Origin of the sequence: Prescottella sp. D32 (assembly GCF_037287305.1) — a bacterium.
GTDB lineage: Bacteria > Actinomycetota > Actinomycetes > Mycobacteriales > Mycobacteriaceae > Prescottella > Prescottella equi.
Window position 1 is genome coordinate 745878 of record NZ_JARBSW010000001.1, and the last position, 115343, is coordinate 861220.

At 69.1% G+C, this 115343-nt stretch carries 111 protein-coding genes (2 of these 111 cut by a window edge); 63 read left to right on the forward strand and 48 right to left on the reverse strand.

All coding sequences use genetic code 11. The features are described from left to right. From PSS76_RS03380 to PSS76_RS03410, 7 genes are all read right to left on the reverse strand, one after another. Nucleotides 1–620, reverse strand: partial view of a peptidase associated/transthyretin-like domain-containing protein gene (locus PSS76_RS03380; RefSeq protein ID WP_084968549.1) — the 5' portion only. 403 nt of this gene lie to the left of the window's left edge; the window shows 620 of its 1023 coding nt (coding positions 1–620); it begins with the start codon at nt 618–620; its stop codon lies off the left edge, out of view. 100 nt (nt 621–720) lie between these two features. Then, nucleotides 721–1578: a dioxygenase family protein gene (locus tag PSS76_RS03385; RefSeq protein ID WP_084968548.1), complete on the reverse strand. Its 858-nt coding sequence runs from the start codon at nt 1576–1578 to the stop codon at nt 721–723. Nucleotides 1579–1589: 11 nt separating this feature from the next. Beyond that, on the reverse strand, nt 1590–2513 hold the full coding sequence (locus tag PSS76_RS03390) for a PaaI family thioesterase (RefSeq protein WP_013417334.1): 924 nt from the start codon (nt 2511–2513) through the stop codon (nt 1590–1592). A 148-nt stretch (nt 2514–2661) separates the two neighbouring features. Next, on the reverse strand, nt 2662–3426 hold the full coding sequence (locus PSS76_RS03395) for a pirin family protein (protein ID WP_005517355.1): 765 nt from the start codon (nt 3424–3426) through the stop codon (nt 2662–2664). A 205-nt stretch (nt 3427–3631) separates the two neighbouring features. Then, nucleotides 3632–4597 carry a pirin family protein gene (locus PSS76_RS03400; RefSeq protein WP_005517358.1) on the reverse strand — a complete coding sequence of 322 codons (966 nt, stop codon included), beginning with the start codon at nt 4595–4597 and terminating at the stop codon, nt 3632–3634. Nucleotides 4598–4691: 94 nt separating this feature from the next. After that, nucleotides 4692–7253 (reverse strand): LuxR C-terminal-related transcriptional regulator, encoded by a 2562-nt coding sequence (locus tag PSS76_RS03405; protein ID WP_084968547.1) that lies wholly within the window; start codon nt 7251–7253, stop codon nt 4692–4694. A gap of 159 nt (nt 7254–7412) precedes the next feature. Further along, nucleotides 7413–8762, reverse strand: coding sequence for an MFS transporter (locus PSS76_RS03410; protein WP_044991433.1), 1350 nt, complete (start codon nt 8760–8762; stop codon nt 7413–7415). A gap of 275 nt (nt 8763–9037) precedes the next feature. Between PSS76_RS03410 and PSS76_RS03415 the strand changes: the two genes are divergently transcribed. The 5 genes from PSS76_RS03415 (at nt 9038) to PSS76_RS03435 (ending at nt 13376) form a co-directional block, all read left to right on the forward strand. After that, complete coding sequence (locus PSS76_RS03415) at nt 9038–9601, forward strand: HD domain-containing protein (protein WP_005517364.1); 564 nt, start codon at nt 9038–9040, stop codon at nt 9599–9601. Next, the gene (locus PSS76_RS03420; protein ID WP_041674454.1) at nt 9598–10335 is read left to right on the forward strand and encodes a TetR/AcrR family transcriptional regulator; all 738 of its coding nucleotides are present in this window, start codon (nt 9598–9600) and stop codon (nt 10333–10335) included. The genes PSS76_RS03415 and PSS76_RS03420 overlap by 4 nt, the downstream gene beginning before the upstream one ends. A gap of 133 nt (nt 10336–10468) precedes the next feature. Continuing rightward, nucleotides 10469–11056, forward strand: coding sequence for an HD domain-containing protein (locus PSS76_RS03425; protein ID WP_013417328.1), 588 nt, complete (start codon nt 10469–10471; stop codon nt 11054–11056). Nucleotides 11057–11296: 240 nt separating this feature from the next. Beyond that, nucleotides 11297–12040, forward strand: a complete 744-nt coding sequence (locus tag PSS76_RS03430; RefSeq protein ID WP_013417327.1) for a class II aldolase/adducin family protein — start codon at nt 11297–11299, stop codon at nt 12038–12040. 85 nt (nt 12041–12125) lie between these two features. Further along, a complete protein-coding gene (locus PSS76_RS03435) occupies nt 12126–13376 on the forward strand; it encodes an amidohydrolase family protein (RefSeq protein WP_064058641.1) in 1251 nt (416 codons plus the stop codon). Between the two features lie 10 nt (nt 13377–13386). Here the strand turns inward: PSS76_RS03435 and PSS76_RS03440 are convergent, their stop codons facing one another. Further along, nucleotides 13387–14205 carry a FadR/GntR family transcriptional regulator gene (locus PSS76_RS03440; RefSeq protein ID WP_005517371.1) on the reverse strand — a complete coding sequence of 273 codons (819 nt, stop codon included), beginning with the start codon at nt 14203–14205 and terminating at the stop codon, nt 13387–13389. A 116-nt stretch (nt 14206–14321) separates the two neighbouring features. On the opposite strand from PSS76_RS03440, the gene PSS76_RS03445 reads away from it, so the two are divergent. Then, nucleotides 14322–15980, forward strand: a complete 1659-nt coding sequence (locus tag PSS76_RS03445) for a class I adenylate-forming enzyme family protein (RefSeq protein WP_084968546.1) — start codon at nt 14322–14324, stop codon at nt 15978–15980. Further along, nucleotides 15977–16423 carry a hypothetical protein gene (locus PSS76_RS03450; protein WP_084968545.1) on the forward strand — a complete coding sequence of 149 codons (447 nt, stop codon included), beginning with the start codon at nt 15977–15979 and terminating at the stop codon, nt 16421–16423. The genes PSS76_RS03445 and PSS76_RS03450 overlap by 4 nt, the downstream gene beginning before the upstream one ends. On the opposite strand, the gene PSS76_RS03455 is transcribed toward PSS76_RS03450, so the two are convergent. Both PSS76_RS03455 and PSS76_RS03460 read right to left on the reverse strand, forming a co-directional pair. Next, a complete protein-coding gene (locus PSS76_RS03455) occupies nt 16378–17262 on the reverse strand; it encodes an alpha/beta fold hydrolase (RefSeq protein ID WP_064079046.1) in 885 nt (294 codons plus the stop codon). The genes PSS76_RS03450 and PSS76_RS03455 overlap by 46 nt on opposite strands. A 213-nt stretch (nt 17263–17475) precedes the next feature. Next, nucleotides 17476–17721 carry a hypothetical protein gene (locus PSS76_RS03460; protein ID WP_037085946.1) on the reverse strand — a complete coding sequence of 82 codons (246 nt, stop codon included), beginning with the start codon at nt 17719–17721 and terminating at the stop codon, nt 17476–17478. A 172-nt stretch (nt 17722–17893) separates the two neighbouring features. On the opposite strand from PSS76_RS03460, the gene PSS76_RS03465 reads away from it, so the two are divergent. Beyond that, nucleotides 17894–18298: a VOC family protein gene (locus tag PSS76_RS03465; RefSeq protein WP_005517376.1), complete on the forward strand. Its 405-nt coding sequence runs from the start codon at nt 17894–17896 to the stop codon at nt 18296–18298. Between the two features lie 21 nt (nt 18299–18319). Here the strand turns inward: PSS76_RS03465 and PSS76_RS03470 are convergent, their stop codons facing one another. After that, nucleotides 18320–19309 (reverse strand): sigma-70 family RNA polymerase sigma factor, encoded by a 990-nt coding sequence (locus PSS76_RS03470; protein WP_041674453.1) that lies wholly within the window; start codon nt 19307–19309, stop codon nt 18320–18322. A gap of 143 nt (nt 19310–19452) precedes the next feature. On the opposite strand from PSS76_RS03470, the gene shbA reads away from it, so the two are divergent. Then, a complete protein-coding gene (shbA, locus tag PSS76_RS03475; RefSeq protein ID WP_064079044.1) occupies nt 19453–20070 on the forward strand; it encodes an RNA polymerase sigma factor ShbA in 618 nt (205 codons plus the stop codon). Between the two features lie 4 nt (nt 20071–20074). Here shbA and PSS76_RS03480 read toward each other — a convergent pair whose 3' ends face one another. Beyond that, nucleotides 20075–20695, reverse strand: coding sequence for an FHA domain-containing protein (locus PSS76_RS03480; protein ID WP_064079043.1), 621 nt, complete (start codon nt 20693–20695; stop codon nt 20075–20077). Between the two features lie 105 nt (nt 20696–20800). Here PSS76_RS03480 and PSS76_RS03485 point away from each other — a divergent pair, with 105 nt between their 5' ends. The 6 genes from PSS76_RS03485 (at nt 20801) to PSS76_RS03510 (ending at nt 26842) form a co-directional block, all read left to right on the forward strand. After that, nucleotides 20801–21637, forward strand: a complete 837-nt coding sequence (locus PSS76_RS03485; RefSeq protein WP_081185066.1) for an alpha/beta hydrolase — start codon at nt 20801–20803, stop codon at nt 21635–21637. A 14-nt stretch (nt 21638–21651) separates the two neighbouring features. Next, complete coding sequence (locus tag PSS76_RS03490; protein ID WP_022598125.1) at nt 21652–22629, forward strand: alpha/beta fold hydrolase; 978 nt, start codon at nt 21652–21654, stop codon at nt 22627–22629. A 100-nt stretch (nt 22630–22729) separates the two neighbouring features. Continuing rightward, a complete protein-coding gene (locus tag PSS76_RS03495) occupies nt 22730–23074 on the forward strand; it encodes a YciI family protein (protein WP_081205963.1) in 345 nt (114 codons plus the stop codon). 6 nt (nt 23075–23080) lie between these two features. Next, the gene (locus tag PSS76_RS03500; RefSeq protein ID WP_022598123.1) at nt 23081–24352 is read left to right on the forward strand and encodes an RNA polymerase sigma factor; all 1272 of its coding nucleotides are present in this window, start codon (nt 23081–23083) and stop codon (nt 24350–24352) included. Nucleotides 24353–24517: 165 nt separating this feature from the next. Then, entirely contained in the window at nt 24518–25729 is a 1212-nt protein-coding gene (locus PSS76_RS03505) for a PucR family transcriptional regulator (RefSeq protein WP_084968544.1), read from the forward strand. A gap of 72 nt (nt 25730–25801) precedes the next feature. Then, the gene (locus PSS76_RS03510) at nt 25802–26842 is read left to right on the forward strand and encodes an MBL fold metallo-hydrolase (RefSeq protein WP_237171027.1); all 1041 of its coding nucleotides are present in this window, start codon (nt 25802–25804) and stop codon (nt 26840–26842) included. 7 nt (nt 26843–26849) lie between these two features. Here the strand turns inward: PSS76_RS03510 and PSS76_RS03515 are convergent, their stop codons facing one another. Both PSS76_RS03515 and PSS76_RS03520 read right to left on the reverse strand, forming a co-directional pair. Continuing rightward, nucleotides 26850–27242, reverse strand: coding sequence for a DUF5313 family protein (locus PSS76_RS03515; protein WP_013417313.1), 393 nt, complete (start codon nt 27240–27242; stop codon nt 26850–26852). A 35-nt stretch (nt 27243–27277) separates the two neighbouring features. Beyond that, nucleotides 27278–27763: a MarR family winged helix-turn-helix transcriptional regulator gene (locus PSS76_RS03520; RefSeq protein WP_013417312.1), complete on the reverse strand. Its 486-nt coding sequence runs from the start codon at nt 27761–27763 to the stop codon at nt 27278–27280. Nucleotides 27764–27919: 156 nt separating this feature from the next. Here PSS76_RS03520 and PSS76_RS03525 point away from each other — a divergent pair, with 156 nt between their 5' ends. Then, nucleotides 27920–29164, forward strand: coding sequence for an acyl-CoA dehydrogenase family protein (locus PSS76_RS03525; protein WP_013417311.1), 1245 nt, complete (start codon nt 27920–27922; stop codon nt 29162–29164). 46 nt (nt 29165–29210) lie between these two features. On the opposite strand, the gene PSS76_RS03530 is transcribed toward PSS76_RS03525, so the two are convergent. Continuing rightward, entirely contained in the window at nt 29211–30416 is a 1206-nt protein-coding gene (locus tag PSS76_RS03530; protein ID WP_013417310.1) for a M20 metallopeptidase family protein, read from the reverse strand. Between the two features lie 95 nt (nt 30417–30511). On the opposite strand from PSS76_RS03530, the gene PSS76_RS03535 reads away from it, so the two are divergent. After that, nucleotides 30512–31558 (forward strand): Lrp/AsnC family transcriptional regulator, encoded by a 1047-nt coding sequence (locus PSS76_RS03535; protein ID WP_064079036.1) that lies wholly within the window; start codon nt 30512–30514, stop codon nt 31556–31558. On the opposite strand, the gene PSS76_RS03540 is transcribed toward PSS76_RS03535, so the two are convergent. Continuing rightward, entirely contained in the window at nt 31559–32320 is a 762-nt protein-coding gene (locus PSS76_RS03540; RefSeq protein ID WP_013417308.1) for an IclR family transcriptional regulator, read from the reverse strand. It lies immediately after the preceding gene. A gap of 69 nt (nt 32321–32389) precedes the next feature. On the opposite strand from PSS76_RS03540, the gene PSS76_RS03545 reads away from it, so the two are divergent. The 5 genes from PSS76_RS03545 to PSS76_RS03565 all read left to right on the forward strand — a co-directional run bounded on the left by PSS76_RS03545 (nt 32390) and on the right by PSS76_RS03565 (nt 37404). Continuing rightward, nucleotides 32390–33214: a 2-keto-4-pentenoate hydratase gene (locus tag PSS76_RS03545; protein WP_005517395.1), complete on the forward strand. Its 825-nt coding sequence runs from the start codon at nt 32390–32392 to the stop codon at nt 33212–33214. Further along, nucleotides 33211–34155: an acetaldehyde dehydrogenase (acetylating) gene (locus PSS76_RS03550; RefSeq protein WP_005517396.1), complete on the forward strand. Its 945-nt coding sequence runs from the start codon at nt 33211–33213 to the stop codon at nt 34153–34155. The genes PSS76_RS03545 and PSS76_RS03550 overlap by 4 nt, the downstream gene beginning before the upstream one ends. Beyond that, nucleotides 34152–35183: a 4-hydroxy-2-oxovalerate aldolase gene (gene dmpG / locus PSS76_RS03555; RefSeq protein WP_005517397.1), complete on the forward strand. Its 1032-nt coding sequence runs from the start codon at nt 34152–34154 to the stop codon at nt 35181–35183. Before PSS76_RS03550 ends, dmpG begins: the two co-directional genes overlap by 4 nt. Nucleotides 35184–35296: 113 nt before the next feature. Next, nucleotides 35297–36013, forward strand: coding sequence for a maleylpyruvate isomerase family mycothiol-dependent enzyme (locus PSS76_RS03560; protein WP_064058521.1), 717 nt, complete (start codon nt 35297–35299; stop codon nt 36011–36013). Nucleotides 36014–36102: 89 nt separating this feature from the next. Further along, nucleotides 36103–37404, forward strand: coding sequence for an HNH endonuclease signature motif containing protein (locus PSS76_RS03565; protein ID WP_064076232.1), 1302 nt, complete (start codon nt 36103–36105; stop codon nt 37402–37404). 109 nt (nt 37405–37513) lie between these two features. Here PSS76_RS03565 and hutG read toward each other — a convergent pair whose 3' ends face one another. The 11 genes from hutG to hutU all read right to left on the reverse strand — a co-directional run bounded on the left by hutG (nt 37514) and on the right by hutU (nt 51518). Beyond that, a complete protein-coding gene (gene hutG / locus PSS76_RS03570; protein WP_005517400.1) occupies nt 37514–38479 on the reverse strand; it encodes a formimidoylglutamase in 966 nt (321 codons plus the stop codon). 21 nt (nt 38480–38500) lie between these two features. Beyond that, a complete protein-coding gene (gene hutI / locus PSS76_RS03575; protein ID WP_064058519.1) occupies nt 38501–39694 on the reverse strand; it encodes an imidazolonepropionase in 1194 nt (397 codons plus the stop codon). Between the two features lie 57 nt (nt 39695–39751). Then, nucleotides 39752–41194, reverse strand: a complete 1443-nt coding sequence (locus PSS76_RS03580; protein ID WP_037084861.1) for a purine-cytosine permease family protein — start codon at nt 41192–41194, stop codon at nt 39752–39754. Between the two features lie 180 nt (nt 41195–41374). Further along, nucleotides 41375–42739, reverse strand: a complete 1365-nt coding sequence (locus PSS76_RS03585; protein ID WP_084866272.1) for an FAD-binding oxidoreductase — start codon at nt 42737–42739, stop codon at nt 41375–41377. 32 nt (nt 42740–42771) lie between these two features. Beyond that, entirely contained in the window at nt 42772–43848 is a 1077-nt protein-coding gene (locus PSS76_RS03590) for a histidinol-phosphate transaminase (RefSeq protein ID WP_064076231.1), read from the reverse strand. Next, nucleotides 43845–45404 carry a histidine ammonia-lyase gene (hutH, locus tag PSS76_RS03595; protein WP_064076230.1) on the reverse strand — a complete coding sequence of 520 codons (1560 nt, stop codon included), beginning with the start codon at nt 45402–45404 and terminating at the stop codon, nt 43845–43847. The genes PSS76_RS03590 and hutH overlap by 4 nt, the downstream gene beginning before the upstream one ends. A 153-nt stretch (nt 45405–45557) precedes the next feature. Further along, nucleotides 45558–46346 carry an IclR family transcriptional regulator gene (locus PSS76_RS03600; protein WP_005517410.1) on the reverse strand — a complete coding sequence of 263 codons (789 nt, stop codon included), beginning with the start codon at nt 46344–46346 and terminating at the stop codon, nt 45558–45560. 126 nt (nt 46347–46472) lie between these two features. Further along, a complete protein-coding gene (locus PSS76_RS03605) occupies nt 46473–47138 on the reverse strand; it encodes an IclR family transcriptional regulator (RefSeq protein ID WP_005517411.1) in 666 nt (221 codons plus the stop codon). A 50-nt stretch (nt 47139–47188) separates the two neighbouring features. Further along, nucleotides 47189–48337 carry a CaiB/BaiF CoA transferase family protein gene (locus PSS76_RS03610; protein ID WP_022598094.1) on the reverse strand — a complete coding sequence of 383 codons (1149 nt, stop codon included), beginning with the start codon at nt 48335–48337 and terminating at the stop codon, nt 47189–47191. Between the two features lie 21 nt (nt 48338–48358). Further along, nucleotides 48359–49522, reverse strand: coding sequence for an acyl-CoA dehydrogenase family protein (locus PSS76_RS03615; protein WP_005517413.1), 1164 nt, complete (start codon nt 49520–49522; stop codon nt 48359–48361). Between the two features lie 319 nt (nt 49523–49841). Next, nucleotides 49842–51518 (reverse strand): urocanate hydratase, encoded by a 1677-nt coding sequence (hutU, locus tag PSS76_RS03620; RefSeq protein ID WP_022598093.1) that lies wholly within the window; start codon nt 51516–51518, stop codon nt 49842–49844. Between the two features lie 266 nt (nt 51519–51784). Between hutU and PSS76_RS03625 the strand changes: the two genes are divergently transcribed. From PSS76_RS03625 to hutC, 3 genes are all read left to right on the forward strand, one after another. Then, a complete protein-coding gene (locus PSS76_RS03625; RefSeq protein WP_084968567.1) occupies nt 51785–55204 on the forward strand; it encodes an NAD-glutamate dehydrogenase domain-containing protein in 3420 nt (1139 codons plus the stop codon). Between the two features lie 85 nt (nt 55205–55289). Continuing rightward, the gene (locus tag PSS76_RS03630; protein WP_084968542.1) at nt 55290–56132 is read left to right on the forward strand and encodes an HpcH/HpaI aldolase/citrate lyase family protein; all 843 of its coding nucleotides are present in this window, start codon (nt 55290–55292) and stop codon (nt 56130–56132) included. A gap of 96 nt (nt 56133–56228) precedes the next feature. Further along, on the forward strand, nt 56229–56984 hold the full coding sequence (gene hutC, locus PSS76_RS03635) for a histidine utilization transcriptional repressor HutC (RefSeq protein ID WP_013417294.1): 756 nt from the start codon (nt 56229–56231) through the stop codon (nt 56982–56984). A 43-nt stretch (nt 56985–57027) separates the two neighbouring features. On the opposite strand, the gene PSS76_RS03640 is transcribed toward hutC, so the two are convergent. Beyond that, nucleotides 57028–57819, reverse strand: coding sequence for an alpha/beta fold hydrolase (locus tag PSS76_RS03640; protein ID WP_064076389.1), 792 nt, complete (start codon nt 57817–57819; stop codon nt 57028–57030). Nucleotides 57820–57873: 54 nt separating this feature from the next. Between PSS76_RS03640 and PSS76_RS03645 the strand changes: the two genes are divergently transcribed. Further along, a complete protein-coding gene (locus PSS76_RS03645; protein ID WP_013417292.1) occupies nt 57874–58227 on the forward strand; it encodes an ArsR/SmtB family transcription factor in 354 nt (117 codons plus the stop codon). A 30-nt stretch (nt 58228–58257) separates the two neighbouring features. Here the strand turns inward: PSS76_RS03645 and PSS76_RS03650 are convergent, their stop codons facing one another. Continuing rightward, on the reverse strand, nt 58258–59859 hold the full coding sequence (locus PSS76_RS03650; RefSeq protein WP_084968541.1) for an ABC transporter substrate-binding protein: 1602 nt from the start codon (nt 59857–59859) through the stop codon (nt 58258–58260). A gap of 15 nt (nt 59860–59874) precedes the next feature. Continuing rightward, nucleotides 59875–60762: a TauD/TfdA dioxygenase family protein gene (locus tag PSS76_RS03655; RefSeq protein ID WP_084968540.1), complete on the reverse strand. Its 888-nt coding sequence runs from the start codon at nt 60760–60762 to the stop codon at nt 59875–59877. Nucleotides 60763–60887: 125 nt separating this feature from the next. Between PSS76_RS03655 and PSS76_RS03660 the strand changes: the two genes are divergently transcribed. The 20 genes from PSS76_RS03660 to PSS76_RS03750 all read left to right on the forward strand — a co-directional run bounded on the left by PSS76_RS03660 (nt 60888) and on the right by PSS76_RS03750 (nt 78443). Then, nucleotides 60888–61541: a TetR/AcrR family transcriptional regulator gene (locus tag PSS76_RS03660; RefSeq protein WP_041674451.1), complete on the forward strand. Its 654-nt coding sequence runs from the start codon at nt 60888–60890 to the stop codon at nt 61539–61541. Between the two features lie 107 nt (nt 61542–61648). Beyond that, a complete protein-coding gene (locus PSS76_RS03665; protein WP_005517438.1) occupies nt 61649–61978 on the forward strand; it encodes a hydrogenase maturation nickel metallochaperone HypA/HybF in 330 nt (109 codons plus the stop codon). A gap of 2 nt (nt 61979–61980) precedes the next feature. Beyond that, nucleotides 61981–62808: a hydrogenase nickel incorporation protein HypB gene (gene hypB, locus PSS76_RS03670; RefSeq protein ID WP_084968539.1), complete on the forward strand. Its 828-nt coding sequence runs from the start codon at nt 61981–61983 to the stop codon at nt 62806–62808. A gap of 117 nt (nt 62809–62925) precedes the next feature. After that, on the forward strand, nt 62926–64011 hold the full coding sequence (locus tag PSS76_RS03675; protein ID WP_064078407.1) for an NADH-quinone oxidoreductase subunit B family protein: 1086 nt from the start codon (nt 62926–62928) through the stop codon (nt 64009–64011). A gap of 40 nt (nt 64012–64051) precedes the next feature. Continuing rightward, entirely contained in the window at nt 64052–65845 is a 1794-nt protein-coding gene (locus tag PSS76_RS03680; protein ID WP_069855536.1) for a nickel-dependent hydrogenase large subunit, read from the forward strand. A 7-nt stretch (nt 65846–65852) separates the two neighbouring features. Beyond that, entirely contained in the window at nt 65853–66788 is a 936-nt protein-coding gene (locus PSS76_RS03685) for a NifU family protein (protein ID WP_064076226.1), read from the forward strand. Continuing rightward, nucleotides 66785–67456, forward strand: a complete 672-nt coding sequence (locus tag PSS76_RS03690; RefSeq protein ID WP_069855538.1) for a DUF5947 family protein — start codon at nt 66785–66787, stop codon at nt 67454–67456. The genes PSS76_RS03685 and PSS76_RS03690 overlap by 4 nt, the downstream gene beginning before the upstream one ends. Beyond that, nucleotides 67453–68094 carry a DUF6084 family protein gene (locus PSS76_RS03695; RefSeq protein ID WP_069855539.1) on the forward strand — a complete coding sequence of 214 codons (642 nt, stop codon included), beginning with the start codon at nt 67453–67455 and terminating at the stop codon, nt 68092–68094. Before PSS76_RS03690 ends, PSS76_RS03695 begins: the two co-directional genes overlap by 4 nt. Then, a complete protein-coding gene (locus PSS76_RS03700; RefSeq protein WP_069855540.1) occupies nt 68091–69515 on the forward strand; it encodes a hypothetical protein in 1425 nt (474 codons plus the stop codon). Before PSS76_RS03695 ends, PSS76_RS03700 begins: the two co-directional genes overlap by 4 nt. Then, nucleotides 69512–69631 carry a DUF6893 family small protein gene (locus tag PSS76_RS23900; RefSeq protein WP_013417282.1) on the forward strand — a complete coding sequence of 40 codons (120 nt, stop codon included), beginning with the start codon at nt 69512–69514 and terminating at the stop codon, nt 69629–69631. The genes PSS76_RS03700 and PSS76_RS23900 overlap by 4 nt, the downstream gene beginning before the upstream one ends. A gap of 4 nt (nt 69632–69635) precedes the next feature. Continuing rightward, nucleotides 69636–70133, forward strand: coding sequence for a hydrogenase maturation protease (locus PSS76_RS03705; protein WP_084847678.1), 498 nt, complete (start codon nt 69636–69638; stop codon nt 70131–70133). Nucleotides 70134–70136: 3 nt separating this feature from the next. Further along, the gene (locus tag PSS76_RS03710) at nt 70137–70403 is read left to right on the forward strand and encodes a HypC/HybG/HupF family hydrogenase formation chaperone (protein WP_005517448.1); all 267 of its coding nucleotides are present in this window, start codon (nt 70137–70139) and stop codon (nt 70401–70403) included. Further along, nucleotides 70400–72778, forward strand: coding sequence for a carbamoyltransferase HypF (gene hypF, locus PSS76_RS03715; RefSeq protein ID WP_443147366.1), 2379 nt, complete (start codon nt 70400–70402; stop codon nt 72776–72778). Before PSS76_RS03710 ends, hypF begins: the two co-directional genes overlap by 4 nt. Continuing rightward, nucleotides 72775–73518 (forward strand): hydrogenase assembly protein HupF, encoded by a 744-nt coding sequence (locus PSS76_RS03720; RefSeq protein ID WP_084968538.1) that lies wholly within the window; start codon nt 72775–72777, stop codon nt 73516–73518. The genes hypF and PSS76_RS03720 overlap by 4 nt, the downstream gene beginning before the upstream one ends. Further along, complete coding sequence (locus PSS76_RS03725; protein ID WP_084968537.1) at nt 73515–74216, forward strand: D-sedoheptulose-7-phosphate isomerase; 702 nt, start codon at nt 73515–73517, stop codon at nt 74214–74216. Before PSS76_RS03720 ends, PSS76_RS03725 begins: the two co-directional genes overlap by 4 nt. Before the next feature lie 4 nt (nt 74217–74220). Continuing rightward, nucleotides 74221–75318: a hydrogenase expression/formation protein HypE gene (hypE, locus tag PSS76_RS03730; protein ID WP_084968536.1), complete on the forward strand. Its 1098-nt coding sequence runs from the start codon at nt 74221–74223 to the stop codon at nt 75316–75318. Between the two features lie 18 nt (nt 75319–75336). Next, on the forward strand, nt 75337–75609 hold the full coding sequence (locus tag PSS76_RS03735; protein WP_005517454.1) for a HypC/HybG/HupF family hydrogenase formation chaperone: 273 nt from the start codon (nt 75337–75339) through the stop codon (nt 75607–75609). 28 nt (nt 75610–75637) lie between these two features. After that, the gene (gene hypD / locus PSS76_RS03740; RefSeq protein WP_005517455.1) at nt 75638–76768 is read left to right on the forward strand and encodes a hydrogenase formation protein HypD; all 1131 of its coding nucleotides are present in this window, start codon (nt 75638–75640) and stop codon (nt 76766–76768) included. Further along, nucleotides 76765–77586: a DUF6390 family protein gene (locus PSS76_RS03745; protein ID WP_064058505.1), complete on the forward strand. Its 822-nt coding sequence runs from the start codon at nt 76765–76767 to the stop codon at nt 77584–77586. Before hypD ends, PSS76_RS03745 begins: the two co-directional genes overlap by 4 nt. 452 nt (nt 77587–78038) lie before the next feature. After that, the gene (locus PSS76_RS03750; RefSeq protein WP_005517458.1) at nt 78039–78443 is read left to right on the forward strand and encodes a MerR family transcriptional regulator; all 405 of its coding nucleotides are present in this window, start codon (nt 78039–78041) and stop codon (nt 78441–78443) included. Nucleotides 78444–78465: 22 nt separating this feature from the next. On the opposite strand, the gene PSS76_RS03755 is transcribed toward PSS76_RS03750, so the two are convergent. The 6 genes from PSS76_RS03755 to PSS76_RS03780 all read right to left on the reverse strand — a co-directional run bounded on the left by PSS76_RS03755 (nt 78466) and on the right by PSS76_RS03780 (nt 83242). Continuing rightward, complete coding sequence (locus PSS76_RS03755; protein ID WP_069855545.1) at nt 78466–79218, reverse strand: energy-coupling factor ABC transporter ATP-binding protein; 753 nt, start codon at nt 79216–79218, stop codon at nt 78466–78468. 1 nt (nt 79219) lies between these two features. Then, the gene (cbiQ, locus tag PSS76_RS03760) at nt 79220–79954 is read right to left on the reverse strand and encodes a cobalt ECF transporter T component CbiQ (RefSeq protein WP_081121285.1); all 735 of its coding nucleotides are present in this window, start codon (nt 79952–79954) and stop codon (nt 79220–79222) included. A gap of 25 nt (nt 79955–79979) precedes the next feature. Further along, nucleotides 79980–80330 carry a PDGLE domain-containing protein gene (locus PSS76_RS03765; RefSeq protein WP_005517464.1) on the reverse strand — a complete coding sequence of 117 codons (351 nt, stop codon included), beginning with the start codon at nt 80328–80330 and terminating at the stop codon, nt 79980–79982. Further along, a complete protein-coding gene (locus PSS76_RS03770; protein WP_064076388.1) occupies nt 80327–81013 on the reverse strand; it encodes an energy-coupling factor ABC transporter permease in 687 nt (228 codons plus the stop codon). The genes PSS76_RS03765 and PSS76_RS03770 overlap by 4 nt, the downstream gene beginning before the upstream one ends. A 135-nt stretch (nt 81014–81148) precedes the next feature. Then, entirely contained in the window at nt 81149–81424 is a 276-nt protein-coding gene (locus PSS76_RS03775) for a hypothetical protein (RefSeq protein WP_005517466.1), read from the reverse strand. Between the two features lie 225 nt (nt 81425–81649). Beyond that, nucleotides 81650–83242, reverse strand: coding sequence for an ABC-F family ATP-binding cassette domain-containing protein (locus tag PSS76_RS03780; RefSeq protein WP_064076219.1), 1593 nt, complete (start codon nt 83240–83242; stop codon nt 81650–81652). Between the two features lie 271 nt (nt 83243–83513). Here PSS76_RS03780 and PSS76_RS03785 point away from each other — a divergent pair, with 271 nt between their 5' ends. After that, nucleotides 83514–84005 (forward strand): beta-class carbonic anhydrase, encoded by a 492-nt coding sequence (locus PSS76_RS03785; RefSeq protein WP_013417270.1) that lies wholly within the window; start codon nt 83514–83516, stop codon nt 84003–84005. A 7-nt stretch (nt 84006–84012) separates the two neighbouring features. On the opposite strand, the gene abmR is transcribed toward PSS76_RS03785, so the two are convergent. Beyond that, the gene (gene abmR, locus PSS76_RS03790) at nt 84013–84588 is read right to left on the reverse strand and encodes an ATP-binding transcription factor AbmR (RefSeq protein ID WP_013417269.1); all 576 of its coding nucleotides are present in this window, start codon (nt 84586–84588) and stop codon (nt 84013–84015) included. Nucleotides 84589–84702: 114 nt separating this feature from the next. Here abmR and PSS76_RS03795 point away from each other — a divergent pair, with 114 nt between their 5' ends. The 3 genes from PSS76_RS03795 (at nt 84703) to PSS76_RS03805 (ending at nt 88909) form a co-directional block, all read left to right on the forward strand. Next, a complete protein-coding gene (locus tag PSS76_RS03795; protein ID WP_084968535.1) occupies nt 84703–86439 on the forward strand; it encodes a penicillin-binding transpeptidase domain-containing protein in 1737 nt (578 codons plus the stop codon). Nucleotides 86440–86571: 132 nt separating this feature from the next. Further along, on the forward strand, nt 86572–88254 hold the full coding sequence (locus tag PSS76_RS03800; RefSeq protein WP_237171026.1) for an NTF2-like N-terminal transpeptidase domain-containing protein: 1683 nt from the start codon (nt 86572–86574) through the stop codon (nt 88252–88254). A 43-nt stretch (nt 88255–88297) separates the two neighbouring features. Beyond that, a complete protein-coding gene (locus PSS76_RS03805; RefSeq protein WP_005517473.1) occupies nt 88298–88909 on the forward strand; it encodes a TetR/AcrR family transcriptional regulator in 612 nt (203 codons plus the stop codon). Between the two features lie 24 nt (nt 88910–88933). Here the strand turns inward: PSS76_RS03805 and PSS76_RS03810 are convergent, their stop codons facing one another. Further along, complete coding sequence (locus PSS76_RS03810; RefSeq protein WP_005517474.1) at nt 88934–89992, reverse strand: M48 family metallopeptidase; 1059 nt, start codon at nt 89990–89992, stop codon at nt 88934–88936. 150 nt (nt 89993–90142) lie between these two features. Here PSS76_RS03810 and PSS76_RS03815 point away from each other — a divergent pair, with 150 nt between their 5' ends. The 4 genes from PSS76_RS03815 to PSS76_RS03830 are packed head-to-tail and all read left to right on the forward strand — an operon-like array spanning nt 90143 to nt 93718. Next, nucleotides 90143–91357 (forward strand): acyl-CoA dehydrogenase family protein, encoded by a 1215-nt coding sequence (locus PSS76_RS03815; protein WP_084968533.1) that lies wholly within the window; start codon nt 90143–90145, stop codon nt 91355–91357. Next, nucleotides 91354–92382, forward strand: a complete 1029-nt coding sequence (locus PSS76_RS03820; RefSeq protein WP_084968532.1) for a phosphotransferase family protein — start codon at nt 91354–91356, stop codon at nt 92380–92382. The genes PSS76_RS03815 and PSS76_RS03820 overlap by 4 nt, the downstream gene beginning before the upstream one ends. After that, nucleotides 92379–93116, forward strand: a complete 738-nt coding sequence (locus PSS76_RS03825) for an SDR family NAD(P)-dependent oxidoreductase (protein ID WP_005517482.1) — start codon at nt 92379–92381, stop codon at nt 93114–93116. Before PSS76_RS03820 ends, PSS76_RS03825 begins: the two co-directional genes overlap by 4 nt. A 2-nt stretch (nt 93117–93118) precedes the next feature. Then, nucleotides 93119–93718, forward strand: a complete 600-nt coding sequence (locus PSS76_RS03830; RefSeq protein WP_084968531.1) for a histidine phosphatase family protein — start codon at nt 93119–93121, stop codon at nt 93716–93718. Nucleotides 93719–93890: 172 nt separating this feature from the next. Here the strand turns inward: PSS76_RS03830 and PSS76_RS03835 are convergent, their stop codons facing one another. The 3 genes from PSS76_RS03835 to PSS76_RS03845 form a co-directional block, all read right to left on the reverse strand. Beyond that, nucleotides 93891–95357 carry a peptide MFS transporter gene (locus PSS76_RS03835; protein WP_064058493.1) on the reverse strand — a complete coding sequence of 489 codons (1467 nt, stop codon included), beginning with the start codon at nt 95355–95357 and terminating at the stop codon, nt 93891–93893. Between the two features lie 47 nt (nt 95358–95404). Further along, nucleotides 95405–95782, reverse strand: a complete 378-nt coding sequence (locus PSS76_RS03840) for a DUF3054 domain-containing protein (protein WP_005517488.1) — start codon at nt 95780–95782, stop codon at nt 95405–95407. A gap of 116 nt (nt 95783–95898) precedes the next feature. After that, nucleotides 95899–96330 (reverse strand): DoxX family protein, encoded by a 432-nt coding sequence (locus tag PSS76_RS03845; protein WP_005517490.1) that lies wholly within the window; start codon nt 96328–96330, stop codon nt 95899–95901. A 436-nt stretch (nt 96331–96766) separates the two neighbouring features. On the opposite strand from PSS76_RS03845, the gene rox reads away from it, so the two are divergent. After that, nucleotides 96767–98194, forward strand: coding sequence for a rifampin monooxygenase (gene rox / locus PSS76_RS03850; protein ID WP_084968530.1), 1428 nt, complete (start codon nt 96767–96769; stop codon nt 98192–98194). Between the two features lie 78 nt (nt 98195–98272). Here rox and PSS76_RS03855 read toward each other — a convergent pair whose 3' ends face one another. After that, a complete protein-coding gene (locus tag PSS76_RS03855; RefSeq protein WP_013417260.1) occupies nt 98273–98824 on the reverse strand; it encodes a YceI family protein in 552 nt (183 codons plus the stop codon). 302 nt (nt 98825–99126) lie between these two features. Here PSS76_RS03855 and PSS76_RS03860 point away from each other — a divergent pair, with 302 nt between their 5' ends. Next, nucleotides 99127–99744, forward strand: a complete 618-nt coding sequence (locus tag PSS76_RS03860) for a hypothetical protein (protein ID WP_005517496.1) — start codon at nt 99127–99129, stop codon at nt 99742–99744. 58 nt (nt 99745–99802) lie between these two features. On the opposite strand, the gene PSS76_RS03865 is transcribed toward PSS76_RS03860, so the two are convergent. After that, nucleotides 99803–101503: a 2-isopropylmalate synthase gene (locus tag PSS76_RS03865; protein WP_084968565.1), complete on the reverse strand. Its 1701-nt coding sequence runs from the start codon at nt 101501–101503 to the stop codon at nt 99803–99805. 168 nt (nt 101504–101671) lie between these two features. On the opposite strand from PSS76_RS03865, the gene PSS76_RS03870 reads away from it, so the two are divergent. Beyond that, nucleotides 101672–102358, forward strand: coding sequence for a FadR/GntR family transcriptional regulator (locus tag PSS76_RS03870; protein WP_084968529.1), 687 nt, complete (start codon nt 101672–101674; stop codon nt 102356–102358). Nucleotides 102359–102367: 9 nt separating this feature from the next. Here the strand turns inward: PSS76_RS03870 and PSS76_RS03875 are convergent, their stop codons facing one another. Further along, nucleotides 102368–103516 (reverse strand): lysylphosphatidylglycerol synthase transmembrane domain-containing protein, encoded by a 1149-nt coding sequence (locus tag PSS76_RS03875; RefSeq protein ID WP_064058489.1) that lies wholly within the window; start codon nt 103514–103516, stop codon nt 102368–102370. A gap of 28 nt (nt 103517–103544) precedes the next feature. Next, on the reverse strand, nt 103545–105002 hold the full coding sequence (locus PSS76_RS03880) for an adenylate/guanylate cyclase domain-containing protein (protein WP_005517504.1): 1458 nt from the start codon (nt 105000–105002) through the stop codon (nt 103545–103547). A 167-nt stretch (nt 105003–105169) separates the two neighbouring features. Between PSS76_RS03880 and PSS76_RS03885 the strand changes: the two genes are divergently transcribed. Next, nucleotides 105170–106375, forward strand: coding sequence for an AI-2E family transporter (locus PSS76_RS03885; RefSeq protein ID WP_005517505.1), 1206 nt, complete (start codon nt 105170–105172; stop codon nt 106373–106375). A 15-nt stretch (nt 106376–106390) separates the two neighbouring features. After that, nucleotides 106391–107062 (forward strand): DUF1707 SHOCT-like domain-containing protein, encoded by a 672-nt coding sequence (locus PSS76_RS03890; RefSeq protein WP_041674448.1) that lies wholly within the window; start codon nt 106391–106393, stop codon nt 107060–107062. Here PSS76_RS03890 and PSS76_RS03895 read toward each other — a convergent pair whose 3' ends face one another. From PSS76_RS03895 to trmB, 3 genes are read right to left on the reverse strand one after another with little or no spacing between them, the layout of a single operon-like run. Then, nucleotides 107063–109783 carry an MMPL family transporter gene (locus tag PSS76_RS03895; protein WP_337455858.1) on the reverse strand — a complete coding sequence of 907 codons (2721 nt, stop codon included), beginning with the start codon at nt 109781–109783 and terminating at the stop codon, nt 107063–107065. Nucleotides 109784–109794: 11 nt separating this feature from the next. Further along, nucleotides 109795–110487, reverse strand: coding sequence for an NYN domain-containing protein (locus tag PSS76_RS03900; RefSeq protein ID WP_005517516.1), 693 nt, complete (start codon nt 110485–110487; stop codon nt 109795–109797). Then, nucleotides 110484–111215, reverse strand: coding sequence for a tRNA (guanosine(46)-N7)-methyltransferase TrmB (gene trmB, locus PSS76_RS03905; protein WP_044991460.1), 732 nt, complete (start codon nt 111213–111215; stop codon nt 110484–110486). The genes PSS76_RS03900 and trmB overlap by 4 nt, the downstream gene beginning before the upstream one ends. A gap of 295 nt (nt 111216–111510) precedes the next feature. On the opposite strand from trmB, the gene PSS76_RS03910 reads away from it, so the two are divergent. The 4 genes from PSS76_RS03910 to PSS76_RS03925 form a co-directional block, all read left to right on the forward strand. Continuing rightward, the gene (locus PSS76_RS03910; protein WP_337455859.1) at nt 111511–112230 is read left to right on the forward strand and encodes a hypothetical protein; all 720 of its coding nucleotides are present in this window, start codon (nt 111511–111513) and stop codon (nt 112228–112230) included. Next, a complete protein-coding gene (locus tag PSS76_RS03915) occupies nt 112227–113660 on the forward strand; it encodes a hypothetical protein (protein ID WP_337455861.1) in 1434 nt (477 codons plus the stop codon). Before PSS76_RS03910 ends, PSS76_RS03915 begins: the two co-directional genes overlap by 4 nt. 33 nt (nt 113661–113693) lie before the next feature. After that, complete coding sequence (locus PSS76_RS03920) at nt 113694–114005, forward strand: DUF6802 family protein (protein ID WP_064076210.1); 312 nt, start codon at nt 113694–113696, stop codon at nt 114003–114005. A 288-nt stretch (nt 114006–114293) separates the two neighbouring features. Further along, on the forward strand, nt 114294–115343 hold the 5' portion of the coding sequence (locus tag PSS76_RS03925; protein WP_337455862.1) for a phosphoenolpyruvate carboxykinase (GTP). It continues 780 nt past the right edge of the window; 1050 of the gene's 1830 nt are visible here — the first part of the coding sequence; it begins with the start codon at nt 114294–114296; its stop codon lies beyond the right edge, outside the window.

Genomic DNA, 115343 nt, shown 5'->3' on the forward strand with positions numbered 1-115343 from the left:
GGGCCACCGGGTCCGCCCATACCGCCCTGGGGCGGCTGGCCACCCGGCCCCCCGGGGCCGCCTTCGGGCATTCCTTCCGGCGGCGTACCACCGGGCGGCGGCCCGCCCATACCCCCGCCCATGCCCCCGCCCTGGTTCGCGGCGACGGAACCGGATTCGAAGCCGGAGTACACCCCGCCCGCGTCGCAGTGCCAGATTTCGACGACGGCGTTGGCGACCGCGCCCGCACTGCCGTCTGCGCTGCAGTTGGTCAGATCCTGGACACGCATCGCGAGGTTCAGCTCGAGCCCGGGACGGTCCTCGCGGATGTCGCTGCGGATCGAGTCGACGTCGAACCAGTACGGGCCCTGCGTCTCCTCGACGGCCATGACGCACCGCGGCGCCTGGTCGAGGAGTTCGAGAAGTTGCTCGTCGACGGTGCCGGTGGCGAGCGAACCGGAAGCCCCCGAAACCCCGGAAGCCCCCGAAGACCCGGACACGCTCGACGCCGTAGCGGCGGTCGTGGGGCTACCGCCGCCGCTGCACGCCGCGAGCAGCCCGGTCAGGCTGACGGTTCCGCCCAGCGCGAGCGCCCGGCGCCGGCTGATCCGCAGCCGGCTCAGTTCCACGTCCTTGTTCATTCGACATCCTTCCTCGCAACGAATGAGTCGAGAACCATCGTCGGCGGGCGGTCTGGCGTGAGGCTGGACGTCGGCTGTGAGCTTGCTGGGAACCGGAAGGTCAGATGTCGATGCCCAGATTGATCGCCGCCAGGATCCGGTCGGGTTCACGGGCGGTGTTCATCAGCCCGGTGGCGTGGAAGATGACGTCCGTGTAGTTGCGGGTGTCGCGTCCGGGGTGAGCGGTGTACGGCGCGACGCCGGCGAAGATGTCGTCGGTCAGCGCGTCGTCGAGGTACAGCTGCGTGGTCAGGACCGTTCTGCGGTCGATGTGCACCTTGAGGTGGATGTGCACGGTGCGGCCGGTGTACCAGCCGGGGAAGATCGTCGTGAACTGCGCGATGCCGTTGCCGTCGGTGACCTGCGCGCCCCGGAGGTACGTGCCGTCGTCGGTGGTGGGGATCTGGCCGTCGTCGAGGCTGTACGACCCGTCGGACATCGTGACGATCGACGACGCGTCACCGGCAGTCGGCGTGCCGCCGTTCGCCGCGACGGACGCGGCCTCGTAGCCCGAGTAGACGCCGCCCGCGTCGCAGTGCCAGATCTCGACGACGGCGTTCGCGACTGAGGGTGCGCCGCCGTCGGGGCCGCAGTTGCGCACGTCCTGCACGCGCAGTGCGAGGTTCAGCTCGAGTCCGGGACGGTCCTCGCGGATGTCGCGGCGGATCGAGTCGACGTCGAACCAGTACGGGCCCTGCGTCTCCTCGACCGCCATGACGCAGCGCGGGGCGTCGTCGAGCAGCGCGAGCAGCCGCGGTTCGATGTCGCTGGGGACCGCGGTGGTGGGGACGGCCGGGGCGGGATCGGTGCCCGGGCCGCCGCACGCCGCCAGGACGCCGCTGAGGGTCAGGGCGCCGCCCAGGGTCAGCGCGCGGCGCCGGCTGATCCGTAGCCGGCTCAGCTCCACGTCCCGGTGCATGCGGGTGTCCGTCAGAGCAGTTGCGCGCTCGCCGCGGCCCGGATCAGGACCTGCCCGGAGCTGTCGAGCAGACGCGACTCGATGAGCGCGAGGCGGCGTCCGGCGCGGACGACCTCGGCCTCCGCGCGGATCGCGGGGCCGTCGGTGGCGGGGGAACGGACGAAGTCGATCCGCAGATCAAGGATCCGGTACCGCTGATCGGCGGCGGTGAGCGTCTGCGCGACAAGGCCGTTCACGAGGTCGGCCGCGGTGATCAGGATGCCGCCCTGAATCGAGCCCAGGTAGTTGCTCATCCAGTCCTGCGGCGCGAACGTCGCTGTCAGCGAACCGCGTTCGACGTCGGTCAGGCGCAGGTCGAGCAGCCCGGCCAGCGGGCCGCGCGCGATCCGCTCCGACGCGATGCCGTCGACGACGTCGAGTCCGGCGCGGCCGGCCAGCTCGTCGGGGGCCGCGCACGGTTCGGCGGCGGGCACGGGGAGTCGCTGCCCGCTGAGCACCGCCGCGGCGTTCGCGCGGGGCCGCGTGACGAACACACCACGCGACTGCACGACCGCGACCGTGGTGCCGTCGCCGTCGTGCATCGCGCCGGCCGCGAGTCCGATGCCGCTCTCGAGGTCGAGGTCGACGACGTCGCCGGTCGCGACGACGGTGCCGTGCGTCGGCATCGGTGCGGCGAGCGTCGCGGAGATCTGCGACAGCACCATGCCCGCGTCCGCGGGGACCGAGTTGCCGAGCGAGCCGCCCGGGCACGCGTCGGCGAGCACGCCGACCGAGCCGAGGATCGTCTGTCCGCGGTGGTCGTGGAAACGGGCCCCGACCGGCTGCGCGAGCACGAGGTGTCCGGGCCGGACCTCCCGCGCCTCCACACCCATGAACAGGTTGAGGCGGTCGACCCGTTCGGGTGCGGTGCTCGGATCGGCGGCAGTCTGGGTCATTGCACTTGTGTACCACCCGCGCCGCGGGCGCCGAACCGCCGTCCCGGTTGCGCGCGCGTCCGAGCGGACGTGAGCAGCGTGCCGTCCGCCCCGATCGGCCGTGGACGGATCGGTGCGAGTCGGCGCCCGACCCGGCAACCGGCGATGCTCACCCGCCGAGACGTGCGTGCATCTCCCAGACGAGGATCTCGGCCCCGGTCTCGCTCGTGACCTGCTGCCCGCCGGACGCACTGAGCCGGACGGCGTCGCCCTCGTACAGCGTTCCGACGCCCTCCATCTCCGCGGTGCCCTGCGCGACGAACACGTGCACGAACGGCGCTTCGGGGATGCGGACCGCCTTACCCGGCTGCAGCCGGGCCGCGTGCAGCGACGCGTACTTGTTCTTGATCCGGATGGCCGCGTTGTCGCGGTGCTGCGGCATGCCCGACGCGACCGGCACCAGTCCACCGGCGAGGAGTTCGGCGTCGATCTCGAGCTGTTCGTAGCCTGGCGTGATGCCCGGCTCGTCGGGCACGACCCACATCTGGACGAAGTGGACGGGCTCCTCGTGCTCGTCGCCCTTCAGCCGCCACGAGTCGTTCTTCTCGGAGTGCAGGATGCCGGTGCCCGCGCTCATCCGCTGCGCGAGACCCGGATAGATGACACCCGAGTGGCCGATCGAGTCCTGATGCACCAGCGACCCCCGCAGCACCCAGGTGACGATCTCCATGTCCTTGTGAGGGTGGGTGTCGAAGCCCTGGCCCGGCTGGACGATGTCGTCGTTGTTCACGAGCAGCAGTCCGTGATGGGTGTTGTCGGGGTCGTAGTGCTGCCCGAACGAGAAGGAGTGCTTGGAGTCCAGCCACGGGATCCGGGTCTTGAGACGGTCGCCCGAACGGTGGACGTCGACGTGGGGGGTGGTGAGAGCTGGCATGCGGTCCTCCTCGCTGACAGACGCGGTCAGAGTTGCTCCACGGCGTTCGCGCTGTCGAGTCACCAGGGTACGAAGTGGGACCCGTCGGCGCCGAATCAGTGGTGTCGGTTCGGTCTCGGACTGTTCACGGACGAGTGTCGGGCCGGGAGTCGACCACAATCGGTCGGTCGTTCGACCGATGTGATCGACTGTCCGGCAAAGACATTCAGTTGAGGGTTTCGTGCGCTGCCGGGACGGACCCGAGTCGGCCGGCCTGGTAGTCCTCGAACGCCTGGATGACCTCGGCCTTGGTGTTCATGACGAACGGCCCTGCCATCGCGACGGGCTCGCGGATCGGCCGGCCACCGAGGACGAACACCTCGAGCGACTCGGTGCGCGAGTCCTGGACGTCGGCGGCCGCGATCGTGACGGTGTCACCGCGACCCAGCACGGCGGTCTGGCCCGACGAGATCGGTCGCTTCTCGGCGCCGACGAAGCCGTCCCCGGCCAGCACGTAGACCAGCGCGTTGAAGTCGGGGTTCCACGGCAGCGTCACGCTGGCTCCCGGTGCGACGGTCGTGTGCGACAGCGCGATGGGGGTGTACGTGGATCCGGGACCCTGGTGTCCCGCGATCTCACCGGCGATGACGCGGACCAGGGCCCCGCCGTCGGCGCTCGAGGCGAGGGCGACCTTGCTGCCGGTGATGTCCTGGTAGCGGGGCGCCGCCATCTTGTTGCTCTTGGGCAGGTTGACCCACAGCTGGACGCCGTGGAACAGGCCGCCGCTCATCACGAGGTGCTCGGGCGGAGCCTCGATGTGGAGGATGCCGCCACCGGCCGTCATCCACTGGGTGTCGCCGCCGCCGATGATGCCGCCGCCGCCGTTGGAGTCCTGGTGCTCCATGATCCCGTCGATCATGTAGGTGACGGTCTCGAAGCCGCGGTGCGGATGCCACGGGGTGCCCTTCGGTTCGCCGGGGGCGTAGTTCACCTCACCCATCTGATCCATGTGGATGAACGGGTCGAGCTGTGCGAGGTCGATGCCGGCGAAGGCGCGGCGGACGGGGAAACCCTCGCCCTCGTAGCCGACGGGCGCGGTGACGATGCCCCGGACGGGGCGGTCCACGGCGGTCGGATCCACGGCTTCGATGCGCGGCAGCGCGAGGATGTTGTCGACGGTCACGGCGGGCATGGGGTTCTCCTCCGGGCGGTTAGTTGAGGATTCAACTAGTTCACCGTAGCTCAACAACCTCGAACCCGATCTATTCCCGCCCTCTCCGGGCGCGTCAGCAGTCGGTGTCGTGCCGGCTCGCGAGCAGGCCCAACCGCGTCGCCGTGGTCAGGGCGTCGGCCCGGGAATGGACGCCCAGCTTGCGGTACAGGCTGCGAAGCTGCGTCTTGACGGTGTTCTGGGAGACGTACAACTGTGCGGCGATCTCCGCGACCGACGGCGTCGACGCCAGTGCCTCGAGGACCGCGGACTCGCGATCGCTGATGCCGACCATGCGGATCCGCTCGGGAAAGACCTCCCGGCCGGCCGGGGGTGCCGCCGCCGACCACGCCTCGGGCAACGGCACACCCAGGCCGGCGAGACGTTCGACGGCGTTCTCGGACAGCGACGCGAACGGCCGGACCATCCCGGTCTGCTCGAACAGGGAGACCGCGCGCTGCAGCAGCGTCACCGCCGGTTCCGTGTTCCCCATGTCGAGGTGCGCGACGGACTGCAGAAGCGCGGACTCCATCCGGATGCGGGGCTGCGGACAGCCCGCGACGACCGGCCGGGCGCAACCGGCGAGCGTGGACGCGGGGTAGCCGCTCGACAGGTCCATCCGGGCCCGGGAGACAGCCGTCCACGGGCCGCGACCGCGGGCCTGTTCGAGCGCGGTCCACATGTCGTTGCCACGGCCGAGCGCGGAGAACAGGTCCGCCTCGGTCGAGGCCAGAAGCGGCGCCGCGACCGATCCCGACGTGAACCATCTGTCGTAGATCGCGGTCGCGCGGTGCAAGCGATCGAGCCCCTGTTCCGCGTTGCCGGTCACGAGGGCCAGCTGGCAGTGCGCGTACAGCGCGAACGCCCACAGTTCCTCGTCGTCGGGCAGGTCGCCGAGCTCGGCGAGGGCCTTCGCGGTGAGCGTGACATCCATCCGATCCAGCGCGACCAGCGCCGACGCGACCAGGCCGCTCACGCGGACCACCGCCGACATCCCCGACCCGGTGTCGTCGTAGCGCCGTTCACGCTCGAGCCACGTGTCGGCGTACGTCAGTTCCCCGGTCAGGGCGTAGCCGAGAGCGAGATTGCCCGCCGCGTTCCGGGCGATGAAGTCGGTCCCGTCGGGGCGGTTGCCGTGGTGCGCGCGACGCAACTCGCTCGACGCCCGTGTCAGATCGCCCCGCAGTTGGTGCGTGATGCCCCACTGCAGGCGCAGCAGCGGCAGGAACTCGGTGACCTCGCCGTGCTGGACCTCGATCGCCCGGTCCGCCAGCGCGGACAGTTGCGCCGTCATCTCGGCGGCGCGTTCGAAATCACCCGCCACGCGCAGGATGAGCGACTGCACGGTTCCCACGGCGAGCGTCTCGGTGACGACGGACGTATCGGCCTCCGCGACGTCGATGTCGTACGACGGGACCATCGGCGCCGCGAACCCCGCCGAATCGGCGCCGAATCGTAGGAAGAGCTCCCGCCCGGCCTTGATCGTGAGGTCGTCGGCGGCCACCTCGGCGGGAAGGGCCAGCAGCGACTCGCGGACCAGCCGGAAGTGGCGCGAGACGAGTTCGACCCAGTTGGACTTGAGGATCGACACCGTCAGTTCCCAGTCGTGGCCCTCGACGGCGTGCGCCAGCGCGGGGTCGAGTTCGCCGCGCCCCAGGAACCAGCGGGCCAGGTCGCCCGACGCGCGCAGCGGCCCCTGCGGCGCCTCCAATCGCAGATCGCGCATGAGGGATTCGCGGATCGGCTGCGGGAAACGCCACTCGTCGTCGCGCGGCCACGTCGACCGAACCAGTAGGCCGGCGGCCTCGAGGGCGCGTACCCGCTGCGGCGCGTCGCCGTCGGCGGCGAGGACGGCGGCCACTTCGTCGGTGACGATCCGCGCCGCGGAGATCGTGAGCATGAACTGACGCAGGTCGGCCAGATCGGGGTCGCCGAGGATCGTGCGCTCGACGTACCGGTCGATGGAGCGCTCGAGTGCGCGGCGGGCGAGTGCTCGGCTCTCCTCGTAGTCGGTCCCGAACGGACGGGCCACCGAGACGGCGGCCTGGACGAGGGGCGGAAAGCCGCCTGTCACGGTCTGCACGGTTTCCAGAAGGTGTGGCGCGAGGTCGATTCCGCGGGCCTGCAGGACGGCCTGCGATTCGGCGGGAGTGAACAGCAGATCCGTGGGGGAGATCGTGAGCCCGTCCACGTCGAGCATCGTGGCATCGTCGAAGATGGCCGTGGACCGGGTGGTGACGACGAGGTGCAGGCGCTCGTCGCTCTCGAGGAGCGTGAGGGCGCGGGCCTGAGCGTCCGGGTCGCCGAGTCGGTCGAGATCGTCGAGCACGACGACGATCGGAGAATCGTCCGGGCTCTGTGCTGCCGCCCCGATTTCGCGGGACACCCTGTCCCAGTAACCATTCGGCGTGATGTCGGCTGGGGGCGTGTCCTGCTCGATCACCGTTTCGCCGAAGTCGGACCGGCTGCGCGCCCACGTTCGCAGGAGTGCTGTCTTCCCCGCTGCACGCGGGCCGCGGACGACGGTCAACGCCGTCGGTTTCGACAGCAGCTCGAACAGGCGTGGACGGTTCAGCAGGAAGCGCTCTGCCCGCGGTGATCTCCCACCGGTCTCGATCGCCGATCGGTCAGCTGCCACAGCAACACACTCCCCATGTCCACCGACCCCCGTCGGTGCGATTGGTTCGCCCCCGCTGCGAAACCTTGCTCGTGCACCCGGTCACGAATCGTGACCAGGTGCACGGACAGCACATATTGTCACAGCAGCGCGGTGCGCGGAGGGGAATGCGCACCGGGGTCAGGCGACCGTCGACTCCGCCGTCGCGGGGTTCGGAACGTGGGTGGAGGTGAGCGCCGTCCCCTTGGTCTCCCGGGTGAAGTAGGCGGCGACCGCCACGCACAGGGCCAGCGCCACGACGTACCACGTGAAGAGGTCCGCCGAATCCCGCGAGGTCAGCCACGTGTTCAGGTAGGGCGCGGTGCCGCCGAACACCGCTGCCGCGAGCGAGACCGCGATGCCGGTGCCCGTGGCGCGCGACTTGGTGGCGAACAGTTCGGCGAACCACGCGACCTGCGTGCTCGCCGCGAACGACTGCAGGACCAGTGCCAGCGACATCGCCGTCACGAGGCTGATCGCGGAGTCGTCGAGCAGCCCGGAGAGTGGGAAGGCCAGCAGCGCGACGCCGATACCCCACACCATGTTGTTGACCCGACGTCCGACCCGGTCCGCGAGCATCGCTGCCAGTGGCAGCGCGGCGATGAACACGAGGTTCGCCACCACACCGGACCACATCGCGAGGCGGTCGTCGACGCCGTGGAAGCTGATCGCGTACGCCGGCGCGTTCACCGACCAGGTGTACGAGAACACCGAGGTGCCGCCGACGAGGATGACGACCCGCAGGATCGATCCGCGCTGCGCCCACACGTCGCGCAGCGCCGTCTTGACCGGGGACTCGGGCACGGGGGCGGCTTCGGCCGCGTCCTCGAACGTCTCGGACTCGGCGAGGCCGCGGCGCAGGTAGAGCGCGAAGAACCCGAGGAGCCCGCCGATCAGGAACGGGATGCGCCAGCCCCAGTCGGACATGGTGGACGCGTCGACGCCGGTGCGCATGACGGCACCGAGGAGGGTGGCGAGCACGGTGCCGCCCACCGTCGACATGATGACGGTGCTACCCCACAGGGCGCGGTTGTCCGGGCGGGCCACCTCGGCGATGTAGGTGTAGGAACCGCCCTGTTCGCCGCCGTGTGCGAGGCCCTGGATGCAGCGCACCACCAGTAGCCACAGCGACGCGAAGGCGCCGACCTGGCCGTACGTGGGGGCGACGGCGATGAGGACGCTGGACGCTGCGACGAGCGACATCGTCAGCACCATGACGAACTTGCGGCCGCGGCGGTCGGCGACGAGTCCGAAGAACAGACCGCCCAGCGGTCGCATCACGAAGCCGACGGCGAAGACGGCCATCGTGGACAGGAGGTTCGACACCTCGTTGTCGGAGTGGAAGAACTGGTTCGAGAAGTAGACCGCGAAGATCGCGAAGACGGTCCAGTCGAACCATTCGAGCGCGTTGCCCATGTTGACCGCGAGGATCATCCGGGCTCTGCCTCGAACGGTGGTACCCGTACGCGGTGTCGAGGTGGAAGAGGTCATGACGTTCTCCTTCGGAGACTGCCCGTGAGGGTGGGGAGCTTGGTCTCGAAACGGTGGAGATGGCGGGCACTGTTCGGCCACAGCGGATTCCGTTCGAAGCGATCCGGAATTGCGAAGTCATGTTGAGGCAGGACGCGCCGATTGTCAATCATCCGATTGGGACCCCATCAACTGATTGATCGGGTAATGTTCCGCTGCGTAGTGTTACCCAGGCCACATGGCGTCAGGACGGGAGACGAGACGTGCACCAGCCGCGAACTGTCGGATTCACCAGGATGGACGACGCCACCGTCGCCGAGATGGAGCTGATCCGGGACGAGGCCGCCGTGCATCGACGCGATCACTGGCTCGGAACCGTTGTGCGGCTGTTGGAGTCGATGAAGGGCTATACGTTCGGCTATCGCGTCGACCGATACGAGCACTCCCTGCAGTCGGCGACGCGGGCCCATCGGGAGGGCGCGCGGGTGGACCTGGTCGTCGCGGCACTGCTCCACGACATCGGCGACGACCTGTGCCCGGACAACCACAGCGAGGTCGCCGCGGCCATCCTGCGCCCGGTCCTCGACGACGAGGCGGTGTGGGTCGTCCGGCACCACGGGGTGTTCCAGACCTATCACTACGGCGAGAAGCTGGGCGTACCCGCGAACAGCCGCGACCGGTACCGGGATTCGCCGTACTTCGACACCTGCGCCCACTTCTGCGCCGCGTGGGACCAGGAGTCCTTCGATCCCGAATACGATTCGGAGCCGCTCGAATTCTTCATGCCGATGCTCGAGGAGGTCTTCTCCCGGCCGCCCAAGGTGTGGGGCGACCAGGACCTGGCCGGGCAGGCGCGATGAGCCGCCCGCGCGCGACCCCCAGTAGGCGCCCGGAGATCGTGGCGTGTGCTGCCCGGATGTTCTCGTCGCGCGGTGTCGCCGCGACCACGGTGCGCGACATCGCCGACGAGGTGGGGCTGCACTCGGGCAGTCTGTACCACTACTTCGGGTCCAAGGACGAGTTGGTCTCGGAGATCCTGATCGCCTTCCTCGACGACTTGACCTGCAGTTATGCGAGCGAGATCCGTTGGTCGGTGGCCGCCCCCGAACAGCTGCGCGATCTGATCCACGTCTCGCTGCGGGTTGCTGTGCGCCATCCGCATGCGTCGGAGATCTACGACAAGGAATTCGGCGTTCTGCCGACGCTGCCGGGCTATCGGCACATCGATGCACGCGTGCTCGAGGCTCAGGAAGTGTGGTCGCGGATCCTCGCGAACGGGATCGCCGAGAACAGCTTTCGGCGGGATTTCGAGTCGGCGCAGCTGCAGCGCCTGCTCCGGGAGATCGTGTGGACCGCGACGCGATGGCACCGGGACTCGCTCGACGCCGACCACGTCATGCTGTCGACGACCCTGGTGGACCTGTTCGTGGACGGCATCACGGCCCGGGCGCCCGGGGCGCCGGCTCCGGCAGCGGCGGCGGTGCGCGCCGATCCGTTCCGGGAGCGCGGGGCGGGTGACGAAATCGGGCAGCTGCGGCGTGAAGTGCAGGCCCTGCGCGGTGTGGTCGAGGAACTGCGCCTGTCATCGGCCTGAACGGTGGAACTGGATGTAGGCCGACGGCGAGAGATTTCGTCCAGTGGGAATCTCGTACGCGTACTCGCCCTTTCTATGTAAAGATACGAGAATCAGCGGTCGATGACCGCGACGAGCGGAAGGAAGTCACGTCATGGCGATCGACGCGTCGGGTGGCCGGCAGGTGAGCTTCACGCGGATGGACGAATCGACACCGGAGGACATCGCTCTCATCGTCGCCGAGTCGAAGGTCTTCCTGAATGATCGCTTGCCGGACACGATGATCGAGATGCTCGAGGCGTTGCGTGGTCCCACGCTCGGCTATCAGGTGGATCGCTACGAGCATTCGTTGCAGACCGCGACCCGTGCGCTACGAGAGGGTGCGCGAACGGATCTCGTGGTCGCGGCCCTGATGCACGACATCGGCGACGCCATCGCGCCGGCGAATCACTCCGAGCTCGCCGCCGCCATCGTGGCGCCCTACCTCGATGCGGAGGCTACCTGGGTCGTCAAGCACCACGGCGTGTTCCAGGGCTATCACTACTGGGATCGGCTGGGGCTGGACCCGAACACGCGTGAACGCTACCGGGACAGCCCGTACTTCGACACGTGCGCGCACTTCTGTGCCGAATGGGATCAGGTGTCGTTCGACCCCGACTACGACACGCTGCCGATCGACACCTTCGTCCCCCTGCTACGCGAGGTGTTCACCCGACCCGCCTCAGGCTTCGGCTCCGACTAGGAGGTCGAATTTCCGCGAAACATTCTGGGCTGCAAGCGCTCACCCTCACCGAGGGTGGGCGCTTCGTCGTCTCCGGGGGATGGAGTTCTGTTCTCGAACCGGAATGAGATGGGGCTTACATTGCTAACTTTTGTAAGTTAGAGTCTCGGTAGTTCCCGAAGCGACTTACTCTCGATGCAAGGAGGTGCCGTGACCGCACTCGGCGAGTCGACGAATTCTGCAGGGCAGGAGAAGAACTCGATGGACGGCTGGCAGCCGAGCGCCACGCCGCCGATCGGGGTGGAACTCACGGACGAACAGAAGCTCGCATGCGCCTTCCGCATCCTGGCGCACGACGGCTTCAGCGAGAACATGGCCGGCCACATCACGTGGGCGGACCGCGACGACGACAGCCTCCTCATCAACCCGTGGGGACTGTGGTGGGAGGAGGTCTCCGCCTCGGACGTCTGCCGTGTCGATGCGAACGGTGCTGTGGTCGAAGGGAAGTGGGACGTCACGCCCGCGTACCACATCCACACCGAGCTGCACCGTCGCCGGCCGGATGCCCGCGTAGTCATCCACAACCATCCGTACTACGTGACGCTGCTGGCCGCCGTCGGCGTGCTGCCGATGATCGCGCACCAGACGGGCAGTCTGTACGACGACGACCTGTCGCTGGTCAGCGAGTACACCGGCGAGGTCGACGACGCGGCGCTGGGCCGCGACCTCGCCGACAAGATCGGCGACCGCAACAATGTGATCCTCGCCAGCCACGGCATCATCACGACCGCGGACACGATCGAGCTCGCGGTGTACCGCGCGGCGTCGATCGACCGCTTCTGCCGTCTCGCCTACGACATCCTGCTGCTCGGCAAGGATCCGCTGCCGATCGAGAAGCGCATCCGTGTCGCGATGCAGAAGGCGCTCGTCGAGCGCGCGGCGGGCGTCTACTGGGCCGGTGCGGTCCGCAAGCTGATCCGCACCCACCCCGACGTTCTCGACTGACGGACCCAAGATCCCGACTCATCAGCGGTTGCGTATGTAGCGCAGCCGAATTCATCGACCCCCAAGCATTCGAGGAGTGTGCACGATGGCCAGTCTCGACGACCTGATGCAGAACACCGATTTCACCACCAACGTCAAGGGCAAGGTCACGTTCCTGCCCGAGCCCGACAAGGCGCATCGACCCTTCCCGTTCATCTCGGTCGACGACCACATCGTCGAACCGAAGGACACCTTCGAGGGTCGCCTGCCGGCCAAGTTCGCCGACCGGGCACCCAAGGTCATCCACCGCGACGGTGCAGACATCTGGGTGTACGACGGCAAGGAGATCCCGAACGTCGGCTTCAACGCCGTCGTCGGACGTCCGGTCGACGAGTGGGGATTCGACCCGCAGCGGTTCGAGGACATGCGCCGCGGATCGTGGGACATCCATCACCGCGTCAAGGACATGAACCTCTCGGGGGTGTATGCGTCCCTGAACTTTCCGTCGTTCCTTCCGGGTTTCGCCGGCCAGCGCCTGCAGTTGAGCACGGGTGATCGGGAACTCGCGCTCGCGGCCACCCGGGCCTACAACGACTGGCACCTCGAGGAGTGGGCGGGGCCGTACCCGGACCGCATCATCCCGTGCCAGATCCCGTACTTCCTCGACCCGGAGATCGGCGCGCAGGAGATCTACCGCAACGCCGAACGCGGTTTCAAGGCCGTCACGTTCTCCGAGGGCCCGCACGCGCTGGGCCTGCCGTCGGTGCACTCGGGCCACTGGGATCCGATCATGCGGGCGTGTGAGGAGACCGAGACCGTCATCAACCTGCACATCGGCTCGTCGAGCACGTCACCGAGCACGTCCGAGGACGCGCCGCCGGACGTCGCCGGCACGTTGTTCTTCGGCTATGCGATGTTCGCGACCGTCGACTGGCTGTTCTCGAAGATCCCGGTCCGCTTCCCGAACATCAAGATCGTGATGTCCGAGGGCGGGATCGGCTGGGTTCCGGCGCTTCTCGACCGACTCGACCACATGACGACATACTCGTCGATGTACGGCACGTGGGACGGCATCGACATCTCGCCCGCCGACGTACTCAAGCGGAACTTCTGGTTCTGCGCCGTCGAGGATCCGTCGACGATGGTGCTGCGCGACCGCATCGGCGTCGACCACATCCTCCTCGAGGAGGACTACCCGCACAGTGACAGCCTGTGGCCGCGCACGATGGACGTCGTCAACGAGTCCATGAAAGGTCTCTCCGCCGACGAGCTGCGCAAGGTGACCTGGGAGAACGCCTCCAAGCTGTACCGACATCCGGTGCCGCAGAGCGTGATCGACGATCCGAACAGCTTCTGACCGGATCCCGTCAGCCGAAGAAGAGGCGGTCGCGGGCCACGGCCGGATCGAGCGGTACCAGCGGGCGGTCCGGGTCGTGCGGGTAGGACCCGACGTCGCGCAGGTGGCGGGCGGCGATCACCCGCGCCGACGCGGCGTCGCCGTCCTCGATGCACTGCAGGATCTGGCCGTGGACGGCGAGTGCCTGTGCTCGCTCGGTCCGGGGAATGGTCTCGGGATCGGCCCGCAGGTTGGCCCAGTCGGTGACGTGGCTCGACCACAGCGACTCGAGGGCGCCGGCGAGCACGATCAGCGACCGATTGCCGCAGAGCTGTACGACGGCCTCGTGGAACCGTCGAGACAGCGTCGTGGCGGCGACGAGATCGTCGACGTTGGCGAGCGACTCCTCGTGCAGGGTGCGCAGGATCGGCACCACCTCGGTGGCGCGGTCCTCGCGTTCGGCGCACAGCGCGGCGCACATGGGTTCGATCTCGTGCAGGGCGCGGCCGACGTCGTCGATATCGGTGCCGGACATCGCGAGGACCATCGAGAGGCTGTAGGCGACGTTGCCGGGGGTGGGGCGGTGGACCACGGCCCCGCCCCGGTTGCCACGGCGGACCCTCACCAGCCCCTCCGCCTCGAGGATCCGCAGCGCCTCACGCAGCGATTGGACGTTGACCGGGTACTGCTCGCGCAGCTCGGCCTCCTTGGGCAGGACGTCGCCCTCGGCGAGATCGCCGCGCAGGATGCGCTCGCGGATCTGGTCGGCGACCATCTCGGCCAGCCTGCGCCAGCGGAGGTTGCTCGGATCGACTGCGCGGGGCTTGCTGTCCGGTCCCTGCTGGGGCACCGCGTCACTTCCTTCCGGTTGCCGACGGTTCCTCCCCGGAACCGTCGCCTGAGTTCTGAATGTTAGCGAAGTCAGCACCCGCAGGGACGTCGTCGTCCCCGGACAAGGAGATCGAGATGAGCCTCATCGACCCCGAGACGGTCGGCCGGTACGTGGAGTCCGGATGGTGGGGGACCGACCCGCTGCACAAGTTGGTGCGCGAACAGGCGGCGCGGACGCCGGACGCGGATGCCTACATCACGCCTTCTGCCCGGACCAGCTGGGCGACTTACGATTCCGTCGCCGACGACCTCGCGGCCACACTCGTGGCATTGGGCATCCCGGTCGGGGATCGGGTCGCGGTGCAGTTGCCGGACACGTTTCTCGTGCACGCGGCATTGGTCGCGACGGCACGCGCCGGCGTGGTGGCGGTCGGGATCGGCGCCCGCGCCGGCGACCGCGAGATCGCGCATCTCGTCCGCAAGACCGGTGCCCGGGCGCTCGTCACCCTCGACGCCCTCGCGGGCCGCTCGTCGTCGGTACTGGTGCGTGAGCTGCGCGACCTCGGGCTGCCACTGGCCTTCCACGTCGTGCTGTCGGACCGGGGTGTGCACGACGTCTTCGACGTCTCCGGTCCCACCGCGGTGCCGATCGTGCCGGGCCGGGCCGCACCGGCCGACGTGGACGGCCGCAGCTTCGGTCCCGACGACCTGAACCTGCTCAACTCCACATCGGGGACCACGGGTCTGCCGAAGTGTGTGACGCAGTTCGACAATCGGTGGATGGCGTTCAGCCGTCTGGCGATCGAGGCCGGACACCTGGACGGCGACGACGTGTTCTTCGGTGCGGTCCCGGCCCCGTTCGGGTTCGGGCTGTGGACGTCGCACTACGCGCCGGCGATGTCGGGCGTCCCCACGGTGGTACTGCCGAAGTTCGACGTGGAGACCATGATCCGGATGATCGAGCGGGAGCGGGTGACCGTACTGTGCTGCGTCAGCACCCAGTTCCGGATGCTGTTGAACTCGCCGCTCGCCGCGCAGGCGGACCTGTCGTCGCTGCGGGTGATGTTCACCGGCGGCGAGGCGGTGCCGGCGGATCGGGCTGCCGAGTTCGAGGACCGGACCGGGGCGTCCGTGCTGCAGTTCTTCGGGTCGAACGAGAGCGGGGCGTTCAGCGTCACCCGCGTCGAGGATTCCTTCGAACGCCGCATCGGTACCGCCGGACGGCTGATCCCGGAGATGCAGGTGCGCCTGTTCGACGAGGACGGCCGCGATGTGACCGCCACCGGCGGTCCCGGCCGACCCGCCGGTCGCGGACCGTTGACGTGCGCGGGCTACTACGACGACGCCGACGCCAACGCCGAGCTGTTCACGAAGGATGGCTGGATGTTGATGGGCGACCTGGTGACCGTCGACGCCGACGACTACCTCACGCCCGTGGGGCGGACGTCCGACATCATCATCCGCGGCGGCAAGAACATCTCGGCGCCGCAGGTGGAACAGGAGGTCGAGACCCATCCCGCGGTCGACCTGGCCGGTGTCGTCGCCGTCCCCGATCCGGTGTTCGGAGAGCGGGTGTGCGCGGTCGTGAGCCTGCGACCCGGCCGGGCACTGACCCTTGCCGACCTCGTCGAGCACCTGAGCGCCCGGGGAGTGTCGAAGGAGCTGTTCCCCGAGCACCTCGTCGTCGCCGACGCGTTGCCGCGCTCGTCCGGCGGCAAGCTCGCCAAGGGGGAGATCCGGGCGCTGGCACTCGAGTCGGTCGTCGAGGCCACCGTCCGTGCGAGTGCGCAGTGAATCCGGTCAAGACCGTCGACGTGTTCACGTGCCGCGAAGTGCTCCGGATCCGCGCGGGCGTCGAGCAGGCACCGGTCCCGGACGAACGGGCCGAGTACTACTGGTCCGAGTTGCTTAGGGACTGTTCCGAATTCGACGTTCTCGAGGCCACGTGGGCGCACTACCGGACCACGTCGAGGACGTTGTTGCCGGGAGACATCCTCGAGCGGGTCGGTGCCGTCGCCAGGAACCGGATCCGATCGTCCCGCCGGGTGTGTGAACGCCTGCTCCTGGACCGGGCGCTGCTCGGCTGGGACCCCGACCGGCTCGTCCGGTGGCACACGACGTTCACCGGCGAGATCGGTCGCGGCGCCGAGGCGGAGGCCGCGCGTGCGGTCGCCGACGCGTCGGTGTCCGATCATGCCGCACTGGACGCCGACGCGAGCGCGTACGCCGCGGGCTGACGGGCCGCGTGGTGCGCCGCCGCGCGGTCGACGAGCCGCACCAGCGCGTGCGCGACCTCGCACGCCTGGTCGAGGATCACCGAGTGTCCCGCGCCGCCGAGCCGAACCAGTTCGGCGGACGGGAGATTCGCGGCGATCGCGACGGAGTGCTCGAACGGCGTGACCATGTCGGAGGACCCGCCGAGGACCAGTGACGGAATCGCGGCCAGCCCCGCCAGGGATCGAGACTCGTCGAATCCGACGAGCGACCGCAGGAAGCCGTACATCGTCACCACCGACGTGGGGTTGTCGAGGACGAGACTGAGCAGGCGCTGACTCAGTCGCGGCAGGCGCTCGACCCCGAACTGGAACGCGGAGACGAGCGGGTGCCGCAGGAACCGGCCCAGGCCCGAGCGGGTGATGTCACCGGCTGCGGTCGACAGCAGACCCACCCCGGCGACCCGGGTACCCACGGCCTCCGGGTTCTGGCGCGCGTAGGCGAGGGCCGTCATCCCACCCATCGAATGACCGATCAGGACGATGGGGCCCGTCGGGACGACTTCCCGGATCACCGCGTCGAGGTCGCGTCCGAGTTGGTCGATCGTGTACGTGTGTGCGGGGGCGCTGCCCGATTCGCCGTGACCGCGATGGTCGTAGAAGACCATCCGGACCGCCGCACCCCACTCCCGCGTCAGGTGCGAGCGCAGTCGGGCCCACGAGTGGGTGTGCAGGCAGTGGCCGTGCACGAACACCGCGGTGACCGGGGCATCCACGGGCCCGTACTCGCGCACGGCGAGCGATACGCCGTCCTCGGACTGCACGACGTGACGACGGCTGCGGTCGTGAGTAGCGGACTTCATGGCGTCCTCCCGGTGTGGTGCCTTCCTGCTCCTTCCAATCTCGTCGTCCGGGGGTGCCGTCGACAGGCTCTCCGAGGTGGTCGTCGGGCCACCGAGGGGTGGTGTTCCCACCCCCTGGGGTCGGGCTCGGGTCGTGCTCGCGCGGAACATCGCCGGGTCGGGCGGCTCGACACGGCGGGTGGGGCCTTCCCGTACGGGATCGGGCCCCGCGGATCAGGCCGACTGTTGCTCGGCCCAGTCCTTCGCGATCTCGGGATACCCGGCCGCGATCTCGTCCACGCGTGCGGGCGTCGCGGATTCCAACTCGGCCCGATGCCGCTGTGCCTCGGCGAGAGATCCCGTGAAGCCGTTGGCCGTGGGTACCGGTGACGGCTCCTCCTCGGTGGGCGCCTGCAGTTCCAGCGCGTGGATGAGTCCGTCGAGTCGACTCGCCACGAAGTGTCGCTTGTCCTCACTCATGAATCCATGACACCACCGCGCCGCGCGCGTGCCTAGCCCCTCCGCGATCTCGATGACGGACGGCCGCGATGAGTTTTCGGTGCGGCGGTGGTCTGTCATCTGTGCGGGCCCCGAACGGGCCCGGCCTCGACCCCCACTGCGAACAGACCAACCGCGAACAAAGGAGAGCCCCATGTCCCGTCTGATCTTCGTCAACCTGCCGGTCGAGGACGTCGCCGCGAGCCGGTCCTTCTTCGGTGGCCTCGGCTTCGAGTTCAACGAGCAGTTCTGCGACGGAAGCACCGCCTGCATGGCGATCAACGACTCGGCGTGGATCATGATGCTGCAGAAGGACCGCTTCCGCGACTTCATCGCCGACGACATCTGCGACACGTCGAAGAGCCGCGAGGTGCTCACCTGTATCTCCGCGGACAGCCGCGACGGCGTGGACGCGCTCGTGGATGCCGCCATCGCGGCCGGTGGCAGCAAGTGGATGGACCCGCAGGATCACGGCTTCATGTACGGCCGGTCGTTCCGCGATCTCGACAACCACGTGTGGGAGGTCATGTGGATGGATCCGGCAGCCGCCGGTCAGTGATGCCGACGACCGCGGGGGTCGTCAGAGTTGCGGTGGCAGCCCGAACCTCTCGAACAGGTCGACGTCGAAGAAACACGTGACGTGGGCGACCCCGCGCTCGGTGATGTCGAGGACGTGCAGTTGGAACGGGCGGTGCACGCCGTCCGGTTCCCGCATGTACAGGCCGAGCGCGGGCTGGCCGTTGCCCGACGCCGGCAGCAGTCGCATGTCGCCCGGGCCCTCCGACGGGCACTTCTCCTTGATGAGCCGGGCGATGTCGGCGCCGCCGACGTACCAGCCGACGAACGGGGGCATCTCCCACACCGCGTCCTGCGTGAACAGGTCCACCAGGCCGTCGATGTCGTAGCGTTCGAACCCGTCGACGTACCGGCGCAGCAACTCGCGGGCGTCGTCGGACTCCGGTTCCACCAGTGCGTCCGGGTTGGGTGTGGCCTCGGAGAGCTGTGCCCGTGCGCGCTGCAGCAGGCTGTTGACCGCTGCGGTGGACGTGCCCAGCGCCTCGGCCACCTCGGCGGCCTTCCACTGCAGAACGTCGCGCAGGACCAGTACCGCTCGCTGCCGGGCCGACAGGTGCTGCAGGGCGGCGACGAACGCCAACCGCACCGACTCGCGGGCGGCCACCACCGTCGCGGGATCGTCCGCACCCCACCCGGAATCGCCCCACACCATCGAATCCGGGATCGGCTCCAGCCACGGCACTTCGCGGCGCTCGATCAGTTCGTCCGAGGGGTCCGAACTGGGTGCCCCCAGGCCGGTGGGCAGGGGCCGGCGCTCGCGGCCCTCGAGGGCCGTCAGGCACGTGTTGGTGGCGATCCGGTGCAGCCACGTTCGCACGGACGAGCGGCCGTCGAACTTGCCGTAGCCGCGCCACGCACGCACCATCGTCTCCTGCAGCAGGTCCTCCGCGTCGTGGATCGAGCCCATCATGCGGTAGCAGTGCGCAAGTAGTTCGCGCCGGTAAGGATCAGCGGCAGTGAGGAACTGGTCGTCGAGACTCTGCTCTACGGTCATGTCCGGAACCCTAGTTGCGGAGTCCGACAAGCGGAACAGGGTGCGCGACCGCCACCCGAGGGTGCCTGTCGGGGGCAGCGCTCCCCGCAGAGGATCGAAGACGTGGGACGGCCGACCGCGCCGTCCGCGTTGGGAGATTCGAGATGCGTGCACACGCTCCGACCGCGACGTCGACGAACGAGATGACCGCCGAACGTGCCCGCGAGGTACTGCAGGAGTGGGTACCGGACGCCGTGGCCGGCGACCCCCGGGCGCGCGAGCGAGTGCTCGCGATCGTCTACCCACTGGTGCGCCGGTACTGTTTCGCCCGGCTCGGCCGCGGGGCCCTGCAGTCCGTCGCCGAGGACGTCTCCCACGAGGCGTGCGTCGCCCTGATGACCGCCCTGCCTCGCTACTGCGACCGCGGAGCGTCGTTCCTGACGTACGTCTACGCGATCGCGGGTCACAAGGTGATCGACGCCCGACGCGCCGCCGGAAGGGCATGCGCGCCCATCGAGGACGCGGGCGAGGTGGTGTGCCCCGAGGCCGGGCCGGAGGAACGTGCGATCGCCGGTGAGCGGGGGACGTGGGCACGCAGCCTCGTCGAGACCCTGCCGCCGCGGCACCGGGACATCCTCGTCATGCGCCTGGTGCGCGGTATGTCGGCCACCGAGACCGCCGCCGCCCTCGGCACCACCCCCGGGGCGGTGCGCATCGCACAGCATCGTGCGCTCACCCGGTTGCGCGCGCAGGTGCGGCCGGACGTGCGGGCCGCGGCCTGACCGGTCACAGATCGTGTTCGGTGATGACCCCGCTGTGCAGCGCCTTCTCGACCAGGCGCAACCGCTTCTGGTTCTGCGGCAGGTTCTCGACACCGAACTTCGCGAACAGCGCACGCAGGTGCGTCTTGACGGCGTCGACGCTGAGGAACACCTCGTCGGCGACCTGCTGATTGGACGCGGGATTCGCGAACGCCGCGTTGTGCTTGTACGGACGGCACAGCGCGATCAGGATCTCCCGCTGCGTCCTGGTGAGCGACCGTACCGTCGGGATGCCCGCGGCCACCCGGGTGGGCTCGCCGCCCTGACGCGCGAGGTCGCGGAACACGAACGCCGAGTTGCCGATCCGGATGCTGTCGCCGTTCCGTAGGCGCCGGCGTCCCGAGATGCGCTCACCGTTGACGAACGTGCCGTTGCGGGACAGGCCGTCGTCGACGATGGTCCAGTCCGTGCCGATCCACTCGAGTGTCGCGTGCAGGCGCGACACCTCGGGGTCGTCGGCCAGCGAGACGTCGGCGTCCGACGATCGGCCCACCGTCACGCGCGGGCTGTCGACGGACAGTGTCACCTCCCGGGCGTGCCCGGTCTCGTCGGTGTACCTCAGGAACGGGGCATCGGTGGTACTCATCGCGACTCCTGTCGGCCACCTTCATCGTCCCGCCGCGCGATCGGGCTGACAAGCGCCCGGCGACAAGCGCCCCACGACGCCGTCCGCCCACCTAAACTCGCTTTCGTGCAGCACACAGAGTCGGAATTCGCCGGGGTGCACGGCACCCGCATCGTGTACGACGTCTGGCGTCCGGACGGTCCGCCGTCGGGCATACTCCTGCTCGCGCACGGTCTGGGCGAACACGCGCGTCGCTACGACCATGTCGTCGAACGCTTGGTGGGGCTCGGTCTCGTCGTCTACGCGCCGGACCACCGCGGGCACGGCCGCTCCGGTGGCAAGCGGATCGAGTTGCACGACTGGTCGGAGTTCCTCGACGACCTGCACCGGTTGTCGGCCGTCGCGATCGCCGAGAATCCGGGCCTGCAACGATTCCTGCTGGGACACAGCATGGGCGGCGCGATCGCGCTGTCGTACGCGCTCGACCACCAGGACGAATTGTCGGGTCTGATCCTGTCGGCGCCGGCCGTGGACGTCGTGGGCGGCAAGCCGCGGGTGGTGATCGAGATCGGCAAGATCCTCGGTCGGTTCGCACCCGGAATACCCGTCGAGACCCTCGACGCGAAGTCGGTCTCCCGCGATCCCGCGGTGGTCGCGGCGTACGAGTCCGACCCTCTCGTCCATCACGGAAAGGTCAAGGCGGGCATCGCGCGGGGGATGATTCTGGCCGCCGAGAGCTTCCCGGCTCGGTTGCCGTCGCTGACCATTCCGGTCCTGCTGCTCCACGGCACCGAGGATCGCCTGGCCGACGTCTCCGGTAGCCGGATGATCGCGGCCCACGCCGGATCGAAAGATCTGACGTTGAAGACGTACGACGGCCTGTTCCACGAGGTTTTCAACGAACCCGAGCAGGAGAAGGTGCTCGACGATCTCGTCGATTGGCTCCGCCCGCGCCTGGAGTGACTTAATATTCCGGAATGACCGATCCTGCAACGACACTCACGCACCGGACGGTACGCGTCGGGGACCTCGACATGCACATCGCCGAGCAGGGCGAGGGCGACCCGATCGTGCTGTGTCACGGCTTCCCGGGACTCTGGTACAGCTGGCGGCACCAACTGTCGGCGCTGTCCGCGGCCGGCTACCGGGTGATCGCCCCCGACATGCGCGGTTACGGACGCACCGACGTGCCCTCCGATCCTCGCGAGTACGACCGCCGGCACACCGTCGACGACATGGTCGGCCTGCTCGACGCGCTCGGCATCGAGCAGGCGGTGTTCTCGGGCCACGACTTCGGCGCGCAACTGGTGTGGGACCTGCCGAACTGGGCGCCGGGACGCGTCCGCGCCCTGATGCAGTTGAGCGTGCCGCGAATGCCACGGTCGCCGGTCCGGCCCACCGACGGCTTCCGGTACATGTCGTCGCAGCACTTCGTGCACCTGCACTACTTCCAGGAGTACGGCCCGGCCGACCGCGAACTCGGCGACCACCCGCGCGAGTTCTTGTCCAAGATCTTCCACGCGCTCAGCGGAGCGAACCGTTACCTCGACTGCTGGGACTTCCCGTCCGAGGGCAACGGCTACCTCGACGTGCTGCCCGAACCTCCGGCGTTGCCGTGGCCGTGGCTCAGCGAGGACGAATTCGGCTACTACGTGGACGAGTTCACGCGCACCGGCTTCACGGGCGGCCTCAACTGGTACCGGGCCGACGACTACGTGTGGGAGCAGAACGAGGAACTGCACGGCCGTCCCGTCACCGTCCCGACCACGTTCATCGCCGGCGCGAAGGATCCGGTGCTCGAGATGATGGGGGAGAATCCGTTCGAGACGATGGCCGCGATGGTGCCCGGCCTGCGCTCGACCCACGTGATCCCCGACGTCGGGCATTTCGTGCAGATGGAGGCAGCCGACCAGGTCAACACCGCGATGCTCGAGTTCCTCCGCGGGCTCGACTGACGGCGCGAAAGAAAGTTCACCCGCGCTGTCCTTTCGGGGCCACCTCGTTCGTCGTCATGGTGTACCGCAACAATGAGCACCTCTCGAGGAGGAACCGATCATGAAGTACCTGCTGCTGATCAACGCCGAGTCCGCCGACGCCACGAGCGACTGCACGCCCGAGGACTGGATGGTCTACGACAAGGAGGTCAAGGACGCCGGGATCTTCGTCTCGGGTGAGTCGCTGGCCGACCTCGTCACCGCCACCAGCATCCAGGTGGGGGACGACGGCACCCGCACCGTCACCACCGACGGGCCGTTCGCCGAGGCCCGTGAGGTGCTGGGCGGCTTCTACGTGATCGACGTGCCGGACCTCGATGTCGCGCTCGACTGGGCGGCCCGCTGTCCCGGCTCGCGCGGCGGCGGCCGGATCGTGGTGCGCCCCATCGCCGGCTTCGGCAACTGACGTCCGATGGTCAGCGGGAGCGGTGGCCGCGCGACCGACGCGGAGACGTCCGTCGAGGCGGTCTTCCGGGAGGAGCGCGGCCGCCTGCTCGCCGCTCTGGTGAGCAGGTTCGGCGACCTCGATCTGGCGGAGGAAGCCACGTCGGAGGCGATCGAGGCCGCGCTGCGGCGCTGGCCGGTGGACGGCGTGCCGTCCAAGCCGGGGGCCTGGCTGCTGACCACGGCGCGGCGCCGGGCCGTGGACCGTCTGCGGCGTGATCAGGTGCTCGCGGCGCGGATCGCGGTGCTGCAGGTGGAGGCGGATCGCGCCGATCCCGCCCCTGCTGCGGACGTGGGCGGCGAGTTGCCCGACGAGCGGCTCCAGTTGTTCTTCACGTGCGCGCACCCCGCGCTGCCGGCCGAGGACCGCACGGCGCTGACCCTGCGCTGTCTGGCAGGGCTCACGACGTCCGAGGTGGCCCGGGCCTTCCTCGTCCCGACCGCGACGATGGCGAAGCGGATCACGCGGGCCAAGAAACGGATCCACGATCTGCGGATCCCGTTCCGGGTGCCGGACGCCGACGAGCTGCCGCAGCGGCTACCCGGTGTCCTGCAGGTGCTGTACGCGATCTTCACCGAGGGCTACGCCGCCAGTACCGGACCACGGTTGCAGCGACTCGACGTCGCCGAGGAGGCAATCCGGTTGACCCGTGTTCTGCACCGCCTGCTGCCCGGCGAACGCGAGATCGCCGGGCTCCTCGCACTGATGCTGCTGGTGCACGCCCGCCGCGGCGCCCGCACCGGTCCGGGCGGCGAAATGGTGCTCTTGGAGGATCAGGACCGCGCGGTGTGGGACCGGCCGCTGATCGAGGAAGGTAGTGCGCTGGTGCTGGTGTCGCTCACGGGCGGCCCACCCGGCGCATACGGGGTGCAGGCCGCCATTGCGGCATTGCACGACGAGGCACCCGACGTCGCGAGCACCGACTGGCCGCAGATCGTCGCCCTGTACGACGTGCTGCTCCGGTTGGTGCCGTCGCCGGTGGTGGCGATGAGTCGTGCAGTTGCGGTCGCGATGCGGGACGGTCCGGCGGCGGGGCTCGCCCTGCTGGACGAACTCTCCGAGGAACCGCAATTGCGGGCGCACCATCCGTATGTCGCAGCGCGGGCCGAGTTGCTGGCGCGCCTCGGAAGGCGGGAGGAGGCGGCCGCGGAGTACCGGCGCGCACTGGACCTGGTCGGGACCGACCCGGAGCGCGATCACCTGCGAAACAGGCTGCAGGCGACGACGGATCGGGCCTAGCGCGGCCCGTGGGTGCTCGGTGGGGTGAACCGCGGGTGGCGGCCGGCGCCGATCTCCACAATCCCAGTGCGGCGACGCGAGATATGTTCGGTTTCGGCGATTTTCGGTGGGGACGGCCCCTCCGGATGCGCTACTCGCCGGCGGTCGGCGGCGTATGGTTCGGGCATGCCGTCGGATGACGAGCTCAGGCGCGGCGCACCGAGCGCCGCGGTGCTCGCGATCCTGGACCGGCTCGACGTCCGGTTCGACGCACTGGAGCGTAGGCGGTGCTCGGCGGACCCGGGATACTCGTTCCATCCGGAGTTGTTGCAACGCAGCACCCTTCGGTTCTTCCGAATTGCCTCGCGGGCGATCCGGGAGAACCGGACGTTCACCGCCGACGAACTGCTACCGGTCCGTGAGGGTGCCGTTCAGGCAGCGGTGGACGGGGCGTCCTTGTCGGCTGTGCTGCACAGTTGGTACCGGTTCGGCCGAATCCTCCTGGACGAGTGTCGTGCCGCGGCCGCGGGTGAGCGCGCCGCGGCGTTGGTCGACATCGCGGACGGCGTCCTGCGGCTGCAGGAGGTGGTCACGCGCACGGTCGTGGATTCGTACGAGTGCGAGCGGGTGGCGCTCGAGGGCGACGAGCAGCCGTCGCGCGAGTTGCTGGCCAGACTGCTGCTGGCGGGCCAGGACGCGGACCCTACGGCGCGCTGGTGCGGCATCGAACTGGCCGACGAGTACTCGGTACTAGCTCTGTCCGGCGGCGACGTGGAGACGGACGCGAAGGCGTGGCGGACCAGGGAGGCGCGCACGGTCCGGGTGCTCGATGCGGTCGGCACACCGCCGACGCTTGCCATCGTGGAACCCGATTCGGCCACGGTGCTCGTCCCGAGACGTCCCGGCGCGGAAACCGACTGGTTCCGGCTGGCGGTAGATCTGACCTCGGCGGTGGGTGAGGTGGTCGGATCCGCCGTGACCGGGGCGGTGTCCGGTCCGGTCAAACGCCGCGAACTCGCGGGGGCGGGGGCGCTGGCACGCGAACTCGTCGAACTGGCGCGCCGGATGGGCCGGGAGCCGGCGGTGTATCAGCTGAAGGACCTTGCGTTGCCGTTCCAGCTGTCGCGGACCACCGCCGGACACCACTACCTGGGAGACTGTCTACTGCCGTTGGATCCTTTCCCCGAACTGATGGAGACGCTCGATGTCTATCTCCATCACGACCTCGACCGTGGGCGGACGGCGCGCGCTCTCGGCATCCACCCGAACACGGTCAACAACCGGCTGGGTCGGATCCGCGATCTCGTCGGTCTCGACCCCAACTGTTATGAGGGAATCATGACGCTGGGATCTGCGCTCGAGGCGCGTCGTGCGGGCGGCGGGACGTCCGCGTACTGAACCCGTCTCCGGGCCGTCTCGCTCAGCGGTTCGGGCGGATCGAGACGGATCCGCCCGTGGCATGTTCGAGACGTGGATTTGCGTAGTAGTGCTCCGACGGCAGCCGGGCCGGACTCGGTGCCGCACTGGACGGCTCCTGGTTCGTACGAGATCTCGCCCGGCGTGTTCCGCATCCCGTTGCCTCTACCGGAGGGGCCGCCGGCGATCAACGTGTATGCGGTCGCCGACGGCGACGACGTCGTTCTGATCGACTCGGGATGGGCCACCGAGGACGGGGAGCGTCACCTGGTGCAGGGGCTCGAACGCATCGGGTTCGAGCCGAGCGGGATCAGCCGGTTCCTCATCACGCACTGGCACACCGACCACTACTCGCAGGCGCTCGAGGTTCGCCGACGGCACGGCACGCCCATCAGTCTCGGCGTCGGCGAGCGGGCGACGGTCGAGTGGCACGCGGCCGGCGCAGAGGCGGCGCGAGTGTCGTCCGGCACGGCCGCCACCCTGGCGCGGGCGGGCGCACACGACATGATCGCGATGATGCACGGTGTCCCCGACGTGGGGGTGGAGTTGCCGGACCACTGGCTCGAGGGCAACCCGCGGATCGTGCTGCGGAACCGAACTCTCGTTGCGATCCCCACCCCGGGGCACACGAACGGGCACTACTCGTTCTGGGATCCGGGGGCCCGGTTGTTCTTCACCGGCGACCACGTCCTTCCCCGAATCACGCCGTGGATCGGGCTCGAGACCGCGGCGGGCCGATTGCCGCTGGGCGACTATCTCGCCTCGCTGCTACTGGTCCAGACGATGCCCGACGCTCAGTTGCTGCCCGCACACGGTCCGACGCTGCCGAGCGCGGCCACACGTGCTCGGCAGCTCATCGATCACCATCACGGCCGTCTGGACCGCACCCTCGACGCCGTGTCGTCGCACGGGGTCACGGCGATCGACGTGGCGCACCGGTTGCGCTGGACGCGACGTGACCAGAGGTTGGGTGACCTTCCCGCACCGCTGCGGCCGTATGCGGTCATCGAAACCGTTGCGCACCTGGACGTTCTGGTCGACCGTGGTGCGGTGCAGGTGGTCGAATCCGACGGCGTCGCGCTGTACAGCAGATGAGGACGCCTCAGAACGCGTGGGGGTGCGCCTTCTCGTACGCGGCCTTCTCGGCGTTGTGGCGCGCGACCTTCTTGGGGTTCTCCAGGTCGGGGTTCAAGCCGTGCTTCTCGAGCCGGCGACGACGGTTCTGCTCCATGTAGGCCGCGGAGAAGAACAACGCCAGGAAGACGCCGAGGAGCACCATCGATCCCCGCAGCCACACCGGGCCGGGGAACAGGAAGAACGCCGCGAAGATCGGCAGGAATGGCACCATGCTGCGAATCATGTGCCGCGGCACTGCCCAATCGCCGATGAGGTCGTTGCGGACCCAATCCTGCATCGAGTCGGGAAGCTTGCGGCCGCACGCGTATGCGATCCACTGGAACGGGTTGGGGCGCTTGGCTTTCGAACGTGGTGACATGTCCTGAATACCTGTACCTGTCTGGAGGGGGCGGTTCACTCGTGCAGGGCGCCGGCGCGCAGGGCCGCCGCATTGACTCGAGTGAGGACGGAGTGGAGTTCTTCGAGTTCGGCGAGGCTCACACCGAGTCGCTGCACGACGGCGCCGGGGATGCGTTCGGCCTGGGTGCGCAGGGCCTTCCCGGCTTCGGTGAGTTCGACGACCAGTTGGCGCTCGTCGGCGGCGCTGCGGGTGCGCGTGATGAGGCCGCCGGACTCGAGTCGCTTGAGCAACGGGGAAAGCGTGGGCGAATCGAGTTGCAGCGCCTGCCCGATCTCCTTCACCGACATGGGTGCGCGGCCCCACAGTGCGAGCATCACGAGGTACTGCGGGTGCGTCAGGCCCATCGGCTCGAGAAGGGGGCGGTAGACCGACAGCACTGCGCGGTTGGCAACCGCGAGGGCGAAGCACACCTGGCGATCGAGAGCCAGGGGATCGACGTCGCCCCAGTCGACATCCTGCTCGGGGAGGGTCGTGGTCATGGAATGAAGCATACACGATTAAGTCGTGCACTAACTAAATGGCCGCGGGGTGGACAAAAGAGAACGCGTTCTATATGTGTGGATGTGGCGGCCGCCACGGGGTGGCCCGGTCTGTCATGCAGGCCACACCGAGAGCGCACCGACTGGAGTTCCCACATGTACGAGTGGTCAGACACCGACCTGATGTTCCGCGACGCACTGCGTGGCTTCATCGACAAGGAGATCAAGCCGCACGTCGACAAGCTCGAGACCGGTGAGCTGCCTCCGTACGACATCATCCGCAAGATGTACGCCACCTTCGGCATGGACGAGATGGCCAGCGAGGCGCTCGAGAAGTCGTTCGCGAAGGAGGAGGCGAAGGAGCGCGGCGAAGCGCCCGCCGACTCCGACGAGAAGTCCGGCGGATTCAGCGGCGCGGGCAGCATGGGCGTCATCCTCAACAGCGAGATCGCGGGCGTGAGCCTCGGTCTGGTGGCGTCGATGGGTGTCAGCATCGGCCTCACCGCCGGCACGCTCCGCAGCCGCGGCACGCTGGCCCAGAAGAAGCGCTGGCTGCCGGGCCTGGTCACGATGGAGAAGGTGGGCGCGTGGGCCATCACCGAGCCCGACTCCGGTTCCGACGCGTTCGGCGGCATGAAGTCCTACGTCCGCCGCGACGGTGACGACTACATCCTCAACGGGCAGAAGACGTTCATCACCAACGGCCCGTACGCCGACGTCACCATCGTGTACGCCAAGCTCGACGAGGGCGACGCCTCCGTCGACCGCCGCGACCGCAAGGTTCTCGGCTTCGTGCTCGAGAAGGGCATGGAGGGTTTCACGCAGAGCCCGCCGTTCAAGAAGATGGGCATGAACTCCTCGCCCACCGGCGAACTGTTCTTCGACAACGTCCGGATCTCCAAGGATCGACTCCTCGGCGAGACCGAGAACCCGGCCAAGGGTGACGGCAAGGAGAGCGCGAAGGAGTCGTTCGCGGCCGAGCGCATCGGTATCGCCTCGCTCGCGCTGGGCATCATCAACGAGTGCCAGCGGCTGTCCATCGACTACGCCAAGAACCGCAAGCTCTGGGGCAAGGAGATCGCCCAGTTCCAGCTCATCCAGCTCAAGCTGGCCGAGATGGAAGTCGCGCGCCTGAACGTACAGAACATGCTGTTCAATGCCATCGAGCGCAGCAACTCCGGCTCTCCGCTCAGCCTCGCCGAGGCGTCGGCGATGAAGCTGTACTCGTCGCGGGCCGCCACCGAGGTCGCGATGGAGGCCGTCCAGCTCTTCGGCGGCAACGGCTACATGGCCGAGTACAAGGTGGAGCAGCTCGCGCGCGACGCCAAGTCGCTCATGATCTACGCCGGTTCCAACGAGATCCAGGTGACCCACATCGCGAAGGGCCTGCTGGGCAAGTGATCTCGGCCTCGGTCCGCACGAGGGGAACGTGCGGACCGAGGGCCGTTCACGCTGCGCTGTCGACCGCGGCGAGCCGCCGGAGCGCGAGTTCGCTGTAGAGCGCGGCGCCGTCGCCCAGGACGGCGTCGTCGAATTCCGCGAGCGGCGAGTGGTTGAACGCGGCCGCCCTCGGATCCCGATCCGCGGGGCAGGCGCCGAGGAACACGAACGCTCCCGGAATCTCGTTCAGAACGCGCGAGAAGTCCTCGGACGCGGCCGCCGGCTGCGGCTGCCAGGCGAAGCGCTCGGGGCCGTGGACCTCGGCGACGACGTCGGCGACGAACTGCGTCTCGGTGTCGTCGTTGACGGTCACCGGGTACTGCTCGTCGTAGTCGACGTCCACCTCGAGCCCGTGCGCGGCGGCGATTCCCCGGCACACCCGGGTGATGCCGTCCCGGACCTTCGCCTGGTTCTCGGGGGAGAAGGTGCGCACGGTGATGTCGAATCGGGCGTCGTCGGGGATGACGTTGGCCGCGGTGCCGGAGTGGAACGAGCCGACCGTGAGCACGACCGGGTCGAACGGGGGGAATGTGCGGGTCGCGAAGGTCTGCAGCGCGGTCACCATCTCGCACGCCGCGGGAATCGGGTCGAGGGCCGCGTGAGGTGACGACCCGTGGCCACCGCGGCCCAGGACGCGCACGGTCGCAACGTCACTCGCGGCCATCAACGGGCCCTTGCGCGTGACGAACACGCCGCCTGGGGCTCCCGACGCGCTGACGTGCAGGCCGTACGCGGCCACCGGGCGCGACCCCGACGCCTCGAGCACACCCTCGGCCAGCATGTGCCCGGCGCCGTCGTAGCCCTCCTCGCCGGGCTGGAACATGAACACGACGTCGCCCGCGAGGTGCTCGCGCCGCGCCGACAGCAGGTGGGCGGCGCCGACGAGCATCGAGGTGTGCAGGTCGTGCCCGCACGCGTGCATGTGGCCGGGAACCGTCGAGGCGTAGTCGACGTCGGCACGTTCGCCCACCGGCAACGCGTCCATGTCGCCGCGCAGCAGGACCGTCGGTCCGGGTCGGCCGCCGCGCAGTACCGCGGTGACCGACGTCAGTGCGGTGCCGGTGCCGACCTCGAGCGGCAGACCGTCCAGTGCGGCGAGCACGCGCTCCTGTGTGCGCGGCAGGTGCAGACCGACCTCCGGTGCAGCGTGCAGCTCGCGGCGCAGCCGGACCAGATCCCCGTGCAACTGCTTGGCGTCCTCGGTCAACGACACTGGCGTCTCCTCTCCTCGCGGTGTGCCGCGTCGGCGCGGCTGAGGCATGATGCCCATGACGTGCGTCACAATCATCGAAACTGCAGGATTTTGTCGTGAGGAACGAATCGGTTCAGGAATCTGATGTTCTGGACGAGCTGGACCTGAGCCTGATCAACACCCTTCAACTCGGGCCGCGAGCGCCGTGGGCGCAGATCGGTGCCGCGCTGGGAGTCGACCCGGTGACCGCCGCCCGCCGCTGGTCCCGCCTGGTGGAGAGCGGGTCGGCGTGGGTCACCGCCCACCCGGCGGGTCCGCAGACGGCGGCGCTGATCGAGATCGAGTGCGTGGCCGGTCAGGTGCTGCAGACCGCGGAGATCCTGGTGCGGTGGCCCCACGTCCTCACCGTCGAGCACACCAGCGGCGCCCGCGACCTGCTCCTCACGGTGAGCGTCGAAAGCCTAGCGGCACTGTCGGATCTATTGCTGCGCGCAATCGAGAAGCTGCCCGGAATCCGTTCCACCCGAACGCACCTCGTGATCCGCCCGTACGCGATGGGTGGGGACTGGCAGCTGCGGGCGCTCGACTCCGACCAGCGGGCACACCTCGACGGCCGCGGCCCACGCACGACGGGCACACTGCGTCCACTGGACGACGCGGACCGGGCGCTCATCGCGTGCCTGTCCCGGGACGGCCGGGCGTCGCTCACCGCTCTGGCCGCGGAACTCGGCTGCAGCGTCAGCACCGCGCGCCGCCGGGTGCGTGTCCTGCTCGAGCGGCACTCGCTGCTGCTGCGGTGCGACGTGGCACAGCCGCTGTCGGGTTGGCCGGTGTCGGTGTGGATGTGGGCGCACGTGCCGGTGGACGAGTGCGACGCCGTCGCGCAGCGCCTGATCGAACTGCCGGAGACCCGCGCGTGCCTCGTCCTGACGGGGGCGCCGGCCAACTTCTTCTACTCGGTGTGGGTGCGGTCGCTCGAAGACGTCCACCGACTCGAACAGCTCCTGCGGCGGACGGTGCCGTCGCTCGAGATTCTCGACCGCACCGTCACGCTGCGCTTCTTCAAACGGATGGGACGCGTCCTCGACGAGTCCGGACGCAGCGTCGAGGCCGTCCCGATGGATATCTGGTCGGATCCGGTCGCGAACGCCGAAGGCGTGTGATCAGCGCAGGCGCGCTCGACGCGACATCGTGCTGCGCAGCCCCTCGGCGGCGGCCCGGACTGCGGCGACCTGGCTTTCGGGCCGGTACCGGTTGGTGGGTCCGGTGACGCTGATGGCCGCGACGATGTGGTCGTCGGCCCCGAACACCGGCGCGGCCACGCACGCGATTCCCAGCGCCGACTCCTCGCGTTCGAACGCGACACCGGTCTCGACCACCTTGTCGAGCTGGGTCTGCAGGATGCCGGGCGCGACGATCGTGTGCGGCGTCCGCCGGACCAGCGGCGCCGACAGCACCTCGCGGCGCAGGTCCGGTTCGCAGTGGGCGAGCAGTGCCTTACCGATCGCGGAACAGTGCAGCGGGATGCGGCCGCCCGTCCGGGACGGGGAGATCGCCTGGCGGTGACCGCCGATCTTCGCGACGTAGACGACGTCGTGTCCGTCGCGGACTCCGAGGTGCACGGTCTCGTGGCTACGCTCGTAGAGGTCCTGCAGGAACGGCATCGCCATCTCGAGCAGACTGCGTTCGAGCGATGCGAGCATCCCGAGTTCGAACAGCCCACCGCTGAGCCGATAACCGCCGTCGACACGGTCGAGGAGCCGGTTCGCCACGAGCTCGCCGGCGAGCCGGTGCACCGTCGCTTTGTGCAGGCCGGTGCGCCGCACCAGCTCGGCGAGGGACACGACATTGTCCTCGGGGCGGTAACTGCGCAGGATCGCGACGGCCTTGCCGAGGACCGTGTCGAGGTTCGCCGCACCGGTCACCCGACAAGCGTATCGCTGAGCGAGACGGAAGGTTGGCCTCGGGCGGTTCCGCCCAGCACAGTTAGCGTCATGACCCAGTCCACGAACTCCACCGCGGTGAGCGAGTCCGCTATCGCCGCTGCCGCGGAGCGCCTCGCGTCGGCCGCCGCGGCCGGTGTGCCCTGCGCGCCGATCCGTGACCTGATCGGCGCCGACGACCTCGTTGCCGCGTACCAGGTGCAGGAACGCGTCAACGACCTCCGGATGAAGGCGGGCGCCGTCGTCGTCGGCCGCAAGATCGGTCTGACGTCGGTCGCCGTCCAGCAGCAGCTCGGCGTGAACCAGCCCGACCTCGGCGTCCTCTTCGACGACATGCAGTACGCCGACGGCGACGACGTCCCGATGAGCGTGCTGATCCAGCCGAAGATCGAGGGCGAGGTCGGCTTCGTACTCGGCGCCGACCTGGTCGACGGCCCGCTCGATGCCGCGCAGGTGCGCGACGCGATCGAGTACGCGGTCGCCGCGCTCGAGATCTGCGACAGCCGAATCGAGAACTGGGACATCCGCTTCGGCGACACCGTCGCCGACAACGCGTCGTCCGGCGTCTACGTCCTCGGCACGCAGCGCCGCACGCTCGACGAGTTCGAGCCCAAGGACGTCGTCATGTCGATGGCCGTCGACGGCCGGGAAGTCTCCTCCGGCAACGGCGAGGCCTGCCTGGGCGACCCGATCGAGGCCGTCGTGTGGCTCGCCCGCACGGCCCGTGAGCTGGGACAGCCGCTGCGCGCCGGTCAGGTCATCCTGTCCGGTGCCCTCGGCCCCATGGCGCCGGTCCAGGCCGGCAACGTCGTCACCGTCTCCGTGTCCGGACTCGGTGTCGTGACCACACGTTTCAAGGAAGGAACCGAGGCATGAGCAAGGTCAAGGTCGCGATCATCGGATCCGGCAACATCGGCACCGATCTGATGATCAAGGTGCTCAACCACTCCGATCACCTCGAGATGGGCGCGATGGTCGGTATCGACCCGGCGTCGGACGGTCTCGCGCGCGCCGCGTCCATGGGCGTGCCGATCACCGCAGAGGGTGTCGAGGGCCTCGTCGGCCTCCCCAACTTCGACGAGATCGACATCGTCTTCGACGCGACGTCGGCCAAGGCCCACGTCGTGAACGACGCGCGTCTGCGTCCGCTCGGCAAGCGCATGATCGACCTCACCCCCGCCGCGATCGGCCCCTTCGTGGTGCCGGCCGTCAACGGCGACGAGCACATCGACGCTCCGAACGTGAACATGGTGACCTGCGGTGGCCAGGCCACGATCCCGATGGTCGCGGCCGTCTCCCGGGTCGTCCCGGTCGCCTACGCCGAGATCGTCGCTTCGATCGCGTCGAAGTCCGCCGGCCCCGGCACCCGCGCCAACATCGACGAGTTCACCGAGACCACGTCGAGCGCGATCGTGTCCGTCGGTGGCGCCAAGCGCGGCAAGGCGATCATCATCCTGAACCCGGCCGAGCCGCCGCTGATCATGCGCGACACGGTCTTCTGCCTGGTCGACGCTGCGGACCCGGCCACCCATGACCAGATCCGCGAGTCGGTCGCGAAGATGGTCGGCGACGTCGCCGCCTACGTTCCGGGCTACCGCCTCAAGCAGCAGGTCCAGATCGCCGAGATCCCCGCGGACCAGCCGGTCGAGACCCTCATCGACGGCGGCAACCGCCCGACCCACCAGGTGTCGATTTTCCTCGAGGTCGAGGGCGCAGGACACTACCTGCCCGCCTACGCAGGCAACCTCGACATCATGACCTCTGCCGGCCTGCAGATCGCTGAGCGCATCGCCCAGAAGAAGGAAGCCACCCGATGAGCACCAACCCCACCATCTTCGTCCAGGACGTCACGCTGCGCGACGGCATGCACGCAGTGCGCCACCGCATCTCGCCGGAGGACGTCAAGCGGATCGTCAAGGCTCTCGACGAGGCCGGCGTCGACGCGATCGAGGTCGCGCACGGTGACGGTCTGGCTGGCGGCTCCGTCAACTACGGTCCGGGCTCCAACACCGACTGGGAGTGGATCGAGGCTGCGGCGGAGGTGCTCGAGCACGCCCGCCTGACCACCCTGCTGCTGCCGGGTGTCGGCACCATCGAGGAGCTCAAGCACGCCTACAAGCTGGGTGTGCGCTCGGTCCGCATCGCGACGCACTGCACCGAGGCCGACGTCTCCGCGCAGCACATCGAAACGGCCCGCGAGATCGGCATGGACGTCTCCGGCTTCCTGATGATGAGCCACATGGCTCCCGCCGAGGAGCTGGCCAAGCAGGCCAAGCTGATGGAGTCCTACGGCGCACACTGCGTGTACGTCACCGACTCGGGCGGACGCCTGACGATGAACGGCGTCCGGGACCGCGTCCGCGCGTACAAGGACGTGCTGAACGAGGGCACCGAGATCGGCATCCACGCCCACGAGAACCTCTCGCTGTCGGTGGCGAACAGCGTCGTCGCCGTCGAGGAAGGCGTCTACCGCGTCGACGCATCGCTCGCCGGTCACGGTGCCGGTGCCGGCAACTGCCCCATCGAGCCCTTCATCGCCGTCGCCGACCTGCACGAGTGGAAGCACGGCTGCGACGTCTTCAAGCTGCAGGACGCGGCCGACGACATCGTCCGCCCGCTGCAGGACCGCCCGGTCCGCGTCGACCGCGAGACCCTCACCCTCGGCTACGCGGGTGTGTACTCGAGCTTCCTGCGCCACGCGGAGGCCGCGTCGGCTCGCTACGGCATCGACGTTCGCACCCTGCTGCTCGAGGCCGGCAAGCGCAAGCTGGTCGGTGGCCAGGAGGACATGATCGTCGACATCGCGCTGAACCTCGTCGCCGAGCGCGAGGGCCAGAGCGCCTGATCCGACGGCAGATCCCACTCGGGCGCCGTGACCGAATCGGTCACGGCGCCCGAGTTGTCTCTCGGGTGGGGCTACGGTCGAGGGAGCAGGACCCCCGTCGAGTAGGAGCGTTCGTGACCTTCAACGATCTGGATCTGGCCGAGCGCCTGGATATCGCGCGAGACGGCACCGCGTACTTCGCACAGAAGCTGGCGGAGCTGTCGGACGAGGAGATGTCCGGTCCGAGCCTGCTCGACGGGTGGACGCGTAAGCACCTTGTCGGGCACGTCGGCTACAACGCCGCCGCGTTGTGCCGGCTCCTCGACTGGGCGGCCACCGGGGTGGAGACACCGATGTACGAGTCGGTGGAGCAGCGGGGACGCGAGATCGACGAGGGCGCAACGCTCAGCGCCGGGTCGTTGCGAAACCTGTTCGTCGAGAGGGCAGCTCAACTCGACGAGAAGTGGCGCGCGCTCCCGGACGCCGCCTGGGACGCCGAGGTGCGGACGGCGCAGGGGCGGACGGTGCCGGCGTCGGAGACGGCGTGGATGCGCAACCGCGAGGTGTGGATCCACGCGGTCGACCTCGGCAACGGTGGACGGTTCGAGGACTTCCCGGACGTGGTGCTCGGCTCGCTTCTCTACGACATCGTCGGCATGTGGCGACGCAAGGGCGAGGGTTCGGGGCTGGTGCTCGAGGTGGACGATCGGCGGTTCGTCGTGGTCGAGGACGGTCCGCCGGTCACCGACATGGTCGCGGGACCGCTTGCCGCCGTGGTGCGCTGGGCGTCGGGCCGCGGCGCGAGCGGCCTCACCGCCGGCAGCGAACTGCAGCCGCCGCGCTGGCTCTGAGGCGCCCGAGCCTGCAGGCTGTCCAGGACTTCGATCGACACTTCCGGGCGGGCCTTGACTCGAACATGAGTTCGAACTAGGGTCGTGTCATGAATCCGGGGGGACTCAACAATTCGGGCATCGCGGCCACCGCGCTGCAGCCTGCCGAGGTGCGTCGACTCGTCGAACCCGACCTCGTGCGGTCGGTGATCGAGATGTCTCGCGAGATCGAACGGCTGGAGGCCCTCAGGGCCGTCGCGGTCGCCGAAATCGATGAGCGTGCAGTCTCGTTCGACACCCTCGGCTTCCGAAGTGTCAAGCAGTGGCTGGCTGCGAACACGTTGCTGGAAGTGCCGGCCGCGGCACGGATCCTCGCGTTGGGCCGGATGCTGGCCAGGCAGCCCGAGATCGCCGACGCGTTCAATGCCGGAGATATTTCGGCCGAGCATGCGGCGTTGATCGGGAAGTTCTGCGAGACCCCGCCGCGCGGCATGCCGAACGAAGCGCTTGGTTCGTGCCGGAAGGTGTTGCTGGACGCCGCGTCCGGTCCCGCCGCGACCACTACGACCGTCCGCACCTGCATCTCGCGGTTGGAGCGGATCTTCGAATCCGACGAACTCCCGCCCAGCGAAGACACCGAACGTAACGAGTTCCACGCCTCGAAAACCCTGAACGGACGCGTCGCGGTCAAGGGTGATCTCGATGCGGTGACCGGCGAGATGCTGCTGACCGCGCTGTCGGCGTTGACGAAGCCGCGCAACCCGATGGACGACCCGGCCGGTGCCCGTACGCCGGCACGGCAGCGCGCGGACGCGTTCGCCGAAATCCTGCGCCGCTACCTCGACTCCGGCGACGCCCCCACCGAGGGTGGCGAGCGGCCCCACCTGTCACTCCATGTGAACGCCGCCGACCTTGCCCGCAGCGAGTCGGCTCACGAGTGGACGCACACCGGTGAAGGGTCGGACCTGTTCGGCGACAAAGACATCGCACGCCTACCCCACACCGGGCCACTGTCCATCGCCACTGCCCGCCGGATCGCGTGCGACTGCCACCTCACCCCCATCGTCATGGACGACGGCGTCCCCTTGAATCTGGGCCGCAGCAGTAGGACGGTGTCGAAGAAGCAACGGCGGGCACTCATCGCCCGTGACCACGGCTGTGCCTTCCCCGGCTGCGGCACAGCACCCGCACACTGCGAAGGCCACCACGTAAAGCATTGGGCAGACGGTGGACCCACCGACCTCGACAACCTCGTCCTACTCTGCCGCTACCACCACACCTTGCTGCACCACAGTCACTGGGACGTGAAAATCGGCGCCGACCGGCACCCGTGGTTCACCCCACCGAGCACCGTCGACCCCTACAAGAAACCCATCCCCGCCCACAACCGCGCGGGACCACACGCGGCCTGACCGCGACAACGGCACGAACTGCCGCCCGAAACCACTGAAGCCGGCACCCTGCAAGAGGGTGCCGGCTACAGGGGAGGGGGAAGAGCGGCTGAGCGGCGACAGGCCCGTTTCAGGCTGTCGGCGGAACGTGCCCGGTGACGATGCGGTGGATCAGCCGCGCCGCAGTCCGGGCGGTGCGGTTGTCGACGTCCAGGCACGGGTTGAGTTCGGCGACATCGACGACAGCGAGCTTGCCGCTCGCGCTCACCCGATCACACACGTGCTGGATGATCTCGAGCGGAACGCCGTAAGCGGCGGGCGCGCTGACACCCGGTGCGACACCGGCGGGCAGGACATCGAGATCGATCGTCAGGTAGACGATGTCGACGTCGCCCAAGAAGTCGGTGAGGAACTCGTCGACCCGGGCGCGATCGGCGACACCGCAGTGATCGTCCAGGAGGTACCGGACCCCAAGGCGGTGCGCAGTGTCGAACAGCACGTTGGTGTTGCTGGGCTGGCTGATGCCGATGACGTCGTACCGGTGGCTGGTACCCGCAGCCTCCTCGGCCTCGGCGATCTGGCGGAACGGCGTCCCGGAACTCGGGATCGGGTCACTGCGCAGATCGAAGTGGGCGTCGAGGTTGAGGATGCCCAGACGCGGATGCTGCTGCCGCAGCGCCGATCCGGCGACACCCAGGTAGGTGCCGTACGCGACCTCGTGGCCGCCGCCGAGGACCACCGCGAGCCGTCCGGAGTCGAGTGCCGTCGTCACGGCGCGGCCCAGCGCGTCCTGGCCTTCTTCGAGCCGGTCGCCCGTCACGGCGACGGTGCCCGCATCGGACAGCGCCGTCTCCTTCTCCAGGGCCATCGAGGACAGCGCCTTGCGGAGCGCATCGGGTCCGGCAGCGGCGCCCTGGCGTCCCTTGTTGCGGCGCACGCCCTCGTCGCTGGCGAATCCGATGAGGACCGTGCCGGGGCCCGCGCCGGGACGGTAGGGGGTGACGGCCTGATGCCAGCGAAGATGCTCGGGCCCGAGACCGTCGGTGCGTCCCGACCACGGCCGGGGAGCGATGTCGACGTCGATGTTGTTCGTCATGTCAGCTACCTGCTCCCTCGATCAGTTCGTGGTCGTCGCGAGGACGCCGTCCTTGAACACTTCACGAACCAGCGGCACACCGGGACGGTAGGCGAGATGCAGGTACGACGGGGCATCGAGCGCGATGGCGTCGGCGCGGGCGCCGATCCGCAGGCTGCCGACGTCGTCGCGGCGCAGCGCCTTCGCGCCGCCCGCGGTGGCCGCCCACACGGCCTCGGCCGGGGTCATGTGCATGTCCCGGACAGCGATGGCAATGCAGAACGGCAGGCTGGTGGTGTAGCAGGTACCGGGATTGCAGTCCGCACCCAGCGCGACGGTGACGCCCGCGTCGATCAGCGCGCGGGCCCCGGGGTACTGGTTGCGGGTGGAGAAGTCGGCCCCCGGCAGCAGGGTCGCCACCGTCGAGCTGCCGGCGAGGGAGTCGATGTCGGCGTCGGTCACGTAGGTGACGTGGTCCACCGAGGCCGCCCCCATCTCGACGGCCAGTTGCACGCCGGGGCCCTCACCCAGCTGGTTGCCGTGCACGCGGGGGATCAGACCGTGCGCGACACCGGCGGCGAGGACCGCGCGGGACTGCTCGACAGTGAACGCGCCGCGCTCACAGAACACGTCGATCCACTTCGCGTACGGGGCGCATGCCGGAATCATCTCGTCGACGGCCATGGTGACGTACTCGTCGCCGCGGCCCGCGTACTCGGGCGGCGGGACGTGCGCGGCCAGCAGCGTGACCTCGTCGGTGAACCGGCCCGCGACCTGCACGCTGCGCAGCTCGTCCCGGGTGCTCTGGCCGTAGCCGCTCTTGATCTCGACGGTCGTGCTGCCCGAGCGCAGCGACTCGTCGAGCAGGCGTCGCACGTTCGCGGCGAGTTGGTCGTCGCTCGCGGCCCGCGTCGCCTCGATCGTGGTGCGGATGCCGCCGGCCGCGTACTTCTCGCCCGACATGCGCGCCGCGAACTCCTCGGCCCGCTCCCCGGCGAACACCAGGTGCGAGTGGCTCTCGACGAAGCCGGGCAGCACGGCCCGGCCACCGAGATCGAAACCGGTGTCGGCGGCCGGGGCGTCCGCGGAGTCACCGACCCACGCGACCACGCCGTCCTCGAACACCACCGCTGCGTTCTCTCGGACACCCAGCGGCCCGTCGCCCAGCGAGGGGTCGTTGGTGACGAGGGTGCCGATGTTCGTCAGTGCGGTGGTCCGGGGACCGGTCGTGGTCACGTGAGGCTCCTAGGTGACTTTTCTTCGAGGGGTGGATCGTTGATCGGGTGGCCGGGGTCAGACCCGGCTGTCGACCATCGAGGTGTGGGCGGGGTAGATCATCTCGGCCGGCGGGTTGTTGGTCCGCTTGGCGACCGGGTAGTAGATCGCACCGGTGAGCACGATGCCGACGATCCACGAGATGTCCGCGCCGCCGAGCATGTCGGTGATCGGGCCCGTGTACATCTTCTGCGCGAGGAACGGGATCTGGGCGAGCACGCCGATCGCGTAGACGATCAGGGCCGGGACGTTCCAGGCTCCGTAGCGGCCCTTGGGGTCGTACAGCGCCGGGATGTCGATGCGTTCCTTCGAGATCAGGTAGTAGTCGATCAGGTTGATCGCACTCCACGGGGTGAACACCATCAGCAGCACCAGGACGAAGTTCTTGAAGTTGTCCAGGAAGTCGGCGCTCGCGGCGATCGCGATGAACATCGAGATGACGGTGAAGCCGAGAATGTAGAACGAGCGGGCCTTGGTCGAGATCTGTGAACGGCCGTCGAACGCGGTGACGGTGGTGAGGATCGACATGAAGCCGCCGTACGCGTTGAGGACGTTGACCGTCAGCTTGCCGGTCACGATCACCAGGTAGATCAGGAACGCGATGATCGCGGGCCCGGCGAGGTCGCCCATGAAGCCGACCTGGTTGCCGAGGAAGGCGTCGCCGGCGACGGCCGCGACGAGGGCGCCGAAGGTCATCGACCACTGCGATCCGATGACGCTGCCGAGGAAGGTCGACCAGAACGTGGTGCGCTCGCTGGTCTCGCGGGGCAGGTAGCGGGAGTAGTCGGCGACGTACGGGCCGAAGGTCAGCTGCCAGCCGGCGCCGAGCGAGATCGCGAGCAGGAACGTCACGAAGTCGAAGTCGACGATGCCGACGTAGTCGAGCACGTCGTACTCGAGGAACAGGCGGATCGCCAGGTACGTGAAGCCGACGATGCCGACGACGGTCGCGATCTTGCCGACGATGTGGATCAGCTTGTAGCCGGTGACGGCGACGAACGCGGTGAGCAATCCGAAGATCACGATGCCGATCCAGGCGCTGTCGAGGCCGAGGACCTTGTTCACGGCCTGGCCCGCCAGGACCGTGCCGGTGGCGGCGAAGCCGAGGTACATCAGGATCACGAGCACGAGCGGGATGACCGCGCCCTTGACGCCGAACTGGGCGCGGCTCGAGATCATCTGCGGCAGGCCCATGCGGGGGCCCTGCGCCGAGTGGAGGGCCATCACGGCGCCGCCGAAGACGTTGCCGATCAGCAGGCCGATGATGGCCCACAGGGCGTCGGCGCCGAAGACGACCGCGAGGGCGCCGTCCACGATCGCGGTGATCTGCATGTTCGCGCCGAACCACAGCGTGAACTGGCTACGGGGCGTGCCGTGGCGCTCGTCGTCGGGAACGACGTCGATGGTGCGCCGCTCCGGGGTGAGGAGCACCTCGGAAGTGCTGCCGTCGTCGTGTGTCATTGGGTCTGCTCTTTCTGCGGTGACCGCACCCTGCGGCGGGGTCGACTTCCGGGGGTGATGCCCACCTTCTTCGATGCTTGTGCGCTGGATCACGCCATGCCGATGGGAAATGTATAGGCCTGTATATACAGGCCTGTCAACATCCAAGTTTGTATCCGGATTGTTTGTCCTGGTAACCGGTCAGAAGCCCTTCCCGGGATTCATCAGACCGAGCGGATCGAACGCGGCCTTCACCGCGCGATGGATGTCCAAACCTGTCTCTCCCACTTCGAGCGCCATCCAGCGTCGTTTCAACACCCCGACGCCGTGCTCACCTGTAAGGGTGCCACCCAGTTCGAGCGCGCGCCGGAACACCTCGTCGGCGGCGGTCCAGACGGCGTCCGGGACCGACCCGTCGGCGCGGCGGTCGAACACGAACGTGGGGTGCACGTTGCCGTCGCCCGCGTGCGCGACCGTCATCACCGTGACGTCGTGCCGGCGCGAGATCTCCTCGATCGACTCGACCATCTCCGGCAGCCGGGACCGTGGCACCCCCACGTCCTCGACCAGGCACTGTCCGAGGCGTTCGGCCGCCGGGTAGGCGAGCCGACGGATCTCGAGCAACTGGGCCGACTCGGCGGGGTCCTGGGAGAGCGCGACGAAGTCGGCACCCGCCTCGGAGAACAACCGTTCGATCGCGGCGGCGGCCTCGTCGGCATCGGGGCCGTCGGCCTGTGCGATGAGCATCGCCTCGGTGCCGGCCTCGAGACCGATGCGCTTCCACTCGTCGATCGCGACGAGTGTCGCCCGGTCGATCAGTTCGAGCAGGCTCGGTCCGATCCCCGCGCGCACCACCGCGGCGACTGCGTCCGCGGCGGACCGCAGCGACGGGAAGCTGCCGACGATCGTCGCGGGTTCCCGGGACGGCCGCGGCCGCAGGCGCACGGTCGCGCCGGTGACGATGCCGAGCGTTCCCTCGGAGCCGACGAGGAGCCCGGTGAGGTCGTAGCCCGCGACGCCTTTGACGGTGCGGTGACCGGTGTGGAGGATGCGGCCGTCGGCCAGCACCACCTCGAGGCCCAGGACGGAGTCCCGCGTGACGCCGTACTTGACGCAGCGCAGCCCGCCCGCGTTGGTGGCGATGTTGCCGCCGATCGTGGAGATCTGGAAGCTGCTCGGATCTGGCGCGTACATCAGGCCGTGCTCGGCGGCCGCCCGGTCGAGATCGGCGTTGACGACACCGGCCTGCACCACCGCCAGTTGATCCGCGGGATTCAGCTCGACGATGTCGCGCATGGCCGCGGTGGACACCACCAGGCAGCCGTCGATCGCGGTGGCGCCGCCGGCCAGTCCGCTGCCTGCGCCGCGCGGCACCACCGGAACCTTGTGCGCCGTGGCCCATTTCAGGGCCGCCGCAACGTCCTCGGTGGAGTCCGCGACGAGCACGGCCAGGGGCAGGCCGGGAACGGCCAGGTGCGCCTCGTCCCGGGTGTAGGCATCCATGACGTCGGGGTCGGTGACGAGCCGGCTCGAGCCGAGCGCGTCGGCGAGGGCGTTGAGAGACATCGGGTTTCCTCGTATCGGTCGGATCGTGGTGTTCAGCCGGCCGGCTGAGCGGTGAAGTGGTCGACTGCGGCGAGCACCGCGTCCTCGGCGTCCCGGTCTCCGACGGTCACGCGCACGCCCTCGCCCGCGAAGGCGCGCACGGACACCCCGTGCGCGACGCAGGCCGCTTCGAGTTCCGCTGCGCGGTCTCCGATCGGGATCCACACGAAGTTGCCTCCGCTGGTGGGGGTTCGGATGCCCCTGTCGGCCAGCCCGGAGCGCAGGTGCCGGCGACCGTCCCGCACCGACTCGACGATCCGGTCGGTGTGCCCGGCGTCGGTGAGCGCGGCGCACGCCGCGGCCTCGGCGACCGAACTGAGGCCGAACGGCGGGGCGGCGGCGTGCAGGGGAGCGGCGACGGCGGAGTCGGCGATCGCGTAGCCCACGCGTAGGCCCGCCAGGCCGTACGCCTTCGAGAACGTCCGCAGCACCACGACGTTCGGGTACTCGCGCAGCAGTTCCACGCCGTCGACCTGTTCCTCGGCGAATTCGCGGTACGCCTCGTCGAGGATCACCAGGACGTGCGACGGCACGCCGTCCAACAGTCGACGCACCTCGGCCCCGGTGAGTTCGGTGCCCGTCGGATTGTTCGGGTTGCACACCAGTACCGCGCGGGTTCGGGGCGTCACCGCGGCGATCATGGCGTCGACGTCGTGCCGGTGCTGCGCGTCCAGTGGTACCGGAAGGGCTGTGGCACCGGCGATCCCGATGAGAATCGGATACGCCTCGTAGCTGCGCCACGCGTGCACCACCTCGGTGCCCGGACCCGTGTACGCCGTGAGGACCTGTTGCAGCAGTGCCAGGGAACCGGCACCGGTGAGCACCGCGTCGGCCGGAACGGACAACCGCTCGGCGAGTGCCGCGACGAGGTCGTCCGCGAACAGCGTCGGATACAGGTGCCCGTGCTCGCCCGCGCGGGCGATCGCCTCGACGACGGCGGGGGAGGGGGCGATCGTGGATTCGTTGCTCGACGCCCGCCAGCGGACCGTCGCGGCGCCGGACGCCTTCGAATAGGCGGGCAGCGCATCGATCTCGGGCCGGGCCCGGGGCAGCGCGATCGTCCGGGTCACTGCAGGGCACCGATCTCGTGCTCGGCGGCGGCGACCAGCGCGCCGGAGGCGGCCAACGTCACCACCTGCTCGATCTCCGGTGCGAGGAACCGATCGGTGCCCGGCCCGGCCACCTGCTCACGCACGGCGCGGACCACCGCACCCGTCCCCGGCGCGGGCTGCAGCGGGGCACGCAGATCGATTCCTCGTGCGGCGGTGAGAATCTCGATCGCGAGGACGCGGGTGAGTCCGTCCACGGCGCGGCGGAGCTTGCGGGCGCCCGACCAGCCCATCGACACATGATCCTCCTGCATCGCCGACGACGGAATGGAGTCGACGCTCGCCGGCGCCGCCAGCCGCTTGAGTTCGGAGACGATCGCGGCCTGCGTGTACTGCGCGATCATCAGGCCGCTGTCCACACCCGGGTCGTCGGCGAGGAAGGGCGGCAGTCCGTGGTTGCGGGCGACGTCGAGGAACCGGTCCGTCCGGCGCTCGCTGACGCTCGCGACGTCGGCCGCGACGATCGCGAGGAAATCGAGGACGTACGCCACCGGCGCGCCGTGGAAGTTGCCGTTGGATTCCACTCGGCCGTCGAGCGTGACGACGGGATTGTCGACGGCGGAAGCGAGTTCACGGTTGGCGACCGTACGGGCGTGCTCGACGGTGTCGCGGGCACCACCGGCCACCTGCGGCGCGCAGCGCAGCGAGTAGGCGTCCTGCACGCGGGTGTCCTCGGGGCCGGCGTGGCTCGCCACGATCGGCGAATCGGCCAGCAGCCGCGCCATGTTGGCCGCCGCGGTGGCCTGGCCCGGGTGCGGGCGCAGCGCCTGCAGATCCGCGGCGAACACCCGATCGGTGCCCAGCAGGCCCTCGACGCTCATCGCGGCCGCGATGTCGGCGAGCTTGAGCAGGTGGTCGAGGTCGGTGACGGCGAGCGCGAGCTGGCCGAGCATGCCGTCGGTGCCGTTGATGAGGGCCAGGCCCTCCTTCTCGGCGAGGACGACCGGGGTGAGGCCGTGTTCCGCGAGGGCGTCGGCGGCACCCGACAGCCGTCCGTCGGCGGTACGGACAGTGCCCTCACCGGTCACCGCGAGCGCGACGTGTGCGAGCGGCGCCAGATCACCCGAGCAACCGAGGCTGCCGAACTCGTGGACCACCGGGGTGATCCCCGCCGTCAGCAGGTCGGCGTACGCCTGCGCCACCTCGGGCCGCACACCCGTGCGTCCCGTGGCGAGCGTGGACAGGCGCAACAGCATCAGCGCACGGACGACCTCGCGCTCCACCTCGGGACCGGATCCCGCCGCGTGCGAGCGGACCAGGCTGCGCTGCAACTGGGTTCGCATCTCCTGCGGGATGTGCCGGGTGGCGAGCGCGCCGAAGCCGGTCGACACGCCGTACACCGGGCGGGGGTCGGCGGCGAGGTCCTCGATGCGCGCCCGCGAGCGCGCGATCTCGGCGAGGGCGTCGTCGGTGAGGCGGACCCCGTGGCCGCGGCGTGCGACGTCGACGACGTCCTGGATCGTGACGGGTCCGAGGCCGACCTCGACGAGATCGGTGGATTGGGTGGTGAGCGTCATGGGGGACTCCGAAGGAAAGGTACGGCCCGGCGAACGCGGCGGCCGTGAAGATTGTGTCTCGTATACGAGACCATAGTCTCGTATGTAAGACAAGAGGAAGGCGGGTGTCGGTCGAATCGGCGGGTTCGGTCAGGCTCGGGAGGCTCGGAGCGCTCAGGCCTCCAGGGACTCCTCGATCATGCGGTCGCTCAGGCTGTCCGAGAAGTGCGCGGCCGCGTCCGTGACGAGCCGGGCCAGCTCGGTGGTCTCGGCATCGCTGCGCGCGCCCGTCAGGTATGCGACACCGAGCGCGGCGACAGGACGTCCGTCCCGGGTGACGACCGGGCTCGCGATGCACGTGACGCCGTTGGTGGTCGAGTCGTGCTCCACCGAGTACCCCAGTTCCCGATCGGCCTTCGACAGGGCGCGCAGGTCGTCGAGGGACGTCGGCCCCTCGCCGGTGCGGGTGGGCCAGGTGTATCCGGCGTACAGGGCGCTGAGCTGCTCGGGGTCGAGGCGTGCGAGGATCGCGCGTCCGACCGCCGTCAGATGAGCGGGCAGCCGGGTACCGACCTCGGTCACCAGACGCACGCCGGGCTTGAGCGGCTCGCGCTTGTCCAGGTAGATCACGTCGGTGCCCTGCAGGACCGCGAGGTGCGAGGTCTCGTCCGCGGCCTTCGTGAGCGCGACCATGTGGCGCTGCCCCTCGCGGTGCAGCGGCCCGGACCGCATGTACGACGCGCCCACCTCGAATGCGGACACTCCGAGCGTCCAGGCCCGCTGATCGGGCCAGTAGGAGACGAACCGCCGGTCTCGCATCACGTTGAGCAGGTGGTGCGTCGTGCTCTTGGGCAGGTCGAGAGCACTCGCGATCTCGGTCGCGGCCATCGGCACTCCTCGCCGGGCGAGCAGGTCGAGCACGTCGAGTACCCGCTCCGCGGACTTGACCCGGCTCGTCGACATCGAACGTCCCCTTCCGATCCCGGCCCGAACGGCCGGCGTGCCGCGCCATTGTCCTGGCCGGCGTGCCGCGTCATTGTCTCGGATACGAGACTGCGGTGCCAAACTTCTACGACGAGACCGTGAGTTCTACGACGAGACCGTGCGCCCCAGTTCGGCCGACAGTCGCGCGCAGCGCTCGACGAGGACCTGCCCGTGCCGGGCGCAGACGTCGTCGTCGAGCCGGAACGTCGGCCCGACGACGCTCAGTGCCCCCACGATCCGGCCGATCGCGTCGTAGATCGGAGCGGCGACGCCGGTGGAGTGGTCCTCGATGGTGTCGTGGGCGATGGCGTAGCCGTCGGAGCCCACCTCGCCGAGCAGGGCCGCGCCCACCGCGGTTCCGACGAGGGGGACGGTCTGGCCGACCCACCCCATGTGCCGGATCGCGTGGGTGCCCTCGATCTGCCCCATGTACAGCGCCGTGCCGCGGGGCCCGGGAGCCGACAGGTACGTCGACTCCCGGGTGATCTCGGCGATCTCGGCCATGGCGGGCTGCGCCCGCAGGAGCAACTGGTTGTCGGCGATCGCTTTCGCACCGATCTGCAGCAGCCGTGGGCCCACCCGGTAGACGTTGTCCTCGCCGCGGAGCACGAACTCGGTCTGCTCGAGGCTGCGGATGAGCCGCAGCGCCGTGCTGGTCGCGAGGTCGGTGGTCTTCGCGGCGTCGGCGAGGGTCAGTCCGCCGTGCTCGATGATCGCGCCGAGCAGTTCGAAGGTGCGACTGACACTGCGCGTCACGTCACCGGGGGCCATGCGTGTCTCCCATGCCGAGGGTGTCGACCGATCGGCCGACGCCCGAGAATCTATCGCGAGCGGGCCTCGCCGAGAATCTCGTCGTGGTGCTCGTCGAGGAGCGGGCTGCGTCGCACCGCCGGGCGTGCACTGTCGCCGAAGACGACGGGCTGCCGGACGTACGACACCGGGCCGGCCTTGGGATGCTCGAACGTCTCTACGACGCCGCGGTATCCGGCCTGGTCCGAGCCGAGTGCCTGCTGGACGTTCCACACCTCGGAGCCGGCCAGTCCGGCTGCGTCGAGCAGATCGAGGACCTCGGTGACCGTGCGGCCGGCCGCCCACGACTCGATCTCCTTGCGGAGCGCGGGTTCGTTCTCGGTGCGCAGCGCGTCCTCGGTGAACCGGGGATCGGTGATCAGTTCCTCGCGACCCATCGTGCGGGCCAGCGTCTGGAAGCCCTTCTCGCTGGCGATCGCGAGCACGAACAGGCCGTCGTCGGCGCGGTAGGTGTCGAACGGGGTCGAGACGGGGTGCCGGTTGCCGACCCGCTTGGGGGTCTCGCCGGACGCCTGCAGTTGGCTGTGGGCAGTGGGCAGCATCGCGAGCATGCTGTCGAACATCGCGACGTCGAGGTGCTGGCCCTCGCCGGTGGTGCGGGCCGCCAGCAGCGCGGTGCTGATGCCCCACGCGGCGAAGACGCCGGTGATGGTGTCGCCGAACGACTCGCCCAGTCGGGTGGGACCGGATTCCTCGGTGCCGGTGATGCTCATGACGCCGGAGAGCGCCTGGACCACCAGGTCGTAGGCCGCGGCGCCCGCCATCGGGCCCTGCTGGCCGAAGCCGGAGATCGACGCGTAGACGATCTTCGGGTTGCGTGCCTTGGCTGCCTCGTAGTCGATCCCGAGCCGGGTGGTGACGCCGGGACGGAAGTTCTCGACGACGACGTCGGCGCCCTCGATCAACTGCAGCAACGCTTCTCGGTCCTCGGGGTCCTTGAGGTCGAGCGCGATCGAGCGCTTGCCACGGTTGAGGACGTTGAAGTAGATGCTCTCGCCGTCGCGGAACGGCCCGAGGTGGCGCGAGTCCTCGCCGGCCTTCGACTCGATCTTCACGACGTCGGCGCCGGCATCGGCGAGCAGTGCGGTGCAGAACGGGCCCGCCAGCACGCGGGACAGGTCGACGACGCGGACGCCGTCGAGTGGGGGAAGCGCGGTCATGATGTTGTCTCCCAGTCGTTCTCAGTACTCGGTGGACCGGATCGACGGGGCGTTGCCCGCGATGGTCAGCAGCTGGATCTGCGAGGTGCCCTCGAAGATGCGCAGGATCCGGCAGTCGCGGTAGAGACGCTCGATCTCGGACTCGCGCATGAACCCGGCGCCGCCGTGGATCTGGACGACCTGGTCGACGATCGAGAAGCAGGCCTCGGTGGCCACGTACTTCGAGATCGAGGCGGCGCGGCGCAGGTCCTGGCCCGCGTCCTTGACGTCGGACGCCCAGTCGGCCGTGACGCGCGAGGCGACGAGCTTGGCGTCGCACTCGCCCAGCAGCAGCTGGATGGCCTGGAACTCGAAGATGGGGTGCCCGAACTGCTTGCGCTCGGAAGCGTATTCACGACCGAGTTCCCAAGCGCGCAGCGCGATTCCGTTGGCCATCGCGGCGACGTCGATGCGGGCGCGGTTGAGGGCGGTGAGCGCGATGTTGCCGCCGCGGCCCTCGGTGCCGATCACGGCGTCGTGCGGCAGGACCACGTCGTCGAGGTAGACGGTGTAGGTGGGTGCCGAGCGGATGCCCATCTTGTCCTGCGGCTCGGAGTAGCTGATGCCGGGCGTGCCCTTGGGCACCGCGAACGCGGTGATGCCACGGAAGCCGGCGGAAGGGTCGGTCTTGGCGAACAGCACGACGAGGTCGGCCTCGCGGGCGTTGGAGATGAAGGTCTTGGAGCCGGACAGGTGCCAGCCGTCGTCCTCGCGGCGTGCCACGGTACGCATCGATGCGATGTCCGAGCCGGCGTCGGGCTCGGTGAGCGCGAAGCCTGCGAGGACCTCGCCGGAGGCCAGTCCGGGCAGCCAGCGCTTCTTCTGCTCCTCGGTGCCGCCCACGAGGATCGGCTCGAGGCCCAGGTAGTGGGCGGTGTAGATGGACGCGAGTGCGGCGTCGGCGCGCGCGACCTCCTCGACGGCAACCAGCTGGGCGCGGGTCGACAGGCCGAGGCCGCCGAACTCCTCCGGGACGGAGATGCCCATGAGGTCCTGCTCGGCCAGTCGGCGCATCAGGCGCGCGGGGAATTCCTTGGACTCGTCGCGCTCGGCGGCGCCGGGCAGGATCTCCGCGTTCGCGAAAGCGCGCACGGTGCTGCGGAATTCGGTCAGGTCGAGGGTGTCGTCGAGCGGCTGAGCGGTCACGGGTAACTCCTGGAGGAACGAGAGGGGGAATCGCTAGATTTCATCTAGTGGAAGTCAATTGCCATCTAGTGGCATGCGATGACTATCGCATCCCGCCGCTGCGTTTGTCCAGAGGCAGTAGGTCCCGTCCCTCCGACCCCGGAAACGACGACGAGCGGCAACGCGCAGGGGGGATCGTCCTGCGCGTTGCCGCTCGTCGGGGGTCGACGTCGTTCGCTCGTCACCGAGCCGACGTCAGCGCCACCGGTACGGGCTCACGCTGGTCGTCGTGAGTCCGTACCGGTGGGTGGATCAGTGGGTCGAGATCACTCGTTCCCGGTCAGTTGTTCTCGCTCATCGGGATACGCACGCCACGCTCGCGCGCGGTGTCGATCGCGTGCTCGTAGCCCGCGTCCACGTGCCGGATGACGCCCATGCCCGGGTCGTTGGTGAGCACGGCCTCGATCTTCTTCGCGGCCAGCTCGGAGCCGTCGGCGATGCACACCTGGCCGGCGTGGATCGAGCGGCCCATGCCGACGCCGCCGCCGTGGTGGATCGACACCCAGGAGGCGCCCGACGCGGTGTTGACGAGGGCGTTGAGCAGCGGCCAGTCGGCGATCGCGTCCGAGCCGTCCTTCATGGCCTCGGTCTCGCGGTACGGCGAGGCGACGGAGCCGGAGTCGAGGTGGTCACGGCCGATGGCGATCGGCGCGGACAGCTCGCCGCTGGCGACCATCTCGTTGAACTTCAGGCCGGCCTTGTGGCGCTCGCCGTAGCCGAGCCAGCAGATGCGGGCGGGCAGGCCCTCGAAGGCAACCTTCTCGCCGGCCATCTCGATCCACCGCTTGAGGTGCTCGTTCTCGGGGAAGAGCTCGAGGATCGCCTTGTCGGTCGCGGCGATGTCCTTGGGGTCGCCGGACAGCGCGGCCCAGCGGAACGGGCCGAGGCCCTCCTCGAAGAGCGGGCGGATGTACGCCGGGACGAAGCCGGGGAACTCGAAGGCGCGGTCGTAGCCGGCCTTGCGGGCCTCGTCGCGGATGGAGTTGCCGTAGTCGAAGACCTCGGCGCCCTTGTCCATGAAGCCGACCATCGCCTCGACGTGCGCGGCCATCGACTTGCGGGACTCCTCGGTGAAGTGCTCCGGGTCCTTGGCGGCGAGCGCCTTCATGTCGGCGAAGTCGACGCCGAGCGGCAGGTACGACAGCGGGTCGTGTGCCGACGTCTGGTCGGTGACGATGTCGATGGGGGCGTCCATGGCCAGCAGTGCCGGGAAGATCTCCGCGGCGTTGCCGACGAGGCCGATCGACAGCGGCTTGCGGGCGTCACGGGCCTCGGTGGCCAGCTGCAGCGCGTGCTCGATGCTGTCGGCCTTGGTGTCGAGGTACTTGTGCGCGATGCGGCGGTCGATGCGGGTGACGTCGCAGTCGACGCAGATCGCGACACCGTCGTTCATGGTGACGGCCAGCGGCTGCGCACCGCCCATGCCGCCCATGCCGGCGGTGAGGGTGATGGTGCCGGCCAGGGTGCCGTCGAAGCGCTTGCGGGCGATCGCGCCGAAGGTCTCGTACGTGCCCTGCAGGATGCCCTGGGTGCCGATGTAGATCCAGGAACCGGCCGTCATCTGGCCGTACATCATCAGGCCCTCGGCCTCGAGCTTGCGGAACTGCTCCCAGTTGGCCCAGTCGCCGACCAGGTTGGAGTTGGCGAGCAGCACGCGCGGCGCCCACTCGTTGGTGCGGAAGACGCCGACCGGCTTGCCGGACTGCACCAGCATGGTCTCGTCGTTCTTCAGGGTCTTCAGGGTGGCGACCATCGCGTCGAACGCGGCCCAGCTGCGGGCGGCGCGGCCGGTGCCGCCGTAGACGACCAGGTTGTCGGGGTGCTCGGCAACCTCGGGATCGAGGTTGTTCATGAGCATGCGCAGTGCGCCCTCCTGCTGCCACCCGAGGGTGTTCAGCTCGGAGCCGCGGGGGGCGCTGACCGGGCGGGCCTCGTGGCCGGGTGAGGTGATGTCCATCGGGTAACTCCTAGCTAATCGGGCGGTGAGGGCGCGGGGGTGTCGAGTGGTTCCGGTGCGACGCCGTTGTCGCCCGAATCCGGGTGGGTCTAGCTGTTGTGCGCTGGCTCACGTTCTGCAACTATGACTTGTATATTCCTGTCTATACAAGCTGATGTCAAGGGGCACCCGGAAGTCCCGCCCCTGATGTCGCGAGATGTACGACCCCGATGAACGGACACGACGACCAGCCGGGTGCAGCGTGGCACCCGGCGGAAGGTTCCCAGATGAACAGCGTCTCCACCCACCCCGATCCGACCCCGAACCCCAGCGAGATCGACGATGCTCTCGCCCGAATCTTCCGCAGCTGGGACGAGCGCCTGCTCGCCGGCGCCGACCCTGCCGCGCGCGAGCGCCTCGCCGCGTTCGTCGCGGACCTGCCCGCCGGTTACAAGCAGGACATCCGTCCCGACCGCGCGCGCGTCGACCTCGCCATCCTCGGTCAACTGTCCGACGGTGCGGTCGACGTTCGGATCGTTCCCGACGCGACCGCGCGCGGTACCCACCGCCTGTCGCTGTACGTCGGCGGGCGTCCCGCGTCGCTCGGGGATCTCATGCCGCTGCTGCAGAGCCTGGGCGTCGAGGTGCTCGACGAGCGACCCTACGCGCTCGCCTCTCCTGACGGAATGCCGTGCTGGATCTACGAATTCACCGTTCGGTACACGATCGCGCCGGAAGACGGGTTCGACGAGTTCGCCGAGCGCTTCGGGGGCGCCGTCCAGGCGTTGTGGCAGGGCGTGGCCGAGGCGGACCGCCTGAACGAACTGGTGGCGCGCGCGGGTCTGCACTGGCGGGAGGTCACCGTGCTGCGCGCGTACGCGGAGTTCCTGCGGCAGGCCGGATTCCCCTACAGCAGTGCCTATGTGGCCGACGCGCTGTGCCGGCATCCGGAGATCGCGGCCGCACTGGTCGAGTGCTTCTCCGCGCGGTTCGATCCCCGCTCCGATCCGTCTGCATCCTCCGACGGCCGCGGCGCGGAATCCGTCGCCGCAGCGTCGACGCTGATCGAGGCGGTGCTGGGACTCGACGAGGACCGGATCTTCCGGGCGCTGCTGGGCGTGGTCCGCAACACCGTGCGCACCAACCACTTCGCCGCCCCGGCGCGGGAAACGCTGGCGCTGAAGCTCGATTCACGGAACATCGGGGAGCTGCCCGAGCCCCGGCCCCGGCACGAGATCTTCGTCTACTCTCCGGTCGTGGCAGGCGTGCACATGCGTTTCGGGTCGGTGGCACGCGGCGGTCTGCGCTGGTCGGATCGGCGTGAGGACTTCCGCACCGAGGTGCTCGGCCTGGTCAAGGCGCAGGCGGTCAAGAACGCCGTGATCGTGCCGGTCGGCGCCAAGGGCGGCTTCGTGCTGCGCCGGCCCCCGGTGCCCACCGGCGACGCCGACGCCGACCGCGCGGCCCTCCGCGAAGCGGGAATCGCCGGATACCGCATGTTCATTCGCAGTCTGCTGGACCTGACGGACAACATCGATCGCAGGACCGGAGCCGTGGTGCCGGCGTCGGGAGTCGTCCGCCACGACGGGGACGACACGTACCTGGTGGTGGCGGCGGACAAGGGCACCGCGTCGTTCTCCGACATCGCCAACGAGGTCGCCGCCGAGTACGACTTCTGGCTCGGTGACGCCTTCGCGTCCGGTGGATCGGTCGGCTACGACCACAAGGCGATGGGCATCACCGCTCGTGGTGCGTGGGAGAGCGTCAAGCGCCGGTTCCGCGAACTGGGTGTCGACTGCCAGAACGAGGACGTCACGGTCGCCGGCATCGGGGACATGAGCGGTGACGTGTTCGGCAACGGGATGTTGTGCAGTAAGCACATTCGCCTCGTCGCGGCGTTCGACCACCGGCACGTCTTCCTGGACCCGGATCCGGACCCCGCGACGTCGTACGCGGAGCGGGAGCGACTGTTCGCACTGCCGCGCTCGTCGTGGGCCGACTACGACCGGTCCCTCGTCAGCACGGGCGGCGGCGTGTGGGACCGGACGACGAAGTCCGTCCCGATCAGTGAGCAGGCGCGGCGCGTGCTCGGACTCGCCGACGACGTCACGGAGCTGACGCCACCCGAGCTGATCCGCGCGATCCTGCGCGCCCCGGTGGACCTGCTGTGGAACGGTGGCATCGGCACCTACGTCAAGGCGTCGACCGAATCGCATGCCGACGCCGGCGACAAGGCGAACGATGCTGTGCGCGTGGACGGGTGCGACGTGCGGGCCCGCGTGATCGGTGAGGGCGGCAACCTCGGTCTGACGCAGGCCGCGCGGATCGAGTTCGCCCGCACGGGCGGACGCGTGGGCACCGACGCACTCGACAACTCGGCCGGGGTGGACTGCTCCGATCACGAGGTGAACATCAAGATCCTGCTCGACGACCTCGTGGGTGCGGGCGGTCTGACGCCGGAGGCGCGGCCGCGGCTGCTGGCCGAGATGACCGACGAGGTGGCCGCGCTGGTGTTGGCGGACAACGTCTCCCAGAACGAGCTGATGGGCACCGCGCTCGCCGATGCGTCCGAGATGATCGGGGTGCACGGCCGGCTGATCTCGGCGCTGGAGGCGGCGGGCGCCGTCGACCGTGCCCTCGACGTGCTGCCCGACGCCAAGGCGATCGGCACGCTGCGGGCGGTCGGCGCGGGCCTGTCGGCGCCCGAACTGGCGACGCTGATGGCGCACGTCAAGCTCGATCTGAAAGGCGCGCTGCTGGCCGGTGACCTGGTCGACCACGACGTGTTCCTGCCGGTCCTGCGCGGGTACTTCCCGACGCCGCTGCGCCGGGACCACGAGGCGGCCGTCGACCGGCACCCGCTGCGGCGCGAGATCGTCGCGACGGCACTGACCAACGACGTCGTCGATCGCGGCGGCATCTCCTACGTGTTCCGGCTCGCCGAGGAGGTGGGCGCCACCGCGGACGACGCGGTCCGGGCGTTCAGCGTGGTCAGCGACGTGTTCGGGCTCCCCGCGCTGTGGTCGCGGATCGCGGCTGCCGACGTGCCGAGCGAGGTCGCCGACGAGCTGGTCCTCGTCACCCGGCGGCTGCTCGACCGGGCGTCGCGCTGGATGCTGCACCGGCGGCCGCAGCCCCTCGCGGTGGGAGCGGAGGTCGCACGGTTCCGCGGGCCGATCGAGGACGCGTCGGCGCATCTCGAGGAGTGGCTGGTGGGTGCCGACCGCACCAACCTCCGGGACCGCACGCGCGCGATCGCGGAGCGGGGCGCGCCCGAGGACCTGGTTCGGGAGGTGGAGCTGGCCCTCGACCGGTTCGGACTGCTCGACGTCGTCGAGATCGCGGACCTCGCGGAATGCGACCTGACCGTGGCCGGGGAGCTGTACTTCCGGTTGTGTGAACGCGTCGGCCTGGTTCCCCTGCTCAACGGGGTCTCGGCGCTCGGCAAGACGAGCCGCTGGGATGCCCTCGCCCGGCTGGCGTTGCGCGACGAGCTGTACGACAGCGCGCGGGCACTGACGCTGGACGTCCTCGCGCACGCGACTCCCGGCGACGACACCGACCGGATGATCGCGGACTGGGAGGAGCGCAACGCGTCCCGCCTGCGCCGGGCCCGAAATTCGCTCGCCGAGATCTCCGCGTCCGGTCAGCGGGACCTGGCGGCACTGTCCGTCGCGTCCCGGCAGTTGCGCCGCATGGTCGGCTGATCCCCGCAACTCCGGGCCGTTCCTACCTTCCACGAGAGGAAAAGTCATCACTATCGTCAACTCCCGCAACACCGGTGAGCCTGCCGTGGCGGTCGCGCCGCGTGACGCCCGTTCGTGGCTGTTGGTGCCCGGCACCCGCACGCACGACCTCGACGACACGATCCGTCGGTGCGGCCCCGACGCCGTCGTCCTCGATCTCGAGGACGGGGTCGCGCCCGAGGACCGGGCGCGTGCCCGCGACGAGGTCCACGCGTGGGCGAGCCGGGGCGGGCGGGCGTGGATCCGGGTGAACGCGGCCACCACCGCGGACTGGAGCGTCGACCTCGAGTTCGCGGCTCGGTGCCCGGGGATCCTCGGGGTCGTGCTCGCCAAGGCGGAGTCGGCCGCCCAGGTCGACGCGACCGCGGCTGCGCTGGGGGACTTCGGCGGCGGTCTGATCGCCCTGATCGAGTCGGCGACCGGAGTTCTCGAGGCGGTGTCGATCGCGCGGTCGAACTCGTTGACGCGCTTGGCGTTCGGTAGCGGCGACTTTCGACACGACACCGCGGCCACCGACGATTCGGCGACGGTGATGGGGGCTCGGGCGCACCTCGTGCTGGCCAGTCGATCCGCCGGGCTCCCCGCGCCGATCGACGGTCCCTCCCTCGCCCCCGACGTGAGCGGGCTGCGCGACTACTGCCGCCGCTCCCTCACGACCGGGTTGGGCGGCATGCTGTGTGTGAAGCCGGACCACGTGCGCACGATCAACACCGAGTTCGCGCCGAGCCCGGCGCAGGTGCGCGGCGCCAGGGAACTTCTCGAGCACCGCAGCGGAAGCATCGACGGCAGTTACCTTCCGCGTCTGCGGGCGGCCGAGGCGGTGCTCGAGCGGGCCAGGACGTACCGGATCGACCCGGCCGACGAGGCGCCCGTGTCGATGAGCCGATGACCAGGCATGCCGTTTCGGCAGCGCACCGGTCGGTAGACTTCGTGGGCCGAGTCGAGGGCCGAATCGGTGGGACTTCACTAGATGCAGGGGCAGCGGATGGCAGTGGTTGACGTCGACGCGGAACTGGCCGCGCTCTTCGGCGAGGCCGGTGGCGAGTCCGTGCCTGCCTACGAGCGGGTCAAGAAGCTGGTCGCGGAGCAGATCCGTTCGGGCCGTTGGGCGGAAGGCGATCAGCTGCCGTCCGAGAACCAGTTCGTGGCCGCACTCGGCCTGTCCCGTATGACGATCAACCGGGCACTGCGGGAGCTGACGGGCGAAGGCCTGATCATTCGGATGATGGGGATCGGCACCTTCGTCGCCAGCACCAAGACTCCGTCGCCGCTGTTCGAGGTGAAGAACATCGCGGACGAGATCCAGGAGCGGGGCCATCGGCACCGTACCGAGGTGATCTTCGTCCGCGAGGAGGAGACCGACCACTCGCAGGCGTTCCTCCGGGATGCCGTCGGGGCCAGAGTCTTCCACTCCGTTCTCGTGCACTACGAGGACGACAAGCCGATCCAGGTGGAGGATCGCCTGGTGAACCCGGCCGAGGCGCCCGACTACCTCGACCAGGACTTCACCACGATCACGCCCAACGACTACCTCAGCCGCGTGGCACCGCTCGTGCGCGGCGAGCACGTCGTCGAAGCCGTCCTCGCCAGCCCTGAGGAGTGCCGCCTGCTGCAGATCGACCGCGGCGAGCCGTGCCTGCTCATCCGTCGCCGGACCTGGTCCGAACACGGACTGGTGAGTGCCGCCAGGTTGATCCACCCGGGTTCGCGTAACCGGCTCGAGGGTGCGTTCAGCCGCTGAGGTCACGAAGGCCGAGGGGCCCTACCGGATCGGGAAGGGCCCCTCAGTCGTTCTCGGACAGGAACGGTCTCACCACCGCCAGCACCTCGGGTGAGGCCGCGACGGTGGTGGCGTGGTCGAAACCGGGGATCACGGCGAGCCGGGACCCGGGGATCAACTCCGCGAGCCGCTTGGTATCCGACAGCCGGGGGCGGTCCTCGGACCCGACGAACAGCAGCGTCGGAACGTCCAGCGCCTGCAACGACGTGTCGGGTACGCCCGGTTCCTCCTCCGAGCGGCGCAGGTACGCGACGAGGGCGCGGGTGTCATTGGCGTCGAACGCCGCCCGCGTCGCCGGATCCAGCGGCCACGGACGGTGCGCATTCCACTTGTCGAGGAACGCCGTCATGCCCTCGTGATCGAGCACGTCGATACATCCGGGGAAGAAGAGCTTGTCGAACGAGCCGGCCTGGGGCCGGCTGCTGCCGCCGCCCACGGTGAGCGTGCGCAGCCGCCCGGGTGCGGCGGTCGCGAGCGAGAGCCCCACGCGACCGCCGAACGAGTAGCCCAGGTAGTGCGCCCGATCGTGCCCGAGGTCGTCGAGCACCGCGAGGATGTCGCCGACGACGAGGTCCATCGCGTACGACGACGCCTCGTGTGGTTTGTCGCTGCGGCCGTGTCCGCGCATGTCGGGCAGGATCAGCTGGAATTCGTCGCGGAGCGACCCGACATACCCGAACGCCCGCCAGATCGCGCTCGACAGCGCCGTGCCGTGCGCGAGGACCAGGGGTGGGCCGTCGCCGATCACCCGATACGCGATGCCGACGCCGTCGACCGGATTGACTGCCTGTTGCATGACCACATCTCTACGTTAGGTCCCGTGTCGGGCACGCCGACCTACACTGAGGCCGTGCCCGACACATCCGCCATCGATCCGGACCACGTCCGCCGCGCCGCGCAGGCGCTCGTGACGCCGGACATCGCCGGGTGGACGGGGCGCTTCGAGTTGCTGTCCGACCCGAACCGGTTGCGGTTGCTGCTGTGTCTGCACCACGCGCCGGGGATCTGCGTCACCGATCTCGCGGCCGCGCTCGGCATGACCGGCACCGCGGTCTCGCACGCGTTGCGCCTGCTGCGCCAGCAGGGCTGGGTGGAAGCGCAGCGGTCGGGCCGCACGGTCCGCTATCGCCTGGTCGACGACACCGTGCACGAACTGCTCCACACGATCGGGGCGACACACTTCCACGAGCACGACGCCGGCTGATCACGTTCGACCGGCGCCGTGCTCCGGCCTTCACGGGGCGATCCACACCTTGTCGAGCAGCATGATGCTGTCGAGGCTCGGTTTCACTCCGAAGACATTGTCCTGCCAGGGGACGAAATTGGCGCCGGCGCCCCACACCAGGATCGGGACCTCGTCGTTGAAGACCTGCTGAACGTTCGCGAGCGCTGCACGCTTGGCGTCGTCCGAATCCGCGGCCATGACAGCATCCAGCGACGCGTCGACGGCAGGGCTTCGGACGCCTGCCGAATTGTTGGTCGAGGTGCTGTACAGCGTCGAGTACAGACGCAGGAAGGGCGCGGCGTCGAGCAATCCGGTCCCGCCGAGCGCGACGTCGTAGTCATGGTCCACGTACAGTCGCTTCACCATGTCCGTAGGGCTGTGCACGAAGTTCAGTTGCACGTCGAAGCCGACGGCTTGCAGCATGGATTGCACCGCGAGACCCGTGGCTTCGCCGTTCGGGTCCTGGACACCCACATAGCGGACGACGCCGTCGTACCCGTCGGCCTTGGCGGCTTCCAGAAGTTCCCGGGCCTTGGCCTGATCCGGCGGAAGCGGCGCCACGTCGTTGTGCCACCTCGACCAGGATTGGAAGAGTTCGGCGCCCGGCATGCCCTGTCCGCCGCGGGCTCGTTGGTCGATCGTCGCGGGATCGATCGCGTAGGCCATCGCCTGGCGGACTCGAACGTCGGCGCCCGGATGCCCTGGCCGGTGGTTGATCTGCCCGATCATCGCCATGCTGATGAAGTCGGCATACCCGGGAAACCGGTCCTTGGCGGCGAGTACCGTCTCGGCGTTGCGCAGGTAGGCCATCTGGATTCCGCCGGATGCCAGGGTGTCGAGCTTCGGCTGCTCGCCCTGGACGCTGACGAATTTCAGTTTGCTCAGGTGCGGAGCTCCACCCCAGTAGTCGGAGCGAGGCGTGAGCACGAGTTCGTCCTGTGCCGCAAACTTCTCCACCTCGAACGGGCCGGCTCCGATCGGAACGAACTGATCACCGCGGTCGGCGGTCGGCGCCACGATCATGCCGTGTCCGAATGCCAGGAGCGCCGGGAACTCCGACCAGGCCTGGGCGAGTGTGAAGACCACGGTCGACGGGTTCGGCGACTCCACCGCCGCCACGTTTCGGGACCAGATCTCGTTGTTGGCGCCGCGTTTCGCGTTGTAGCGGTCGATGCTGGCGATGACGGCGGCAGCATTCACGGGGGTGCCGTCGCTGAAGGTGAGACCGTCCCGCAGTGTCAGGGTCCAGCTCGTGCCGTCGGCGTTCGGTTCGAGTGATCGGGCCAGTTGCGGTTCGTAGCGTCCGGTAGCCGCGTCGTAGCGGACGAGAAGGTCGTAGATCGCCGCCATCTCGGTGCCACCCGTCGCGCCGGAGGGCTGGGTGCGGACCGGGTCGAGACTCGACACGGGCGCGTAACTCGCGAACGACAGGGTTCCGCCGGCGACAGGCGCGCCGCCGTCGCCCTGGTCGCCGCGAAGTCCAGGCTCGAACGTGTCCGCCGCGGTCGTCGACCCTCCGCCCGCGCCCGCATCGGGGGCGCAGCCGGCCAGCAGTGTTGCACTGAGGACCAGCGCGAGCACGGCCCACGGCCGCTTGGATCGAATCGTCATTCTTCTCCCCATCGGTCAGGACGCTTTCGAACTTGCCCGGTCGGACCGGTTCGAGTGATCGAAGTAGGGCCGGTCGCCGTCGATCTCGATCCTTCGGACCGTGCGGTACCTGGGGAAGTGATCGGCGGCGGCCCGGTGCATGGTCGAGCGTTCGTCCCAGATCGCCAGATCGCCTGGACTCCAACGCCATCGGCACTGGAAACGCTCGTCGGTCACGTAGTTCCGCAGGAAGCCGAGGAGGGCGTCGCTCTCGTCGCGTCGCATGCCCTTGATGCGGTTCATCGACGGACCGCCGATGAACAGAATCCGTCGGCCGTTCTCGGGATGGGTACGTATCAGTGGATGCACCACGGTCCGCGGGTACGTCGCCCGGAGGCGATCGGCGAGGGCCTGCGCCTGTGGGCTGTCGTGGCCGCGCTCGAGGATCGACTCGACGAAACTGTCGGTGGTGTGCTCCACCTCGAGACCCGCGAGCATGTTCTGCATCGTCGGGGAGAGGGCGTCGTGAGCGGCGGTCATCGAGGCCCACAATGTATCGCCGCCGGCGTCGGGAATCACCTCGCCGCACAGGAGCGCGTATCGCGGTGGCGTCGAGATCCAGGTGACATCCGTGTGCCACATCTCGGCGGTCGGCGGACTGTCCGGTCCATCCGAGATCACCTGCAGGCTCGGTTCCGTGGCGCCCTGCAACCTGGCGATCGGGAAGATGCTCGGCACGCCGAAACGTCTGGCCACCGCGAGATGATCGTCGGCGTCCAGATGGGCGCCGCGCACGAAGACCACCTGGTACTCGTGCAGTGCGTCCCGAACGTCCGCGAAGGTCGCTTCGTGACACGTCCGCAGGTCCACCCCTCGGATTTCCGCACCTATCGCAGTTGTCAGCGCCGATATCTCGATTGCCATCCAACCCTCCTCGCTCGTCTCAACTAATCCGATGGGATTAATTTGCGGGGAGGGGCGTGGATTGTCAACCCCTGGAACCGGAGACGCCGTTCCGGCCCGTGGCGAGCCGAACATAGGATGCGCTCATGGGACGCGACGGCAGTGCAACTCGGGAACGGCTGGTGGATGCTGCTGAGCACGTGTTCGCTTCTCTCGGTATCGAGGACGCGAATCTTCGCGAGATCAATCGTGCAGCAGGGCAATCGAACAATTCGGCACTGCATTATCACTTCGGCTCTCGTGAGGCCCTGCTGCAGGCCGTCGTGCGTCGGCATCGCGACGCAATCGACTCGCGACGCCGAGTGCTGGTCGAGGAACTCGGTGGGAAGGAGCCTTCGATCGAGGAGCTCCTCGTCGTCGCGGTGTGGCCGCTCGGGTTCCAGTTGGACACCGAAAGTGGGCGCAACTATCTGCGAATCCTGGTGCACATGCGGCGCCGCAGCGAGATGCGCACGCATCATTCGCTCAACCCGGACAGCACCGACGATCTTCAGTGGGCTTACTCGCAGCTTCAGGCGCGCCTGGTCCACCTCCCCGATGCGCTACGCGCCGAGCGCCTCGGAGTCTGGATCGACATGGCCGTGGGGGCGATGGCAAGCCGGGCCGAGGACATCCAGGACGGGGTCGACCACTCGCTGGACAACAACGAGTTCATGAACAATCTGATCGACATGGGCGTCGCGGCGCTGACCGCACCCAGCCGGCTGACCACAGCACGTCCGGCGGGCAGCGGAGGCTGACTCCGCCGCCCAGGCTCCGTGGGCGGATGCCTTCCCGAATCTGCTGACGTCGGCGCGCGGGCGTCCTATCGTGAATTCGCACAGCCTCCACTCGGACGGACTCTGCAATGCACGAGATGGCGATCACCCAGAGCGTCGTCGACGCGGTGTGCGAGCGCGCCGACGGCCGAACCGTGCACAGCATCCGGCTGCAGGTGGGCCGGCTGTGCGCGGTGGTGCCGGATGCGATGCAGTTCTGCTTCGAACTGGTCACCGAGGGTACGGTCGCGCAGGGCGCTCGGCTCGACATCGAGGAGCCGCCCGGTCTGGCGCACTGCCGGAGCTGCGACACCGATTTCCCCCTGCAGGACTTGATCTTGTTGTGTCCGTGCGGGAGTGCCGACGTCGAGGTCCTCTCGGGTCGTGAACTGCGGATCATGTCGATGGAAGTGAGTTGAACATGTGTGCGACGTGCGGATGCGGCAAACTCGACGAACCGGCAGGTACGCGGATCAGCGCACCGGCGGGCACCGTGCTCCACGAACACGAACACGAGCACGGCCACGGCCACGGTCATGAGCACGGTCACGGTCATGAGCACGTGCACGCGCATCCCGACGATCACGGGCACGCACCGACCGAGACCCTGACGCTGGAACAGAAGATCCTCGCCAAGAACGACCGCCTCGCGGAGGACAACCGGGCCTGGCTGACGGACCGGCGGATCGCGGCGATCAACATCATGAGTTCGCCGGGATCGGGCAAGACGACGTTGCTCGAGCGTACGGTTCGCGAGCTCCGGCCTTCCGTACCGGTCTCGGTGATCGAGGGCGACCAGGAGACCCTGCTCGACGCCGATCGGATCCAGTCGACGGGATGTCCAGTGGTACAGGTCAATACGGGTTCGGGGTGTCATCTCGACTCCGAGATGGTGCGGGACGCTCTCGGCGCGCTCGGCCCCGCGGAAGATTCGCTCGTTTTCGTGGAGAACGTCGGAAACCTCGTGTGCCCCGCGCTGTTCGACCTCGGTGAGCAAGGCAAGGTTGTCCTCATATCCGTCACGGAGGGCGACGACAAGCCGCTGAAGTACCCGCACATCTTCGCAGTGGCCGATCTCGTGATCGTCAACAAGATCGACCTGCTCCCTTATGTCGATTTCGATCCAGACGCCTGCGAGAAGAATGCGCGCTCGGTGAATCCCGATGTGCGCGTGATCAATCTGTCCGCGACCAGCGGTGAGGGGCTGGAGCGGTGGTACGCGTGGCTTTCGGATAGGCGGAAGGAATGATCATCCGGCGTTGACAGACCGACCGCTGTCGCGCCTTAATTGTGGTGGGCGTCACGCAAGTGGGCCGAGGGTCGACTCCGGTGACGCAGGGGCGGTGCGCCCCGGGGAGTGGCCGTTATGTCGACACCCACGAGAGCAGTCGAGAAGTCCGGCACATCGCCGGACGCCGAAACCGACGAGGGCGTCATCCACGTCCTGTGGATCAATGCGGGACTCAGCTGCGACGGAGATTCGGTGGCACTCACTGCCGCCAGCCAGCCCAGCGTGGAGGAGATCGTCTTCGGGGCGCTGCCAGGACTGCCGAAGATCGCGGTGCACTGGCCGCTGATCGACTTCGAGTGCGGGCCGCAGGGCGGCGCCGACGACTTCATCGAGTGGTTCTGGAAGGCCGACCGGGGAGAACTCGAACCGTTCGTTCTGGTTGTGGAGGGCTCGATTCCGAACGAGCAACTGCACGACGAGGGCTACTGGTGCGGGTTCGGCAACAACCCGGAGACGGGTCAGCCGGTCACGACGAGTGAGTGGCTCGACCGACTGGCTCCGAAGGCCACGGCGATCGTCACGGCCGGCACCTGCTCGTCCTACGGCGGCATCCACGCGATGGCAGGCAATCCGACCGGCGCGATGGGTGTGCCCGACTATCTGGGTTGGGACTGGAAGTCCAAGGCCGGGCTGCCGATCGTGTGTGTTCCGGGCTGTCCGATCCAGCCGGACAACCTGTCGGAGACCCTCACCTACCTGCTGTATCAGGTGACGAATCAGGCGCCGATGATTCCGCTCGACGACATGCTGCGGCCGCAGTGGTTGTTCGGTCAGACCGTGCACCAGGGGTGCGACCGGGCCGGCTACTACGAACAGGGCGACTTCGCGACCGAGTACGGCTCCCCGAAATGCATCGTGAAACTCGGTTGCTGGGGCCCGGTCGTCAAATGCAATGTGCCCAAGCGGGGTTGGATGAACGGTATCGGAGGCTGCCCCAATGTCGGCGGCATCTGCATCGGTTGCACCATGCCCGGCTTCCCCGACAAGTTCATGCCGTTCATGGACGAACCGCCGGGCGGCATCCTGTCGAGCTCGGTGTCCGAGGTGTACGGGTCGGTCATTCGGACGTTGCGCAGCGTCACCGGACGCACGCTCGACAAGGAACCCCACTGGCGCACACCAGGGCGCCTGTTGAGGACGGGGGCCGTGCGTACCTGGTAGTGCGGACTCGCGTGATCGCCGAGGGAAAGAAGGCTTCTCGATGACTTCCACAGTGCCCGAGCCGAAACGGGGGGCAACCGACGACAAGGGGCTCGTCGAGATGGCCTGGGATCCGATCACCCGGATCGTCGGCAGCCTCGGGATCTACACGAAGGTCGACTTCAAGAACAAGACCGTGGCCGAGTGTCACAGCACGTCGTCGATCTTCCGGGGCTACTCGCTGTTCATGAAGGGCAAGGATCCGCGCGACGCGCACTTCATCACCAGCCGGATCTGCGGCATCTGCGGCGACAACCACGCGACCTGCTCGTGCTACGCGCAGAACATGGCGTACGGCGTACAGCCGCCACACCTCGGTGAGTGGATCGCGAACCTCGGCGAGGCCGCCGAGTACATGTTCGACCACAACATCTTCCAGGAGAACCTGGTCGCCGTCGACTACTGCGAGAAGATGGTCTCCGAGACCAATCCCGGCGTGCTGGCGATGGCCGAGAAGACCGCGGCACCGCATTCGGACGCACACGGGTACCGGACGGTCGCCGACATCATGCGCGCACTCAACCCGTTCACGGGCGAGTTCTACCGCGAGGCGTTGCTCATCAGTCGGCTCACCCGAGAGATGTTCTGTCTCATGGAGGGTCGGCACGTCCACCCGTCGACGCTGTATCCGGGTGGTGTCGGCACCGTCGCGACCGTGCAGTTGATCACCGACTACACGACGCGCCTGATGCGCTACATCGAGTTCATGAAGAAGGTCGTGCCGATGCACGACGACCTGTTCGACTTCTTCTACGAGGCGCTGCCGGGATACGAGCACGTGGGGGAGCGGCGGACGCTGCTCGGCTGCTGGGGTGCCTTCCAGGATCCCGAGGTGTGCAACTTCGCGTACAAGGACATGACCGACTGGGGCCGGAAGATGTTCGTGACCCCGGGCGTGGTGGTGGACGGGAAGCTGGTGACCACCGACCTGGTCGACATCAACCTGGGCATCCGGATCATGCTCGGTTCGTCGTACTACGACGATTGGTCCGACCAGGAGATGTTCGTGACCACCGATCCGTTGGGCAACCCGGTGGACCGGCGGCACCCGTGGAACCAGCACACCAACCCCAAGCCCCAGAAGCGCGATCTCGAGGACAAGTACAGCTGGGTGATGTCGCCGCGCTGGTTCGACGGCAAGGACAACCTCGCGCTCGACACCGGTGGCGGTGCGCTGGCCCGGATGTGGTCGACCGCGCTCGCCGGACTGGTCGAGACCGACGAGGTGAAGGCGACCGGGCACAGCGTCGAGATCGACTTCCCCAAGACGGCGCTGAAGGGACCGGCGCGGTTCGAGTGGAAGATCCCGCAGTGGAGCAACACCCTCGAACGCAATCGTGCACGCACCTACTTCCAGGCGTACGCGGCGGCGATGGCGCTGCACTTCGCCCGCAAGGCGCTGGTCGAGATCAACGCCGGGCGGACCAAGACGTGGGAGACGTTCGAGGTGCCCGACGAGGGCATCGGCTGCGGGTTCACCGAGGCCGTCCGCGGGGTGCTGTCGCACCACATGGTGATCCGGGACGGCAAGATCGCGAACTATCACCCGTATCCACCGACGCCGTGGAACGCCAGCCCCCGCGATGCCGAGGGTGTTCCCGGTCCGTACGAGGACGCCGTCACCAACCTGAACATCTACGAGGAGAACGACCGCGACCACTTCAAGGGCATCGACATCATGCGCACCGTGCGCAGCTTCGACCCGTGCCTGCCCTGCGGTGTCCACATGTACCTCGGCGACGGCAAGACCCTCGAAAAACTGCACTCGCCGACACAGTCGATGACCGGGGAGTAGGTGACGAATGGCGTCGGTACACGACGAAACCCGATACGAGACGCCCGAATCCGATCGTTGGCGACAGGCCGGCGATCGGATCGAGGCATTGCTGGATGCCACGTCGGCGGGCGGTCCGGTGGCTCGCGAGCGTGCCGAGCAACTCGTCCGCGAGGTGGTGGACCTCTACGGTGAGGCGCTCGGGCGGGTGCTGACGATAGCAGCGCGGGCCCCGGGGCTGGTGGACGAACTCGCGCGGGACGAACTGGTGTCGAGCGTGCTGCTGGTCGGCGGACTGCATCCGCACGACGTCGAGACCCGCGTCCGGACGGCGCTCGACAGCGTCCGCCCGTATCTCGGATCCCACGGCGGGGACGTCGAACTGGTGGATGTGACCGACGACGGCGTGGTGCGGCTGCGGCTGCTGGGCAGCTGCCACGGGTGCCCGTCGTCGGCGGTGACACTGCAGCTGGCAGTCGAAGGCGCCGTGCAGGCCGCGGCTCCCGAGACGACGGCGATCGAGGTGGAGACCGAAGACCGGGAGACCGCCCCCACAGCCGGTGTGTTCACGGTGGATTCCCTGATGTCGCACGTACGCGAGGAACCGACACGAAGCGGCACCTGGTTGGCGGCCGAGGAGTTCGCCGAACTCGCGCCGGGAGAGGTGGGAGGGTTCACGGTCGGCGGCCTGTCGATGTTGGTGTGCCGGATCGGCGACGAGTTGTTCGCGTACCGGGACCGGTGTCCCGCGTGCGGGAACTCGATGGCCGGCACGTCGCTGCACCGCCGGGCAGGCGGACACGTGAACGACGCGGTGCTCCGGTGCCCCACGTGCCGTACCCACTACGACGTCCGCCGCGCCGGGACAGGCGTGGAGGATCCGGGCGGTCACCTCGACCCGCTTCCCGTGCTCACCCGCGACGGCGTCCTGTCGGTGGCGGTGCCCGCGGCGGTGACGGGATGAGCGGGCCGTTGGAGCGCCGCACCCCCAGCGGATCGGCGTTGGGGGTGCTTCGTCGGATCGCCGCCGAACGGCCGGCCCCGGTGACGTCGGAGCGGTGCGAGATGTGCGCGGTGCCCGTCGCCGACGAACACCCACACGTGGTCAACACGGTCAGTCGGCAGCTGCTGTGCGTGTGCCGGCCCTGCTACCTGCTGTTCGCCGAACCGGGCGCGGACCTGAAATACCGGGCCGTGCCCGAGCGGTACCTGTCGTTCCCGGACTTTTCGTTGGGGCCGGGACGCTGGGACGGGCTCGAGATTCCGGTGGGACTGGCGTTCTTCTTCCGCAACTCCGATCAGGGCCGCACCGTCGCCTTCTATCCGGGACCGGCCGGCGCCACCGAGTCCGAACTCGCGATCGAGGCGTGGACCGCGGTCCTCGACGACAACCCGGTGCTCGCCACGGCGGTCCCCGACGTGGAGGCGCTGCTGATCCGGATCCCGAAGAGCGGTCCGGCGGGGGCCGAGTGCCATCTGCTGCCGATCGACGCGTGCTACGAGCTGGTGGGCCGGTTGCGGCGGTGCTGGCGTGGCTTCGACGGGGGCCAGGACGCGCGCGCCGAACTGGACGACTTCTTCGCGCGGATCCAGCGGCGCAGCACCCCGATGCGCGCGGGAGGTGCGGCGTGACCGCCCTGGACTTCTCGGTGCTGGCGATCGGCGCGGAACCGTTCGCGGTGTCCCCCAATCTGCTCGCGCGGCTACGGATCGCCGAAACCACCGGCACCGCCGTCCATGCGCTGGCGCTCCGATGTCAGATCCGGATCGAACCGCGACGGCGCCGGTACAGCGATCGGGAGGAGTCCGGACTGCTCGACCTGTTCGGTCCGCGGGAACGCTGGTCGTCGACGCTGTCGACGTTCCCGTGGCTGCACACGACCGCCGTGGTGCCCGGCTTCACCGGTGAGTGCGTCACCGAACTGGTGATGCCCTGCACGTACGACTTCGAGGTCGCGGCGTCGAAGTACCTGCATGCGCTCGACGACGGCAGCGTCCCACTCGGATTTCTGTTCAGCGGGACGATCTTCACCAAGGGCACCAACGGTTTCGGCGTCGAACAGATTCCGTGGGACCGGGAGGCGCAGTTCGACATGCCCGTCGAGGTGTGGCGGGACGTCGTGCGGCAGAACTTCCCGTCCAGCGGCTGGGTGCGCCTCGACCACGACACCATCGCGGCGCTGGCCCGGTTCAAATCGGCCCGGGGACTGCTCGGTCTCGACGAGGCCGTTACCGAACTGCTCGACAGCGCGGGAGAGGTGGCGACGTGACCGGGATCGACGACCTGACGCGGGTACGGACCGTCGCGGACGCGGTGCTGTACGAGGGCTACCTGCTGTACCCGTACCGGTCCACGTCGGGAAAGAACCAGTCACGCTGGCAGTTCGGTGTGCTCGGTCCGGTCGGTGCCGCGGACCGCGGTGCGGGTGAGGACGCGGCGATGCGCGTCGAGTGCGTGCTCGACCGCGGCGTGGACGACGCCGTGGTCGAACCGGTGCTGCGCTTCCTGCAGTTGCAGGTACGCACCGCCGAATCGCTCGGGCCGGCCGGCTACGAATCCGTCCCCGAACTCACCCTCGACGGCCGCACCTGGGTGAGCTGGGACGAGGCGGTCGAGGTCGAGATCCCTCTCGGCGCCGTCACCGTCGCGGAACTGTTGTCGGGCACCACCGTCGACGTCGCCGTGCCGGGCGGTGTGGACGTCGAACAGTTGGGGCCGACGGCACGGCTGGTGCGGCAGCGCTTCCCGGTGCGGGCCGTGGCGGACCTCCGGGCGACGGCCGACCGCGGCGGACTCCGGGTGGGTATCGAGGTGCGTAACACCGCGACGCTGGCCGACCTGGACCGGCCGGACGTCGCGGTGAAGGACACCGCGATCCGGCACTCGCTCATCGGAGCGCACCTGATCGTGTCGGTCTCCGGTGCAAGTTTCGTCTCCCTCGTCGACCCGCCCGCGGAGTTCGCGGCCGCGGTCGACGGGTGCCGGCAGTACCGGTGCCATCCGGTGCTCGCGGGCGAAGCGGACCCGTCCCGGCCCGGTACGTGCGACGTGATCCTCGCGTCCCCGATCATCCTGTACGACCACCCCGAGGTGGCGGAGGAGAGCGGCGGAGATCTGTTCGACGCCACCGAGATCGACGAGATCCTCACGCTGCGGATCATGACGCTCACCGACGACGAGAAGGCGCAGGCGCGCGCCACCGATCCGCGGGCCGCCGAGATCATCGACCGCTGCGACAACATGTCGCCCGACGAGATGCAGCGGCTGCACGGGGCGCTGCGCGATCCGCGGGCGTTCGAGCCCCCGACCTTCGTCACCCCCGGCGGGCTCGTCCCCGAGGTGCCCGACGACGTCCCGTGGTGGGATCCGGCCGCCGACACCAGTGTCCGCCCCGCGACCGACGGGGTGCTGGTCGGCGGGGTGCGGGTCGCGAAGGGCAGCCTGGTCCGCCTGAAGCCGTCGCGGCGGGCGGACGCGCAGGACCTGTTCTTCGCCGGGCAGGTCGCGCGCGTCGCCACCGTGCACGCCGACGTGGACGGCGGCACGCACGTCGGCGTCGTGCTGGTCGACGACCCGGCGGCCGAGCTGCACGAGTGGTACGGCCGCTACCTGTACTTCGCCCCCGACGAGGTGGAACCACTCGACGCCGTCGCCGGCGGGGCGGACGACCGAGAGGAGAGTCAGTCATGAGGGCAGTGGGAATGGTCTCGACCGTGCTGTTCGCCGCGGTGGCCGCGGCCGGCGCGTGGATCGCGATCCGTTCGATCCCGGACATGCAGCGGTACCTGCGGATGCGAAGGATGTGACCGCGTGACGGCCGGGCCACTGCCCCGCGTACTGGTCGCGGGCATCGGCAACATCTTCCTCGGCGACGACGGCTTCGGGCCGGAGACGCTGCGGGCGGTGACGGCCGGCCCGCTGCCGGACGGGGTACGCGCGGTCGACTACGGCATTCGCGGCATGCACCTCGCGTACGACCTGCTGGACGGCTGGGACGGACTGGTGCTGGTCGACGCGGTTCCCGATCGGGGCGCCCCCGGCGCGGTGCGGGCCTTCGAGGTGGACCGCGAGAATCCGGACACGACGCCGCGACTCGACGCCCACGCGATGGATCCGGCGTCGGTGTTCGCGAGCCTCGCGGCCCTGGGTGGCACGCTGCCGCGCACCGTCGTGGTCGGCTGCCAGGTATGCGACGTCGACGAGCGGATCGGGTTGTCGGAGCCGGTGTCTCGTGCCGTGCCCGAGGCGGCGGCCGCGGTGCGGGCAGCGCTGGCCGAGTTCGGTGCCGGCGTTTGTGCGGAGGGCTGAGCGATGTGTCTGGGAATTCCGGGACGGGTGGTTCGGATGCTCGACGGCTACGGCGGTCAGCTGGCGCTGGTCGACGTCGAGGGCCGCGAACGCAAGGTGAACGTCGGCATGCTCGAGGACACCGTGCTCGAGTCCGGCGACTGGGTGGTGATCCACATGGGTTTCGCGGTGGAACGGGTCGACGCGGACGGGGCGGCGCGGGCGATGGCGGGCCTGGAGATGATGGGCCGCCCCCGTGAACCCCGGATCGACGGGGGCGCGTCGCCGTGACGGCCGTGTCGGACACGCGGGTCGGCCGGGTCGCGGTGGAGCGGCACCGGCTGACCGTGCGTGGGGTGGTGCAGGGCGTGGGCTTCCGGCCGTTCGTGGCGCGCCTGGCCGGTGAACTCGGTCTCGCCGGTCACTGCGGCAACGACGAGGTGAGCTTCTTCGTGGAGGTGCAGGGCCCGCCGCGGGTGCTCACGGAGTTCGCGGAGCGGGTGCGACGCGACGCGCCTCCGCTGGCGGTGGTGCTCGACGTGACGGTCGAGCACGTGTCCGAACCGGTCGTGGGTGCGTCCGGCTTCCGGATCGTGCCGAGCGTGCGCACCCCGGGCGCCCGCACCCTGGTGCCGCCCGACGTCGGGATCTGCGCGGATTGCGCCCGGGAGATGGCCGACCCCACGGACCGCCGCTACCGGCATCCGTTCGTCAACTGCACCAACTGCGGGCCCCGCTACACGGTGATCACCGATCTGCCGTACGACCGGCCGTACACCACGATGGGGTCGTTTCCGATGTGCGCGCGATGTGCGCGCGAGTACGAGGATCCCGCGGACCGCCGCTACCACGCACAGCCGATCTGCTGCCCGGACTGCGGTCCCCGCATCTTCGCCGAGCAGGGGGGCGCCCGGATCGACGGCGACGACGACGTCCTCGGGATCGCCCAACAGGCGATCGCGGAGGGCGGCATCGTCGCGGTCAAGGGCATCGGGGGCTTCCACCTGGTGTGCGATGCCACGAATCCCGCTGCCGTACAGTTGCTGCGCGAGCGGAAGGCGCGCCCGGCGAAGCCCTTCGCCGTCATGGCGGCGGACATCCGGGCTGCGCGCGAGGTCTGCTCGATCGACGACGTCGAGGCGGCCGCGCTGTCCGGCCCCGCCCGGCCGATCGTGTTGCTACGCAGAAGGACCACGGACGTCGTCGCGGCCGCGGTGGCCCCGAGTCTCGACGACGTCGGCATCCTGCTGCCGTACGCGCCGCTGCACCATCTGCTGTTCGCGCCGACGCCCGGGAGCCGAGTGCCGCCGCCGCGACTGCTGGTGATGACATCGGGAAATCGGGGCGGCGAACCGCTGGCGTTCACCAACGACGATGCGCGGCAGCGCCTGTCGGGCATCGCCGACGTGTTCTTGATGCACGACCGGGACATCGCGGTGCCGTGCGAGGATTCGGTGCTCACCGTCGCGGCCGGCGCGGTCCAGCCGATCCGGCGCTCCCGCGGCTACGCGCCGCTGCCGGTTCTGCTGGGCGGGCCGAGCCCGTCGGTGCTCGCGGTGGGGGCCGAGGTGAAGAACACCTTCTGCCTCACCCGGCAGGAGTTCGCCTTCTGCTCCGGGCATCTCGGAGACATGGGAACCCTCGAGAGTCGCCGCGCGTTCGAGACCGCGGTGGCGCAGACGTCGGCGCTGCACGATGTGCGCCCCGAACTGGTGGTGGCGGACGAGCATCCCGGGTACTCGACCCGGAACTGGGCGGAGGACTACAGCGCCCGCACCGGAGTCCCGCTCGCGACCGTGCAACACCACCACGCGCACGTCGCGGCCCTCGCCGCGGAGCATCGGCTGATCGGCACGCCGATGCTGGGAATCGCGTTCGACGGCACCGGCTACGGGTGCGATCGCACCGTCTGGGGTGGCGAGATGCTGCTCGTGGGCGCAGACGTGCACGACGCCACCCGGGCCGGTCACCTGCAAGCATTCTCGCTGCCGGGCGGCGATGCCGCGGTGCGCAATCCGGCCAGGGTCGCGCTGGCGCTGCTGCGCGAGGTGGGCCTGCTCGACGAGGCCGACGATCTGCCGTGCGTCCGCGCCCTCGCGCCGGACGAACGCGCCCTGGTGACAGCGCAATTGGATTCCGGGCTGGGATGTGCCCGCAGCACCAGTGTCGGGCGCCTGTTCGACGGCGCAGCGTCGATCCTCGGGGTGCGGCACCGCGTCAGCTACGAGGCACAGGCCGCCGTGGAACTGGAGGCGCTCGCGCGCACGGCGGGACACCCCGCCTCGATCGAGATGCGAGTCGCGGACGGTCAGTTGCGGTTGGCCGAACTGCTCGCCGGTCTGGTCTCGGGGGTGCGGGCGGGCATCGCGCCGTCGGCGTTGGCGCTCGGCTTCCATCGGGCACTGGCCTCCGCGACGGTGAGGCTCGCGCTCGACGTCACGGCGGCGTCCGGGGTGGAGACGGTGGGACTGACCGGCGGAGTGTTCCAGAACCGGCTGCTGACCGCGCTCGTCCGGGCCGGCCTGCAGGCCGAGGGGCGGCGAGTACTCACCCACCACGTGGTGCCGCCCAACGACGGTGGACTCTCGCTGGGACAGGCCGCGCTCGGTGCGGTGCTGCTCGGTTCCCGGCGCCGAACGGAAGCGATCGACGAGGTGCAGACATGACGACGAGCGATACCACCGTGGAACTGATCGACCGGGCGCTGTCCGCCGACCTCTCCTCCGCGGCCCTGGGCCTGGCGCGGCGCTTCCAGCACGGTGCGACCCTCTGGGTGGTCTCGCCGCAGTGGGAACCACACGCGCACCACGTCGCGGTCGAGTTCGTGCACCCGGTGATCATGGGCAAACGGGCGCTGCCGTCGGTCTCGCTCGTCGAACCCGATCCGGTCGCCCAGTGCCGCGTGGCGGCGCGGCCCGGCGACGTGATCCTGGCGGTGGCGTCCGCGGATCAGCCGCAGGTCCGGGACATCGTGCGGCGTGCACCGGCATGGGGCGTCGACACGGTCTGGATCGGCTCGGGACCGCGGCCGGAGGCGGGCGCCGCGACCCATATCCTCTGGGTCGACTCCGACGATCCGATGATCCCGGCGACCGGCCGGTTCGTACTGATGTACCACCTGCTGTGGGAACTCACCCACGTCTGTTTCGAACACCCGGGCCTGCTCGACGCGCCGGCGGAGGAGTGCACCGACGACGTGTGCGTCACATGCAGCGACGAGGGGCGTCTCGCGGAAGTGGTTCTCGTGCCGGGCGACTCGATCGACGGGGTGCTGGTGCGCACGGCAGCGGGAGAGGAACGTGTCGACACCACACTGATCGCCGATGTCACGGCGGGCGACCTGTTGCTGATCCACGGCGGGGCCGCCATCACCCGCATCGATCCGAACGAGGAGGGACGGCCGTGACCACACCCGGACCACGCTCGGAGGAGACGGACTTCCTGTACCCCTTCATCGACGCCCACGAGGAGGGCGCCGAGGCGCTGCTGGACGACCTGGCGTCGTCGGCGCGCTCGAAGGCAACGGAAAGTGCGAGGCTGCAGCACGACTCGATCGCCGAGTGGGGCGGCGAGATCCGCGAGGCCGGTGCCCGGATGGCGGAGCGATTCGCCCAGGGCGGTCGCCTCTACACCTTCGGCAATGGCGGCAGTTCCACCGATGCCGCCACCCTCGCGTCGCTGTTCAGTCGGCCGGCGTGCGGTAGGCCCGTCGCGGCCTGGTCCCTCGCTGCGGACCAGGCGGTGGTGACCGCACTCGGCAACGACGTCGGATTCGACCTCATCTTCTCCCGGCAGATCATCGCCCACGCTCACGACCGCGACATGGCGATCGCGCTGTCGACGTCGGGCAACTCCGACGACCTCATGATCGCGCTGGCCGAGGCGCGACGGCGTGGACTGCTCACAATCGGGTTCGCCGGGCACGACGGCGGCCGGATGGCGGTGAGCGAGGACCTGGACTACTGCTTCACCATCCGCTCCCAGAGCATCCACCGCATCCAGGAGAGCCACGCACTGGTCGGATACCGGCTGTGGGAGGCCGCCCAGGACCACCTGTCGCGGGGAGCCGCGGCGCCCGAAGCGACCACCGGACAGGAGGGCTAGGCCCATGACGACGGATCCGACCACGGCCGCCGACCGCGAGGACCGAGTCCTCGAACGCATCGCATCGTTCCGCAAGCGCCGCCCACGTCTGCTCGAGGACGTGGTCACGCTCGCGCACGGTGCGGGCGGAAAGTCCTCCGCGGCGCTGGTGGACGCAGTGTTCGTGGAGGCGCTGCGCAACCCGCAGCTCGAACAACTCGGTGATGCCGCGGCGTTGAGCCTGCCGTCGGGAGAGCGGATCGCGTTCTCCACCGACTCGTTCGTGGTGCAGCCGTTGCAGTTCCCGGGCGGGTCGATCGGGAACCTCGCGGTGCACGGCACCGTCAACGACCTGTCGGTGGCCGGGGCGCGGCCTTTGTGGCTGTCGGCGGCGTTCGTCATCGAAGAGGGCTTCGAGATCGCGCTGCTGCGCGAGATCGTCGCCGACATAGCCGATTCGGCCGCCCAGGCCGGTGTCCACGTGGTGACCGGTGACACCAAGGTGGTCGGCAAGGGCGCCGCGGACGGCGTCTACATCTGCACCGCCGGGGTGGGGGCGTTGCCGGTGACGACGCGGCTGGGACCCGAATACGTGCAGGCGGGGGACCGGGTCCTGTTGTCCGGCACCATGGGTGAGCACGGGATGGCGGTGATGCTCGCCCGGGGCGAACTCGCGATCGAGGCCGACATCCGATCGGACACGGCACCGATCAACGGTCTGGTGCACGCGCTGCTCGACGCGGCACCGTCGACACGGTGGATGCGCGACGCCACCCGCGGCGGCGTCGGGACGGTGTGCAACGAGCTGGCACAGTCCACCGGTCTCGCGGTGATCCTCGACGAGACGTCGCTCCCCGTGTTGCCGCAGGTGGCGGGGGCGTGCGATCTGCTCGGTATCGATCCGCTGTACGTCGCGAACGAGGGCAAGTTCGTCGCGATCGTGCCCGAGCGCGAGGCCGAGGCAGGGCTGGCGGCGCTCCGCGGATGCCCGGGCGGCCAGGACGCCGCAATCGTCGGCGAGGTGCTCGCCGAACCCGAGGGCATCGTGGCCCTGCGAACCGCGTTCGGCGGCAGCCGGATCGTCGACATGCTCGTCGGCGACCCGCTGCCGCGGATCTGTTGAGCGAGGAAGGAGCCGGCCATGTGTCTGGGCATTCCGGGCCAGGTGGTGCAGATGGTGGACACCGAGCAGAGCCTGGCGAAGGTGGACGTGAACGGGGTCCAACGCACCATCAGCGTGCGTCTGCTCGCCGACGAGGGTCTGGTCGTCGGCGATTGGGTTCTCGTCCACGTGGGCTTCGCGATGGCGAAGATCGACGAGGCCGAGGCCGCGCTGACACTGGACCAGGTGCAGAAGATGGGCGCCGACTACGTCAATGAGATCGACGCGTTCAACTCGTCGAGCATCAACTGACCGAGCGGGTCACCGAGGAGGTTGCACCATGAAGTTCGTGGACGAATTTCGGGATCCGGCGGCGGCACGGGCGCTGGTCCGGTCCATCACCGAACTCGCCGGCGACGACGAGTTCAAGTTCATGGAGGTGTGCGGCGGGCACACCCACACCATCTACCGGCACGGGATCGAACACCTGCTGCCCCGGTCGGTGGAACTGGTGCACGGACCGGGGTGCCCCGTGTGTGTCATCCCGATGGGGCGCGTGGACGACGCGATGTACCTCGCCGAACAGCCGAACGTCATCTTCACGACGTTCGGCGACATGATGCGCGTGCCCGGTTCCCGAGGAAACCTCATCGAGGCGAAGGCCCGCGGCGCGGACGTGCGGTTCGTCTACTCGCCGCTGGACGCGCTCAAGATCGCCGTCGACAACCCCGACAAGCAGGTCGTGTTCTTCGCCGTCGGGTTCGAGACGACGGCCCCGTCGACGGCGGTGACGCTGGTGCGGGCGCGGCAGACAGGGGTGACCAACTTCAGCATCTTCTGCAACCACGTGACGATCGTCCCGCCCATCAAGGCGATCCTCGAGTCGCCGGATCTGCGGCTGTCGGGCTTCCTCGGCCCGGGCCACGTCTCGACCGTCGTGGGGCTGCGGCCCTACCGCTTCGTCCCGGAGGTGTACGGAAAGCCGATGGTGGTGGCCGGTTTCGAACCACTCGACATCCTCGCGTCCGTGCACATGCTGCTGCAGCAGATCAGGGACGGCCGCTGCGAGGTGGAGAACCAGTACATCCGCGTGGTCCGGCCGGAGGGCAACACGCAGGCCCTGAAGCTGATGAGTGAGACCTTCGCGTTGCGACCGCATTTCGAATGGCGCGGACTGGGCTTCATCTCGCAGAGCGCGCTCAAGATCCATCCCGACTACGCCGAGTTCGACGCCGAGGAGCGTTTCTCGATGCCGGGCGTGCGGGTCGCGGACCCCAAGGCGTGCCAGTGCGGCGAGGTCCTCAAGGGCGTCATCAAGCCGTGGGAGTGCAAGGTGTTCGGCACCGCTTGCACCCCGGAGACCCCGATCGGCACGTGCATGGTGTCGCCGGAGGGGGCGTGCGCGGCGTACTACAACTTCGGGCGCCTGCACCGGGAGACGGCGCTGCTGGTGGGTCGGAGACCCGAGTGACCACCGGGGTCGATGCCGGCCGCGTACTGTTCGCGCGGTACGCGTACGCGCCCAACGCTCTCGGCTACTGCGGACCCGCCGGTGCGGCGACTCTCGAGACGGTGGCGTGCGGGGGAGTCGGCGCGGGGTCGGCAGCGGTGGACGCCGTCGCGCGACAGTTCAGTGGCGCGTGGCCGTACCAGGAGCTGCTGGCCGAACTCGCGGGCATCGATGATCCGCTCGACGGGCGCGTGGTCCGCGGCTATTGGACCGGCAACGAGGTGACGGCGGCCGTCGACCGGGCGCGGTTCGGCCGGGAATTACTGGCCCGCTTGGGGGCTCGGGCCGGTCACTACTGGAAGTACCTCACCGACGATCTCCTGCCCGAGGCCGCACCGACGCATGCGTTCCACGTGTTCGGGGTCTACCCGTGGACGCGCCTGCTCGATACGGGCATGCCGCAGCCGATGCACGTGCTGGATTCGTGTCGCATCCGCAACGGCGTCGTGGTCGCCCTGACCTCGCAGACGGCGACCGTCCGCTCGCGCGGACTGCAGTTCGACGGCCGTCGACTCGCCCTCGGACCGCTCGAGGACCGGCCGGCCCGGCGCAACGTGGGCTCCGGATCCTTCGTCCCGGACCTGCGGATCGGGGACCGGGTGGCGGTGCACTGGGACCTGATCTGCGACCGCCTCGACGCCGACGAGGCGGGAAGTCTCGAGCATTGGACCGATTGGCAACTGCAGCAGACCAATCCCCGCCTGGGGCGCTTCTCGGAGAGGCCCGCCGCCGGTAGGGGGTCTGCGGTCGGGGGCGTCGGCCGCGCGTTCGGGGCGTGACGACCATCACGTGAATTTCTACAGCGGCCGCTGTAGACAATTGACGGTGTCCGTTGTACTGTTTCTCTCGTCGATACAGAAGGATCCAAGAAGGCAGGTAAGAGGACGAAGACCTGCGTGAAGGAAAGAACTGGTGAGTAGGGCGGGACGCGTCGAGAAGGTGTGTTGATGTGTTTCGGAAGTACTCGACGCGTCCCGCCATCTACCGGGCAGCACGATCGCCTCGGTAGTGCAGGGAACAGGTAGTTGCAGGACCTGCGGCGCCGGTGAGTTGGGCGCCGCACCCGGGGCGGTAGCGAGATCACTGCCCCGGAACATCGAAGGAAGATCCCCAAACCGGGAGGTGGTGCACGGTCAGCTGTTACAAGATCGCGTCCCGTCCGCCGAGGCGGGGAACAGGTAAGTAAATCCCCTCGGGCCCCGGCGCCGCACAGGCGCCGGGGCCCCCGTCCGTGCACACGAAAGGCGACACGCACATTCCGCCGAAGTCAGACAGCAACAGCCCCGACGCCGCCGGCCCGGGAGACAAGTTCGACGACGAGGACTTCCCTGCGTACAGCATGGGCCGTGCCGCCGAAATCCTCGGTGTCACGCAGGCGTTTCTCCGCAGCCTCGACACCGCGAAGCTGATCACCCCGTTGCGATCCGGGGGCGGTCACCGCCGCTATTCCCGCTACCAACTCCGCATCGCCGCACGCGCGCGTGAACTGATCGATCAGGGCACCCCTATCGAGGCCGCCTGCCGCATCATCGTTCTCGAGGACCAGCTCAGCGAAGCCCAGCGGATCAACACCGAACTCCGCCGCGCGCAACAGCACCCGAGTGAGGCGGCCGAGCGCGACAGCACCACCGACTGAACGGCCTGCTGCGTCGCTTCGGTCACCCCTCGGGGGCCGAAGCGGGAACCGAGAAGCCCCACGGCAGTTCCAGGCGGTGCGCCGCCAGCAGTTCGGTGTCCCCGAGAATGCGCTCGATCCGGTCGTCCGCGACAACCCGACCCTCGTCGAGAACCACCGCACGCCGGCACAGTTGGGCGGCGTACGGCAGGTCGTGGGTGACCAGCAACAGCGTCGTGTCGAGCCCTGTGAGCACGTCGGCGAGTTCGCGACGCGCCACCGGGTCGAGATTGCTCGACGGCTCGTCGAGCACCAGTACGTCGGGCCGGCACGCGAGAACCGTTGCGAGCGCGACTCGTCGACGCTGACCGCCGGAGAGATGACCGGCGCTCCGCTGCGCGTGCTCGGCCATGTCGACCTGCGCGAGCGCCTCGGCGACCCGGCGCTCCAGTTCGCCGCCGCGGACCCCGAAGTTGGCGGGGCCGAACGCGACGTCCTCGGCGACCGTCGGCATGAACAGCTGGTCGTCCGGGTCCTGGAACACCACCCCGACCCGGCGCCGGATCTCCCGCAGGTTCTCGCGGGCCACGGCGAGGTCACCGATCTGCACGGTGCCCGACGTCGCCGTCAGCACGGCGTTGAGCTGCAGGATCAGTGTGGTCTTGCCGGCGCCGTTCGGTCCCAGGATCGCCACGCGTTCGCCCGCCGCGACCTCGAAGTCGACGCCGTCGAGCGCTCGGCGACCATCCGGATACTCGAAGACGAGACTGTCGGTTCGGATTGCGGGAACCGACATCTCACACCGTCCAGGCCATGACGGCGACTGCGACGGCGCACACGGCCGGCGCAAGCGCGAGGCACCAGTCGCGACCCCGGGCCGGCGGCGCGTACAGCGGGACGGTGCCGGTGAACCCGCGGGACAGCATCGCGAGGTGAACGCGCTCGCCCCGCTCGTACGAGCGGAGGAACACCCCGCCGACGCCGCGCGCGGTGGCCCCTACCTGGTGCAGGGTCCGGGGGTCGTCACCTCGGGAGATGCGTGCGATGCGCATCCGTTCGATCTCGCCGGCAAGCAGATTCACGTACCGGAGCATCAGCGTCGCGACGGTGACGACGATGCCCGGCAGACGCAGCCGCGACAGCCCGGCCGGCAGCGATCGCACCGGCGTGGTCGCCGCGAGCGTGAGCGAGACCAGCACGCCCAGGGTGCCCTTTGCGAGGATGTTCCACGCCGCCAGCAGGCCGGGCCCGGACAGCGACAGGCCGAGGACGGCCACGCGATCGCCTTCCTCCGCGAACGGCAGCAGCACCGCGAGGACGACGAACGGGAGTTCGACGAGCATGCGGGGCGCCAACCAGCGCAGCGTGATCCCCGCGATCTGCCACACCGGCACCAGGATCGCCGGGTACAGGGCGAACGCCCAGAACGCGTCGCGAGGGGTGGCCACCACGGCGAACACGCCGACGAGGGCGGCGAGGATCTTCACCTCGGGAGGCAATCGGTGGACCGGCGACGACCCTTCGAGGTACATCGGATGGGCGTGGGAACCCGACACGTCAGGGTTCCCGGCGGCGGTGCGCGAGAGTTCGGAACAACAGGCCGGCTACCACGAACACCGCGACGACCCCCAGTACCCCGGCGACCCCGGTCAGCGCGGAGTCACCTCGGACCGAATAGTCGGCCAGCGGCGACGACGACAGATGATGATCGGTCGCGCCCTGAGCGATGCAGTCGCCCACCAACTGCTCGCCGCCGTCGACCTGCACCACGTCGCAGCCACGCTGGGTGGTCGAGTCCAGACCGTCCGGGCTGGAACTGGCGAGATACGACAGGACTCCGGCGATCAACAGCGCGGCGATCGCGAAGCCGACCAGGAAGCGGGACCGGGTGCGGATGGAGGTCGTCATGTCGACATCGCTCCCTTCGCGTGCGCGACGCCGGGTCGGGCTCGCAACAGGTACACCAGGTCGGGACGCGCCCGCGCGACCGCGACCACCGTGAATGCGGTGATGATGCCCTCGCCGATCCCGATCAGCGCGTGGGTACCGAACATGTACGCGGCGACGGCGTGCAGCGAAGTCACCGCGTCGCCGCCGACCGCGTACTCCACCACGAACATCGACGCCGCGAGAACCGTTGCACACCAAGCGGAGACGAACGCCAGAATGCCGATTCCGGCATCGCCGTGTCGCGCGAGCAGCGGGCGCAACGCGACGGCCACCGCGTATCCGACGGCGGTGCCGACCAGTGCCATGTTGGTGATGTTGGCACCGAGGGCGGTGAGTCCACCGTCGGCGAACAGCAGGGCCTGCACGGTGAGGACGATCGCGATGCACAGAGCGCCGGTGTACGGACCGACCAGGATCGCGGCGAGCCCGCCGCCGAGCAGATGACCGCTCACACCGGGCAGGATCGGGAAGTTGATCATCTGGACGGCAAAGATGAAGGCCGCGACCAGTCCGGCCATCGGCGCGGTGCGTTCGGTGAGTTCGGTGCGCGCCCGCCAGATCGCGACGCCGACACCGACGATCGCGACGGCCCAGAACAGCGCCGACGTCGGGGCGTCGATGATGCCGTCGCTCATGTGCATCGCGACGATCTGACTCTGCCCATCGGCGTATTCGACAGCCACACTGCCCTCCTGAGGGCGAGGGGATCGGTGGTAGCGAGTTTATCGAGTCATGTGAACACCTGAACAGGCTTTCCGGAATAGTCCGGTTCGCTGTCAGCGCGGCCGCAACAGCAAGAACGCGAGAGTGATCGGCACGACGGTCAGGAGCAGGATGCGGAAGGCCTCACCCGCTCGCACGCCGATGGCCGCGGCGAGAATCGACGGGCCGACCACGGCCAGCACGGAGCCGAGCACCAGCAGGATCCGCCGGACGCGTATCCGCTTCGCACGCGTTTCCGTGGTGACGGAACGAGCCTCCCACTGCGCGCGGATGTGATCCGTCGTGTCGATCCTCGCGCGGTCGGGCGGGGTCGTTTCGATGGCGTTCACGGCATCTACCTCTCAGCTCGTCTACCCCAGGCTACGGCGATTTCCGGCGCGCTCGAGCGAGGCCGTTCGAGAGTCGGAAACCGAAGCAGCGCAAGCGGTTCGTTTGATGCCCCTGTGGCGGGTGTGGTGACGATCCGGGACGTTCGTCGCTAGTGCCGTCGATGCCTGCCGTGCTAGCCGCCGGGACGGACCGCCTCATTTGTGGCGGATGTCATACCGGCGGCGTCAGGCGTCGACGAACCCGTCCTCGGTCAGTTCCAGGCACCGCGTGATGCCGATGTCGGCCAGGAACTGCCGGTCGTGGCTGACGACGATCAGTGCGCCGCGGTATTCGTTCAACGCCTGCGCGAGGTGGGTCAGCGAGGGTAGGTCGAGGTTGTTGGTCGGCTCGTCGAGCAGCAGCAGGCGCGGCGGTGGCTCCGCAGTCAGCAGTAGTGCGAGCGCGGCGCGCAGTCGCTCGCCGCCGGACAGCGTCGAGACGGGCGCGTCGGCCTCGGACCCGCGGAACAGGAACCGGGCCAGGCTGCCCCGGATCCGTTCGGGGGTCGCGTGCGGCGCCGCGGCCGCGACGTTCGCCGCAACCGACATCTGCTCGTCGAAGATGTCCAGGCGCTGGGGCAGGAATCCGAACGGCACCTTCGCGCCGGCCCGCACGATCTCCTGCAACGCTGTCGTCTTGCCGATGCCGTTGCGGCCGGTGAGCGCTATCCGCTCGGGCCCGGTCACCGTCAGGTCGAGACTCTGCCCGCTGCGCAGGCGGACGCCTTCGAGCTCGATCACCTGCTGTCCCGGGTGTACCGCGGTGTCCGGGAGGTCGATACGGATCTCCCTGTCGTCGCGCACCCGGTCCTGCGCCTCGGTGAGCGCCTTCTTCGCGTCGTCGACCTTCTCGATGTGGTTGCCGCGCAGCTTGCCCGCCGATTCCTGGGCGGCCCGCTTGCGCATGCCCATGATGATCTTGGGCTCGCGCTTGTTCTCGAACATCTTCTTGCCGTAGCGCGCGCGACGATCCAGCTTGATCTGCGCCTCGATCAGTTCGCGGCCCTGCTTGCGGACATCGCTGCGCGCGTCGCGCACGGCGGCGAGCGCGGCCTGCTGCTCCGCCTCGATCGCCTGTTGGTAGTCGCCGAAGTTGCCGCCGAACAGCCGGATTCGCCCGTCGCGGAGTTCGGCGATCGTGTCGACCGAAGCGAGCAGATCGCGGTCGTGGCTCACGAGCAGGACGGTGCCGGGGAACTGTCGGACCGCGGCGTCGAGCAGGCTGCGGCTGGCGCCGTCGAGGTTGTTGGTCGGTTCGTCGAGCAGCAGGACGTCCGGCTCACCCAGCAGTTGTGCGGTGAGCCCGAGCAGTGTGGTCTCGCCACCGGACAATTCGCCGACCGTCCGATCCAGATCGGCGACGTCGGCGACGATGCGTCGTAGGCCCAGCCGGTGCAGGATCGACACCGCGCGCTCCTCGATGTCCCACGCCGCACCGACGGTGTCGAAGTCGTCGTCGGTGCCGGCCCCGGACTCGATGCGCGCCAGCGCACGTCGGATGTCGGAGATGCCGAGGATCGCGTCGACCCGTACGCCCGGATCGAGCGTCAGGTCCTGTGGAAGGTAGCCGACGGTGCCGTGGGCGGTGACCGAGCCTCGCGCCGGCTGCAGGCGGCCCGCGATCAGCTTCAGCAGGGTGGACTTGCCGCAGCCGTTGAGCCCGACGAGCCCGGTGCGTCCCGACCCGAAGACGGCGTCGAGGCCGTCGAGGACGGGGGAACCGTCGGGCCAGGCGAAAGTGAGATCGGACAGGGTGACGGACGCGGACGGATGTGCCATGAGAACTCCGAGAGGTGTGCGGACGAGGCGCAGACGGATGCCTCGGCACACGTCGCGCAGGGCGCGGGATCACCTCTACAGGAGCAAGGGCCTGTCCTATCGATCGGAGACACGAACGTCGACCACGGTATGACCGGTTCAACCGGCATGCAACCGGTTTATTCCGCTCGGGAAGAGTCGAACGCTTCCGCCCGCCCGCGCCCGCGACGATCATGGAAGGTGTGCGTGGGTGTTCCACCCCCGCCCCACCTCAGGAAACCGGGAGACGCCGATGACGGTCACCGACGATTACCTCGAGAACAACAAGCGCTACGCCGAGTCGTTCACCGGCCCGCTGCCGCTGCCCCCGAGCAAGCACGTCGCGGTGCTCGCGTGCATGGATGCGCGACTGGACGTGTACCGGATCCTCGGACTCGGCGCCGGCGAGGCGCACGTGATCCGCAACGCGGGCGGCGTCGTGACGGACGACGAGATCCGTTCGCTCGCCATCAGCCAGCGTCTGCTCGGTACCCGGGAGATCATCCTCATCCACCACACCGACTGCGGCATGCTCACTTTCACCGACGACGCCTTCAAGCGGGACATCCAGGACGAGACCGGCATCAAGCCGAACTGGTCCGCCGAGGCGTTCCCCGACATCGACGAGGACGTCCGCCAGTCGCTGCGCCGCATCCAGGCCAGCCCGTTCGTGACTCTCACGGAGTCGTTGCGCGGCTTCGTGTTCGACGTCGCCACGGGTCGTCTGAACGAGGTCGTGCTCTGACGGAGTGTCAGATCTGCGGGCCGGTCGATCTGAGGTCGTCGACCTTGCGCATCGCCTCCCGTAGTTCCGCGAGCCACTCCTCGGCGTGCTGTCCGGCGAGCTTGACCGTCCACGCCAGGGCATCGGCCCGGGACCGGGCGACGCCGGCGTCCACGAGCGTGTCCAGCACCTTGCGTTCGGGCTGACGCAGGCGCGTCATCACCGGAACGGCCAAATGCGTGAACAGGATTCGTCGATCGCCGATCGTCACACCCCACGCAACCTTGCGTCCGTACCGGGCCTGAGCCTCGTCCGCGATCTGCATCCGCGCGGGGCGGGTCGATTCCCGGAAGCGGGCGACCCGGCCCTCCTCCGCGGCCGCGGAGTTCTCGGTGTCCTCGCCGGGAAGTTCGCCGAACACGACGATCTCCTCACGGTCGACCTCCACGGTCGCGGGACCGGTGAACCAGTCGTCGGGCAGGCGTCCCGCGAACCACTCCGAGGCGTCCGAGGCGTCCGGCGCGTCGGCCTGTTGCCAGCCGCCGGGTCTTCCGAACCTGTGGCCACCGGTTCCGAACCCGCCGTGGCCGTGTGTGCTTCCCATGATCGTCCTCCTCGGGTCGATCGGGTAATACCTAATGCACTGATTACATGATTACTCCGATGCTCCGGCGACGCCACCGTCCGCGGAGTCTGTTTCTCGGGCATCATCGGGTCCATGTCTGTCTCGCGTCCCGGCCCCCGCACCACCGCGACCGTCCTGGCCGTGGCTTCCGCACTCGTCCTGTCCGGCTGCGGGGGCGGCGACCCCTCACCCGAACAGCGGTTCGCCGACGCGCTCTCGAGCGGCGACGTTCAGGCGGCTGCAGATCTGACGAGCGACCCGGCGGCGGCGTCGACGGCCATCACCGCGATGCTCGACGGTCTGAACGCGCAGGGGCGGTCGTTCACCGTGTCCGAGAACGGTGACGCGTTCACCCTGGCCGCGGACTGGAGTTTCGGCGACGGCAAGCAGTGGCAGTACTCCACCGAGGGCCGCGTGGACGGCGACGTGATCGCGTGGGATCCCGCGGTGCTCGCGCCCGGACTCGCCGCCGGCTCCACGGTCCGGTTCACCCCCACGTCGGGGACGCCCGCCGAGGTGCGCGCGAGTGACGGGCAGCCGATCATGACGCAGCAGGTGGTGACACTCGTCGACGTGCAAGCGCCCGCGGACACCGCCGCCCTGGCCCGACTGCTGAATCCGATCGTCCCCACCATCACCGCCGAGTCGCTCGGCGCGGACCTGGGAAAGTCCGACGGCAAGCCGATCACCGCGGTCGCGCTGCGTGAACAGGACGTCGAGCCCGTTCGGGACCAGCTCGCAGCCGTTCCCGGGGTGGAGCTCGTGCAGCAGACCCGGCTGCTCACGGTGGACCGGGCGTTGTCGTCGCCGGTACTCGCCGACCTGACCACCGTGTGGCAGGAGCAGCAGGACGAGTCCGCCGGGTGGGCCGTGCAGCTGGTGAACGCGGACGGGACGGCGCGTCGTCTGGCCGGGCAGGACGCGGCCCCGGTCCCGGACATCGACACCACACTGGACCTGCGTTTGCAGACCAGGGCGGAGGATGCGCTCGCGAGTGTTCCGCAGCCGGCCGCGATCGTCGCACTGCGGCCGTCCACGGGTGCGGTGCTGGCCGTCGCACAGAACGCGCCCGCCGACGCCCAGGGCGCGATCGCGCTGACGGGCCTCTACCCGCCGGGGTCGACGTTCAAGACCGTCACGACGTCGGCGGCACTGCAGGCAGGGAAGGTCACCCCGGACACCGTGCTGCCGTGCCCCGGCACCGAGAACATCGAGGGCCGGCAGATCCCGAACGACGACAATTTCGATCTCGGGTCGGTGCCGCTGCACTCGGCGTTCGCGCACTCGTGCAACACCACGATGGGGCGCCTGGCGGTGTCGTTGCCGCCGGATGCGCTGCAACAGGCCGCGTTGCAGTTCGGTCTCGGCGTCGACTACGTGACCCCGGGGCTGACGACGGTCACCGGGACGGTGCCGACCGCGCAGACGCCCGCCGAAAGGGTCGAGTCCGCGATCGGGCAGGGCGCGGTGACGGCATCACCGTTCGGGATGGCGCTGGTCGCGGCGTCCATCGCGAACGGGACGACGCCGGCCCCGACGATGATCGTCGGGAAGCCGGGCGTCGCCGACCGCAGCGTCACCCCGACGCCCGCGGACGTCGACGCGGCTCTGCGGTCGATGATGCGCGAGACGGTAACGGACGGGACCGCCAGGACGCTCGCCGATCTGCCGAACCTCGAGGGCAAGACCGGCACTGCGGAGTACGGTGAGGGCACACGCCCACATGGTTGGTTCGTGGGCATGGATGGAGACCTCGCTTTCGCGGTTTTCGTTGCGGGAGCGGATAGTTCGGGTCCCGCGCTGGAAGCTGCCGGGCGGTTCCTCCGGTAGTCCCGCGGCGCACCCGGACACGGTGCGGTGGTAACGGGAGGGTATCGGCCGAGCGCCACAGTGGCGCAATCGTGACCCCTTCGTGCGCGATCCGTGCTTGTTACTGATGTGACAATCGGGAGGATTGTGACCATGGGTTTCCGAGCCTCGCCCCGCGTCCGGCGTAGCTGTGCGATTGCCGTGCCGCTCGGCCTCGTGGCCGTCCTGGCCGTCACGCTCGTGTCCTGCGTGGGAGACAAGTCCGACGCGAGCGCGCAGTCGGTCGTCACCGGGTTCGTCGACGCCCTCAACGACCGTGACGCCGAGGCTGCCGCCGAGCTGACGTCGTACCCGAACGCTGCCGAGGAATCGATCCAGCAGATGTTCGACGGTCTCGACGCCAAGGAATCCACGTGGACCCTGGCCCAGTTCATGGAACTCAACGGCGATTCCGGTTTCTTCACCGTGGACGCGGCGTGGAACTTCGGCGAGGGCAAGGACTGGAGCTACTTCGTCGACGGAGGCGTCAAGAAGCTGGCCGTGGGGTGGCGCATCTCGTGGGATCCCACGCTGCTCGCGCCGGCCCTCGGCCACGGCCGAACCGTGCGCTACGACCGGACCGACGCCGCGCCGCCGAAGGTGCTCGACGGCGCCGGTAACCCCCTGATGGCGGAACAGACGATCAACGCGGTCACGTTGGATCCGGCGTCGATATCCGACCCGGTGGCCACGACCGATCGGCTCGCGAAGGCTCTCGAGCCCGTTGCCCCACTCGTTACCGGCGAGTCGATGCGACAGGATCTCGCCGCCAAGCCCGGGCAGCGAGTCGTTGCAGTGTTGTTGCGTGACCAGGACTTCCAGTACCTGGAAACGGACCTCACCGGGATCCCCGGGGTGATCGTCGACAAGCAGCCCAAGCTGATCACGACGGACCGGCGCATCGTGACGCCGCTGCTCGACCCGCTGCGCAAGGTGTGGCAGGCGAACCGGGACGCCACGGCCGGGTGGGCCGTCAACGTCGTCGATCCCGACGGCACCGTGCAGCAGCAGGTGGGCTACCAGGGCCCGCCCGGCCCCGACATCAAGGCCACCCTCGACTCGCAGCTGCAGCTGGCCGCCGAGAACGCGGTGGTGAGCGTCGGCACCCCCTCGGTGATCGTCGCGATCCGGCCGTCCACCGGTGCCGTTGTCGCTGCAGCACAGAACAATCAAGCGATCGAGCAGGGGCCCATCGCGTTCACCGGCCTCTATCCTGCGGGCAACTCTCTGGACCTCGTCCGCACCGCGGCCGCCGCCCAGGCCGGCGTCGCACCTGAGGATGTGAGCGACGACGACCTCGAGAAGGCGGGCCGGCAACTCGGCGTCGGCCTCGACTACGAGATGCCCGGTCTCGATCCCGAGACCGCCGTCCTGACCGCGTCGCAGTCCAATGTCGACCAGGTGATGAAGTCGAAGAACGGATCCGAGCAGAAGGTGAGCCCGTTCGGCCTCGCGATGATGGCCGCGTCGGTCGCGCGCGGCAGCGCCCCGCTGCCGATGATCGTCGAAGGGCAACAGGCCGCCGCGAAGAACACCGAGAACGCGCTGCCGGCAGCCGTCACCGACCAGTTGCGTAACACGATGCGCGACAACGTCCAGCAGGGATCCGCCTCCTTCCTGAAGGGGCATCCCGACCTGATGGGTGTCGCGTCCGGGAACGACACCGACCGCTGGTTCTTCGGATCGCGTGGTGACCTCGCCTTCGCGGTGTTCGTCGCCGACGCCGACGGCGGCGACCGCGCCGTCAAGATGACCGATCTGCTGATGCGGGAAATGGCCAAGCCGCCGGCGCAGTGACGCTGCGGCAGGGGAGCAGAACTGTCTGGCTTACGGTGGGGGAATGACAACCGACCAGATACCCGGCTCGTGGCGGCACTACGACGACGCCGCGTTGCCGGGGCCGCTCGCGGCGGCCCTCGACCTGTTCGCGGAGCGGGGCTACGAAGGTACATCGATCCGCGAGATCGCCTCGCGTGCAGGACTGTCGGTGCCCGGTCTCTACCACCACTATCCGTCGAAGCATGCGCTGCTGGTGGCGCTGACGCAGGGGAGCATGGTCGATCTGCTCGGCCGCAGCCGGCAGGCGCTCGCGGAAGCGGGGTCGTCGCCGCGTGAGCAGTTCGACGCCGTCGTCGAATCGCTGCTGCGGTTCCACATGTTCCGGCGCGAGCAGGCGTTCGTCGCGTCCACCGAGATGCGCAGCATGGAGCCGGGGGCTCGGGACGCCTTCGTCGGCATGCGCGACGAGCAGCAGCGGATGCTCGACGAGATCGTGCGGGACGGCGTGCGGTCGGGTGACTTCTCCACGCCCTACCCGGAGGACGCCAGCCGGGCGGTGACCACGATGTGCGTCGCCGTCGCGAGTTGGTACCGGCCCGACGGCCCGCTCACCCCCGAGGTGCTGGTGGATCGGTACCTGGTGATCGCTCGGGGCGCCGCCGGCGCGGTGTGACGCACGCCGGCGGTCGCGCCCGCGTCAGTCGCCCGAGTGCCTGCGCCAGTGGGAGAAGCGCTCCTTGATGTCCGCGGCGACCTCGCCGACACCGTGGCCTACCGCGCCGACGGCATCGCCCAAGCCGCTGCCGACGTCACGCAGCACCCGGATCAGCGGATCGTCCGACTGGTCGAAGTTCTGCTTGTAAGTCCGGGCGGCATTGCGGAACTCGTCGCCGATCCGTGCGTCGTCGTCGGCCGACCGGTGCGGATACTCGCCCCGGAGGATCTGCGCGTACTCGCCGTCGTCCACCCATCGCTTCAACTCGGCTGCGCGGAGCACCGAGAACGGGTGGGAGAGCAGCTCGATATTGAGGAGTTTGAGAACACCGTCGCGCAGATCGCCGCTCGCGTCGTACTCCGCGGCCTGCGCCAGGAACGCGTCCGGGTCGATCTCGCTGACCCGCGATCCGCCGGCCAGTTTCATCTGGACCCGCAGCGCGGTATGGACGTCCTGGCTGCACAGCAGGCCCGCTCGATCCCCCGAGAGCTCCGATTTGCGTTGCCACTCCATCAGTCCCGCGATGATCGCGCGCAGGGCCCAGCCGCCGATGGGCACCCAGCCGATGGTTCCGGCGAGGCGCATGAGGTGCAACAGGATGGTGCGGTACACCGCGTGTCCCGACAGCGCGTGGCCCAGTTCGTGGCCGATGACGAAGCGCTGCTCCTCGTAGTTCATCACATCGAGCAGGCCGGTGGTGACCACGATGAACGGCTTGTCCATGCCGATCGTGAACGAGTTCACGGCGGGGGACTGGAAGACGAAGAGCTCCGGTGTCTCGTCGGCGCCCAGGATCTCGACGCAGTCCCGCCGCAGGTCGTCGAGGTCGGGGAACTGACGTTCGTCGACACGGATGGACGTGGCGAGGTACATGAGGCGGTGCTGACGTTCGCGCAGCAGACCCGACAGGGTCCGCAGGATCGTGTCGAAGCCTTTCAGGGTGCGCAGTGTGACGAGCGCTGCCCGGTCTGCCGGGTGTTCCCAGGCCCGCGAGCTGATGCCGGGAAACTCGATTCTCGTGCGATCCGGACTTGTGGTCATCGTCCCTCCCTAGTCGATGGCTCCGACCAGGGTAGCGATCGGTTGGTTTGTCCGCTTCCGTTGCGCGGGGATTGACCCCGTGGGCACCGTCGTGCCACTGTGGCCCTACCGAGCGATCGATCGGTCGGTGCGAGCTGAGGAGGTCTCTACATGGCTGTCGACCTGTCCTATCCATCCGAGGTGCTGAGCCTCGTCGAACGGACGCGGGAATTCGTGCGGGACGTGGTGTTGCCGATCGAGGACGCGCACGGTGGTGACATCGCCGCGGCCGGCGGCGACACGATCCGGGTCGAGATGCAGGCGGAGGCGAAGGGGCGGGGTCTGCTGGCGCCGCACGCGCCCGTCGAGTTCGGTGGTCTCGGTCTGAACATGAGCGATCGATCCCCGGTGTTCGAGGCGGCCGGGTACTCGCTGTTCGGGCCGACGGCGCTGAACATCGCAGCCCCGGACGAGGGCAATGTGCATCTGCTCGCGCACGTCGCGAGCCCCGCGCAGAAGGAGGAGTTCCTCGGCCCGCTCGCGCGTGGTGAGGTGCGGTCGGCGTTCGCGATGACCGAGCCGGCGCCGGGCGCGGGATCCGACCCTTCGGCGTTGACGACGCGCGCGGAGAAGGCGCCCGGCGGGTGGAAGATCAACGGCCACAAGTGGTTCATCACCGGTGCCGACGGCGCAGGATTCTTCATCGTGATGGCCCGCACGTCCGGTGCTCCGGGGGACCGGGGCGGTGCGACGATGTTCCTCGCTCCGGCGTCGGCACCCGGGATTCGGGTGGGCCGGCACATCGACACGTTGGACCGGGCGATGATCGGTGGGCACTGCGAGGTGTTCTTCGAGGATCTGTTCGTGCCGGACGACGCGGTGCTGGGTGCGGTGGACGAGGGTTTTGCGTACGCACAGGTGCGGCTCGGTCCGGCCCGGATGACGCACGTGATGCGGTGGCTCGGCGCCGCCCGCCGCGGGCACGACGTCGCGGTCGACTACGTCGCCCGGCGCGAGGGATTCGGTTCCCGGCTCGGCGACCTCGGGATGGTGCAGCAGATGGTCGCGGACAACGAGATCGACATCGCCGCCACACATGCGCTGCTCACCCGTGCGTGCTGGGAACTCGACCAGGGTGGGACCGCGTCGGATTCGACGTCGATCGCGAAGACTTTCGGGGCGGAGGCGATCTTCCGGATCGTGGACCGGTCGATCCAGATGTGCGGTGGCATGGGCGTCTCGGGTGACCTGCCGCTGGCCCGGCTGTCGCGGGAGGTGCGTCCGTTCCGGGTGTACGACGGCCCGTCCGAGGTGCATCGCTGGGCGCTCGCGAAACGAGTCGTCGGCCAGGCGAAGCGGGCCGCACGCGAGGAGGGCCGGTCGTGACGGCCACGGGCCTCGACGGCCTCGACCTGGTTGCGCTGCGACGCTTCTTCGGCGAGCAGGGTGTGGCGACGGCGGGTGAGCTGCGGGCGCGGCTGATCTCGGGCGGCAAGTCCAACCTCACGTTCGAGGTGTCCGACGGCGTCTCCCGCTGGGTGCTGCGGCGGCCACCGACCGCGGGGCTGACGCCGTCGGCGCACGACGTCGCCCGCGAGTACCGGGTGTGCGCGGCGCTGCAGGGGGCGGCGGTGCCGGTCGCGCCCACGGTGGTGTTGTGCGAGGACGACTCGGTGCTGGGTGCGCCGTTCGCGGTCACCGGGTTCGTCGACGGCCGCGTGATCCGCACCGTCGACGAGCTCGGCGCACTCACCGACTCCGAGATCGACTCGTGCGTGCGGGAATTGGTGCGGGTGCTCGCCGCGCTGCACGCCGTCGATCACCGCGCGGTGGGACTCGAATCCTTCGGACGGCCGGAGGGATACCTGTCGCGGCAGGTGGCGCTGTGGGCGCGGCAGTGGGAGCGGGTCAAGACCCGAGAACTCCCGGACCTCGAGCGACTGCACGCGTTGCTGCAGGACGCGGTGCCTGCCACGTCGCGGACGGCGATCGTGCATGGCGACTACCGGATCGACAACACCCTCGTCGCCGCCGACGATCCCGGTCGGGTGGTGGCGGTGGTGGATTGGGAGTTGTCGACGCTCGGGGATCCACTCGCCGACCTCGCGCAGATGTGCGTTTATCGGCATCCTGCGTTGGACGTGATCCTGGGTGAACCGGCGGCGTGGACGAGTCCGCGGTTGCCGTCGGCGGACGCGATTGCACAGATGTACTCGGAGGCGACCGGAACACCCCTCGACCACTGGGGTTTCTACCTGGGCCTGGCGAATTTCAAGCTCGCCGTGATCGCCGAGGGCATCACCCACCGGCATCTGGCGGGGGCCACCACGGGCGAGGGATTCGCGCACGCCTGCGAAGCGGTGCCCCCACTCGTCGCCGCCGGACTCGCCGCGATGGAGGGACAGCGGTGACGGCCAGCGCACTGATCACCGGCGCGTCGCGCGGCATCGGACTCGGCATCGCGGAGCGGCTTGCGGCGCAGGGCTACGGGCTCACCGTCACCGCGCGGGACGCGTCCCGGCTCGACGCCGTCGCCGAGAAACTGCGGGCAGCCGGCGCGCCCGACGTCGTCGCGATCGCCGCCGACATGGCCGATCCCGACGCAGCGCAGGTGCTCACCGGTGCACACCAGGAGCGGTTCGGGTCGATGCGCGCGCTCGTCCTCAATGCCGGGGTCGGCACCGCCGGACCGATCGGCGAGTACCCGATGAAGCGATTCGAGAAGACCGTCGCCGTGAACCTCACGGCGCCGTTCACGCTCCTGCAACGCGCACTCCCGCTGCTACGAGAAGGCGCCGCGGAGAACCCGCAGAACGGTGCGAAAGTGGTTGCCGTGTCGTCGATCACCGGCGTGTACGCGGAGGCGAACCTCGCGGTGTACGGGGCGACGAAAGCAGCGCTGCTCTCCCTCGTCGAAACGCTCAACGCCGAGGAGTCCGGCAACGGTGTCGCCGGCACCGCGATCGCGCCGGCCTACGTCGACACCGACATGTCCGAGTGGACCAAGGACACCATTCCGGCCGACACGATGCTGACCGTCGGCGACGTCGTCGAACTCGTCGACGCGGTGCTGCGGCTGTCGAACCGGGCGGTGGTGTCGAAGATGGTGCTCACCCGGGCCGGTGCGTCGGGCTACGGGGCCTGACCGTGCAGGTGATCCTGGTCCGGCACGCGCTGCCCGAGCACGTAGCCGTCGCCGAGGGGCGCGCCGACCCGGGCCTGACCGAACTGGGACGTCGGCAGGCCCGGCGGTTGGCGTCCGCGTTGACCGACGTCGCGGTCGCGCGGGTGGTGACCAGCTCGCAGCTCCGGGCGATCGAGACCGCGGGCCCGCTCGTCGAATCGCTGGGTGTGAGCCCGGTGATCGACGAGCGGCTCGCGGAGTACGACGCCGATCAGCGGTACTACATCCCGATCCACGAGGCGCGCGAGCGGATGCCGGAGGCGTTCGAACGGATCCGGGCCGGGCTGCTGCCCGACTTCGTCGACGAGGACGCGTTCCGCCGCCGGGTCCGGGAGGCTGTGGACGCAATTGTCGCGCAGTCGAACCATGCGGACACCGTCGTGGTCGTCGCGCACGGCGGGGTGATCAATGTCGTGCTGCAGGACATGCTGGAACTGCCGCGTCCGCTGACCTTCCCGATCGACTACGTGTCGCTCAGCCGCGTGCTCATCTCGCGCAACGGTGCCCGGCGGGTGGCGTCGGTGAACGAGACCGCCCACGTCCGAGACCTTCTCGTCCGCTGACCCACCCCTGTTCCACCCGCGCCCACCCCCCCTGTTCCACCCCCGCGTTTTGCGCACTTATCGCGGTTTCGGGGCGCGATCCGGCGCGATAAGTGCGCAAAACGCGAGGGGGAGGGGGAGGGAGTGGAGGGCCGGGGGAGGGGGAGGGCAGGGCAGTGGGGGGCTCAGGGACTCACTGGACGCCGCGCATGAGGCGGCGGATCCACGGCGTCAGCACGGCGAGAAGTACACCGATGCCGAGCGATGCGAAGCCGACGGTCGCAAAGTACGACACCTCGTGGGACTCGTCGTAGAACTGCGACAGCGTGCCGGCCAGGCTCGAACCGAGCGCCACCGACAGGAAGAACAGCGCCACCATCTGGGTGTGGAACGCGGCCGGGGCGAGCTTGGTGGACAGCGACAGCCCGACGGGCGAGAGCAGCAGCTCGGCGAAGGTGAACAGCAGCAGGATCCCGGCGAGCCCGAGCAGCGGGGCACTGTTGGGGCCGCCGCCGGACATCGGGATGAAGCACAGGAACGCAATGCCCATGATGCCGGTGCCGAGCGCGAACTTGATCGGCGAGGACGGCTGGCGCGAGCCGAGTTTGGTCCACAGCGCCGCGAACGCACCGGCGAAGACGATGATGAACACCGGATTGATCGACTGCACCCAGGTGGGTGGGAACTCCCAGCCGAAGAGATTGCGGTCCAGGCGGGCGTCGGCGTAGATGGCGACGGTGGTGAACTGCTGCTGGAACAGCGACCAGAAGGCGGCACTCGCGATGAACATCGGGATGAACGCCACCACGCGACTGCGCTCGACGGGGGTGATCCGCCGGCTCGTGAGGATCACCGCGAAGTACGCCACCGCGGCGACGATGGTCAGCGCCACCACGATCTCGGAGAGGTTGGCGGCAGTGATCACCCCGGCGAACGAGAACGCGAACGCGATGGCGATCGCCACGATCGCGATCACCGCGACCCGAGGACGCGCGGCCGCCGGCAGCGGGTTGGGGGCCGCCGATCCGACCCCGTGCAGGTGCTTGCGCCCCAGCGTGTACTGGACGAGGCCGAGCGCCATTCCGACTGCGGCAAGCGCGAACCCGACGTGGAAGCCCCAGTTCTTCTGCGCCCATCCGGTGATCAGCGGACCGATCAGGCCACCGAGGTTGATGCCCATGTAGAAGATCGAGAAACCCGCATCCCGGCGTTCGTCGTCGGGTGTGTACAGATCGCCGACGAGGGATGTCGCGTTGGCCTTGAGCCCGCCGCTGCCGAACGCGATCAGCACCAGTCCGACGCCCACGCCCGCCAGACCCGGGATGATCGCCAGGCTGATGTGCCCCAGCATGATCAGGCACGCGCTGTAGAAGAGGGTGCGCTCCGAGCCGAGAAGCCGATCGGCGACCCACGCCCCCACGATCGTCGACAGGTACACCGTGCCGCCGTACGCGCCGACGATGCTGGTGGCCGCGGCCTTGTCGAGCCCCAGTCCGCCGTCGGACACCGAGTAGTACAGGTAGTACAGCAGGATGCCCTGCATGCCGTAGAACGAGAAGCGCTCCCACATCTCGACGCCGAACAGGTTCGCGAGTGCGAACGGTTGTCCGAAGAATCCCCTGTCGGACTCGGTTCCCTGGGATTCGACCTTCGACGTCATCGGCCCCTCCGCGTGTCTCTTCCGTGCCGGTTGTTCATGCGACGGGATCACGCGAGAGTACGACGCTTACGGACCGCTTGGTACAGAGCACGCCAGCCGATGAGGAACAGCCCGAGGAACGACGCGGCGACGACGATGAACGAGAACGCGGTGCCCTGATCGCTGACCACCCGCAGCAGCATGCCGACCACCAGAGTCGACAGCCAGACGATCACGCCGGTCGGTACCGCCAGCCGCGAATCGAACTTGTCCCGGTACAGGCCGAGCGTGACGATCCAGCCCGCCGCGAGACCGGTCAGGAACGGCCATGCCGTGGTGAGCAGGCCGCCGATCGTCGAGGCCTCCTCATGGCTCCTCCGGCCGAGCGCGGCGAAGATCAGAACGAGCAGGACGTCGACGACGGCGGCGGGCAGGTATTTCTTCACGCCGACCAGCGTAGGCCGACCCGACAAGTGGCCGTCCTCACCGTCGTCGGCTGCGCGGTACCGCCCTCGGCACCCAGCCCTTCGAACCGCGCCGGTCCTCGTCGACTATCAGGTGTTCACGCCCGCACCAGCGGCATGATCGCCCGGACGCGGGCGTCGCGCAGGTACAGCCCGCCCCACACGAAGATGCCGACGTACACCGGCGAGAGGATCGTCGACAGCAGCGGCTGCTCGGTGAGGATGTTGCAGGCCACCGCGCCACCGAGGTACCCGGTGAGCAGCACGGCACCGAGGATCGCCGTGACCGGCGTCAGGTACAGCGCCAGGCACACCAGCATCACCACACCCATGACGTAGGGCGCGTACTCCGGGAAGCCGTACTCGGCCATCGAGTCCTTCACCGGCTGGATGTTCGCGAGGTGGATGACGGCGTCGAACAGCAGGAAAGCCACCACCAGCGCGGTGACGACGAGGCCGGCGATGCGGGCCCGAGGCGAAACGGTGGCCGACCCGGGCGCGGTGCGGGTACGGGGGAATGCGGCGGTCATGGCGAGCTCCCGTTCTGTGGCTGCTCCCCGCCGGTTGCGCGGAGCCTCAGCCATACAGACCGCACCGGCTCGGGAAACTCATCGCGGGCCGGCGTCCCGAATCGGCCTCCTCGGGTCCGCCCCACCTCGATCACACAGTTCCTGGAGAAGCGGTTCGGGAAGCCCGCACCTCCCGAGCAGCAGCGGATGCCGCTGCAGGACAGTGGAACCCGACCTGGCCCGCCACTACCACGTGCTCGGCGATCGTGCCGACGACGTCGCCGTGACATCGCCGTTCCGGCGTCGGTGGATGCGCACGGGGGGCTCACGGGACCGGAGCACGGGATCGGAAACGGATCCCTTCCACTTTCAACATATAGCGCAGTGGGGGCCTTGCGGCAAGGCCCCGGTTGTGCCGCAGAATCGTCCGCCGGAACGAAAACGGCGGAGGGAAAACATGTTCGACGTGACCATTGTCGGGGCAGGGCCGACCGGTCTGATGCTCGCCGCGGAGTTGCGACTGCACGGTGTGCGCACACTGGTGGTGGAGAAGCAGGAAGAACCACCCGCGTTCGTCCGTGCACTCGGTCTGCATGTGCGCAGCATCGAGATCATGGATCAGCGTGGGTTGCTCGACCGGTTCCTGGAGCAGGGAAAGCAGTTCACGGTAGGTGGCTTCTTCGCGGGCCTGAGCAGCAAGTGGCCCGATGACCTGGACACCGCCCACTCCTACGTCCTCGGGATTCCGCAACCCGTCACCGACCGCATCCTGGCCGAGCGGGCACTCGAACTCGGGACCGAGATCCGGCGCGGCAGCGAAATGATCGAGATCGAGCAGGACGACGACGGGGTGACCGCCGTGCTGGCCGACGGCACGCGTCTGCGCTCGCGCTACCTGGTCGGGTGCGACGGCGGCCGCAGCACGGTGCGCGGGCTGCTCGGTGTGGGCTTCCCCGGAGAGCCCAGCAGGGTCGAGACCCTACTGGGCGAGATGGCGGTGTCCGCGTCGCCGGAGACCCTGGCCGCTGTCACGGCCGAGGTTCGCCGGACCCACAAGCGATTCGGCTTCATGCCGCTGGGGGAGGGGATGTACCGCGTCATCGTTCCCGCGGCCGGTGTGGCGGAGGACCGGGATGCGCCGCCGACTCTCGCGGACTTCGAAACACGACTGCGTGCCGTCGCCGGCGGCGACTTCGGAGTGCACTCACCGCGCTGGTTGTCGCGCTTCGGCGACGCGACGAGGCTGGCCGAGCGCTACCGGGCCGGCCGGGTACTGCTCGCGGGCGACGCAGCCCACATTCATCCGCCGACCGGCGGGCAGGGCCTGAACCTCGGTATCCAGGATGCGTTCAACCTGGGATGGAAGCTGGCGGCGACGGTGGCCGGCTGGGCGCCGGACGGGCTCCTGGACAGCTACCACGACGAGCGGCATCCGGTGGCTGCCGCGGTGCTCGAGAACACCCGCGCGCAGATGGAACTGATGTCCGTCGAGCCCGGGGCCCAGGCGGTTCGGCGGTTGGTCGAGGAACTGATCGAGTTCGACGACGTCAACCGGTACCTGATCGAGAAGATCACCGCGATCGGCGTCCGCTACGACTTCGGTGACGACCACGATCTGGTGGGCCGCAGAATGCGGGACGTGCCGTGGGGGCGGGGCCGTCTCTACCGGCTGATGCACGCCGGCCGCGGCCTGTTGCTCGACCGCACGGGTCGACTCTCGGTGGCGGACTGGGCCGATCGCGTCGATCACGTCGTCGACTCGGAGGCGGAACTGGGCGCACCGGCGGTGCTGTTGCGTCCGGACGGGCACGTGGCGTGGGTCGGCGACGATCAGCGAGACCTCGCCGACCAGGTGTCGCGGTGGTTCGGGGAGGCGGCGGGCTGACAGTCGGTCCACATGGAAAACGCACCCGCTGCGATCGGGGGAGGGGGCCGCAGCGGGTGCGTCGTCTATGGGGGTGGATCAGGCCTGGAGGCCGGCCTCGATCTCGAGGTTGATCGCGATCTTGTCGCCGACGACGGCGCCGCCACCCTCGAGCGGCATCTCGATGCTGATGCCGAAGTCCTTGCGATTGATGGTGGTCGAGGCCTCGAAGCCGGCAACCGGGCCGTTGCCCATGCCCGGGTTGACGCCGAGGAACTCGAGTGCCAGCTCGACGGGCTTGGTGACGCCGTGGAGCGTGAACTCGCCCTCGACGACGAAGTTCGAGCCGGCCGGGCGCACGCCGGTGGAGACGAAGGTGGCGGTCGGGAACTGCTCGACGTCGAAGAAGTCGGCCGACTTGATGTGGCCGTCACGCTGCTCGTTGTTGGTGTCGATGGACGCGACCTGGATCTCGGCCTGCACGGACGGGGTGCCGTCCTCGGCGATCGTGATCGAGCCGCTGAAGTCGTTGAACGTGCCGCGGACCTTGCTCACCACGAGGTGCCGGACCATGAATCCGACGGTCGAGTGCGTGGGGTCGATGGCCCAGGTGCCGGCGGAAAGGTTGGGCAGGGCGGTGGCGGTGGTCATGTGAACTCCCAGAGGAAAGTAGTTGAAACTTCAAAGACTGTGGTTACAACGGTGGCACCGCCGCCGTGATTCCGCAACCGGTAGTGACGTCCGCCACTCCGCATGGGGGCGCTCGGGCCGGTCTCGATGACCGGAATTCTTACTACCGTTCAGTAAGTTTCCGTGCTACGTTCGCCCTGCTTGTCTGCTTTGCCCCCTCCGGTGACGGCGGGGTGTTTCGAATCCGGTTCTGCCAACCGTGATCTCGGGTCCGGCAGGACTGTCGTGAACAGTGCGCCACCTCATGAAGCAAGGAGAAGCCGTTGTCCAAGAAGTCGACCATCGCCCGCTGTGCGGGTACCGCCGCCGCCGTCGCCGGAACTATCGCCCTGGTTGCGCCGGGCATCGCCTCCGCCGAACCCACCGCCGCCGTCCCCGCCCCCAAGGTGTCGGCCGGTGTGGACGGCGACGTCATCGACATGACCGTCACTCAGACGAGCACGGGCCAGAATGCGTTCTGTCTGCCGATCGTCCTGAACGCCACCGACGCGCTGCCCCTCGCGGCGCTGCCGACCGATCAGTGGCCCGGGTTCGGCGAACTCGTGAGCAAGGTCTACTACATCGGCAACCCGACGTCGGACGCGGCGCCGGTGGCCGACAGCAGCACCGCGCTCGACGAGAACGACTTCAACCCCGGACTGCTCAAGCCCATCACCCCGGGCGCCTACGCCGTCGTCGGAGCGTGCTTCGACAAGGATGCCCAGGATGCTGTTCTGTCTTACAGCTACCAGGTCGTCTTCTCCCCGGGCGGCTTCGGAAGCCTGGGCCAGGCGCTGGATCTCGGCAGCGCCACCATCAACATGGACGGCGGCAGCGCCGTCATCGCCGATCTGCTGAAGAGCGGCGCCGGCAGCAGCATGCTGTTCGCCAACCTGAGCTGACGCGGAGGCCGGCCGGAACACACTCGGGTGGGGGGTGTTCCGGCCGGCACCCGGCCGGTCACTCGGTGGCGGACACCCTGGCTGCTGCGGCCAGGACGGCGTGCAGCGCCGACGCCGTCACCGACTGATCGAATCCGACGCCCCAGGGCTGGATGCCGCCGCTGCGGCACAGCGCGAACGTCACGGCCCTTCCGGCGCTGCCCGTGCCGACGGCCTGCTGCACGAACGAGAGCACCTCGACCGGGCGGCCGTGGTCGGCCAGGATCTTGGTGAGCGCCTCGACGGGTCCACCGGCGAACGCCTCGCCGTCGATCACCACGTCGTCGAACTCCGCCCGCACCCGCAGGTGCTCGCCGCCCTCGCGGTGCTCGACCGACCACGGACCCAGTTTGTCGTCGAACCCGTACTCGTCGAACAGCAACTGCCACAACTGCTCCGCGGTGATCTCGGCGCCACTGTCGTCGGTGGCGCGCTGCACGCGGCCGGCGAAGTCGATCTGCAGCGGCCGCGGCAGATCGATGCCGTACCCGGTCTGCAACAGGTACGCGATTCCGCCCTTGCCGGACTGGCTGTTCACCCGAATCACCGCCTCGTAGTCACGACCCACGTCGCGCGGATCGATCGGCAGGTACGGCACGTCCCACGGCGCCTGCGCCGGATCGAGTCCGGCGGCGTCGGCCTGCGCGTGGTGGTGCGCGAATCCCTTCTTGATCGCATCCTGGTGGGTGCCGGAGAACGCCGTGTACACCAGGTCGCCGCCGTACGGATGGCGGGCATGCACATCGATCCTGTTGCAGTGCTCCACCGTTCGGCGAACGTCGTCGATGTCGGAGAAGTCGATCATCGGATCGACGCCCTGCGCATGCAGGTTCAGCGCGAGCGTCACCAGGTCGACGTTGCCGGTCCGCTCGCCGTTGCCGAACAGGCAGCCCTCGACGCGCTGGGCGCCGGCCAGCACCGCCAGTTCGGCGCACGCGACACCGGTGCCCCGGTCGTTGTGCGGATGCACCGACAGGATCACCGATTCGCGGCGGGTCAGGTTGCGGTGCATGTACTCGATCTGGTCCGCATACACATTGGGCGTCGAGATCTCCACGGTCGCAGGCAGGTTGTGGATCACCGGACGGTCCGGGGACGCGTCCCACAGCTCGGTGAGGCTGTCGCACACCTGCAGCACGTAGTCGGGTTCGGTCAGGTTGAACACCTCGGGGGAGAACTCGAAGCGCACGCCAGGCTGCCGGTCGCCGCCGCGCGCGACGTCCGTGGCGGCGTCGAAGATCAAGCGGTGCAGCGCCTCCCGATCGTGTCCCAGTACGACGTCGCGCCACGTCGGTGCGGTCGCGGTGTACATGTGCACCACGACGTTCGGCAGTCCGCGCACCGACTCGAAGGTGCGCGCGATCAGATCGGTACGGGCAGCGGTGAACACGACGATCGTGACGTCGTCGGGCACCAGATCCTGTTCCGCCAGGTCGCGGACGAAGTCGAAGTCGGTCCGGCTGGCGGACGGGTAGCCGACCTCGATCTCCTTGTAGCCCATACGGACCATCAGCTCGAAGAACGTGCGCTTGCGGACGGGGTCCATGGGTTCGGCGAGGGCCTGGTTGCCGTCGCGCAGATCGACCGGCACCCACAGCGGTGCCACGGTGGTGTGGGCGGTGGGCCACGAGCGTTCGACGAGCGGCACCGGGACCCGCTCGAAGTGCGGGCGGTAGCGGTGGCTGGGCATGGACGACGGGCGTTGACGATTCCAGTGCATGACGTGCGGACTCCTGTGCGGATCGAAACGGTCGACCGGCACAGCGGAACCCCGCGGCGGGGTGCCGGTCCGGTCAGATCCCGCCGCGGCGACCGAGAAGCAGTCCGCGGAACGTCATGCCGGTTAAGCTAGAGGAAAATAACTTGTCTGACAACCTGAGGAGATCGATTGACCACCGCGCTCAGCCGGAACCTGCTCGCCGATCAGGCGGCTGACCAGCTACGACGTCGTCTACAGGCGGGGGAGTGGGAGGTCGGAACGAAGTTGCCGGGCGAGACGACGCTGGCCGCGGAACTCGGGGTGGGACGGTCGACGATTCGTGAGGCGTTGCGGATGCTCGCCGGTCAGGGTCTGCTGCGGCCACGGCAGGGTGCCGGGGTGTTCGTCGAGCGTGTGGAGCCGGAAACCGACGGCTGGGAGGCCGTGCTGCAGCGCGAGGCCGTCGTGGCCGTCGTCGAGGCCCGCGCCGCGATCGAGATCGAGGCGGCCCGGCTGGCCGCCGTGCGCGCCACCGCCGACGACGTCGCGGCGATGCGCCGTGCCCTGGAAATGCGCGCGGCCGCGGCCGGCGCGGCGGACCGTGAATTCGTCGACGCCGACACCGCGGTGCACCGTGCGATCGTGGCCGGCGCGCACAACCCGGTCCTGTCCGAACTGTTCGAGACGTTCGTGCCCCGCGTCGCCACCGCGATGGTCGACATGATCGGTCTGCTCGGGTTGCGGGACCGGGACGGGGAACCGAACGCCGACGAACACGGCGCGCTCGTGGACGCGATCGCGGATGGGAACGTCGACGACGCCGCCCGAATCGCGCGGGCACATCTCGAAGCGATGGCGGCCGACCTCGGCAGGTGACCCGGCCGCTCAGTCGCTGCGCGGAATCCGGTCCTCTACGTCGGATCGCACCGTCGTCGGGTCGGGCACCGCACGGCGCTGCTCCAACTCCGGGACGTCGGTGGCCTCCAATTCGACGTCGGACGCCCGCCCGTGCCCGCGGAACAGGAAGCCGAAGACGATCCAGCCGACGATCGCGACCAGGATGAAGCTGACCCCGCGGTAGACGAACGCCGCCGCCACCGCCTGCGACGCACTGATGCTCGCCGCGGTCGTCAGTGCCGCGATGAGTGTCGCGTCCACGTACACCAGGCCGCCCGGCGCGCCCGGGATCGTCGCGACGGCCTTGCCTGCCGCGAAGGCGATCAGCAGACCTGCCGGCACCGGTTCGGCGCCGATCGCGAAACACGCCGCGGCCAGGCACACGATGTCGGCGAGCCGATGCACCGCAGACCAGCCCAGCGTCAGGGCGGCGTCCCCCTTGCCGAGCTGCACCGAATCGAGTTGGGAGATCGTGGTCCGGACCGCGTCCATGCCGGTGTCCGCCGGCTTGCCCAGCACCCCGTTCACCCGCGCCAGCACCCATCCGGCTGCTTTCTCGATGGACTCCGGATGCGACGAGACGTACCGCCCCGCGTACAGCAGCGCGACCAGGCCCGCCACCGAGAAGAGCAACGTGAACGGGCTCACCGAGCCGCCGACCAGCAACGCGCCCGTCACTCCGACCAGCGCCAGGCCGGCGGCGGCGATCACGCCGGAGATCGCCAGCTGCCACGACGCGACGACCGGGCTCGCGCCCCAGCGCCGGGTCTCCTTGTACGTGAATGCCGTGGAGAACACCTGGCCCGCGGGAAGCGTCAACGCCATCGCCGTCGACCCGTAGATCACCGCGACCGACTTGCGCTGGCTCACCGAGACGCCACCGGCGTGCAGCAATTGCTTCTGCACCCGCCCGTAGCCGCTCAGCGAGACGGCCTGCGCCACCACGCACACCGCGACCCAGCCCCAGTGGATTTCCGCCAGCGCCTGCCACGACTCGTGCAGCCGCGGCCACAGATAGATGCCCTCGCCGACGAGCAACGCCACGAGGAGAGCGCCGGCGACCCACTTGAGCCACCAGAATCGACCACGGGGCCGATCTGTGTGACCGCCTCGAGGGGCGGGCTCCGGCTGTGCCACGAGCTCAGGGTAACGAAGATTCCTCACGTCACTCCGGATACAACACCGGCCATGCCAGGTGGGTGTTGCGCCGACGACCCCGCAGCTGCACCTGATCGCCCAGTTCCCAGTGCGCCTGCTCCTCGTCGTCCGCGAAGTACAGTGCGCTGGTCGACGCGAGAACACGGCTGGGCCGCAGCTTCGCGAGCTCGGTCAGACGCGACGCCTCGTTCACCGGATCACCGATCACGGTGTACTCGAAACGCTCGGCCGCACCGATGTTGCCCGCGACCGCCAGTCCCGCGGACACGCCGATACCGATGTCGAGGCCGGTGATCTCGTTGAGCGCGAACCGCAGCTCGCGGGCCGCGGCGAGCGCCGCGGTGGGGGCGTCGGGCCGGTCGAGCGGGGCGCCGAAGATCGCGAGCGCCGCATCGCCCATGAACTTGTTGACGAAGCCGTGGTGCCGGTCGACGACGTCGACGACGACGCGGAAGAACTCGTTGAGCAATTCGACGACCTCGCTGGGCGGGCGCTCCGCGGCCGCGCCCGTCGAGCCGACCATGTCGACGAACAGCACCGCAACGAAGCGGGTCTCGCCGCCCAGTTCGGTGCCGAACTGCAGCGCACGCCGGGCGACGTCCTCGCCGACGTGCTGACCGAACAACTCGCGCAGTAGGCGTCGCTCGTCGGCCTCGCGCATCATCCGGTTGAAGCCCACCTGCAGGCGCCCGATCTCGGAGCCGTCGAACACCTCGACGCGGACGTCCGTCTCGCCCCGCTGCGCCCGTTCGATCGCGCGCCGCAGCTGCCGGATCGGATCCGAGATCTGGCTCGCCGTCAGCATCGACAACGCGAAGGCCTGCCCGATCGCCATGATCGACAGCAGCAGGATCGCCCACGCGAGCGCGCTCGGCGCGAACTCCAGGTCGGTCGTCAGCTGCGTGACGCACAGCAGGATGATGCCGATCACCGGCATCAGCGTGCCCAGGCCCCACGTCATCGCCATGCGGGTGCCCACACCGGGAGCCATCGTCCGGTCGAACTGGCCTTCGCTGAGGGCCTGCGCGGCGACCGGACGCAGGATCCGCTCGCCGAGCATGTACGTGAAGCCGAACGTGGTGGTGGCGGCCATCCCGACCGTGACGATGACGGCGATCGCCAGCTCCGGCATCTCCTCGACCGTGAGGAACACGAAGATCACGCCGCCGAGGAACCACAGCACCAGATGCACGATGGCCTGGCGCAGCGGTGCGTGCAGCGCCGCCATCTGTTCGGCCCGCGTCGGCGGGCCGCCGCGCAGCTGCCACCGGATCACCGATCGCAGCATCATCGCCGCCGCGGTGAGGCTGACCAGTCCGGCGAACACGAGATAGACACTGAAGACCGCGAAGTTGCGGACATGGTCGTTGATGATGTCCGCCGACTCCGGGATCGGAATGCCGTAGCGGACGAAGGCGAACACCAGCACGGCGCCGATCAGGTTCGCCCCGGCCATCGAGAGCATGTAGAGAGGCCAACGACTACGAATCGTCAGCGTCACTGCTCGGTACGAGGCCCACACGATCTCATAATTTAGCGGGACATAGTTCGCGACTCGGCAGCGCACACGGTTGCCGCGGTCGGCGGTCGTTTCTCCGCCGTCGGCGGCGCAGGTCCGGATAGGCTCGCGCGGTGAGCGACAGCCGGCCGGGGGAGGCCACAGCGCAGCAGGGCTCGGCGGAGTCCGTGCACCCACTCGTCCGCGTCGGCGCCGCCTGGACGTGGCGCCTGCTCGTCCTGTTCGCCGGGCTGCTCGCGCTGGGATACGTCGTCTCCAAGCTCGAGTCCGTCGTCATCCCGGTCGCGCTCGCGCTCCTGTTCGCGGCGTTCCTCATGCCCGCCGTCGACAACCTGCACCGGCGCGGGGTCCCGCGATCCGCCGCGGTGCTGGTCGCCGTCGTCGGCACGATCGGCATCGTCGGCGCGATCCTGTCCTTCGTCGTGCAGCAGTTCGTCGAGGGTCTGCCCGACCTCAGCGACCAGTTCACGACGAGCGTCACCAAGGCGCAGGAGTGGCTGACCCAAGGCCCACTGCACTTCAGCGAGGACCAGATCCGGCACGCGGGCGACAACGTCGTCAAGGCCATCCAGTCCAACCAGGAAGCCCTCACCAGCGGTGCGCTCACCACCGCGACCGTGATCGGCGAGATCTTCGCGGGCGCCTTCCTCACGCTGTTCACCCTCGTGTTCTTCCTCTACGGCGGCAATCAGGTGTGGGAGTTCGTCACCCGGATCATCCCGAAGAACACCCGCGGCCGAGTTCGGCTGGCCGGGCGCCAGGGCTTCAATTCGCTGGTCCACTACACCCGCGCGACCGTCGCGGTCGCCGCAGTGGACGCGATCGGCATCGGTGCCGGACTCGCGATTCTCGGCGTCCCACTCGCGCTACCGCTCGCGTCGCTCGTCTTCGTCGGCGCGTTCATCCCCATCGTCGGTGCCTTCGTGACCGGATTCCTCGCGGTACTCGTCGCGCTCGTCACGAAGGGACTGCTCACCGCGCTGATCGTGCTGGGCATCATCGTCGGCATCATGCAGCTGGAGGGGCACGTCCTGCAGCCGCTGCTCCTCGGCCGTGCCGTTCGTCTGCATCCGCTCGCCGTGGTGCTGGCCATCACCACGGGCATCGTGCTCGCCGGAATCGTCGGCGGTCTGCTCGCCGTGCCGATCGTGGCCTTCCTCAACACTGCGATCCGGTCGCTGTGCGCCGGCGACACGGACGAGGCCGAGGAGGTCTACGAATCCCTCACCGGCGCCGACCCGTCGATCCCGATGTTCCCCGCCACGCCCGACGAGGAGGACGGTCCGCCGAGCGCCGGAGATGCGCGCCCGCCCGACTGATTTATCGTGGTGCGCATGGAGGCGAGAGATCTTCGAGTGTCCGATGCCGAGCGTGAACACGTCGGTGCCCTGCTCCAGCGCGCGGTGGGGCAGGGAATGCTCTCCCTCGGAGAGTTCACCGAGCGCATGGACACGGCCCTCGCCGCGAAGACACGCGGGGAACTCAACGCCGTCCTCGTGGATCTTCCGGGCATGCAGATCGATCCGGGCTACGTGGCCGGCGGCTATCCGGTGCCCGGGCAGATTCCCCCGGCCCCTCCGGCGCCCGCACCGTCACCGGAAGTGGCTCCGCCGCCCGGGATCGGCGGCTACCCGGCGGCGCAGCCGCTGGTGATCCGAGGTCGCATGTCGACCGTGACCCGCAAGGGACGCTGGCAGGTCCCGCCCGCGTTGGTCCTCGACTCGCGGATGGGCAGCACGACCCTCGACTTCACCGAGGCCGTCATGCAGACCCAGGTGGTCCACCTCACCGTCGACGACTTCTGCGGATCGGTCACACTCGTCCTGCCGGACCAGGCGACGGCCGATCTCAACGCCATCGACACCGTCGGCGGTTCGGTGTCGAACAAGGTCCGCACCGGCCCCCCGTACGGCCCGCTGCACCTCGTCGTGCGCGGACGGGTGCGTTTCGGCTCGATCACCGCGCGCTACCCGTTCGGCACCACGCTGCGCAGGATGTTGGGCTGATCAGTCGTCGTCGCGGTGGCGGGCCAGGAGCTCGCTGACGCTGACGGCCTTGTCGCCGCTGCGATGCCGACCGGGGTTCTCCGGATCGGCCTCGTCGGGGCCGGACTCCGCCGGTGTCTCGGACCGTGGCGCTGCCGAGTTCTCGGTCGGTGTCTTCTCCGGCTGCGGCGGCACCTGCACTGCCGGCATCGCCGCCGTGTTCGGGGCCCGGAGCGCCGCGAGCCACGCGACTTCTTCGCCGTCGGCGCGGGAGACGGGCGCCTCGGCCCGCGGCCGCACATCGGGCTTCGGGCGCACGTCGGGCTTCGGGCGCACGTCGGGCTTCGAACGCACGTCGGGCTTGGGTGCCGGTTCCGGGCGGTCGGGGGCAGGCCGCTGGGACACCGAACGGGCACGCGGAGCGGCGGTGACGCGGGGGAGCGGCATCGTAAGCGGTTCCGGCTCCGGAACCCGATCGGCGACGGCGGTGGCCGCGCCGCGCGGCGCGATCGCCGGAGCGCCCGCCGCCTCCGTGGGCGCCGGGACCGGCGCGTCGGTGGCCGTCAGATCGGGAACGTCGTCTCCGGACAGTTCACTGTCGAGGATCGGCTCGCCGAGTCCGATCTTCTGCTGTATGCGCTTCATCCAGACGGGTGCCCACCAACAGTCGTCGCCGAGCAGTTTCATGACGGCCGGCACCAGGAACATCCGGATCAGCGTCGCGTCGATGATCAGCGCGGCGATCATGCCGTACGCGATGTACTTCATCATCACCAGCTCGGAGAAGCCGAACGCGCCGGTGACGACGATGAGGATCAACGCGGCCGCGGTGATGATGCGTCCGGTGTGCGCGGTGCCGATCCGGATGGCCTCGGTGGTGGAGGCTCCCTGCGATCTGGCCTCGACCATGCGGGAGAGCAGGAACACCTCGTAGTCGATCGACAAGCCGTAGATGATCGCCACGATCAGCACCAACACCGGTGAGGTGATCGGTCCGGGCGTGAAGCCCAGCGCGTCGGCGCCGTGGCCGTCGATGAAGATCCACGTCAGGATGCCGAGTGTCGAGCCCAGGCCGAGCGCGCTCATCAACACGGCCTTGATGGGCAGCACGATCGAACCGAACGCCAGGAACATCAGCAGCGTGGTGACGATCAGGACGGAGGCGACCATCAGGGGCAGATTGTCGAGCAGAGCGCTGATGCTGTCCTGCTCGATCGCGGGCGTGCCGCCGACCAGGACCTGGACGCCGTCGGGAACGGGCATCGAGCGCAGGTAGTCGATGGTTTCCGCGGAGTTGTTGCGATCGACCAGCCCGGCCTTGAGGACCTGGACGCCGTCCTTCGCGGGACCCGTGATCGTGAACTTCTCGACCAGGCCGGGGGCCTCGCTCGCGGTCTTGAGGATCTGGCCGACCTGCGTGCCCTGGGCGCCGTCGATGACGAGTTTCACGGGTTCGGTGCGGTTGCCGGGGAACAGTTCGTCGAACTGCTCCTGCGCCACGCGCGTCGTGTTGTCCGGCGGCAGATAGTCCTCGTTGATGCCACCGAACTTGATGCCCGTCATCGGGATGATGAGCAACAACAGTCCGACGACGATCGGGATCGTCACCTTCAGCGGGTTGCGCATCACCCAGCGGGTGAGTCGACCCCAGATGCTGTTCTCGATCTCCTCGGTCGACTTGATCTGCCCGAACCGTTTGAGGCCGAATTTGTCGATGCGTCTGCCGAGGATGCTCAGGATCGCGGGCAGCACGGTCACCGATGTGAACGCCGCCAACAGGACGGTGGCGATCGCGCCGTAGGCGACGGACTTGAGGAAGCCCTGCGGGAAGAGGATCAGTCCGCCGAGGCTCACCGCGATCATCGTCGCGGAGAACAGGACCGTTCGACCCGCGGTCATCACACTGCGGCGCACCGCGGTCCGCGTGTCGTAACCGTCGCCGAGTTCCTCACGGAACCGGCTGACGATGAACAGCCCGTAGTCGATCGCCAGACCCAGACCGATCAACGACACCACCGACGCGACGAACGCGTTGACGTCGGTGAAGTGGGTGATCACCCGGACGATGCCGTTGGCACCGAGGATGGTCAGGCCGCCGACGACCAGCGGTAGCGCGGCGGCGATGACACCGCCGAACACGAAGAACAACAGCACCGCGACCGCGGGGATCGCGATGATCTCCATGCGGTGCAGGTCGTTGGCCATCGTGTCGTTGATGGCGGAGGCGACCGGCTGCATGCCGGCGAGCTGCACCTCGACGCCGTCGATCGCGAAGGCGTCCTTGATCTCCCGGAAGTTGTTGGTGATCGCGGTGTCGTCGTCGCCCTTCAGCGCGATACTCGCGATCGCGTGCGTCCGGTCCGCCGTGGCCATCGCCGGCAGGCGCGGGGTGTTCGGCAGCTGGAAAAAGCTGCCGTTGACCTTCGCGACCTGATCCGGATGCTCCTGCAACAGTCGCTGCAAGCTGTCGGAGACCTGAGCCGCGAACGCCGGGTCGTCGACCGTCTTGCCCTCGGGTGCCGTGTACATCGCCACGACGTCGCCGTTGGTGTCGCGGCCGAACGTGCCGTCCGCGAGCTTCGCGGCGGCCACCGATTCGGAGCCGGGATCGTCCCAGCCGCTCTGACTGAGGTGGGAACCGACACCCGAGCCGTAGGCGCCCAGCGCCAACAGCCCGGCCACCATCACCGCGATGACGGTGAAGCGGGCTCGGTAGACCAGATCTCCCCAGCGAGCGAACACGTATGGACTCCTCAGCGCCCGACGAGCAGGGCAGACAGTGGACGGAACGGCTGCAGCCAGGCGCCCTCGTCGGGAAGGGACTCGAGGCTCACCCGTGGGAGCGGCTCACGGAAGACGCCGGGGATGTCCTCGAGATCGACGAAGTCCAGGATGTCGGACGAGACCGCCCAGCTGGCGTGCTCGCGGAACCCGAGAACCTGCACCGGCACGCCGGCTGCTGCGATGTCCTCCAACGGCTCACGGAACGCCTGACCGTCGGCGGAGGCGACCATGACACCGGCCAGACCCTCACCACGGCGGAGCTCGATGTGGTGGAGCATGTCGGCATCGACGTCGCTGTCCTCCTCCACCTTCGGCTTGGCGAACACCGCGAAACCCACATTACGCAAGGCCTCGACCCAGGGGCGGACGACATCCGCGCTACCTGGGGCGATGTTGGTGAAGACGGTGGCTTCGGGCTCGAGGGTGGCGGTCTCGGTGGCCGAGAGCTCGGCCGTCCGCGAGAGCAGCCACCGGCCCAGGGCGTCGAACCGGGGGCGGTAGGCGGCCGTGGGACGTCCGCCCAGGATCGCGCCCAGGCCCATGTCGAGGTTCGGGGCGTCCCAGACGAGGAGCACGCGCTTGTGCTCCTGGACGTCACGCCCTCCGCCGTCGGCGGAGCCGCGTGCCAGATCGGTACCGGATGTGCCTTCGCTGAGACTCATGGCTTGATCTTCCCCCAGATGAGTTCGTTGATCGTGCTTCCGACCCTGTGCGCCTTGTCCTCGAACTTCGTCACCGGACGCTCGTGGGTCATCGGCGACTCCCAGTCGAGCTCGGTGAGCAGCGGCTCGGCGTCGCCGGCTTCCCGGATCGCCTCGGCGTACTCGGCGTGATCGGTGGCCACGTGCAGCACTCCGCCCGGCTTCAACCGGCTCGCGATCAGCGCGAACGTCGGGCCCTGCAGCAGCCGTCGCTTGTGGTGGCGGGCCTTGGGCCACGGATCCGGGAAGAACACGCGCACACCCGTGAGCGACTCGGGCGCAACCATGTGCTCGAGCACCTCGACGGCGTCGCCGCGCAGCACCCGCACGTTCGTGAGTTCGTTCCGCTCGACGAGCTGCAACAGCTGCGCCAGACCGGGGCGGTAGACCTCGACCGCGATCAGGTTCACGTGCGGCTCGGCCTTGGCCATCGCGGCGGTCGCGGTGCCGGTGCCGGAACCGATCTCGACGATCAACGGCGCGTCGCGCTCGAACCACGCGGTGGTGTCGATCAGATCGTCGCCGACGTCGCGGCCGATCTTCGGCCACATGCGGTCCCAGGCGTCCTGCTGCGGGGTGGTGAGCGAGCCGCGGCGGGAGCGGAAACTCGTCACCCGCGGGTACAGACGCGAGCCCTTCGATGCGCCGGCAGAGTCGTCGGAGTCGACTGCGTCGTCCGCGGCGGAGATGTCGAGGGTCTCGAGGTCGTCGTTCGAGGTGTCGGGAGTGTCCTGATCGGCGTCGTTCACCCGACCATTGTCACGTATCGGCGTGATCACGGGCCGACTCGGTCGGCAGATACTATGGACTCTTTGATCGACTTCTGCCTCGCGCTGCCCCCGGCGAGTGCGTTCCTGCTGGTAGTCGCTCCTCCTCGGCCGCATTCCGTGAGTTCACGCACCCTTGCCGTCGAAATCGCCGCACTGCCACAATCGGGATCCGGATCGGCATCCGGGTCGGGGGACATCAGGGGAGGAATGCGCGGTGGGGGACGGGTACGGGGCGGACGAGTTCGAGGCGTTCACACGGTCGGTCGGCGACGTCGTGGGCGTGCCCACTCGCGCGCTCGACGAGTTGAGTTCACCCATCGGCATCCAGGTGCTGGGCCGTGCCGGGGTCGGTCGCAGCACGCTGGTCTCGCTGCTCGAACGATCCGGGTGCACGAACGTCGCCGAGGCCCCGGCCGTGGACGCGCCGGGGCGGCCCGACCCGGACATCGGCCCCGACGTCGTGGTTCACGTCTTCACCGGTGCCCTGCGCACCCCCGACATGCGGGTCCTCACGAACGCGCCCCGCGGGTCGACGGTCGCCGTGCTCGCCAAGGCGGACGCCCTCGGGTCGCGGGACGACGCGGTGCGCGCAGCCGCCTCGGCCGCCGCGAAGACCGGCGTGCGGGTGATCCCGACGAGCGCATCCGCCGATGCCGGCGCGCTGGTGACGGCGGTCGAGGACTGTGTCCGGGTGGTGCGGGCCCGCCGGGTCCGGGAGACGCTCGACGCCCTCGCCGTGGCCGCCGCGCGGGACGTGCACGGCCCGGCCCGTGACGGGATCGAGGCCTTCCTCCGGTCCGATCCGGCGGTGTTCGCGGCGGCGGAGGCCGCGGCAGTGCTCGGCGGCGACCGTGCCGGCGACCGGCGGCGGCGGGAACAGGCGCAGCATCGGGCCGGGACGCGTCGGGCCGTCGCCGCGGGGACGCGCCGATGAACGTCGTCCCCGGGCTCACCCCCGAGGCGCGGCGGATCGTCGAGCGCTGGAACCCGGCCGGCATCGACCGGTGGCGGGAGAGCGGGGGCGGCGCCCGGACGGTCCACGTGACGACGGTGCCGGGCCTCGACGCGACCGGTGTCCGGGACGGCCTGGCCGCGCACGTGCCGGTCACCGACCGGCCGGGCGATGCGGCGGCGGTGGTGTTCGTCCTGGACGCGCTGTCCGTGCTCGGTCGCGACGAGTTGTCCGCGCTCGACGTCGTCGGCGCGCACGTCGAGCGCGTTCTGTTCACGACGCCGACGGACGCGCCCTGGGCGCTGCGCGAGCGTGACGAGGCGCTGCTGCGGGCACACTCGCCGCGGTACGCCGACGCCCGGATCCTGAACGGCGCCGAACTGCACGGGGCGGTGCGGGCCGCGCTCGATGCACCCCCGGGTGTGATCGTCGAACGGAACCGGCGCCGCGCCGCGCTGTCCCTCGTCGAGGAGACGTGCCGGATGATCACCACGACCGCCGAGTCGGTCCGCGCCGACGACATTGCCCCGCTGAGGCAGCGACGGACCCGGCTGACGTCGAACCGCGGGGGCGACCGGGCGGAACTGTCGGCGCTGGTTCGCTCCGACGTCCAGCGTGCGCGGATCGAACTGGTGCACACGGTGGGCGTGCGCATCCGGGAGTTGTCGACGCTGGTGCGCTCCGAGATCGACCGGGCCGGCCGCCGCGAGCTGGCGACGTACCCCGACCGCTTCGCGCAGCTCGCCGACGCGCTCACCGCCGAGGTGGACACGGTCGTGGGGCATCGGCTCGACGATCTCGTCGTGCGGGCCGGGCTGACGCATCCGCCGGTCCGTCCGCCCGAGCCCACGGAAGTCTCGGTGTCGGCGCCGGAGCCGCGGCACCGTGGGGTGGAGGACCGGATGATGGTGATCGTCGGCGCCTCGGCGGGGGTGGGACTCGGCCGGCTGGCGGTGGCGCCGCTGTCGATGGTGCCGGCCCTAGACATCGCGACCATCCCCGTCACCCTCACCCTGGGCGGAGCGGCCGCATGGTGGCTCGCCCGCTCCCGCCGGCACCTCGCCGATCGGGCGCACCTGCGGCAGTGGGCCGCGGACGCCACCACCGGCCTGCGTGCACAGCTCGAACAGCGGGTGCTCGCTCGTCTGCTCGAGACGGAAGCCGCGGTGGGGCAGCGGGTGCTGGCCGACGGCCGCGCCGCGACAGCGGCCGTCGACGCCGAGATCGCGGCCGTCGATGCCGAGATCAGACGGGTCGCGGCCCAGCGCAGCGGACGGCTGGCGTCGTGCGAGCGCGACCACGGCGCGCTGGTCGAGGCGCTCGCGGCACTCGAGGGCCGCGTTCTCGAGGGCCGGGTCGCGGTCGGCACGACGAGGGAACCGAACGGGCCGGTGCCGCGTCCAACGCCGTGACGACTGTTGTACGGCCATTGCGGAGGAGACAACGTGATCAGCACAGCGGACCTGCAGGGAATGCCCGGACCGGAGATCGACCCCGACACGTTCGGCGCCGACTCGCCGGCGGTGCCCCTCACCGATGCCGTCTTCGACATCGACGACGACGGGGTGCTCGACACCCGCACGTTCGAGGTGGACGACGCCCTCGTCGTCGCAACCGACACGGACGGTGACGGCGATGCCGACCACGTGACGATCGTCGAGGGGGACGGTGAGTTCTCGGCCTGGGAGTTCCATCGGGACGCCGACGGCCGCGAACGGTGGGAACGCACCGATTCGGGCACCCTCGGAGGGGCGTAAACCCGCAGGTTCCGGCCGGGTACGGCCGGGCTGCACCGTCTGAATCGTTCCTGTGACCTAACCGACGACACCCGGTTCCCCCAACACGGACGCCCGGCGTTAACCTCTATAGCTAGGACACCCGGCACCCGTGTCCTTCGTTCGTTGTCCGCGGTGACGTACGTGGGCGGGACGGAGTGGGCGGGCTGCACCCCGCCGAGAGGGGGAAATCGGTTCAACCTCTCAGCCCCGCGATGTGCGGGGCTGATGTGGTCGCTCCGGTTCCCGGCCCCACCCCAGGAGAGTTTGATGACCTCAGCGACCATTCCCGGTCTGAACGGAACTGACGGCACGCCCCCCACGGAGCACAGCGAGCTGCTCGCTTGGGTTCGCGAGGTTGCCGAGCTGACCCAGCCCGACCGGGTCGTCTTCGCCGACGGCTCCGACGAGGAGTGGGAGCGCCTGACGGATCAGCTCGTCGAGGCCGGGACGTTCACCCGTCTCAACGAGGAGAAGAAGCCGAACTCGTTCCTCGGCAACTCCGATCCGTCCGACGTCGCGCGCGTCGAGTCCCGCACCTACATCTGCTCCGAGAAGCAGATCGACGCCGGCCCCACCAACAACTGGATGGACCCGGCCGAGATGCGGGCTCTCATGACGGATCTGTACCGCGGCAGCATGCGTGGTCGCACCATGTACGTGGTGCCCTTCTGCATGGGCCCCCTCGGTGCCGAGGACCCGAAGCTGGGCGTCGAGATCACCGACTCCGAGTACGTCGTCGTCTCCATGCGCATCATGACCCGCATGGGCAAGGCCGCGCTCGAGAAGATGGGCACGGACCGTCCGTTCGTCAAGGCCCTGCACTCCGTGGGTGCGCCGCTCGCCGAGGGCCAGGCCGATGTGCCGTGGCCGTGCAACGACACCAAGTACATCACCCACTTCCCCGAGACCCGTGAGATCTGGAGCTACGGCTCCGGATACGGCGGCAACGCGCTGCTCGGCAAGAAGTGCTACTCGCTGCGCATCGCGTCGGCGATGGCCCACGACGAGGGCTGGCTGGCCGAGCACATGCTCATCCTCAAGCTGATCTCGCCGGAGAACAAGAACTACTACGTCGCGGCCGCGTTCCCGTCGGCGTGCGGCAAGACCAACCTCGCGATGATCCAGCCGACCATCCCGGGCTGGCGCGCCGAGACCCTCGGTGACGACATCGCGTGGATGCGCTTCGGTGAGGACGGCCGCCTGTACGCCGTCAACCCGGAGTTCGGTTTCTTCGGCGTCGCGCCGGGCACCAACCACGGCTCCAACCCCAACGCCATGAAGACGGTCGAGGCGGGCAACACCCTGTACACCAACGTC

Coding starts and splice junctions, on each gene's coding strand:
- PSS76_RS03625 (WP_084968567.1), top strand. CDS start 51,785: ATGAACAGCGTCTCCACCCACCCCGATCCGACCCCGAACCCCAGCGAG.
- PSS76_RS03500 (WP_022598123.1), top strand. CDS start 23,081: ATGGTCAGCGGGAGCGGTGGCCGCGCGACCGACGCGGAGACGTCCGTC.
- PSS76_RS03845 (WP_005517490.1), bottom strand. CDS start 96,330: ATGACCGCCGCATTCCCCCGTACCCGCACCGCGCCCGGGTCGGCCACC.
- PSS76_RS03605 (WP_005517411.1), bottom strand. CDS start 47,138: ATGGCCCCCGGTGACGTGACGCGCAGTGTCAGTCGCACCTTCGAACTG.
- PSS76_RS03430 (WP_013417327.1), top strand. CDS start 11,297: ATGGACGGCTGGCAGCCGAGCGCCACGCCGCCGATCGGGGTGGAACTC.
- hypE (WP_084968536.1), top strand. CDS start 74,221: ATGACGACGGATCCGACCACGGCCGCCGACCGCGAGGACCGAGTCCTC.
- PSS76_RS03800 (WP_237171026.1), top strand. CDS start 86,572: ATGGGTTTCCGAGCCTCGCCCCGCGTCCGGCGTAGCTGTGCGATTGCC.
- PSS76_RS03690 (WP_069855538.1), top strand. CDS start 66,785: ATGAGCGGGCCGTTGGAGCGCCGCACCCCCAGCGGATCGGCGTTGGGG.
- PSS76_RS03515 (WP_013417313.1), bottom strand. CDS start 27,242: ATGTCACCACGTTCGAAAGCCAAGCGCCCCAACCCGTTCCAGTGGATC.
- PSS76_RS03665 (WP_005517438.1), top strand. CDS start 61,649: ATGCACGAGATGGCGATCACCCAGAGCGTCGTCGACGCGGTGTGCGAG.
- PSS76_RS23900 (WP_013417282.1), top strand. CDS start 69,512: ATGAGGGCAGTGGGAATGGTCTCGACCGTGCTGTTCGCCGCGGTGGCC.
- cbiQ (WP_081121285.1), bottom strand. CDS start 79,954: ATGTACCTCGAAGGGTCGTCGCCGGTCCACCGATTGCCTCCCGAGGTG.
- PSS76_RS03585 (WP_084866272.1), bottom strand. CDS start 42,739: ATGTCTCTCAACGCCCTCGCCGACGCGCTCGGCTCGAGCCGGCTCGTC.
- hutH (WP_064076230.1), bottom strand. CDS start 45,404: ATGACGCTCACCACCCAATCCACCGATCTCGTCGAGGTCGGCCTCGGA.
- PSS76_RS03770 (WP_064076388.1), bottom strand. CDS start 81,013: ATGCACATGAGCGACGGCATCATCGACGCCCCGACGTCGGCGCTGTTC.
- PSS76_RS03460 (WP_037085946.1), bottom strand. CDS start 17,721: ATGAGTGAGGACAAGCGACACTTCGTGGCGAGTCGACTCGACGGACTC.
- PSS76_RS03640 (WP_064076389.1), bottom strand. CDS start 57,819: ATGCAACAGGCAGTCAATCCGGTCGACGGCGTCGGCATCGCGTATCGG.
- PSS76_RS03915 (WP_337455861.1), top strand. CDS start 112,227: ATGAACGTCGTCCCCGGGCTCACCCCCGAGGCGCGGCGGATCGTCGAG.
- hypB (WP_084968539.1), top strand. CDS start 61,981: ATGTGTGCGACGTGCGGATGCGGCAAACTCGACGAACCGGCAGGTACG.
- shbA (WP_064079044.1), top strand. CDS start 19,453: ATGCGTGCACACGCTCCGACCGCGACGTCGACGAACGAGATGACCGCC.
- PSS76_RS03400 (WP_005517358.1), bottom strand. CDS start 4,597: ATGCCCGCCGTGACCGTCGACAACATCCTCGCGCTGCCGCGCATCGAA.
- hutG (WP_005517400.1), bottom strand. CDS start 38,479: ATGACGAACAACATCGACGTCGACATCGCTCCCCGGCCGTGGTCGGGA.
- PSS76_RS03455 (WP_064079046.1), bottom strand. CDS start 17,262: ATGAAGTCCGCTACTCACGACCGCAGCCGTCGTCACGTCGTGCAGTCC.
- PSS76_RS03835 (WP_064058493.1), bottom strand. CDS start 95,357: ATGACGTCGAAGGTCGAATCCCAGGGAACCGAGTCCGACAGGGGATTC.
- PSS76_RS03680 (WP_069855536.1), top strand. CDS start 64,052: ATGACTTCCACAGTGCCCGAGCCGAAACGGGGGGCAACCGACGACAAG.
- PSS76_RS03490 (WP_022598125.1), top strand. CDS start 21,652: ATGACCGATCCTGCAACGACACTCACGCACCGGACGGTACGCGTCGGG.
- PSS76_RS03425 (WP_013417328.1), top strand. CDS start 10,469: ATGGCGATCGACGCGTCGGGTGGCCGGCAGGTGAGCTTCACGCGGATG.
- abmR (WP_013417269.1), bottom strand. CDS start 84,588: ATGGGAAGCACACACGGCCACGGCGGGTTCGGAACCGGTGGCCACAGG.
- PSS76_RS03525 (WP_013417311.1), top strand. CDS start 27,920: ATGTACGAGTGGTCAGACACCGACCTGATGTTCCGCGACGCACTGCGT.
- PSS76_RS03710 (WP_005517448.1), top strand. CDS start 70,137: ATGTGTCTGGGAATTCCGGGACGGGTGGTTCGGATGCTCGACGGCTAC.
- PSS76_RS03805 (WP_005517473.1), top strand. CDS start 88,298: ATGACAACCGACCAGATACCCGGCTCGTGGCGGCACTACGACGACGCC.
- PSS76_RS03465 (WP_005517376.1), top strand. CDS start 17,894: ATGTCCCGTCTGATCTTCGTCAACCTGCCGGTCGAGGACGTCGCCGCG.
- PSS76_RS03480 (WP_064079043.1), bottom strand. CDS start 20,695: ATGAGTACCACCGATGCCCCGTTCCTGAGGTACACCGACGAGACCGGG.
- PSS76_RS03755 (WP_069855545.1), bottom strand. CDS start 79,218: ATGTCGGTTCCCGCAATCCGAACCGACAGTCTCGTCTTCGAGTATCCG.
- PSS76_RS03735 (WP_005517454.1), top strand. CDS start 75,337: ATGTGTCTGGGCATTCCGGGCCAGGTGGTGCAGATGGTGGACACCGAG.
- PSS76_RS03470 (WP_041674453.1), bottom strand. CDS start 19,309: ATGACCGTAGAGCAGAGTCTCGACGACCAGTTCCTCACTGCCGCTGAT.
- PSS76_RS03600 (WP_005517410.1), bottom strand. CDS start 46,346: ATGTCGACGAGCCGGGTCAAGTCCGCGGAGCGGGTACTCGACGTGCTC.
- PSS76_RS03550 (WP_005517396.1), top strand. CDS start 33,211: ATGAGCAAGGTCAAGGTCGCGATCATCGGATCCGGCAACATCGGCACC.
- PSS76_RS03435 (WP_064058641.1), top strand. CDS start 12,126: ATGGCCAGTCTCGACGACCTGATGCAGAACACCGATTTCACCACCAAC.
- PSS76_RS03545 (WP_005517395.1), top strand. CDS start 32,390: ATGACCCAGTCCACGAACTCCACCGCGGTGAGCGAGTCCGCTATCGCC.
- PSS76_RS03900 (WP_005517516.1), bottom strand. CDS start 110,487: ATGAGTCTCAGCGAAGGCACATCCGGTACCGATCTGGCACGCGGCTCC.
- PSS76_RS03420 (WP_041674454.1), top strand. CDS start 9,598: ATGAGCCGCCCGCGCGCGACCCCCAGTAGGCGCCCGGAGATCGTGGCG.
- PSS76_RS03415 (WP_005517364.1), top strand. CDS start 9,038: ATGGACGACGCCACCGTCGCCGAGATGGAGCTGATCCGGGACGAGGCC.
- hutU (WP_022598093.1), bottom strand. CDS start 51,518: ATGGACATCACCTCACCCGGCCACGAGGCCCGCCCGGTCAGCGCCCCC.
- PSS76_RS03890 (WP_041674448.1), top strand. CDS start 106,391: ATGGAGGCGAGAGATCTTCGAGTGTCCGATGCCGAGCGTGAACACGTC.
- PSS76_RS03580 (WP_037084861.1), bottom strand. CDS start 41,194: ATGACACACGACGACGGCAGCACTTCCGAGGTGCTCCTCACCCCGGAG.
- PSS76_RS03445 (WP_084968546.1), top strand. CDS start 14,322: ATGAGCCTCATCGACCCCGAGACGGTCGGCCGGTACGTGGAGTCCGGA.
- PSS76_RS03855 (WP_013417260.1), bottom strand. CDS start 98,824: ATGACCACCGCCACCGCCCTGCCCAACCTTTCCGCCGGCACCTGGGCC.
- PSS76_RS03655 (WP_084968540.1), bottom strand. CDS start 60,762: ATGGCAATCGAGATATCGGCGCTGACAACTGCGATAGGTGCGGAAATC.
- PSS76_RS03880 (WP_005517504.1), bottom strand. CDS start 105,002: ATGCTCTCGATGGCCGGGGCGAACCTGATCGGCGCCGTGCTGGTGTTC.
- PSS76_RS03660 (WP_041674451.1), top strand. CDS start 60,888: ATGGGACGCGACGGCAGTGCAACTCGGGAACGGCTGGTGGATGCTGCT.
- PSS76_RS03685 (WP_064076226.1), top strand. CDS start 65,853: ATGGCGTCGGTACACGACGAAACCCGATACGAGACGCCCGAATCCGAT.
- PSS76_RS03650 (WP_084968541.1), bottom strand. CDS start 59,859: ATGACGATTCGATCCAAGCGGCCGTGGGCCGTGCTCGCGCTGGTCCTC.
- dmpG (WP_005517397.1), top strand. CDS start 34,152: ATGAGCACCAACCCCACCATCTTCGTCCAGGACGTCACGCTGCGCGAC.
- PSS76_RS03675 (WP_064078407.1), top strand. CDS start 62,926: ATGTCGACACCCACGAGAGCAGTCGAGAAGTCCGGCACATCGCCGGAC.
- PSS76_RS03865 (WP_084968565.1), bottom strand. CDS start 101,503: ATGCACTGGAATCGTCAACGCCCGTCGTCCATGCCCAGCCACCGCTAC.
- PSS76_RS03505 (WP_084968544.1), top strand. CDS start 24,518: ATGCCGTCGGATGACGAGCTCAGGCGCGGCGCACCGAGCGCCGCGGTG.
- PSS76_RS03785 (WP_013417270.1), top strand. CDS start 83,514: ATGACGGTCACCGACGATTACCTCGAGAACAACAAGCGCTACGCCGAG.
- PSS76_RS03520 (WP_013417312.1), bottom strand. CDS start 27,763: ATGACCACGACCCTCCCCGAGCAGGATGTCGACTGGGGCGACGTCGAT.
- PSS76_RS03395 (WP_005517355.1), bottom strand. CDS start 3,426: ATGCCAGCTCTCACCACCCCCCACGTCGACGTCCACCGTTCGGGCGAC.
- PSS76_RS03610 (WP_022598094.1), bottom strand. CDS start 48,337: ATGACCGCGCTTCCCCCACTCGACGGCGTCCGCGTCGTCGACCTGTCC.
- PSS76_RS03385 (WP_084968548.1), bottom strand. CDS start 1,578: ATGCACCGGGACGTGGAGCTGAGCCGGCTACGGATCAGCCGGCGCCGC.
- PSS76_RS03780 (WP_064076219.1), bottom strand. CDS start 83,242: ATGGCACATCCGTCCGCGTCCGTCACCCTGTCCGATCTCACTTTCGCC.
- PSS76_RS03795 (WP_084968535.1), top strand. CDS start 84,703: ATGTCTGTCTCGCGTCCCGGCCCCCGCACCACCGCGACCGTCCTGGCC.
- hutC (WP_013417294.1), top strand. CDS start 56,229: ATGGCAGTGGTTGACGTCGACGCGGAACTGGCCGCGCTCTTCGGCGAG.
- PSS76_RS03390 (WP_013417334.1), bottom strand. CDS start 2,513: ATGACCCAGACTGCCGCCGATCCGAGCACCGCACCCGAACGGGTCGAC.
- rox (WP_084968530.1), top strand. CDS start 96,767: ATGTTCGACGTGACCATTGTCGGGGCAGGGCCGACCGGTCTGATGCTC.
- PSS76_RS03495 (WP_081205963.1), top strand. CDS start 22,730: ATGAAGTACCTGCTGCTGATCAACGCCGAGTCCGCCGACGCCACGAGC.
- PSS76_RS03815 (WP_084968533.1), top strand. CDS start 90,143: ATGGCTGTCGACCTGTCCTATCCATCCGAGGTGCTGAGCCTCGTCGAA.
- PSS76_RS03410 (WP_044991433.1), bottom strand. CDS start 8,762: ATGACCTCTTCCACCTCGACACCGCGTACGGGTACCACCGTTCGAGGC.
- PSS76_RS03810 (WP_005517474.1), bottom strand. CDS start 89,992: ATGACCACAAGTCCGGATCGCACGAGAATCGAGTTTCCCGGCATCAGC.
- hypD (WP_005517455.1), top strand. CDS start 75,638: ATGAAGTTCGTGGACGAATTTCGGGATCCGGCGGCGGCACGGGCGCTG.
- PSS76_RS03720 (WP_084968538.1), top strand. CDS start 72,775: ATGACGACGAGCGATACCACCGTGGAACTGATCGACCGGGCGCTGTCC.
- PSS76_RS03565 (WP_064076232.1), top strand. CDS start 36,103: ATGAATCCGGGGGGACTCAACAATTCGGGCATCGCGGCCACCGCGCTG.
- PSS76_RS03765 (WP_005517464.1), bottom strand. CDS start 80,330: ATGACGACCTCCATCCGCACCCGGTCCCGCTTCCTGGTCGGCTTCGCG.